This is a genomic window from Enterobacter cloacae complex sp. CDL013 (assembly GCF_049238805.1).
GTDB lineage: Bacteria > Pseudomonadota > Gammaproteobacteria > Enterobacterales > Enterobacteriaceae > Enterobacter > Enterobacter hormaechei_C.
The window spans coordinates 1-115,343 of record NZ_JBMKGT010000002.1 but is presented as its reverse complement, the minus strand read 5'-3'; the positions used below and the strand labels follow the sequence as shown (position 1 = coordinate 115,343).

At 56.1% G+C, this 115,343-nt stretch carries 100 protein-coding genes and 1 rRNA gene (1 of these 101 running past the window's edge); 34 read left to right on the top strand and 67 right to left on the bottom strand.

Translation table 11 applies throughout. The annotated features are described in order from the left end of the window. The 3 genes from uraA to ACOTXD_RS03570 all read right to left on the bottom strand — a co-directional run. Positions 1–1,233, bottom strand: the 5' portion of a protein-coding gene (gene uraA / locus ACOTXD_RS03580; RefSeq protein WP_003860558.1) for a uracil permease. Its footprint begins 57 nt before the window's first position; the window shows 1,233 of its 1,290 coding nt (coding positions 1–1,233); its start codon is at positions 1,231–1,233; the stop codon falls past the left edge of the window. Positions 1,234–1,315: 82 nt separating this feature from the next. After that, positions 1,316–1,942, bottom strand: coding sequence for a uracil phosphoribosyltransferase (gene upp / locus ACOTXD_RS03575; protein WP_003860560.1), 627 nt, complete (start codon positions 1,940–1,942; stop codon positions 1,316–1,318). 216 nt (positions 1,943–2,158) lie between these two features. Then, positions 2,159–3,589 carry a 6-phospho-beta-glucosidase gene (locus tag ACOTXD_RS03570; protein ID WP_061856673.1) on the bottom strand — a complete coding sequence of 477 codons (1,431 nt, stop codon included), beginning with the start codon at positions 3,587–3,589 and terminating at the stop codon, positions 2,159–2,161. A 266-nt stretch (positions 3,590–3,855) separates the two neighbouring features. Between ACOTXD_RS03570 and purM the strand changes: the two genes are divergently transcribed. The 4 genes from purM to ppx all read left to right on the top strand — a co-directional run bounded on the left by purM (position 3,856) and on the right by ppx (position 9,362). Then, complete coding sequence (gene purM, locus ACOTXD_RS03565) at positions 3,856–4,893, top strand: phosphoribosylformylglycinamidine cyclo-ligase (protein ID WP_003860563.1); 1,038 nt, start codon at positions 3,856–3,858, stop codon at positions 4,891–4,893. Next, a complete protein-coding gene (purN, locus tag ACOTXD_RS03560) occupies positions 4,890–5,531 on the top strand; it encodes a phosphoribosylglycinamide formyltransferase (RefSeq protein WP_061856674.1) in 642 nt (213 codons plus the stop codon). The genes purM and purN overlap by 4 nt, the downstream gene beginning before the upstream one ends. 228 nt (positions 5,532–5,759) lie before the next feature. Then, entirely contained in the window at positions 5,760–7,820 is a 2,061-nt protein-coding gene (gene ppk1 / locus ACOTXD_RS03555; protein WP_003860568.1) for a polyphosphate kinase 1, read from the top strand. Positions 7,821–7,823: 3 nt separating this feature from the next. Continuing rightward, entirely contained in the window at positions 7,824–9,362 is a 1,539-nt protein-coding gene (ppx, locus tag ACOTXD_RS03550; protein WP_003860570.1) for an exopolyphosphatase, read from the top strand. Between the two features lie 4 nt (positions 9,363–9,366). Here ppx and ACOTXD_RS03545 read toward each other — a convergent pair whose 3' ends face one another. After that, positions 9,367–11,607, bottom strand: a complete 2,241-nt coding sequence (locus tag ACOTXD_RS03545) for an EAL domain-containing protein (RefSeq protein ID WP_061856675.1) — start codon at positions 11,605–11,607, stop codon at positions 9,367–9,369. Positions 11,608–11,975: 368 nt separating this feature from the next. Here ACOTXD_RS03545 and ACOTXD_RS03540 point away from each other — a divergent pair, with 368 nt between their 5' ends. Beyond that, positions 11,976–12,146 carry a YfgG family protein gene (locus ACOTXD_RS03540; RefSeq protein ID WP_017383512.1) on the top strand — a complete coding sequence of 57 codons (171 nt, stop codon included), beginning with the start codon at positions 11,976–11,978 and terminating at the stop codon, positions 12,144–12,146. On the opposite strand, the gene ACOTXD_RS03535 is transcribed toward ACOTXD_RS03540, so the two are convergent. Next, on the bottom strand, positions 12,143–13,033 hold the full coding sequence (locus ACOTXD_RS03535) for a LysR family transcriptional regulator (protein ID WP_061856676.1): 891 nt from the start codon (positions 13,031–13,033) through the stop codon (positions 12,143–12,145). The two genes, ACOTXD_RS03540 and ACOTXD_RS03535, sit on opposite strands and share 4 nt — an antisense overlap. Before the next feature lie 97 nt (positions 13,034–13,130). Between ACOTXD_RS03535 and ACOTXD_RS03530 the strand changes: the two genes are divergently transcribed. The 3 genes from ACOTXD_RS03530 to ACOTXD_RS03520 are packed head-to-tail and all read left to right on the top strand — an operon-like array spanning position 13,131 to position 15,636. Continuing rightward, positions 13,131–14,360 (top strand): MFS transporter, encoded by a 1,230-nt coding sequence (locus tag ACOTXD_RS03530; RefSeq protein ID WP_061856677.1) that lies wholly within the window; start codon positions 13,131–13,133, stop codon positions 14,358–14,360. Positions 14,361–14,411: 51 nt separating this feature from the next. Then, on the top strand, positions 14,412–14,879 hold the full coding sequence (locus ACOTXD_RS03525; RefSeq protein WP_032659741.1) for a DUF6130 family protein: 468 nt from the start codon (positions 14,412–14,414) through the stop codon (positions 14,877–14,879). A 10-nt stretch (positions 14,880–14,889) separates the two neighbouring features. Further along, positions 14,890–15,636, top strand: coding sequence for an alpha/beta fold hydrolase (locus ACOTXD_RS03520; RefSeq protein ID WP_023325040.1), 747 nt, complete (start codon positions 14,890–14,892; stop codon positions 15,634–15,636). Between the two features lie 129 nt (positions 15,637–15,765). Here ACOTXD_RS03520 and ACOTXD_RS03515 read toward each other — a convergent pair whose 3' ends face one another. After that, complete coding sequence (locus ACOTXD_RS03515) at positions 15,766–16,602, bottom strand: MipA/OmpV family protein (protein ID WP_048244626.1); 837 nt, start codon at positions 16,600–16,602, stop codon at positions 15,766–15,768. 203 nt (positions 16,603–16,805) lie between these two features. Between ACOTXD_RS03515 and ACOTXD_RS03510 the strand changes: the two genes are divergently transcribed. From ACOTXD_RS03510 to ACOTXD_RS03500, 3 genes are all read left to right on the top strand, one after another. Next, the gene (locus ACOTXD_RS03510) at positions 16,806–17,483 is read left to right on the top strand and encodes a response regulator (RefSeq protein WP_022651566.1); all 678 of its coding nucleotides are present in this window, start codon (positions 16,806–16,808) and stop codon (positions 17,481–17,483) included. Continuing rightward, positions 17,483–18,871: a sensor histidine kinase gene (locus ACOTXD_RS03505; RefSeq protein WP_061856679.1), complete on the top strand. Its 1,389-nt coding sequence runs from the start codon at positions 17,483–17,485 to the stop codon at positions 18,869–18,871. The genes ACOTXD_RS03510 and ACOTXD_RS03505 overlap by 1 nt, the downstream gene beginning before the upstream one ends. A 167-nt stretch (positions 18,872–19,038) precedes the next feature. Then, positions 19,039–19,518 carry an RrF2 family transcriptional regulator gene (locus ACOTXD_RS03500; protein ID WP_003860591.1) on the top strand — a complete coding sequence of 160 codons (480 nt, stop codon included), beginning with the start codon at positions 19,039–19,041 and terminating at the stop codon, positions 19,516–19,518. A 66-nt stretch (positions 19,519–19,584) separates the two neighbouring features. Here the strand turns inward: ACOTXD_RS03500 and oqxB are convergent, their stop codons facing one another. Together oqxB and ACOTXD_RS03490 are read right to left on the bottom strand one after the other, a co-directional pair. Continuing rightward, positions 19,585–22,737, bottom strand: coding sequence for a multidrug efflux RND transporter permease subunit OqxB (gene oqxB / locus ACOTXD_RS03495; protein WP_003860594.1), 3,153 nt, complete (start codon positions 22,735–22,737; stop codon positions 19,585–19,587). A 23-nt stretch (positions 22,738–22,760) separates the two neighbouring features. After that, positions 22,761–23,936, bottom strand: a complete 1,176-nt coding sequence (locus ACOTXD_RS03490) for an efflux RND transporter periplasmic adaptor subunit (protein WP_061856680.1) — start codon at positions 23,934–23,936, stop codon at positions 22,761–22,763. 338 nt (positions 23,937–24,274) lie between these two features. Here ACOTXD_RS03490 and ACOTXD_RS03485 point away from each other — a divergent pair, with 338 nt between their 5' ends. After that, on the top strand, positions 24,275–24,628 hold the full coding sequence (locus ACOTXD_RS03485) for a helix-turn-helix domain-containing protein (protein ID WP_022651570.1): 354 nt from the start codon (positions 24,275–24,277) through the stop codon (positions 24,626–24,628). A gap of 102 nt (positions 24,629–24,730) precedes the next feature. Here ACOTXD_RS03485 and guaA read toward each other — a convergent pair whose 3' ends face one another. Together guaA and guaB are read right to left on the bottom strand one after the other, a co-directional pair. Further along, a complete protein-coding gene (guaA, locus tag ACOTXD_RS03480; protein ID WP_061856681.1) occupies positions 24,731–26,308 on the bottom strand; it encodes a glutamine-hydrolyzing GMP synthase in 1,578 nt (525 codons plus the stop codon). A 67-nt stretch (positions 26,309–26,375) separates the two neighbouring features. After that, positions 26,376–27,842, bottom strand: coding sequence for an IMP dehydrogenase (guaB, locus tag ACOTXD_RS03475; protein WP_003860601.1), 1,467 nt, complete (start codon positions 27,840–27,842; stop codon positions 26,376–26,378). A gap of 159 nt (positions 27,843–28,001) precedes the next feature. Here guaB and xseA point away from each other — a divergent pair, with 159 nt between their 5' ends. Genes xseA through ACOTXD_RS03460 form a run of 3 tightly spaced genes read left to right on the top strand, consistent with a single transcriptional unit; the run spans position 28,002 to position 30,803 of the window. After that, a complete protein-coding gene (gene xseA / locus ACOTXD_RS03470) occupies positions 28,002–29,375 on the top strand; it encodes an exodeoxyribonuclease VII large subunit (protein WP_126501118.1) in 1,374 nt (457 codons plus the stop codon). Between the two features lie 58 nt (positions 29,376–29,433). Further along, a complete protein-coding gene (locus ACOTXD_RS03465; protein ID WP_061856683.1) occupies positions 29,434–30,453 on the top strand; it encodes a M4 family metallopeptidase in 1,020 nt (339 codons plus the stop codon). Continuing rightward, entirely contained in the window at positions 30,453–30,803 is a 351-nt protein-coding gene (locus ACOTXD_RS03460; protein WP_003860606.1) for a protealysin inhibitor emfourin, read from the top strand. Before ACOTXD_RS03465 ends, ACOTXD_RS03460 begins: the two co-directional genes overlap by 1 nt. Here the strand turns inward: ACOTXD_RS03460 and ACOTXD_RS03455 are convergent. From ACOTXD_RS03455 to ACOTXD_RS03380, 16 genes are all read right to left on the bottom strand, one after another. Further along, positions 30,800–31,021: a zinc ribbon domain-containing protein gene (locus tag ACOTXD_RS03455; protein WP_003860607.1), complete on the bottom strand. Its 222-nt coding sequence runs from the start codon at positions 31,019–31,021 to the stop codon at positions 30,800–30,802. The genes ACOTXD_RS03460 and ACOTXD_RS03455 overlap by 4 nt on opposite strands. A gap of 58 nt (positions 31,022–31,079) precedes the next feature. After that, a complete protein-coding gene (locus tag ACOTXD_RS03450) occupies positions 31,080–32,621 on the bottom strand; it encodes a peptide MFS transporter (RefSeq protein ID WP_003860609.1) in 1,542 nt (513 codons plus the stop codon). A 299-nt stretch (positions 32,622–32,920) separates the two neighbouring features. Further along, positions 32,921–34,393, bottom strand: a complete 1,473-nt coding sequence (gene der, locus ACOTXD_RS03445; RefSeq protein WP_003860611.1) for a ribosome biogenesis GTPase Der — start codon at positions 34,391–34,393, stop codon at positions 32,921–32,923. Positions 34,394–34,505: 112 nt separating this feature from the next. Next, a complete protein-coding gene (bamB, locus tag ACOTXD_RS03440; RefSeq protein WP_003860612.1) occupies positions 34,506–35,684 on the bottom strand; it encodes an outer membrane protein assembly factor BamB in 1,179 nt (392 codons plus the stop codon). A gap of 10 nt (positions 35,685–35,694) precedes the next feature. Continuing rightward, a complete protein-coding gene (locus ACOTXD_RS03435) occupies positions 35,695–36,315 on the bottom strand; it encodes a YfgM family protein (RefSeq protein WP_003860614.1) in 621 nt (206 codons plus the stop codon). Between the two features lie 13 nt (positions 36,316–36,328). Continuing rightward, on the bottom strand, positions 36,329–37,603 hold the full coding sequence (hisS, locus tag ACOTXD_RS03430) for a histidine--tRNA ligase (RefSeq protein WP_022649001.1): 1,275 nt from the start codon (positions 37,601–37,603) through the stop codon (positions 36,329–36,331). An 81-nt stretch (positions 37,604–37,684) separates the two neighbouring features. Beyond that, positions 37,685–38,803 (bottom strand): flavodoxin-dependent (E)-4-hydroxy-3-methylbut-2-enyl-diphosphate synthase, encoded by a 1,119-nt coding sequence (ispG, locus tag ACOTXD_RS03425; RefSeq protein ID WP_003860619.1) that lies wholly within the window; start codon positions 38,801–38,803, stop codon positions 37,685–37,687. Between the two features lie 26 nt (positions 38,804–38,829). Continuing rightward, entirely contained in the window at positions 38,830–39,837 is a 1,008-nt protein-coding gene (gene rodZ, locus ACOTXD_RS03420) for a cytoskeleton protein RodZ (RefSeq protein ID WP_023325062.1), read from the bottom strand. Between the two features lie 291 nt (positions 39,838–40,128). After that, positions 40,129–41,295 carry a bifunctional tRNA (adenosine(37)-C2)-methyltransferase TrmG/ribosomal RNA large subunit methyltransferase RlmN gene (locus ACOTXD_RS03415; protein ID WP_003860623.1) on the bottom strand — a complete coding sequence of 389 codons (1,167 nt, stop codon included), beginning with the start codon at positions 41,293–41,295 and terminating at the stop codon, positions 40,129–40,131. A gap of 147 nt (positions 41,296–41,442) precedes the next feature. After that, positions 41,443–41,874: a nucleoside-diphosphate kinase gene (gene ndk, locus ACOTXD_RS03410; RefSeq protein WP_003860625.1), complete on the bottom strand. Its 432-nt coding sequence runs from the start codon at positions 41,872–41,874 to the stop codon at positions 41,443–41,445. 124 nt (positions 41,875–41,998) lie between these two features. Next, the gene (locus tag ACOTXD_RS03405) at positions 41,999–42,874 is read right to left on the bottom strand and encodes a 4Fe-4S binding protein (protein ID WP_058652836.1); all 876 of its coding nucleotides are present in this window, start codon (positions 42,872–42,874) and stop codon (positions 41,999–42,001) included. Next, on the bottom strand, positions 42,874–43,653 hold the full coding sequence (locus ACOTXD_RS03400) for a dimethyl sulfoxide reductase anchor subunit family protein (RefSeq protein ID WP_126501116.1): 780 nt from the start codon (positions 43,651–43,653) through the stop codon (positions 42,874–42,876). The genes ACOTXD_RS03405 and ACOTXD_RS03400 overlap by 1 nt, the downstream gene beginning before the upstream one ends. After that, complete coding sequence (locus tag ACOTXD_RS03395; protein WP_003860631.1) at positions 43,646–44,275, bottom strand: DMSO/selenate family reductase complex B subunit; 630 nt, start codon at positions 44,273–44,275, stop codon at positions 43,646–43,648. Before ACOTXD_RS03395 ends, ACOTXD_RS03400 begins: the two co-directional genes overlap by 8 nt. Then, a complete protein-coding gene (locus ACOTXD_RS03390) occupies positions 44,272–46,650 on the bottom strand; it encodes a DMSO/selenate family reductase complex A subunit (protein ID WP_341846228.1) in 2,379 nt (792 codons plus the stop codon). Before ACOTXD_RS03390 ends, ACOTXD_RS03395 begins: the two co-directional genes overlap by 4 nt. A gap of 88 nt (positions 46,651–46,738) precedes the next feature. Continuing rightward, a complete protein-coding gene (gene pbpC / locus ACOTXD_RS03385; RefSeq protein ID WP_048240414.1) occupies positions 46,739–49,066 on the bottom strand; it encodes a peptidoglycan glycosyltransferase PbpC in 2,328 nt (775 codons plus the stop codon). A 1-nt stretch (position 49,067) separates the two neighbouring features. Next, positions 49,068–54,020, bottom strand: a complete 4,953-nt coding sequence (locus tag ACOTXD_RS03380) for an alpha-2-macroglobulin family protein (RefSeq protein WP_061856688.1) — start codon at positions 54,018–54,020, stop codon at positions 49,068–49,070. A 286-nt stretch (positions 54,021–54,306) separates the two neighbouring features. Here ACOTXD_RS03380 and ACOTXD_RS03375 point away from each other — a divergent pair, with 286 nt between their 5' ends. From ACOTXD_RS03375 to ACOTXD_RS03360, 4 genes are all read left to right on the top strand, one after another. Continuing rightward, the gene (locus ACOTXD_RS03375) at positions 54,307–55,851 is read left to right on the top strand and encodes a PTS transporter subunit EIIC (protein WP_045330500.1); all 1,545 of its coding nucleotides are present in this window, start codon (positions 54,307–54,309) and stop codon (positions 55,849–55,851) included. A gap of 12 nt (positions 55,852–55,863) precedes the next feature. Then, entirely contained in the window at positions 55,864–57,231 is a 1,368-nt protein-coding gene (locus ACOTXD_RS03370) for a 6-phospho-alpha-glucosidase (protein ID WP_003860640.1), read from the top strand. Between the two features lie 89 nt (positions 57,232–57,320). Beyond that, complete coding sequence (gene sseA / locus ACOTXD_RS03365) at positions 57,321–58,166, top strand: 3-mercaptopyruvate sulfurtransferase (protein WP_022651593.1); 846 nt, start codon at positions 57,321–57,323, stop codon at positions 58,164–58,166. Then, positions 58,166–58,936 carry a MurR/RpiR family transcriptional regulator gene (locus ACOTXD_RS03360; RefSeq protein ID WP_015572161.1) on the top strand — a complete coding sequence of 257 codons (771 nt, stop codon included), beginning with the start codon at positions 58,166–58,168 and terminating at the stop codon, positions 58,934–58,936. Before sseA ends, ACOTXD_RS03360 begins: the two co-directional genes overlap by 1 nt. Positions 58,937–58,953: 17 nt before the next feature. Here the strand turns inward: ACOTXD_RS03360 and sseB are convergent, their stop codons facing one another. The 11 genes from sseB to trmJ form a co-directional block, all read right to left on the bottom strand. Beyond that, on the bottom strand, positions 58,954–59,730 hold the full coding sequence (gene sseB, locus ACOTXD_RS03355) for an enhanced serine sensitivity protein SseB (protein ID WP_023325069.1): 777 nt from the start codon (positions 59,728–59,730) through the stop codon (positions 58,954–58,956). A gap of 78 nt (positions 59,731–59,808) precedes the next feature. Then, the gene (pepB, locus tag ACOTXD_RS03350; protein WP_003860647.1) at positions 59,809–61,095 is read right to left on the bottom strand and encodes an aminopeptidase PepB; all 1,287 of its coding nucleotides are present in this window, start codon (positions 61,093–61,095) and stop codon (positions 59,809–59,811) included. Positions 61,096–61,155: 60 nt separating this feature from the next. Then, positions 61,156–61,356, bottom strand: a complete 201-nt coding sequence (iscX, locus tag ACOTXD_RS03345; protein ID WP_003860650.1) for a Fe-S cluster assembly protein IscX — start codon at positions 61,354–61,356, stop codon at positions 61,156–61,158. A 1-nt stretch (position 61,357) separates the two neighbouring features. After that, on the bottom strand, positions 61,358–61,693 hold the full coding sequence (fdx, locus tag ACOTXD_RS03340; RefSeq protein ID WP_003860652.1) for an ISC system 2Fe-2S type ferredoxin: 336 nt from the start codon (positions 61,691–61,693) through the stop codon (positions 61,358–61,360). Position 61,694: 1 nt separating this feature from the next. Next, on the bottom strand, positions 61,695–63,545 hold the full coding sequence (gene hscA, locus ACOTXD_RS03335) for a Fe-S protein assembly chaperone HscA (protein ID WP_126501114.1): 1,851 nt from the start codon (positions 63,543–63,545) through the stop codon (positions 61,695–61,697). A gap of 14 nt (positions 63,546–63,559) precedes the next feature. Beyond that, positions 63,560–64,075, bottom strand: a complete 516-nt coding sequence (gene hscB / locus ACOTXD_RS03330; RefSeq protein ID WP_003860657.1) for a co-chaperone HscB — start codon at positions 64,073–64,075, stop codon at positions 63,560–63,562. An 80-nt stretch (positions 64,076–64,155) separates the two neighbouring features. Then, positions 64,156–64,479 carry an iron-sulfur cluster assembly protein IscA gene (gene iscA, locus ACOTXD_RS03325; protein ID WP_003860659.1) on the bottom strand — a complete coding sequence of 108 codons (324 nt, stop codon included), beginning with the start codon at positions 64,477–64,479 and terminating at the stop codon, positions 64,156–64,158. 13 nt (positions 64,480–64,492) lie between these two features. Further along, the gene (gene iscU / locus ACOTXD_RS03320; protein ID WP_003860661.1) at positions 64,493–64,879 is read right to left on the bottom strand and encodes a Fe-S cluster assembly scaffold IscU; all 387 of its coding nucleotides are present in this window, start codon (positions 64,877–64,879) and stop codon (positions 64,493–64,495) included. A gap of 24 nt (positions 64,880–64,903) precedes the next feature. Continuing rightward, a complete protein-coding gene (gene iscS / locus ACOTXD_RS03315; protein WP_003860663.1) occupies positions 64,904–66,118 on the bottom strand; it encodes a cysteine desulfurase in 1,215 nt (404 codons plus the stop codon). Between the two features lie 117 nt (positions 66,119–66,235). Further along, positions 66,236–66,727: a Fe-S cluster assembly transcriptional regulator IscR gene (gene iscR / locus ACOTXD_RS03310; RefSeq protein ID WP_003860665.1), complete on the bottom strand. Its 492-nt coding sequence runs from the start codon at positions 66,725–66,727 to the stop codon at positions 66,236–66,238. Between the two features lie 216 nt (positions 66,728–66,943). Beyond that, positions 66,944–67,669 carry a tRNA (cytosine(32)/uridine(32)-2'-O)-methyltransferase TrmJ gene (trmJ, locus tag ACOTXD_RS03305; protein ID WP_061856715.1) on the bottom strand — a complete coding sequence of 242 codons (726 nt, stop codon included), beginning with the start codon at positions 67,667–67,669 and terminating at the stop codon, positions 66,944–66,946. Positions 67,670–67,801: 132 nt separating this feature from the next. Between trmJ and suhB the strand changes: the two genes are divergently transcribed. Continuing rightward, complete coding sequence (gene suhB / locus ACOTXD_RS03300; protein ID WP_003860668.1) at positions 67,802–68,605, top strand: inositol-1-monophosphatase; 804 nt, start codon at positions 67,802–67,804, stop codon at positions 68,603–68,605. Between the two features lie 61 nt (positions 68,606–68,666). Here the strand turns inward: suhB and ACOTXD_RS03295 are convergent, their stop codons facing one another. Together ACOTXD_RS03295 and ACOTXD_RS03290 are read right to left on the bottom strand one after the other, a co-directional pair. Continuing rightward, complete coding sequence (locus tag ACOTXD_RS03295) at positions 68,667–69,647, bottom strand: nickel/cobalt transporter (RefSeq protein ID WP_023314655.1); 981 nt, start codon at positions 69,645–69,647, stop codon at positions 68,667–68,669. Continuing rightward, positions 69,638–70,276: a DUF1007 family protein gene (locus ACOTXD_RS03290; RefSeq protein ID WP_023314656.1), complete on the bottom strand. Its 639-nt coding sequence runs from the start codon at positions 70,274–70,276 to the stop codon at positions 69,638–69,640. Before ACOTXD_RS03290 ends, ACOTXD_RS03295 begins: the two co-directional genes overlap by 10 nt. A gap of 125 nt (positions 70,277–70,401) precedes the next feature. Here ACOTXD_RS03290 and csiE point away from each other — a divergent pair, with 125 nt between their 5' ends. Further along, positions 70,402–71,679 carry a stationary phase inducible protein CsiE gene (gene csiE / locus ACOTXD_RS03285; protein WP_045894655.1) on the top strand — a complete coding sequence of 426 codons (1,278 nt, stop codon included), beginning with the start codon at positions 70,402–70,404 and terminating at the stop codon, positions 71,677–71,679. Here the strand turns inward: csiE and ACOTXD_RS03280 are convergent, their stop codons facing one another. After that, positions 71,680–72,819 (bottom strand): 3-phenylpropionate MFS transporter, encoded by a 1,140-nt coding sequence (locus tag ACOTXD_RS03280; RefSeq protein WP_061856692.1) that lies wholly within the window; start codon positions 72,817–72,819, stop codon positions 71,680–71,682. 172 nt (positions 72,820–72,991) lie between these two features. On the opposite strand from ACOTXD_RS03280, the gene ACOTXD_RS03275 reads away from it, so the two are divergent. Continuing rightward, positions 72,992–73,414 (top strand): DoxX family protein, encoded by a 423-nt coding sequence (locus tag ACOTXD_RS03275; protein ID WP_003860675.1) that lies wholly within the window; start codon positions 72,992–72,994, stop codon positions 73,412–73,414. Positions 73,415–73,467: 53 nt separating this feature from the next. On the opposite strand, the gene glyA is transcribed toward ACOTXD_RS03275, so the two are convergent. Further along, complete coding sequence (gene glyA / locus ACOTXD_RS03270) at positions 73,468–74,721, bottom strand: serine hydroxymethyltransferase (protein WP_003860678.1); 1,254 nt, start codon at positions 74,719–74,721, stop codon at positions 73,468–73,470. Positions 74,722–75,025: 304 nt separating this feature from the next. Between glyA and hmpA the strand changes: the two genes are divergently transcribed. Beyond that, complete coding sequence (hmpA, locus tag ACOTXD_RS03265; protein WP_061856693.1) at positions 75,026–76,216, top strand: NO-inducible flavohemoprotein; 1,191 nt, start codon at positions 75,026–75,028, stop codon at positions 76,214–76,216. A gap of 76 nt (positions 76,217–76,292) precedes the next feature. Here the strand turns inward: hmpA and glnB are convergent, their stop codons facing one another. The 5 genes from glnB to purL all read right to left on the bottom strand — a co-directional run bounded on the left by glnB (position 76,293) and on the right by purL (position 84,648). Beyond that, entirely contained in the window at positions 76,293–76,631 is a 339-nt protein-coding gene (gene glnB, locus ACOTXD_RS03260; RefSeq protein WP_003860685.1) for a nitrogen regulatory protein P-II, read from the bottom strand. Positions 76,632–76,711: 80 nt separating this feature from the next. Further along, positions 76,712–78,049, bottom strand: coding sequence for a two-component system response regulator GlrR (glrR, locus tag ACOTXD_RS03255; RefSeq protein ID WP_003860687.1), 1,338 nt, complete (start codon positions 78,047–78,049; stop codon positions 76,712–76,714). After that, positions 78,046–78,798: a two-component system QseEF-associated lipoprotein QseG gene (gene qseG, locus ACOTXD_RS03250; RefSeq protein ID WP_045894651.1), complete on the bottom strand. Its 753-nt coding sequence runs from the start codon at positions 78,796–78,798 to the stop codon at positions 78,046–78,048. The genes glrR and qseG overlap by 4 nt, the downstream gene beginning before the upstream one ends. Beyond that, positions 78,795–80,228 carry a two component system sensor histidine kinase QseE/GlrK gene (gene qseE / locus ACOTXD_RS03245; RefSeq protein ID WP_164552216.1) on the bottom strand — a complete coding sequence of 478 codons (1,434 nt, stop codon included), beginning with the start codon at positions 80,226–80,228 and terminating at the stop codon, positions 78,795–78,797. Before qseE ends, qseG begins: the two co-directional genes overlap by 4 nt. Before the next feature lie 532 nt (positions 80,229–80,760). Beyond that, the gene (gene purL / locus ACOTXD_RS03240; RefSeq protein WP_421766369.1) at positions 80,761–84,648 is read right to left on the bottom strand and encodes a phosphoribosylformylglycinamidine synthase; all 3,888 of its coding nucleotides are present in this window, start codon (positions 84,646–84,648) and stop codon (positions 80,761–80,763) included. Positions 84,649–84,915: 267 nt separating this feature from the next. Here purL and mltF point away from each other — a divergent pair, with 267 nt between their 5' ends. Continuing rightward, entirely contained in the window at positions 84,916–86,466 is a 1,551-nt protein-coding gene (mltF, locus tag ACOTXD_RS03235; RefSeq protein WP_022651605.1) for a membrane-bound lytic murein transglycosylase MltF, read from the top strand. On the opposite strand, the gene tadA is transcribed toward mltF, so the two are convergent. The 4 genes from tadA to murQ are packed head-to-tail and all read right to left on the bottom strand — an operon-like array spanning position 86,354 to position 89,827. Then, a complete protein-coding gene (tadA, locus tag ACOTXD_RS03230; protein WP_022651606.1) occupies positions 86,354–86,893 on the bottom strand; it encodes a tRNA adenosine(34) deaminase TadA in 540 nt (179 codons plus the stop codon). The two genes, mltF and tadA, sit on opposite strands and share 113 nt — an antisense overlap. Positions 86,894–86,917: 24 nt before the next feature. Next, complete coding sequence (gene yfhb, locus ACOTXD_RS03225) at positions 86,918–87,553, bottom strand: phosphatidylglycerophosphatase C (protein ID WP_003860696.1); 636 nt, start codon at positions 87,551–87,553, stop codon at positions 86,918–86,920. Positions 87,554–87,556: 3 nt separating this feature from the next. After that, a complete protein-coding gene (locus tag ACOTXD_RS03220; RefSeq protein WP_023314660.1) occupies positions 87,557–88,921 on the bottom strand; it encodes a PTS transporter subunit EIIC in 1,365 nt (454 codons plus the stop codon). 9 nt (positions 88,922–88,930) lie between these two features. After that, the gene (murQ, locus tag ACOTXD_RS03215; protein ID WP_003860700.1) at positions 88,931–89,827 is read right to left on the bottom strand and encodes an N-acetylmuramic acid 6-phosphate etherase; all 897 of its coding nucleotides are present in this window, start codon (positions 89,825–89,827) and stop codon (positions 88,931–88,933) included. 118 nt (positions 89,828–89,945) lie between these two features. Between murQ and ACOTXD_RS03210 the strand changes: the two genes are divergently transcribed. Then, positions 89,946–90,794, top strand: coding sequence for a MurR/RpiR family transcriptional regulator (locus ACOTXD_RS03210; protein ID WP_003860702.1), 849 nt, complete (start codon positions 89,946–89,948; stop codon positions 90,792–90,794). Between the two features lie 56 nt (positions 90,795–90,850). Further along, positions 90,851–91,111 (top strand): YfhL family 4Fe-4S dicluster ferredoxin, encoded by a 261-nt coding sequence (locus ACOTXD_RS03205; RefSeq protein WP_003860704.1) that lies wholly within the window; start codon positions 90,851–90,853, stop codon positions 91,109–91,111. Here the strand turns inward: ACOTXD_RS03205 and acpS are convergent. The 11 genes from acpS to rpoE form a co-directional block, all read right to left on the bottom strand. Further along, entirely contained in the window at positions 91,108–91,488 is a 381-nt protein-coding gene (acpS, locus tag ACOTXD_RS03200) for a holo-ACP synthase (RefSeq protein WP_003860706.1), read from the bottom strand. The two genes, ACOTXD_RS03205 and acpS, sit on opposite strands and share 4 nt — an antisense overlap. Beyond that, positions 91,488–92,219 carry a pyridoxine 5'-phosphate synthase gene (gene pdxJ / locus ACOTXD_RS03195; protein WP_045330528.1) on the bottom strand — a complete coding sequence of 244 codons (732 nt, stop codon included), beginning with the start codon at positions 92,217–92,219 and terminating at the stop codon, positions 91,488–91,490. The genes acpS and pdxJ overlap by 1 nt, the downstream gene beginning before the upstream one ends. A 75-nt stretch (positions 92,220–92,294) precedes the next feature. Then, on the bottom strand, positions 92,295–93,002 hold the full coding sequence (gene recO / locus ACOTXD_RS03190) for a DNA repair protein RecO (protein WP_003860708.1): 708 nt from the start codon (positions 93,000–93,002) through the stop codon (positions 92,295–92,297). Positions 93,003–93,019: 17 nt separating this feature from the next. After that, positions 93,020–93,925: a GTPase Era gene (era, locus tag ACOTXD_RS03185; RefSeq protein ID WP_003860709.1), complete on the bottom strand. Its 906-nt coding sequence runs from the start codon at positions 93,923–93,925 to the stop codon at positions 93,020–93,022. Continuing rightward, positions 93,922–94,602, bottom strand: a complete 681-nt coding sequence (rnc, locus tag ACOTXD_RS03180; RefSeq protein WP_003860711.1) for a ribonuclease III — start codon at positions 94,600–94,602, stop codon at positions 93,922–93,924. The genes era and rnc overlap by 4 nt, the downstream gene beginning before the upstream one ends. Positions 94,603–94,825: 223 nt before the next feature. After that, positions 94,826–95,800, bottom strand: a complete 975-nt coding sequence (gene lepB, locus ACOTXD_RS03175) for a signal peptidase I (RefSeq protein WP_003860712.1) — start codon at positions 95,798–95,800, stop codon at positions 94,826–94,828. 15 nt (positions 95,801–95,815) lie between these two features. Continuing rightward, positions 95,816–97,621 (bottom strand): translation elongation factor 4, encoded by a 1,806-nt coding sequence (gene lepA / locus ACOTXD_RS03170; RefSeq protein ID WP_003860714.1) that lies wholly within the window; start codon positions 97,619–97,621, stop codon positions 95,816–95,818. A 185-nt stretch (positions 97,622–97,806) separates the two neighbouring features. Beyond that, positions 97,807–98,283: a SoxR-reducing system protein RseC gene (gene rseC / locus ACOTXD_RS03165; RefSeq protein WP_003860716.1), complete on the bottom strand. Its 477-nt coding sequence runs from the start codon at positions 98,281–98,283 to the stop codon at positions 97,807–97,809. Next, positions 98,280–99,233, bottom strand: a complete 954-nt coding sequence (gene rseB / locus ACOTXD_RS03160; protein ID WP_003860717.1) for a sigma-E factor regulatory protein RseB — start codon at positions 99,231–99,233, stop codon at positions 98,280–98,282. The genes rseC and rseB overlap by 4 nt, the downstream gene beginning before the upstream one ends. Continuing rightward, positions 99,233–99,883 (bottom strand): anti-sigma-E factor RseA, encoded by a 651-nt coding sequence (gene rseA / locus ACOTXD_RS03155; RefSeq protein ID WP_003860719.1) that lies wholly within the window; start codon positions 99,881–99,883, stop codon positions 99,233–99,235. Before rseA ends, rseB begins: the two co-directional genes overlap by 1 nt. A 31-nt stretch (positions 99,884–99,914) precedes the next feature. After that, entirely contained in the window at positions 99,915–100,490 is a 576-nt protein-coding gene (gene rpoE / locus ACOTXD_RS03150) for an RNA polymerase sigma factor RpoE (protein ID WP_006176728.1), read from the bottom strand. A 425-nt stretch (positions 100,491–100,915) separates the two neighbouring features. Here rpoE and nadB point away from each other — a divergent pair, with 425 nt between their 5' ends. Continuing rightward, a complete protein-coding gene (nadB, locus tag ACOTXD_RS03145) occupies positions 100,916–102,535 on the top strand; it encodes an L-aspartate oxidase (protein ID WP_045894643.1) in 1,620 nt (539 codons plus the stop codon). Here the strand turns inward: nadB and trmN are convergent. After that, positions 102,520–103,257 (bottom strand): tRNA(1)(Val) (adenine(37)-N(6))-methyltransferase TrmN, encoded by a 738-nt coding sequence (gene trmN, locus ACOTXD_RS03140; protein ID WP_045894642.1) that lies wholly within the window; start codon positions 103,255–103,257, stop codon positions 102,520–102,522. The genes nadB and trmN overlap by 16 nt on opposite strands. A gap of 132 nt (positions 103,258–103,389) precedes the next feature. On the opposite strand from trmN, the gene srmB reads away from it, so the two are divergent. Continuing rightward, positions 103,390–104,718: an ATP-dependent RNA helicase SrmB gene (gene srmB / locus ACOTXD_RS03135; RefSeq protein ID WP_003860725.1), complete on the top strand. Its 1,329-nt coding sequence runs from the start codon at positions 103,390–103,392 to the stop codon at positions 104,716–104,718. Between the two features lie 52 nt (positions 104,719–104,770). Here the strand turns inward: srmB and grcA are convergent, their stop codons facing one another. After that, complete coding sequence (grcA, locus tag ACOTXD_RS03130) at positions 104,771–105,154, bottom strand: autonomous glycyl radical cofactor GrcA (protein ID WP_003860727.1); 384 nt, start codon at positions 105,152–105,154, stop codon at positions 104,771–104,773. Between the two features lie 315 nt (positions 105,155–105,469). Here grcA and ung point away from each other — a divergent pair, with 315 nt between their 5' ends. Then, positions 105,470–106,159, top strand: coding sequence for a uracil-DNA glycosylase (ung, locus tag ACOTXD_RS03125; RefSeq protein WP_045349762.1), 690 nt, complete (start codon positions 105,470–105,472; stop codon positions 106,157–106,159). 39 nt (positions 106,160–106,198) lie between these two features. Here the strand turns inward: ung and ACOTXD_RS03120 are convergent, their stop codons facing one another. Further along, complete coding sequence (locus tag ACOTXD_RS03120) at positions 106,199–107,284, bottom strand: tRNA/rRNA methyltransferase (protein ID WP_022651671.1); 1,086 nt, start codon at positions 107,282–107,284, stop codon at positions 106,199–106,201. Between the two features lie 204 nt (positions 107,285–107,488). On the opposite strand from ACOTXD_RS03120, the gene trxC reads away from it, so the two are divergent. The 5 genes from trxC (at position 107,489) to ACOTXD_RS03095 (ending at position 113,210) form a co-directional block, all read left to right on the top strand. Further along, on the top strand, positions 107,489–107,908 hold the full coding sequence (trxC, locus tag ACOTXD_RS03115) for a thioredoxin TrxC (protein ID WP_003860733.1): 420 nt from the start codon (positions 107,489–107,491) through the stop codon (positions 107,906–107,908). A gap of 70 nt (positions 107,909–107,978) precedes the next feature. Continuing rightward, a complete protein-coding gene (gene tapT, locus ACOTXD_RS03110; RefSeq protein WP_003860734.1) occupies positions 107,979–108,677 on the top strand; it encodes a tRNA-uridine aminocarboxypropyltransferase in 699 nt (232 codons plus the stop codon). A gap of 35 nt (positions 108,678–108,712) precedes the next feature. Then, complete coding sequence (locus ACOTXD_RS03105; RefSeq protein ID WP_003860736.1) at positions 108,713–111,376, top strand: bifunctional acetate--CoA ligase family protein/GNAT family N-acetyltransferase; 2,664 nt, start codon at positions 108,713–108,715, stop codon at positions 111,374–111,376. Positions 111,377–111,485: 109 nt separating this feature from the next. Beyond that, positions 111,486–112,841 (top strand): CDP-diacylglycerol--serine O-phosphatidyltransferase, encoded by a 1,356-nt coding sequence (pssA, locus tag ACOTXD_RS03100; RefSeq protein ID WP_023314682.1) that lies wholly within the window; start codon positions 111,486–111,488, stop codon positions 112,839–112,841. A 45-nt stretch (positions 112,842–112,886) separates the two neighbouring features. Continuing rightward, a complete protein-coding gene (locus ACOTXD_RS03095; protein ID WP_003860739.1) occupies positions 112,887–113,210 on the top strand; it encodes a YfiM family lipoprotein in 324 nt (107 codons plus the stop codon). On the opposite strand, the gene ACOTXD_RS03090 is transcribed toward ACOTXD_RS03095, so the two are convergent. The 3 genes from ACOTXD_RS03090 to rrf form a co-directional block, all read right to left on the bottom strand. Next, complete coding sequence (locus ACOTXD_RS03090; RefSeq protein WP_048208219.1) at positions 113,207–114,514, bottom strand: MFS family transporter; 1,308 nt, start codon at positions 114,512–114,514, stop codon at positions 113,207–113,209. The genes ACOTXD_RS03095 and ACOTXD_RS03090 overlap by 4 nt on opposite strands. 151 nt (positions 114,515–114,665) lie before the next feature. Further along, positions 114,666–115,118, bottom strand: a complete 453-nt coding sequence (locus tag ACOTXD_RS03085; RefSeq protein WP_006811623.1) for a DUF4385 domain-containing protein — start codon at positions 115,116–115,118, stop codon at positions 114,666–114,668. Between the two features lie 128 nt (positions 115,119–115,246). Then, positions 115,247–115,343 (bottom strand): 5S ribosomal RNA (gene rrf, locus ACOTXD_RS03080); the annotation flags it as partial.

Sequence of the window (115,343 nt, the reverse complement as noted above, 5' to 3'; positions counted from 1 at the left end):
CACCGAGATCAGCTTGAAAATCAGGCTCAGGCCGACGCCGACGATGGTCGCCAGCGCCATACCCTTCAGCTCTGCCGCGCCGATGTGCACCTTCGCGCCGCTCACGCCGATAATCAGGATAACGGAGGTCAGGATCAGGTTCTGCGCCTTGCTGTAATCCACTTTGGATTCAATCAGCACGCGAATACCGGAGGCACCGATCACCCCGTACAGCAGCAGAGAAACGCCGCCCATCACCGGCACCGGGATAATCTGGATCGCTGCCGCCAGTTTACCAACGCAGGAGAGCAGAATGGCGATGATCGCCGCGCCGCCGATAACCCAGGTGCTGTAGACGCGGGTGATCGCCATTACGCCGATATTCTCACCGTAAGTCGTGTTTGGCGTGGAGCCGAAGAAACCAGAGATGATGGTGGAGAAACCGTTGGCAAACATGGAGCGATGCAGGCCCGGGTCGCGGATCAGGTCGCGCTTCACGATGTTCGCCGTCACCACCAGGTGGCCGACGTGCTCAGCAATCACCACCAGCGCGGCAGGCAGAATGGTGAAAATGGCGAACCATTCAAAGCGCGGGGTGTAGAAGGTTGGCAGCGCGAACCAGTGCGCCTCGGCAATCGGTGTGGTATCCACAACGCCCATCACGAAGGAGAGCGCGTAACCCGCCAGCACGCCGATCAGGATCGGGATAATCGCCATAAAGCCGCGGAAGAGGACGGAACCGAATACCGTCACGCCCAGCGTCACCAGCGAAATAATAATGGTTTTAGAATCCGGTGACTGACCGTCCGCAGGCAGCAGCCCAGCCATGTTCGCCGCGACACCCGCCAGCTCCAGGCCGATGACGGCAACGATGGCCCCCATTGCCGCAGGCGGGAACATCACGTCCAGCCAGCCGGTACCGGCTTTCTTCACGATGAAGGAGACCAGGCAGAACAGCACGCCGCACATGATGAAGCCGCCCAGCGCGACCTCATAACCCAGCGGCAGCAACAGCAGTACCGGGGAGATAAACGCGAAGCTCGACCCGAGATAGGCCGGGATTTTGCCCTTACAGATGAAGAGGTAAAGCAGCGTACCGATGCCGTTAAACAGCAGCACGGTAGCCGGGTTAATGTGAAACAGGATTGGCACCAGCACGGTTGCGCCAAACATGGCGAACAGGTGCTGCAAACTAAGCGGGATTGTCTGTAAAAGCGGCGGTCTTTCACTCACCCCGATAGCACGGCGCGTCATAGTGTTTTCCTCTGAGTGTTATTGTTGGTTTTTATTCAAAAAAAAGCCGACTATCAAAGTCGGCTTCTTTATCGTTATTCGATTATTTAGTACCAAAAATCTTATCGCCGGCATCGCCGAGCCCCGGGATGATGTACCCGTGCTCGTTCAGTCCCTGGTCGACAGACGCGGTATAGAGTTCAACGTCCGGGTGCGCTTTTTCCAGCGCCGCGATACCTTCCGGCGCCGCAACCAGTACCAGCACTTTGATGCTGCTGCATCCCGCTTTTTTCAGCAGGTCGATGGTGGCGATCATCGAACCGCCGGTCGCGAGCATCGGGTCAACCACCAGCGCCATACGCTCATCGATGTTAGAGACCAGCTTCTGGAAGTACGGGACCGGCTCAAGCGTCTCTTCGTTACGGTAGATACCCACCACGCTGATACGCGCGCTTGGGACGTGCTCCAGCACGCCTTCCATCATGCCCAGACCCGCACGCAGGATTGGCACCACGGTAATTTTTTTACCTTTGATCTGCTCAACCTGTACCGGGCCGTTCCAGCCTTCGATGGTCACTTTTTCCGTTTCCAGATCAGAGGTCGCTTCGTAGGTCAGCAGGCTACCCACTTCAGAAGCCAGTTCGCGAAAACGCTTCGTGCTGATGTCATGCTCACGCATCAGGCCCAACTTGTGTTTAACGAGTGGGTGTTTCACTTCCACAATCTTCATTCTCTTTCTCCTCTGAGGTGGCATCCGCAAAAAAATCGCGGGATTATACCGCTTTTTTCGGATTGCGCCATACCCATCTTGCTTGACATACATCAATCAAAAACAAAAAAGCCGGAGGCGAGGCTCCGGCTTGGGGGCGGGATTCTGCCGGGTGGCGCTAACGCTTACCCGGCCTGGACATCCCGTAGGCCCGGTAAGCGCAGCGCCACCGGGCAATTATAGCTGCTCTCCGTTGCTGGCAATCACCTGCTTATACCAGTCGAACGATTTCTTCTTGCTGCGGTTCAGCGTACCGTTACCTTCGTTATCTTTATCGACAAAGATAAAGCCGTAGCGTTTCTTCATCTCGCCGGTGCCGGCAGAGACCAGGTCGATACAGCCCCACGGCGTGTAGCCCATCAGATCCACGCCGTCTTCCACCACCGCTTTTTTCATCTCGCGGATATGGGCGGAAAGGTAGTCGATGCGGTACTGGTCGTTCACCGTGCCGTCGCTCTCCTGCACGTCGATCGCGCCAAAGCCGTTCTCAACAATAAACAGCGGCAGCTGATAGTGATCCCAGAACCAGTTCAGGGAGTAGCGAAGCCCCACCGGGTCAATCTGCCAGCCCCAGTCCGATTTCTGCACGTACGGGTTAGAGACCAGGCTCTTGCTCTCGTCGTAGTCCAGCTGCGGGTTGTCCGCCGTCGCTTTGGTGGCGAAAGACATGTAGTAGCTGAACCCGATGTAATCCACGCAGCCCTGCGTCAGCGCCACTTTATCTTCTTCGGTGATATCCAGCGCGAAGCCGCGACGTTCAAAGTAGTTGAGCAGATGCTGCGGATACTTGCCGCGCACGTGAACGTCGGTGAACCAGTAGCGGCGATGCATGGCGTTCATCGCCATCATCATATCGTCCGGGGCACAGGTCAGCGGATAGATGGGGCACATGGCAATCATGCAGCCGATTTGCAGCGACGGGTTGATCTCGCGCCCCGCCTTCACCGCCAGGGCACTGGCCACCAGCTCATAGTGCGCCGCCTGGAACATCACCGGCTCGCGATCTTCTCCCGGCGCATATTTCAGCCCGGAGTTGGTAAACGGCGCAAAGTCTTCGTGGAAGTTGGCCTGGTTGTTGATCTCGTTAAAGGTCATCCAGTACTTCACTTTATGCTGGTAGCGCTCAAAAACGACCTTCGCGAAGCGGACAAAGAAGTCGATCAGCTTACGGTTGCGCCAGCCGCCGTATTCCGTCACCAGGTGGAAAGGCATCTCGAAGTGGGAAAGCGTGATCACCGGCTCGATGCCGTGCTTCAGGCACTCGTCGAACAGATCGTCATAGAATTGGAGTCCCGCTTCGTTCGGCTCCAGCTCGTCGCCTTTCGGGAAGATACGCGTCCAGGCGATGGAGGTGCGAAAGCATTTGAACCCCATTTCGGCAAAGAGTTTGATGTCTTCTTTATAGCGGTGATAGAAGTCGATGGCTTCGTGGTTTGGGTAATTTTTCCCCTCCATCACGCCGTTGGTGATTTCACGCGGTACCCCATGGGCGCCTGCCGTCATGACATCAGCAACGCTCACGCCCTTGCCGCCCTCTTTCCAGCCGCCTTCAAGCTGGTGCGCCGCAACGGCCCCACCCCACAGAAAACCTGCTTTAAATCCTGACATTCGCTATCCCTCATTCTGCGTTATTTTCTGCAAAAACAGTTACAGAAACCGGTTTCATTTTGATGATGTGCAAAGGGGATTGCCGTTGCAAGCAGATCGCCGAAACCGGTTTCATTTTCGTGAACAGAGTCAAGTTTGTTGCCCTGGACAGGCCGCACAGAAAAAAAGATCCCCGCGCCGAGAATAGGCTCGCAAACGTTTGCCTGGACTGTTAGAATTGCGCCGATTTTTCTTACTAGCTATGCAATCGCGTGGGGATTTAAGCCGTGACCAACAAAACTTCTCTCAGCTACAAAGATGCCGGTGTTGATATTGACGCAGGTAATGCGCTGGTTGACCGAATCAAAGGTGTGGTGAAAAAAACCCGCCGCCCGGAAGTGATGGGTGGCCTGGGTGGATTCGGCGCGCTGTGCGCGCTGCCGCAAAAATATCGTGAACCTGTGCTGGTCTCGGGTACGGATGGTGTCGGTACAAAACTGCGCCTGGCGATGGATCTTAAGCGTCACGATACGATTGGTATCGATCTGGTGGCGATGTGCGTCAACGACCTGGTGGTACAGGGCGCTGAGCCGCTGTTCTTCCTGGATTACTACGCGACCGGCAAGCTGGACGTGGATACCGCAGCCAGCGTCATTAACGGTATCGCCGAAGGCTGCCTGCAATCCGGCTGTGCGCTGGTCGGCGGTGAAACCGCGGAAATGCCTGGCATGTATCACGGTGAAGATTATGACGTCGCAGGCTTCTGCGTCGGCGTGGTAGAAAAATCAGAAATTATCGACGGCAGCAAAGTGGCTGACGGCGATGTGCTGGTTGCGCTGGCTTCCAGCGGTCCGCACTCCAACGGCTACTCTCTGGTGCGTAAAATCCTCGAAGTGAGCGGTTGCGACCCGCTGACCACCGAGCTGGACGGCAAACCGCTGGCCGATCACCTGCTGGCCCCGACCCGCATCTACGTGAAAAACGTGCTGGAGCTGATTGAGAACGTTGACGTGCACGCCATCGCTCACCTTACCGGCGGCGGCTTCTGGGAAAACATTCCGCGCGTGCTGCCGGATAATACCCAGGCGGTGATCGACGCCTCCTCATGGCAGTGGCCGTCCGTCTTCAACTGGCTGCAAACCGCAGGCAACGTGAGCGAGCATGAAATGTACCGCACCTTTAACTGCGGCGTGGGCATGGTTATCGCCCTGCCCGCCAGCGAAGCGGATAAAGCGATTAAACTGCTGACAGAAAAAGGTGAAAACGCGTGGAAAATCGGTACGATTAAAGCTTCCGATTCCGAACAGCGTGTGGTCATTGAATGAAAAACATCGTGGTGCTCATTTCCGGCAACGGAAGCAATTTGCAGGCAATCATAGACGCCTGCAAACAGAAGAAAATCAATGGCACCATTCGGGCAGTATTCAGCAACAAGGCCGATGCATTCGGCCTTGAGCGCGCGCGGGAAGCGAACATTCCTGCGCACGCGCTGGAAGCCAGCCAGTTCGCCGGGCGTGAAGCCTTTGACCGTGAGCTGGTGCAGGAGATTGACGCCTACGCGCCTGACGTGGTGGTGCTGGCAGGCTACATGCGCATCCTGAGCCCGGCTTTTGTTGCACACTACGCCGGACGACTGCTCAATATCCACCCTTCCCTGCTACCAAAATACCCCGGTCTGCACACCCATCGTCAGGTGCTGGAGAACGGCGATGAGGAGCATGGTACCTCCGTGCATTTCGTCACCGACGAGCTGGACGGCGGTCCGGTCATTTTGCAGGCAAAAGTACCGGTCTTTGACGGTGACAACGAAGACGACGTGACCGAACGTGTACAGGCTCAGGAACACGCCATTTATCCGCTGGTGGTAAGCTGGTTTGTCGATGGACGTCTGGAGATGCGCAACGGCGCAGCCTGGCTGGACGGCGTGAAGTTGCCCCCGCAGGGTTATGCTGCCGAAGAGTAGTGTGTTTGAATTGCCCGGCGGCGCTTCGCTTGCACGGGCCTACGGCCCCGTAGGTCGTGGTAAGCGCAGCGCCACCCGACATCCCCTCCCCCAACCCTCTAAATTCCCCAATAAAAAAATAACTGTCATACTTTTCTGGCACTGTTGGACATATCGTGGAAATGCTCGCCATAATAAGGACGAGACGGATTTACCACGTCCTGTGATTGAACTGGAGTGTGAGCTGTAATGGGTCAGGAAAAGTTATACATTGAGAAAGAGCTAAGCTGGTTAGCATTCAACGAACGTGTACTTCAGGAAGCGGCCGATAAAACCAACCCGCTGATTGAACGTATGCGTTTTTTAGGCATCTATTCCAACAATCTGGATGAGTTCTACAAGGTTCGCTTCGCCGAACTGAAACGCCGAATCATCATCAGCGAAGAACAGGGCTTAAACTCCCACTCGCGACATCTGCTTGGAAAAATCCAGTCTCGCGTCATGAAAGCCGATCAGGAATTTGATGGCCTCTATAACGAGCTGCTGCTGGAAATGGCACGCAACCAAATCTTCCTGATCAACGAACGCCAGCTCTCCGCGAATCAGCAAAACTGGCTGCGCCACTATTTTAAACATTATCTGCGCCAGCATATCACCCCGATTCTGATCAACCGTGAAACCGATCTGGTGCAGTTCCTGAAAGATGATTACACCTATCTGGCGGTAGAAATCATTCGTGGTGAGACCATTAACTACGCGCTGCTGGAAATACCGTCTGATAAAGTCCCACGCTTTGTAAACCTGCCGCCGGAAACCCCGCGCCGACGTAAACCGATGATCCTGCTGGATAACATCCTGCGCTACTGCCTGGACGATATCTTCAAAGGCTTCTTCGATTACGACGCGCTCAACGCCTACTCTATGAAGATGACCCGTGACGCCGAGTACGATCTGGTGCATGAGATGGAAGCCAGCCTGATGGAGCTGATGTCTTCCAGCCTCAAGCAGCGCCTGACGGCGGAGCCAGTGCGGTTTGTCTATCAGCGTGATATGCCGGACGCAATGGTGGAGATGCTGCGCGATAAGCTGACCATCTCCCGCTACGACTCCATTATTCCCGGCGGGCGTTACCACAACTTTAAAGATTTCATTGGCTTCCCGAACGTCGGCAAAGCCAATCTGGTGAACAAACCGCTGCCGCGCCTGCGCCATATCTGGTTCGATAAGTTCCGCAACGGGTTCGACGCCATCCGCGAACGGGATGTACTGCTCTACTATCCGTATCATACCTTTGAGCACGTGCTGGAATTGCTGCGTCAGGCCTCATTCGATCCGAACGTGCTGGCGATTAAAATCAATATTTATCGCGTGGCGAAAGATTCCCGCATCATCGATGCGATGATCCACGCGGCGCACAACGGCAAGAAAGTGACCGTGGTAGTTGAGCTCCAGGCTCGCTTCGACGAAGAGGCCAACATCCACTGGGCGCGCCGACTGACGGAAGCGGGCGTGCACGTCATCTTCTCCGCGCCGGGGCTGAAAATTCACGCCAAGTTGTTCCTGATCTCCCGTAAAGAGGGTGACGAGGTGGTGCGCTACGCCCATATCGGTACCGGGAACTTTAACGAGAAAACCGCGAGAATCTACACCGACTATTCGCTGCTGACTGCCGATGCCCGCATCACCAACGAAGTGCGTCGGGTGTTCAACTTCATTGAGAACCCGTACCGCCCGGTGAGCTTCGATTATCTGCTGGTGTCACCGCAGAACTCACGGCGCCTGCTGTACGATATGATCGACAAAGAGATTGCCAATGCGCAGAACGGCTTGTCGTCCGGCATTACGCTGAAGCTCAACAATCTGGTGGACAAAGGGCTGGTGGACCGCCTGTACGCGGCCTCCAGTTCTGGCGTTCCGGTAAATCTGCTCATTCGCGGCATGTGCTCGCTCATTCCGGAACTGGAAGGCATTAGCGATAACATCCGCGTGATCAGCATTGTGGATCGCTATCTTGAACACGATCGCGTCTATATTTTCGATAACGCCGGTGATAAGCGCGTATACCTCTCGTCCGCCGACTGGATGACGCGTAACATTGATTACCGTATTGAAGTAGCGGCACCGCTGCTGGATCCTCGCCTGAAGCAGCGTATCCTGGACATTATCGAGATCCTGTTCAGCGATACGGTGAAAGCACGTTATATCGACAAAGAACTCAGTAATCGCTATGTACCGCGCGGCAATCGCCGTAAAGTGCGCTCGCAGCTGGCGATTTACGATTACATTAAATCACTTGAGCAACCCGATTAACCTATGCCAATAAACGATAATACCCCACGCCCGCAGGAGTTCGCTGCGGTCGATCTTGGCTCAAACAGTTTCCATATGGTCATCGCCCGCGAGGTGGATGGCGCGATGCAGATCATCGGTCGTCTGAAGCAGCGTGTGCATCTGGCCGATGGTCTCGACGCGCGTAACATGCTGAGCGAAGAGGCTATGGAGCGCGGGCTGAACTGCCTGTCGCTGTTCGCAGAACGTCTGCAAGGCTTTTCACCGTCCAGCGTCTGCATCGTTGGAACGCATACGCTACGCCAGGCGCTGAACGCGCCGGAATTTCTTAAGCGCGCGGAAAAGGTTATCCCCTACCCGATTGAGATCATCTCCGGTAACGAAGAAGCGCGCCTGATTTTTATGGGCGTGGAGCATACGCAGCCGGAAAAAGGCCGCAAGCTGGTGATTGATATCGGCGGTGGCTCCACGGAACTGGTGATTGGCGAAGACTTCGAGCCGCGTCTGGTGGAAAGCCGCCGTATGGGCTGCGTCAGCTTCGCGCAGATGTATTTCCCGGGCGGCGTCATCACCCGCGAAAACTTCCAGCGCGCGCGCATGGCCGCCGTACAAAAACTGGAAAATCTGGCCTGGCAATACCGTATTCAGGGCTGGAACGTGGCGCTGGGCGCATCGGGGTCGATTAAAGCGGCCCATGAAGTGCTGCTGGCGATGGGTGAAAAAGACGGGTTTATTACGCCTGAGCGCCTGGTGAAACTCACCGAAGAGGTGCTTAAGCATAAGAGCTTCGACGCCCTGAGTTTGCCGGGTCTGTCCGACGAACGTAAAGCCGTGTTCGTACCGGGGCTGGCGATCCTCTGCGGCGTGTTTGACGCGCTGGCGATCAAAGAGCTGCGCCTCTCTGACGGCGCCCTGCGTGAAGGCGTGCTGTATGAGATGGAAGGACGTTTCCGTCATCAGGATATTCGCAGCCGTACCGCGCAGAGCCTGGCCAACCAGTACAACATCGACCGTGAACAGGCGAAGCGTGTTCTCGAAACCACGGTGCAGATGTACGAGCAGTGGGAGGAGCAAAATCCTAAGCTGGCGCATCCGCAGCTGGCCGCACTGTTAAAATGGGCCGCCATGCTGCACGAGGTGGGGCTGAACATTAACCACAGCGGAATGCATCGCCATTCAGCCTATATTCTGCAAAACAGCGATCTGCCTGGCTTCAACCAGGAGCAGCAAACCATGATGGCGACGCTGGTCCGCTATCACCGCAAAGCCATCAAGCTCGACGATCTGCCGCGCTTTACGTTGTTTAAGAAAAAGCAGTTCCTGCCGCTCATTCAGCTGTTGCGCCTGGGCGTATTGCTCAATAATCAGCGACAGGCGACCACCACGCCGCCGACGCTGAAGCTAAAAACGGATGACTATCACTGGACGCTGAGCTTCCCGCACGACTGGTTCAGCCAGAACGCGCTGGTACTGCTGGATCTGGAAAAAGAGCAGCAGTACTGGGAAGCGGTCACCGGCTGGCTGTTGAAGATTGAAGAAGAGAGTTCTGAGGCGGCAGCGTAACGGCTCAGGCGCTCTCCTGAGAAGGCTCCGTGTCGAGCAACGTATCAAGCTCAGCCGGCAACCCAATCAAATAACCCTGCACATAATCGATACCTAGCGCGTGCACCGCGCTACGTATCTCTTCTGTTTCCACATATTCCGCCACCACCAGCATTTTCTTCATCCGGGCCAGATGGCAAATAGAAGCCACAATCTGGTAATCCAGGCTGTTGCTGACAATATTGCGAATAAAACCGCCGTCGATTTTGAGGATGTCGGCGTCCACGCTTTTTAACCGCGCATAGCTGGCGTAGCCGGTGCCAAAATCATCAATGGCGATCCGGATGCCCATTTTTTGTAATTTCCTGAGGGTAGACGCCGCCAGATCCGCATGACCAAAGGCGCTGCTTTCGGTCACTTCAAAGATCAACTGCCATGCTTCAACGGCGTATTTGGCTAACAGGCGGCTCACTTCAAGCGGGAACTGCGCCCGGTAGACGGTAGAAGGTGCGAGGTTGATCGCAAAGCGCTGGCCCGGCAACCGCTGGCGGTGCTGTGCCAGGAAACTCAACGTACGCTCCAGTACCCATAAATCGACACGCGACGATAAACCAAACTCCTGTGCTATGGGCAGGAACTGTTCGGGAAAGATCAGCGCCCCATTATCATCACGCATTCGCAGCAGCACCTCGTGATAACATTCGCCGCGCAGCCCGCGAACGGGTTGAACCAGCAGGGTAAAAGCGTCCTGCTCCAGCGCGGCCTGTAAACGGCTCATCATCGCGACCTTATCTTTCAGGCTACGCTGCAAGTGAACAGCCCCGCGCTGCTGAAGATTTTCCGGGTGGTTGGTAGAAAGGGAGAGATCGGCCACGATGCCCAGCTCCCCCAGCACCAGATAGAGGTGATTGACGGGTGAGCGCACATAGCAATAGCTTATGCCGACCTGAGGCTGTACCGGCATACCATCCCAGACAAAAACGAACTGCTTGATATGCTCGTCCAGCGTCTCAATGCGCTGTTGATGCGACTCCGCATCCAGACGCACCGCCATGTCATACCCGGTGAGGTGATAGACTCGCTCATTGGGCTGTAGAGTGCCGTTTATCCATTGCGCCAGCTGCTGTTTATACTGGATCCGCAGCATCACGCCGTAATTGCGTCCCAGTACCTCCAGCTCGGGCACGCGCAGTAAACAGAGCGCTGACCACGGATGACTGGCCAGCTCGCGCGACAGCGCCCGCAGGTTGGGCATATGCACCACCGGATCGAGAAAAGCCTGACTGCGGGAGCGAATATTGATGGCGCGCTGGCGTGTCGCCAGCATCGACATGTACGTCACAACGAAGGAAAAGACCAGATAGCTGGATGAGGTGATCGCCAGCTGAATGCCATACCCCTCATGCACCGGAATGTAGTGATAAAAAAAGTGAATCGACACCAGCAGGACCGGCGTCCAGATGAGTGACATCAGCTTGTAGCCAAAGCGCATCGCCCCCCAGAGCATCACGGGCATCAGCAGGGACAAGGTATAGTTGGTACTGAAAATGGAACTGTTTGCATTCATGGGCAGCAGCAGCATGACCAGCAACCCGCCCAGGGCTAAAAACCACACCACAAACTCAACGGCCGTCACCTTTTTGTCTATTTGCGCGCGGAGCTGGGACATCAGTCCCTTGATATAGCGCGGATGCCGTATCAGGCGGATCAGCAGGTAGCTTAGCGGCACGCCCGTCAGCCCGCTCACCAGTAGCCCCTGATAGTTAATAAGTGTCCGAATATTGAGGGGATTTAGTCCCGCGAGGCTCTGGCGGCTCTCATAAATGCCGAGATAAACCGCAAACTGAAACAGCACCAGAAAAAGCGTTGCCGGACAAAACACCTGCCAGAAAATACGCTGCCCCATCAGACGTATGTCACCGTAAGCGGTCATATTGCGCCGGGGCGCAAATACGCGATAACCGCCCCAGCTGAGCACCAGAGGAACGATAAAATGCAGAATGCCAGCCACGGTTTCAAATAACCCAACGGAGGGGTAATAACGTAAAAATAGCGATACCACCACCCCGGGGAGGGCTTCCAGGCCAAAGAACAACATCAGCGCCAGCAGAAAAGAGAGCGGGAGATAATAGAGCGCAACGATACCGTCGCCCAGCTGCGTTAAGGTATTAGCCACACTTAGTACCGGGAGTAACACGACGGGTAAAATAAGAGGAAGTGCCCACCAGCGGTCTTTATTTTGCTTCAGGATGTGGTGAATATTCATAGATGCTCGTTTACAACCCTTGCGCTCCAGAGGGTAAAGGAAGACAGGCATCCAACCTGACGTACACGTTGCCCGGAAAATTCCTGGCAAGCACAGTGGAGGAGGGATTTTAAATATCAACGACGGGATGCGGTTGACCTAAATCAAATTAATTTATCTGAATAAACCTTTCTTACGTTTTTTTTGAATATTTTTCCTGTAATTATCAATGCGATAAATAAAAGCGTTGTTTTTAATAACATAAATTAATGTAAGCATTGACGGTATTTTACATTTCGCCGAATTGACCCAGACTTGCGGCTGTGCCTTAATAGCCGTATCGCCCAAAAGGGTATACTCAGGAAAAGAAAGTGAGTCAGGCTACGCGTATGCGAAAACGACATCGATTTAACACCCGGATGACCCGCATCATACTGCTCATCAGTTTCCTGTTTTTCTTTGGCCGCTTTGTTTATTCCTCCATTGGCGCCTGGTATCACCATCAGGACAAAATTCAGTCGCAGCAATCAGGCCTCGTTGTGGATTCGCCCGAGCGCTAACGTCCATGTTCACGCTGTAACAGCCGAATAATTACCGTCATCCCTTTGCTGAGGATCTTATCCTGACGCATCACTATCGCCAGTTGCCGGTGCAGAACGGGCGTTAACGATTGAACGCGTAATCCCTCCCGGTCGTCGGCATGCTCCACCGCCATTCGCGGCACAATACTGTAGCCCAGCCCTGCACGTACCATGCGTTTGATGGCCTCAATACTGCCAAGCTGCATAACCGGTGAGACGGCTAGTCCGCGGGCTTCAAACCAGCCGTCAATCAACGTTCGCGTACCGCTGCCCGACTCAAACGCAATGAGCGGCTGAGCGTATAAAGAGTCTGGCGTAAACTGCTCCCCTTCTTCCGGCTGAACCTGCGCGCCAATCCAGACAAACTCTTCCTCCATCGCGTGCATAATCGCCAACGTACGACCGCTCGCCGGTAGCGTGACCAGCCCCATATCCAGCCGATTCTCCTCAATCGCCCTGACGATATCTGGCGTATTTCCCGTCGTCACTCCGATCCGTAACAGGGGATACTCCTCACGAAGCTGCTGCAACAGCGCTGGAAGCAGATGAATACAGGCCGTCGCGCCCGTGCCAAGCGTGATGGTGCCGCTCACTTCCTGATTGAATGCGCTAACCGAACGAATTGTCTCCTCAACCGCCAGTTCAAGACGTTCACCGTGCACCCGTAGCGCCTCACCGGCAGCAGTGGCTTTGATTCCACGCCCCGTACGTTCGATCAGCCGCGTCTGAAGAAACTGCTCCAGCTGGCGTATTTGCAGGCTGACGGCGGGCTGGGAAATACCCATTACATCTGCTGCCGCAGAAAAGCTGCCGCGTTGAACGACCAGACGAAAAGTGGCGAGGTGTCCCAGATTGAGCGTCGTCATGCAAAGTTTCTCTTATAGGGTGAATAAGGATACGGCTCTGCCAGCACAATACCGCGCCCTGTATGCTCGGGACAACTGCCTAACGGAATGAAAAATAATGGAAACACCTGCACTCCCTCGCCGTCTTGCGCTCACTGCGGGATGTAATCAACTCATTAACTGGGGGATCTCCTTTTACATGCCGGGAACCTTTGCTCATGCCATTACAGCAGACCGAAGCTGGTCGTCCCCCGAAATCTATCTCGGCCTGACGCTGGCCATGCTGGTTATGGCTATTGTCTCGCCGTTTGTCGCTCCTCTGCTGGCGCGTTTTGGTGGACAAAGGGTGGTAATGAGCGGGACCTTGCTGATCGCCGTAAGCTGTCTGTCAATGGCCTTTACGCCCACACTTTCAGGCTGGTATGGCGCCTGGTTGCTGACCGGCATCGGGATGCGCCTGTCGCTGTATGATGCGCTTTTCTCCGCTCTTGTGAACCTATACGGACCGCAGGCACGCAGGACAATCTCTCGTGTCACCCTGGCAGGCGGGCTGGCGTCCGCTGTCTTTTGGCCGCTGGGAGACGCCTTACTGAACGTGATGGGTTGGCAGGATGCGCTGAAGATCTACGCCCTGTTCGGTCTGCTCAGTGCCCTGCTTCTTCGGCGCTTCCCGCGCCAGCGCTTTACGGTCAAGCCCAAAGCATGTACGCAGGTTTCCCCTCATGACAGGCGTAACGGCTGGCTTTATGCAACCTTCATTGCTCTCATCACCTTCGTCTCTAACGGCACCTCTACCCACCTTCCCGAATTTATCGCCAGCTTCGGCCTGCCGGTCGCCGTCGGCATGCTGTGGGGAATGGGGCAGACCGGTGCACGCCTTATGGAGGTGCTGGCAGGGGCGCGCCTCACTCCGCTAAAACTGACGCTTTTCACTGCGCTCGCCATGCCGCTTTGTTTTCTCATCGGACTGAGCAGCGACATGCTGGCCTGGTGTGCCGCCGGATTTGTGTTCGGCTTTGGTGCCATTAACGGGCTGGTGACTATCGTCAAAGCGACGCTACCCCTGGAACTGTTTAGTACAGAGCGCTATGCCAGCCGCACGGGGCTGCTGCTTATTCCAGGCCAACTGATGGCAGCCGCCTCTCCGTTTGCGTATGCGTGGCTGAATAAGTCGCTGGGTATAACAGGCGGAATGTGGGTTTCCGCAGGACTGACGCTGGTCATTGCGGGGTTCGCAGTGGCGCTCGTGCGCAGCCCAGGCAAACAAACTGTATCGCACTGTATCCCGAGCGCTACGCTGACAAACCGGTACAAAACGCCCGCAGAAGCAAACAGCCCCGATACATAAAAATGGTCTTCTGTATCCCTCGCCATAATAAACTGATGAGGAGAGACACAGATGATTCGTCGATATTTCCTGCTTCCTGTATTTGCGCTGACGTCCTTTGCTGGCGCACTGGCCGCACCGTTAGATGGCCTGAGCGCTGCTGATGTTAATGGCCCGGCCGCCGTATCGCCGCAGGAAAAACCCCAGCCGCCAGCAAAACTGATCGTCGACCCACCGCTGGCGGGACCGCTGAGTAAAGGTGCAGTCTTTATTCAGTACCGCGTCGAAAACCTGCGCATTGAACCTGTATTTGGACCCGACGCGCTGAAAGTCACTCCGCGTATCGGCCATATTCACGTTGTGGTGGATGACGCGCCCTGGCACTGGGCTGATACCAGCGGCGAGCCGGTGATCCTGGTCGGGCTGCCCGCCGGGAAACACAAGGTAACCATCATCGTTGCCGACCCGACGCATAAGCCCATCGACCATAAAACCGTTGAATTCACCGTGCCGCCACACGCCGCGGTTCACCACTTTTAAGGAGCCTGTTATGAAAGCATTGTCTGTATTAACAGCGGCGCTGCTGGCGGTTTCCACCAGCGCGCTGGCAGAGACGAAAGCCAGCGTGGTGCTGGTGCACGGGGCGTTTGCCGACGGCAGCAGCTGGAATAAGGTGATTACCCGGCTGCAAAAACACCATACCGAGGTCATTGCGGTACAACTTCCGCTCACGTCTCTGAAAGATGATGTCGCCGCCACGCAGCGTGCTATCGCCCGGGCTCATGGCGACGTTGTGCTGGTCGGGCACTCCTGGGGCGGGTCGGTAATCAGCGAAGCGGGCAATAATGCGCGGGTGAAGTCTCTGGTTTACGTTGCCGCTTTTGCGCCGGATTCCGGCCAGTCGACCGCAGATCTGGCAGACAGTTATCCTGCTCCGCCAGGGAGCGCCAGCCTCGCTAAAACGTCAGAGGGGTATTTATATCTGCCGACAAAAGCGGTCAGCGAGAATTTTGCCCCTGACGTGAAGGACGTTGAGCGCAGCGTGATTGCCGCGACGCAAAGCCCTATTAAGGCCGATGCGTTTGGGGAGAAAGTCGCGCATGCCGCCTGGCATGACAAACCGAGCTGGTATGTGATCAGCAAAAATGACCGGATGATCAATCCTGAGCTTGAGCGCGCAATGGCGAAGAAAATCAACGCCAACACCACGGAGGTAGCGGCAAGCCATGTATCGATGGTCAGCCAGCCGGACGTCGTTACCCGTACGATTGAACAGGCGTTATCGGGTCAACAGTGATAAAAAAGCCCGCATGATGAACGGTCCGACTTCGGGCCACGCCATCCTGCGGGCTTTATGCACTTCTGGCTCCTGCAACGGGGTTATGTGCGGTTTTGTCACAAACGCGCCTTCCCCCTCTCTTAACCATCAGAAGCTGTACGTCACCTTCAAACTTCCCACAGGAGACGTTTTTCGCTGAACAATTGGGCTATCGCCTGCATCTCCCGTCAGTTGCGTAACGCCAGCTGCGGCAAGCAGGCTCCAGCGGGAGGTGAGCCTATGAGTCCAGTCCAGGTTCAGCGAATACGCATATAGTCCCGATCCGGCATCGTGTCGGGCAAAACCCGATGCGGCCGACTGGGCGGCATTCACCCCGTAATAGGTTTGCACGTACTTACTGGATCCCCAGCTACCGGTCAGCGCCAGCGTTAACGCATTTTTCGGAGATGTATAGAACGGGCTGGCAATGCCGAAATGCACAGCCTCACCATTGTCTCTCTCCGAAACCGGAACCTCTGCCTGCAACTGCACGGTCAGCCAGTCAGTCACCCTGTACCCCAGCCCTGGCACAACGATAGCTGAGCCTTTAATGTCACCCATTCCCAGCAGGTCGTCGCTGCCGGAGGCGATCGAATCGCTGCTTACGTCGCGATCCTTACGTCCAGCGCGATAGCTCAGCGCTGCGTTGTAGTCCAGGTTACCAAAGCTGTTGCCGTAGCCGATCCCCCGCGTGGTGCTGACAAAAAAACCATTTGCCATCGCGTAATCAACCACCTGAGCCGCAGAGACCCGGCTCTTGTCCGAACCGGAATAGCGTGGCGCAACATCCACGCCGCCTCCCAGGGTTAACACGTTGCCCTGGCGCTGATCTGCCGCCAGGGCCGTGGTAGCCAGTAACGCCAGGACGGCCCCCGGCAAGATGCTTTTCATGCTGCGACCGATGCGTGAACGGGGGAAACTATGACGCAGTGTGATGTTTCTCATTAAAGAAGCCCTTTGGATTCAGATAATTGCGATACAAGCGGTGTTAAACGCCAGAGCGCTCATTCTGAATACTCACCCTAAGGTTCTTATGAGCCGTAAATGAAGAAATGCTGAAGCAAGTGAAGGTTCTGTAAACCCTGAAGAATTCCTGATACCGTTTTTTCTTCAGTTGTTCTTCATGCACTGTTGATACAGTTACCAATGTGAAAATTCTACTAATTGAAGACGACCTGGATCTCGGCAATGGCGTACGTATCGCCCTTGCAGATCAAGGATTTGATGTCATATGGGTACGCCGCAAAGAGGATGCGCTGCATCAGCTTGGGATCTGCGTGCCGGAACTTATTTTGCTAGACCTGGGGCTGCCCGATGGCGATGGCATGAGCCTGATGACGCGCCTGCGTCAACAGCTTAAGGGCGTCCCCGTCATCATCCTGACGGCGCGAGGCACGCTACAGGACCGCCTGTGCGGTCTGGATGCAGGCGCAGACGATTATCTGGTCAAACCTTTTGTTCTCGCCGAACTGCTGGCGCGCGTGAGAGCCCTTGCGCGGCGCAGTTACGGTTTTGAAAATGAGGCAATAGAAATTCGCGGTTTGTCGCTTCATATTCCGACGCGTCGCGTAACGGTGAGCGCACGCCACGTTGAGCTGACGGCAAGCGAATATGCGCTGCTTGAAACGTTAATGCTGCGCGCCGATCGCGTGCTTACGCGACGGTATCTGGAAGAAAGGTTATTTGGCACGAAAGAAAACCTCAGCAACGCACTTGATGTGCATATGGGGAACCTGCGGCGAAAAATTGGCGATGGCTTTGTGCGAACGGTGAGAGGCGTTGGGTATGTCATTGATACCGTACCCGTTCAGAAGGCGGCTGGTTGATGCGTAATTTTTGGCACCACCTCAGGCTTCCCACACTGGTCAGGCGAATGCTGGTCGCCCAGATGCTGCTGCTTACGTTGCTCTGGTGTCTCTTTTTAACCTTCATTTTGCTGGAAGACCTGCGTAGTCCTCCCATACTGACGGGCAGTGAGACTTACGAAACCGTTTTTTCCCTGGTAGAGAGCATGGACGATCGCCCGCAGGCGCGTGATGCCGTGCTGGCAGCGTTCAGCAAGGCGCTGCGGGAGGGCTATGGCGGCGGTGAAGACCCGGAGCTGTCCATCAACCTCATTGTTCGCAAGAATAACGAGATTATTTTTTCTTCGGATGGTGCGCCAACGGGGGTAAAAAATAGCCGTCTGGGGGTCATGCAGCATGTCCAGAGTGAGGACCATACATGGACAAGCCGTACCCTCAAATCCGCGCACTCCGACGTGGAGGTCACCCTTTTTACCCCTGCCGGTAGCTGGAATTTCTTTATCTATCTGAACTCGCGCGGCTACTACGTCATGCCGCTGATGATTTGCATCCCTTTTCTTCTGTTCCCCGCGTGGCTGTCCATCCGCATCGCGATGCGCCCCTGGAACAAGGTGGTAGATGAAATTTCATTGCGCACGCCGGACGATCTCTCGCCTTTAAAAGCCGTCCCCAGACACAGAGAGCTTCGCCAGACGGTCGACGCGATTAATGACTTTCTGGCCAGGGTGCGGGAAAGCGCCGAAAGGGAAAAAATGTTTATTGCCGATGCCGCTCACGAACTGCGTACGCCTCTGGCCGCGATGCGGATCAACGTCGAGGCATTGCAGTCCTGGGTCATCAGCGAAAGCCAGCAGGAACTGCTTGCGGGCATTGTTCGCAGCAATAGCCGTGCTGCGCGTCTCGTCAATCAGCTTCTGCTGATGATGCACAGCGAAGCACACATCAGCACGGTGATGTCGCCTGTGCCGCTGACAACGCTTATTCAGGAGCGAATGGCTGCCCTGGAACCGCTGGCGTCCGGACGCAGAATTGAGTTTGAATTCTTCGCCGACGATGAAATCCATGTCGCAGGCATTCGGGAACGTCTGGTGTCGCTGATCGACAATTTAATTGAGAATGCCGTGAAGTACAGCCCTGAGGGTGGACGCATTGAGGTACAACTGCAATCGCGTGATAAGTGCGCTCAGCTGCGCGTCTCAGACGCGGGCCCCGGTATCCCGATTGAACTGCGGGAGCGCGTGTTCGACAGATTTTTCCGCGATCCTAATCAGATCCAAAGCGGGAGTGGACTGGGGCTTGCCATCGTCAAAGCCGTTACGCAGCAACACAACGGCAGGGTCAATCTGAGTACGTCAGCCGAAGGTGGTCTTATGGTGACCGTTGATTTCCCGAATCCGGCGTTCGCATGAACGTAAACCCGGCGCTACACGTCCTGACATGTGTCAGCGCAGCGTTACTTCACGTATGCCGCAGATTGCTTCAATAAAATTACCGTATTTGTTATATTGTTACTTACTGATTATTCACCTCTGCGGTGCCAAAAAGAACAAGATTCACCGCAACCCAGGACAGAAAAATGTTAGATTACCGCTTCCCGACAGCTTTGCAGATGGTTCTCAGCGTAGCGATGGCGGAGCAATCGGGTGAACGTTCGACGAGTGCAATCCTGGCTTACGGCCTGGAAGCGAATCCGAGCTTTATCCGCAAATTAATGGTTCCTCTCGCCCGCGACGGCATTATCGTCTCCACGCTTGGCCGCAACGGCTCTATTCATCTTGGCCGCCCGGCTGAAGAGATCACCCTGCGTGATATCTACCTTTCCGTCACTGAAGATAAAAAGCTGTGGGCGTCCCGTCCTGACGTCCCGGCCCGCTGCGTGGTCAGCGCCAACGCCTGCTGGTACTTCAAATCAATCGCTGATGAAGCGGAGCAGGCTTCGTTAGCGGTTTTAGCGCGCCATACCGTCGCCAGCGCGCTGGAAGAGGTGAAAAAAGCCGATACCAGCGGGTGCGATCCGGTGCCGGAACTCTGTACGCAGCATAAAAAAGCGCCTTAATCCTGACAGACTGCGAAAAAAAAGCCGCCTTCATTGTGAAGGCGGCTTTTTGCTATCTGCTACGTCCTACGCAGGCAACACCTCTCTTTCCGCTTTGCCGCGCGTCACGAACTTACGCAGCGTCACGTAAAAGACCGGCGTCAGGAACAGACCAAACAGCGTCACGCCCAGCATCCCGGAGAAGACGGTGATCCCGGTGACGCCGCGCACTTCTGCCCCTGCCCCGTGACCAAGGATCAGTGGAATAGTCCCGGCAATAAAGGCGATAGAAGTCATTACAATCGGGCGTAAACGCAGGCGGCACGCCTCCAGCGCAGCCTCCATGATGCCTTTGCCCTGAATTTCCAGCTCGCGGGCAAACTCCACGATAAGTATCGCGTTTTTACAGGCCAGCCCCATCAGCACAACCAGCCCTACCTGCACGAAGACGTTGTTATCGCCCCCGGTCAGCCAGACGCCGAACAGCGCGGAGAGCATCGTCATCGGCACGATGAGGATCACCGCCAGCGGCAGCGTCCAGCTTTCATACAGCGCCGCCAGCACCAGGAACGCCAGCAGCACTGCGACCGGGAAGACGATCAGCGCCGTGTTGCCCTGGGTGGCCTGCTGGAAGCTCAGGTCCGTCCATTCAATATTCATCCCGTTCGGCAGGATCTGCTTAGACATAGCGTCCAGCTGCGTCATCGCCTGCGCGGAAGAGAGCACGCGCGGGTCGGCATCACCAATCAGATCCGCCGCCGGGTAGCCGTTGTAGCGGATCACCGGGTCCGGACCGTAGGTGGTCGTGATGTTCACCATACTGCCAATCGGCACCATTTCGCCCTGGCTGTTGCGGGTACGCAGATTCGCAATATCTTCCACGCTGTCGCGGAACTGCCCGTCGGCCTGCGCCATCACGCGCCAGGTACGCCCGAACTGGTTGAAATCATTGACGTACGACGAGCCCAGATAGGTTTGCAGCGTCCCGAAGAGATCGGTCAGCGACACGCCCTGCGCTTTCGCCTTATCGCGGTCAACCTGGACGTCCAACTGCGGCACGTTAGCCTGGTAGGTTGAGATGGGGAAATGCATCCCCGGCGTCTGCATAATCGCCCCGGACATGGTGTTCACCGCGTTTTGCAGCGCGCCATAGCCCAGACCAGCGCGATCCTGTATGTACAGCGAATAGCCCGACCCCTGACCCAGCCCTAAAATCGGCGGCGGCAGAATCGAGAAGCCAAAGCCCTGCTGGATTTGCGCGATTTTCGCGTTGATCTCCGCGTTAATTTCCGCCGCGGAATGTTTACGCTGGTCGAACGGCTTCAGGCCAAAAAAGACCGTCCCGGTGTTCGGCGTATTGGTGAACTGGAGCGCATTCAGGCCAGGAAACGCGACCGCATAATCCACGCCTTCGGTATTCATCCCGATTTCGCTCATTTTGCGGATCACCGCATCGGTACGCGCCAGCGACGAGCCTTCCGGCATTTTCACGCCGCCAATCAGGTACAGCTTATCCTGCGTCGGAATAAACCCGCCGGGAACGGCTTTAAACATCACCCCCGCAGCGCAAAGCAGCAGCAAATAAACCACAAACACCGCCCCGCGTCGGCCGAGCGTTTTGCTCACCAGCCCCTGATAGCCAGTCGAGCTGCGGTGGAAAAAGCGGTTAAACGGACGGAAAATCCAGCCGAACAGACGATCGATAAGCCGGGTCGGGAAATCTTTCGGGGCGCCATGCGGCTTCAACAGCAGCGCGGCCAGCGCTGGCGAGAGCGTCAGCGAGTTGATGGCGGAGATCACCGTGGAAATGGCTATCGTTACCGCAAACTGTTTGTAAAACTGACCGGTCACGCCGGAGAGGAACGCCATCGGAACGAATACCGCACAGAGCACCAGCGCAATGGCAATAATCGGCCCGGACACCTCACGCATCGCCTGATGCGCTGCCGCAAGTGGGGCGAGCCCCTCTTCGATATTTCGTTCGACGTTTTCCACTACCACGATGGCATCGTCCACTACGATACCAATCGCCAGCACCAGCCCGAATAGACTCAGGGTATTCAGCGAAAAGCCCAGCAGGTAGAGAATACTGAAGGTACCCACTACCGATACCGGCACCGCAATCAGCGGGATAATCGACGCGCGCCATGTTTGCAGGAACAGGATCACCACCAGCACGACCAGCACCACCGCTTCCAGCAGCGTTTGCACCACCGCGCGGATCGAGTCGCGTACAAATACCGTCGGGTCGTAAGGCGCCGCCCATTTCATATCGTCCGGGAATCGCGTCGACAGTTCGTCCATTTTGGCGCGCACCGCGTTAGACAGATCGATGGCGTTCGCCCCAGGAGACTGGAAGATACCAATCCCGACCGCATCTTTATTGTTCAGCTGGGAACGCAGGGCATAGCTCCCGGAACCCATTTCAATCCGCGCCACATCGCGCAGGCGGACGACCGTACCATCCTGCGTTGTTTTCAGGACAATATTGCCAAACTCTTCTTCGGTATGCAGGCGGCCCTGGGCGTTAATGGAGATCAGGAAGTCACTCTCTTTCGGCAGCGGCTCGGCGCCAAGTTGCCCGGCAGACACCTGCACGTTCTGCTCCTGCATCGCCGTCACTACGTCCGAAGCGGTCAGACCGCGGGCAGCCACCTTGTTCGGATCCAGCCAGACGCGCATCGCGTATTCACCCGAGCCAAAAATCTGGATCTGACCCACGCCGGGCAGACGCGCCAGCTCGTCCTTCACCTTCAGCGTGGCGTAGTTACGCATATACAGTGAATCGTACTTACCACCAGGCGAAAACAGATGCACCACCAGCGTCAGCGTTGGCGACTGTTTCTGAGTCGTGATGCCCAAACGCCGCACGTCTTCCGGCAGACGCGCCTCGGCCTGCGCGACGCGGTTTTGCACCTGAACCTGCGCCTGATCCGGGTCAGTCCCCGGACGGAAGGTCACGGTGGTCACCAGCACGCCGTCCGAGCCCGCGACGGATTTCATGTACATCATGTTTTCAACGCCGTTGATCGCCTCTTCCAGCGGTGTTGCCACGGTCTCAGCAATCACTTTCGGGTTGGCGCCCGGATACTCGGCGCGCACCTGCACGCTTGGCGGCACGACGTCAGGGTATTCGCTCACCGGCAGCAGCGGGATAGCGATTAATCCTGTGATAAAAATCAGAATCGACAGTACGGCGGCAAAAATCGGCCTGTCGATGAAAAAGCGGGAAAAGTCCATGGATTGGATTCTCAGGTAAGGGATCAGTTGAGGGCGGCGCTGGCGGTCATGGCAACGGTTTTTGCATTAACCGGCATACCCGGCATAAACACTTTTTGTAAACCATCGACGATGACTTTATCCCCGGGATTCAGCCCCTGCTGTACGATACGTAAACCGTCGGCCAGACGCCCGGGCGTGATGTCGCGGCGCTGCGCTTTTCCGTCTTTATCCACGATATAGACGTATTTACGATCCTGATCGGTCAGCACCGCCTTATCGTCAACAAGCGTGGCTTTAAATTCCGCACTGCCCGGCAGGCGTACGCGGGCAAACAGTCCCGGCGTGAACTGACGCTGTGAGTTATCCAGCAGCGCGCGCATGCGGATGGTCCCGGTGCTCGGCGTGAGCTGGTTATCCAGGAAATCCACTTTGCCCTGATGGGGATAGCCCTCCTCGCCCGTCAGGCCAATCTCAACCGGCAGCGCCGTGTGATTGCTGGACGCCCCCTGCCCGCTGCGGGCCAGTTTCTGATAGTGAAGGTAGGTTGACTCGTCCACGTCAAAGTAGACGTACACCGTCTTCTGCGAGACCAGCGTGGTGAGGACGCTGGCGGTATCGCCCGCAGTCACCAGGTTCCCGCTGGTGATCAGCGCCCGGCTGGCGCGACCGTCGATAGGCGCGGTCACTTTGGTGAAGTCAAGGTTAAGTTGCGCAGCGTCAACCGCCGCCTGCGCGGCGCGAATGTCGGCCTGCGCCTGAACGGCAGCCGAGCGACGCTGCTCCCACTCTTCCCGTGAGACCAGATGGGTATTGATCAACTTATCGGTACGGTTGGCTTCACTTTGCGCGAGGCTGGCCTGCGTTTTGGCTCTTGCCAGGTTCGCCTGCGCCTGTTCCAGCGCGGCGCGATAGGTTCGGTCATCGATGGTGAACAGCACCTCGCCCTTCTTCACTTCCTGGCCGTCGGTGTAATTCACCTTATCAATGTAGCCGGACACGCGCGGACGCAGCTGAACGCTTTCCACCGCTTCAATGCGACCGTTAAAGCTGTCCCACTGGCTAATGGATTTCACCACCACGTCAGCAGCGCTGACAACGGGCGCTTGCGGCGCGGCATTTTGCGCGACGCTGTCATCGCACCCGACGAGAAGCACGGAGAGTAAAACCACCCCCATCGCGCTCAGATGAAAGTTACCCCAGGTTTTTTGCAGGCTCATTATTTTTATTCCGGTTATTGTAGCCGCCGGGCAAGACGCAGCGGGAGACGCCGCGCCACTTCCTTTGTCCGGTAGCTGGCTTAAGGCCATTTGTGTCGTTCATCGCCACAAAACTGTAACAGTTGCGAATACACTATTCGCGGCGATTGTAGGAAGGCGCTTAACTAAGTGCAAGAATAATTGTTGCACTTTATGTGCTATTTGCGGCAAAGGTAAATCACGTGTTTTGAACAGGGATTTAAATGCAACAATAAAACTTGCAATTAATGTAAAAACGGGTCACCTTTAAGTGCAACAAACAAAGATGCTTTTTAATGCTTGGCGTAGGGGGAAGCAAGATGAACACGGGTGCATTCATTCACGATTTACTCGACTGGATCGACAACAACCTCGATAGCCGTCTGGACATTGAAACCGTCTCCAGGCGAGCCGGCTATTCGAAATGGCACCTCCAGCGGCTTTTCAAAGAACATACCGGCTCCCCTCTCGCCGAATATATTCGCGCGCAAAAGCTGCAAAAATCGGTTGAGCGCTTAGCCCACAGCGATGAACCGATTCTGAACGTGGCGATCGCGCTGGGCTTTGACTCTCAGCAGTCCTTCAATCGCAGCTTTAAGCGTCAGTATGGTCAGGCGCCAGGGGCATGGCGACGCAGTATCGGCTGCCGTGGATCCCGGCAGATGAGCCAGTAGCTCACGTCCCGTTCGGATATCAGCTACAAAAGAAAAACCCTCTGTAAACAGAGGGTTTTATCAGTCTTACCTGCTTATAACTTCGCAGGAAAGGTTATGGGCTTACTCCCACTCGATCGTCGCCGGTGGCTTGCCGCTGATGTCATACACGACACGCGATATGCCATTGACTTCATTGATTATTCTGTTAGACACGCGGCCTAAGAAGTCATACGGCAGGTGCGCCCAGTGCGCGGTCATGAAGTCGATGGTTTCCACCGCACGCAGGGAAACAACCCAGTCGTACTTACGGCCATCGCCCATCACGCCGACGGAGCGTACCGGCAGGAACACGGTGAACGCCTGGCTCACTTTGTTGTACAGGTCAGCTTTGTGGAGCTCTTCGATGAAGATCGCGTCCGCGCGACGCAGCAGGTCGCAGTACTCTTTCTTCACTTCGCCCAGCACGCGTACGCCGAGGCCCGGGCCCGGGAATGGGTGACGGTAGAGCATGTCGTACGGCAGCCCCAGCTCCAGACCGATTTTACGCACTTCGTCTTTGAACAGCTCACGCAGCGGTTCCACCAGACCCATCTTCATCTCTTTCGGCAGGCCGCCCACGTTGTGGTGAGATTTGATAACGTGCGCTTTACCGGTTGCGGAGGCCGCAGACTCGATCACGTCAGGGTAGATAGTGCCCTGCGCCAGCCATTTCACGTCTTCCAGCTTCAGCGCTTCTTCGTCGAACACTTCCACGAACACGCGACCGATGATCTTACGTTTCGCTTCCGGATCGTTCTCGCCTTTCAGCGCGTCCAGGAAACGCTGCTCGCCTTCCACGTGAACGATGTTCAGACCGAAGTGGTCGCCAAACATGTCCATAACCTGCTTCGCTTCGTTCAGGCGCAGCAGGCCGTTATCCACGAAGACACAGGTCAGGTTTTTGCCGATGGCGCGGTGCAGCAGCATCGCGGTCACAGAGGAGTCCACGCCACCGGAGAGGCCGAGGATCACTTTGTCATCGCCAACCTGCTGGCGGATACGCTCCACGGCGTCGTCGATGATTTTTGCCGGGGTCCACAGGGCTTCACACTGGCAGATGTCACGCACGAAGCGCTCCAGCATGCGCATACCCTGACGGGTGTGGGTCACTTCCGGGTGGAACTGCACGCCGTAGAAACGTTTTTCTTCGTTCGCCATGATGGCGAACGGGCAGCTTTCGGTGCTGGCAACGGTCACGAAGTCGGATGGGATGGCGGTGACTTTGTCGCCGTGGCTCATCCACACGTCCAGCAGCGGCTTGCCGTCTGCGGTCAGGGAGTCTTCGATACCGCGCACCAGCGCGCTGTCGGTGACAACTTCAACCTGTGCGTAGCCGAACTCACGCTCGTTAGAGCCTTCTACGTGGCCGCCCAGCTGCATCGCCATGGTCTGCATACCGTAGCAAACGCCGAACACCGGTACGCCCGCTTCGAACACGTACTGCGGCGCGCGCGGGCTGTTCTCTTCGGTGGTGCTTTCCGGGCCGCCGGACAGGATGATGCCGCTTGGATTGAATTCGCGAATCTGTGCTTTCGTGACATCCCACGCCCACAGCTCACAGTAAACGCCCAGCTCACGCACGCGGCGCGCCACCAGCTGAGTGTACTGAGAACCAAAGTCCAGGATGAGAATGCGATGTTTATGAATGTTTTCCGTCATTGACGCTAATTCCGAGGCAAGTGAAACAAAACAAAGCGCCCGGCATTGAGCCGGGCGCGGAAATTTATCAGGAGCCCAGACGGTAGTTCGGGGACTCTTTGGTGATCGTCACGTCGTGAACGTGGCTCTCCTGGATACCCGCACCGCTGATGCGTACGAATTCCGCTTTGGTACGCAGCAGGTCAATGGTACCACAGCCGGTCAGACCCATACAGGAGCGCAGGCCGCCCATCTGCTGGTGAATGATCTCTTTCAGGCGGCCTTTATACGCCACGCGACCTTCGATACCTTCCGGTACCAGTTTGTCAGCAGCGTTATCGGTCTGGAAGTAACGGTCGGAGGAACCTTTGGACATCGCGCCCAGGGAGCCCATACCGCGGTAGGATTTATAAGAACGCCCCTGGTAGAGTTCGATTTCACCCGGAGATTCTTCGGTACCGGCCAGCATGGAGCCCACCATCACGGCTGCGGCACCTGCGGCGATCGCTTTGGCGATGTCACCAGAGAAGCGGATACCGCCGTCAGCGATAACCGGAATGCCGGTGCCTTCCAGCGCTTCAACCGCGTCAGAAACCGCCGTGATCTGCGGCACGCCTACGCCAGTGACGATACGGGTGGTACAGATAGAGCCAGGGCCGATACCCACTTTCACCGCGCTGCAACCCGCTTCCGCCAGCGCGCGAGCGCCTGCGCCTGTTGCCACGTTACCGCCGATAATCTGGAGATCCGGGTATTTAGCACGGGTTTCACGAATACGTTGCAGAACGCCTTCGGAGTGGCCGTGGGAGGAGTCAATCAGCAGCACGTCAACGCCTGCGGCAACCAGCGCGTCAACGCGCTCTTCGTTACCTGCGCCCGCGCCAACCGCAGCGCCGACGCGCAGACGGCCATGCTCGTCTTTACAGGCGTTCGGTTTACGCTCTGCTTTCTGGAAATCTTTAACGGTGATCATGCCGCGCAGGTGGAAGTTCGCGTCCACAACCAGCGCTTTCTCAACGCGTTTTTCGTGCATTTTCGCCAGCACCACGTCGCGGGTTTCGCCTTCACGCACGGTCACCAGACGCTCTTTTGGCGTCATGTAGACGCTTACAGGCTGGTTCAGGTCAGTCACGAAACGCACGTCACGACCGGTAATGATGCCGACCAGTTCGTTGTCTTCAGTGACTACCGGGTAGCCTGCAAAGCCGTTACGCTCGGTCAGGGCTTTCACTTCGTGCAGCGTGGTGGTTGGCAGAACGGTCTGAGGATCGGACACGATACCGGATTCATGCTTCTTCACGCGGCGAACTTCTTCCGCCTGACGCTCGATAGACATGTTTTTGTGGATAAAGCCAATGCCGCCTTCCTGTGCCAGGGCGATAGCCAGACGCGCTTCAGTCACGGTGTCCATTGCTGCGGAGAGCATAGGAATGTTCAGACGAATGGTTTTCGTCAACTGCGTGCTGAGGTCGGCAGTATTCGGCAGAACGGTGGAGTGAGCGGGAACGAGGAGGACGTCGTCAAACGTCAGTGCTTCTTTAGCGATACGTAGCATGGGCAATATCTCTGACCTGGGTGGTTAAATATTGCCGTGGCATTATACAGAGCGTAACCGATTGCATCCACACTTTTTTGAAAAAAATGCTTGCGCTCACCTCTCAGCAGGTTACTATCGACTGAATAACTTGCTGATTTAGAATTTGATCCCGCTCACATGTTATCCTCTCAATCCCCCTCAATCTATACTGTCAGCCGCCTTAATCAGACGGTGCGTTTGCTGCTTGAGCAGGAAATGGGACAGGTCTGGATCAGCGGTGAAATCTCTAACTTCACGCAGCCTGCTTCCGGTCACTGGTACTTTACGCTGAAAGACGACACCGCTCAGGTGCGCTGCGCGATGTTCCGCAACAGCAACCGTCGCGTGACGTTCCGTCCTCAGCATGGCCAGCAGGTTCTGGTTCGCGCCAACATTACCCTGTATGAGCCGCGCGGCGATTATCAGATTATCGTCGAGAGCATGCAGCCCGCCGGTGAAGGCTTGCTGCAACAGAAGTACGAGCAGCTAAAAGCCATGCTTTCGGCTGAGGGATTGTTCGACCAGCAGTTTAAAAAACCCCTTCCCTCACCAGCCCACTGCGTTGGGGTTATCACGTCGAAAACCGGTGCGGCCCTGCACGATATTTTGCACGTCCTTAAGCGCCGTGATCCTTCCCTGCCCGTCATTATCTACCCGACTGCCGTTCAGGGTGACGATGCGCCGGGGCAGATCGTGCGCGCCATTGAGCTGGCGAATGCGCGTCAGGAGTGTGATGTCCTGATCGTCGGGCGCGGCGGCGGCTCGCTGGAAGACCTGTGGAGCTTTAACGACGAGCGCGTGGCGCGGGCAATCTTTGCCAGCCTTATCCCGGTGGTGAGCGCCGTCGGTCACGAAACGGATGTGACGATTGCCGATTTTGTCGCGGATTTACGCGCGCCCACGCCGTCCGCGGCGGCAGAGGTAGTCAGCCGTAACCAGCAGGAGCTGCTGCGTCAGATCCAGAACGGGCAGCAGCGCCTGGAGATGGCGATGGACTACTTCCTCGCCAACCGTACCCGCCGCTTTACCCAGCTTCACCATCGTCTGCAACAGCAGCATCCGCAATTGCGTCTGGCGCGTCAGCAAACCGTGCTGGAACGTCTGCGTCAGCGGATGAACTTCGCGCTGGATAACCAGCTTAAGCGGGCGGTATCTCGCCAGCAGCGCGTCACGCAGCGTCTGAACCAGCAAAACCCGCAGCCGAATATTTATCGAGCACAAACGCGTATCCAGCAGCTTGAGTATCGCCTCGCGGAAAATATCCGCTCACGCCTGAGCGCCACCCGCGAGCGTTTTGGCAATGCGGTCACCCATCTGGAAGCCGTCAGCCCGCTCTCCACGCTGGCCCGCGGCTATAGTGTGACCACGGCGACGGACGGCAAAGTGCTGAAGCAGACGAAACAGGTCAAAACCGGGGATGTACTCACCACCCGGCTTTCTGACGGCTGGGTCGAGAGTGAGGTGAAAGAGATCAAACCGGTGAAAAAAAAGCGCCAGCGTAAAAGCGGATAAATCTTCGCCGGTTACAAACTATACTGCTGCTATTGCCTTTTTTGATAAGGAGAGCAGCATGTCCCATCTTCATAGCGTCATCCCTCCGTATATTCTTCGTCGTATTATCGAAAGCGGTTCAGAGCCCCAGCAGCGCTGCGCCCGTCAGACATTAACCCATGTGCAAACCCTGATGGCGCATATGCCGGGTAAACCCGCCGCGCCGCATGTGAATAAAGCCGGTCAGCTTGAGCGTGACATCTACGATGCGAAACAGACCCAGGAGCTGCCGGGTAGCCAGGTGCGCTATGAAGGCCAGCCCTCCAACGCCGATGTGGCGGTGGATGAAGCGTACGATTATCTGGGGATCACCCATGATTTCTTCTGGAAGGAGTATCAGCGGGATTCGCTCGATAATAAGGGGCTGATCCTGACCGGCACCGTGCATTACGGCCGTGAGTATCAAAACGCCTTCTGGAACGGCCAGCAGATGGTCTTTGGCGATGGCGACGGGGAAATCTTCAACCGCTTCACCATTGCCATCGACGTGGTGGCGCATGAGCTGAGCCACGGTGTGACGGAGACCGAAGCCGGGCTCATTTACTTTGAACAATCTGGCGCGCTGAACGAGTCGTTATCCGACGTGTTTGGTTCGCTGGTGAAGCAATACTATCTTAAGCAAACCGCCGACCAGGCAGACTGGCTGATTGGCGAAGGGCTGCTGGCAGCGGGGATTAACGGCAAAGGGCTGCGCTCAATGTCTGAACCCGGCACCGCCTACGACGATCCCCTCCTTGGCAAAGACCCGCAGCCCGCGCACATGAAAGATTTTATCAAAACGCGCGAGGATAACGGCGGCGTACACCTTAACTCTGGCATCCCCAACCGGGCGTTTTACCTGGCCGCAACGGCAATCGGTGGCTACGCCTGGGAAAAAGCGGGTTATGCCTGGTACGACACGGTTTGCGATCGCAACCTGGCGCAGGATGCGGATTTTGACGCTTTCGCAAAACTGACGATCGCCCACGGCGAGAAGCGTTCGGGGGGTGACGTTGGGGCGGCCATTAAACAAGCCTGGGAACAGGTGGGAGTACTGTAATGCAGGTACCGGAACTGACGGATGACGCCGTGGTTGAGCTGGCCCGGGAAGGCGGCGTCGCCTTTATTCCTAAGCTGAGCGGTCAGCGCACGATCGCCCTCTCCACGCTCAACGAGGCACAGCGTCAGCGCGTGGTGAATATTCTGGAACAGGCTATCCCGCGCGGACAGCCACCGGGCCAGGCGTCGTCTCCGGGCAGCGGCGATCAGCGCTATTTTCGCATTCAGATAATCTGGACCCGGCACAATCAGGCGCAGTATACCGATATTATTGTGCTGGTTCCGGAGCAGGAAGCGCCGGAATCGCTGATCGAGCTATGGCAAAAAGGAGAAGGCTGCGTGTGCGATTAAGCCCCAGCCCTGACGAACTCGACGCGTTTTTTTGAGATCAGCCCGTGGCCGTTCTGACAGAAGTAATCCACCGCGCCGCAGGCCTTGAGTACCTGAAGCGGCTGATGGCAGTCAGGGCAGCGCGCTTCGAGGGGAATATCTTTATTGCAGCTGTCGCAGTGCGCGATACCGTTTTGCGGCTCGAGCGCTGCGTGGCAATCCGGACAGGTAATCGACATGCTCTCTCCTGTTGAGTTGGGCCGGGACAGGACAACTGCCCCGGCAGACTGAATAGTATCAGGCTTCGGTAGCCGGTTTAGTTTGCGCATTTTCCAGCATGCGACGTACCGGAACAATGAGGACGATCAGCACCGCAGCACAAATCAGCAGCGCGATGGAGCAACGGGCAAAGAGGTCTGGCAACATATCCAGCTGGTCAGCCTTCACGTGACCGCCAATCAGCCCCGCAGCCAGGTTACCCAGCGCACTGGCGCAGAACCACAGGCCCATCATCTGGCCGCGCATTCTTTCCGGCGCCAGCAGGGTCATGGTCGCCAGACCAATCGGACTCAGGCACAGTTCCCCGAGCGTCAGCATCAGGATACTGCCCACCAGCCAGAACGGAGAAACCCCTGCCCCACCGTTGCTCAGTACGTTCTGCGCCGCCAGCATCATCAGGCCAAAGCCCGCCGCTGCACACAGAATACCGATCACGAACTTGGTGATGCTGCTCGGACGAATGTTTTTGCTCGCCAGCTTCGGCCATGCCCAGCTAAATACCGGGGCCAGCAGAATGATGAACAGGGCATTAATCGACTGGAACCACACCGCCGGGATCTCAAAATCACCGATCATGCGGTTAGTGTAGTCGTTGGCGAACAGGTTGAAGGAGGTTGGCTTCTGCTCGAACGCGGACCAGAAGAACGCGGCGGAGACCAGCAGAATAAAGCACACCAGCAGCCTTGCGCGCTCTTTGCGATTCAGCCCGGCGAAGATGAACAGATAGATGAAGTAGAGCGCGACGGAGGCGGCAATAACATACACCAGCACGCTGGCGACCGCGACCGGATTAATCACAATCACGCCCTGGGCAATCAACGTAACGATGATTGCAACACCCACAGCCAGCGCCAGCAGCCAGGCGCCCACGCCGTTACGTTTCACTACCGGACTGTTCCAGGTGGAGTCCAGACCGACTTCGCTGTCGTAACGCTTCATGGCCGGAACGGCAAACACGCGGAAGATAATCAGGGCGACCAGCATCCCAATACCACCGATACCAAAGCCCCAGTGCCAGCCGTGGGTTTTAATCAGCCAGCCGGAAATCAGAGGGGCAATGAACGAGCCCATGTTGATGCCCATATAGAACAGCGAGAAACCGCCGTCACGACGCGCATCGCCCTTTTTGTACAGTGTCCCCACCATGACCGAGATACAGGTCTTGAACAGGCCGGAGCCGAGCACGATAAACATCAGGCCGATGAAGAACAGGTTGTCGCCCATGATGGCCGACAGGGCAATCGACAGGTGCCCAAGCGCAATCAAAATCGAACCGTACCAGACGGCCCGCTGCTGGCCGAGCCAGTTATCCGCCAGCCAGCCGCCCGGCAGCGCGGCGAGGTACATGGTGCCTGCAAAAATACCGACAATCGCCGAGGCGTTTTCACGCGCCAGGCCCATTCCGCCGTCATACACGGTGGCGGCCATAAACAGGATCAGTAGCGGGCGAATACCGTAAAACGAGAAACGCTCCCACATCTCGGTGAAGAACAGCGAACCGAGCGGATAAGGATGGCCGAAGAAGGTTCGGCTCTCTTTTTGATTAACAGAGGATTGCATAATTCTCCCGAAAAGGTATGTGTCGTGCTTGTAAACACCAGCATGTACGCCGAACGGTTACGTATCCGATCGATTTTTTACATGCGGCGAAATGTTGGTTAACCATTTGATAACCAGGCGCTAGTTTTGTCTAGTACCGAACCCTGGACTTTAAGACGAAAATTCGATGATTGTCTACTTTCTTAGATATAAACATGGTTAAAAGCGAATAGTGATTGACATCACACAGGGAAGGCAGGCCTTTTGAATGGGCGAAAAAAACCCGCGACAGGCGCGGGTTTTAGTGAGTTCGGTAAGAATTATTTGCTTTTCTTAATGTGCTTAATCAAACGCTTACGCTTACGCATCTGGTTCGGCGTCAGGGTGTTGCGTTTATTCGCAAACGGGTTCTCCCCTTCCTTGAACTGAATACGGATAGGCGTACCCATCACGTCCAGCGACTTGCGGAAGTAGTTCATCAGGTAGCGTTTGTAGGAGTCCGGCAGATCCTTCACCTGGTTACCGTGGATCACCACGATAGGCGGGTTATATCCCCCGGCGTGAGCATATTTCAGCTTCACGCGACGACCGCGCACCAGCGGCGGCTGGTGGTCTTCAGCAGCCATGTTCATGATACGGGTCAGCATCGCCGTGCTCTGACGGCGGGTAGAGCTGTCATAGGCTTCACGAACGGATTCGAACAGGTTGCCGACACCACTCCCGTGCAGGGCAGAGATGAAGTGAACGCGGGCAAAGTCGATAAAGCCCAGACGGAAGTCCAGCGTCTCTTTCACCTGCTCGCGCACTTCATTGCTCAGGCCGTCCCACTTGTTGACGACGATAACCAGTGAGCGCCCACTATTGAGGATAAAGCCGAGCAGAGAGAGATCCTGATCGGAGATACCTTCACGTGCGTCAATAACCAGCAGCACCACGTTGGCGTCTTCAATCGCCTGAAGGGTCTTGATCACCGAGAATTTTTCAACCACATCGGTGATTTTCCCGCGCTTACGCACCCCTGCGGTGTCGATAAGTACGTACTCACGTTCATCGCGCTGCATTGGAATGTAAATGCTGTCACGCGTTGTGCCTGGCATGTCGTAAACCACTACGCGCTCTTCACCGAGAATACGGTTAGTAAGCGTAGACTTACCTACATTTGGGCGGCCCACGATAGCCAGCTTGATAGGCAGATCCTGAGGGTTGAAGTCGTCTTCCGGCTCTTCCTCTCCTTCTTCTCCGGCTTCAAACTGCGCCCAGTATTCAGCGTCCTCGTCCACCTCTTCCGGTGGGTTTACTTCATCAACCCACGGCAGCAGAACGGTTTCCAGCAGGCTGGTGACGCCACGGCCATGCGAGGCCGCGATAGGATAAATATCGCCCAGGCCTAAAGACCAGAAATCCGCAATGGCCTGATCGGCATCGATGCCGTCAGTTTTGTTCGCCACCAGGAAGGTTGGCTTTTCGCGTGAACGCAGATGTTTAGCGATAGCAGAATCCGCGGGCATCAGGCCAGCGCGAGCATCCACCATAAACAGAACCACATCTGCTTCTTCGATAGCCAGCAGAGATTGCTCTGCCATGCGGGTTTCTACGCCGTCTTCCGTACCGTCAATACCCCCGGTATCGATACAGATGAACTCGCGTCCTTCCACCTCTGCACGACCGTACTTACGGTCACGCGTCAGCCCCGGAAAATCCGCAACCAGCGCATCACGGGTGCGTGTTAAACGGTTAAAAAGAGTGGATTTTCCAACGTTAGGGCGCCCGACAAGCGCGACCACAGGTACCATGTTTGAAGCCTCATAAAATTCAAAATAACGTCGCTTTCGCAGCGTTTTTAAAAATGTCAAAACGGCTCCTGAGTGAACAGGAGCCGTTTAGTATACTACAACCGCCGTGTAATTAACGCGTGATCGCGTACAGCGTGCCGTCTTTTGCCTGAATCAGCAGTTTGCCGTCAGCCACAACGGGCTCCGTCAGGAAGCCTGAGCTATCCACTTTCTGCTGTGCCACGAAGCGGCCATTCTCTGGATCGATCCAGTGCATATAGCCTTCGCTGTCGCCCACCACCAGGCTGCCGTTATACAGTGCCGGTGCGGTCAGCAGACGGTGCAGCAGATCGCTTTGCGTCCACAGCGTTACGCCACCTTCGGTGCTCAGCGCCAGCAGGCGGTCGTTCTGATCCACCATATAAATACGGTTGCCGTCGACGATGAAATCGTTCACGGAACCCAGCTCACGTTTCCACATGATCTGGCCGCTACGCAGGTCCAGCGCCGTCAGGTTGCCGTTATACGCCAGCGCGTAAACCACACCGTCGACGATAACTGGCGTGGTGTCCACGTCACTCAGACGGTCGATTTCAGTTGAACCGGTCGCCTGGGAAATACGCTGCTGCCAGATCATCTGGCCCTGCTGCATCAGTACCGCGCTGACACGGCCGTTGTCACCGCCCACAATGGCGGCACCAAATGCGGTTGCCGGAGCAGATTCACCACGCAGAGACAGCGCTGGCATATCCAGGTTAACCGTCCATTTTACCAGACCATCGGCTTCGTTCAGCGCCTGCAACTGGCCGTTGCTGGTATGGATCAGCACCAGGCCGTCGCTGACAACCGGACGCGACAAGGATTCACCGGCAACGGTGGTCTGCCATGCAACCGAACCGTCGCTGGCATTCAGCGCGTAAACCTGCGCTTTTTCGCTGCCCACATACACGTGACCGCCAGTAACGGTCAGGCCGCCAGAAAGCAGTGCAGGTTTACGGGAGAACCAGCCGTCTTTTTCCGCCAGGTTAATGGACCACACTTCTTTTCCGTCATCAGCGTTCAGCGCTTTAACGGTGCCTTTGCGATCGGCCGCATAGACAACGCCGTCAGCAAATGCCGGGTGCAGGTTGGAATAAAAATCGCCAATACCATCGCCTACGGAAGTGTCCCAGGCGGTAGATGGGGTGAACTGGTTTTCAACCGTCGGCAGCGGGGACATTTTAACAACGTCTTCTTCGCCACTGAACAGTGAACAACCACTCAATAACGTAACAGAAAGCAGTCCTGGCAGAAGTAATTTACGCAATTGCATTGGGTCCCTCTCAGACGGACAAATTATTTATTTTCATCTGCATCATTTCGCTCAGCGCAGGTGAAGCTTTACTATCCACGCCAGCTTGCCACGCTTTACGCGCGCCCGCTTTATCACCCTTACTCAGCAGTGCTTCACCGCGAAGATCGGCAACAATAGCGGCAAAGCCTTCGCCTTTGATGGTATCAAGCGTTTTGAGCGCGTCGTCGGCTTTTTTCTGCTGAACCTGGATACGCGCCAGACGCAGATTGATCACCGCTTTCAGATTATCGTCACTGGCAGCAGCAAGCCCCTGAGACAGTTGCGCAGCGGCTTTGTCCAGTTCGTTTTTATCAACATACTGCTGAGCCACTTCCAGCGCAGCCAGCGCGCCGTAGGTGTTTTTGTTGTCAGCGGCAAATTTCTCCGCAGCCGTCAGCGTTTGCGGCTGATCGGCACGGATTGCGCTAACGGTATTTTCGTAGTTCAGGGACGAACCGCGAGCAGAGTCAGCCTGATGATTGTTCCAGTAACGCCAGCCTACCAGCGCACCAACACCTAAAATAACCCCTACAACCAGTGCCTTGCCGTTTTCAGCAAAGAAGCGTTTAACCGCATCAACCTGGTCGTGTTCGTTCTCGTAAATTTCCACGCAGTCCTTCTCCTTAGCCCAATAGAGTGCGCAAGTGCGCCGCAACGCCATCCTGCGTTACCGTAGTTTGCTCACCAGAGCGCAGGTCTTTAACTACCACTTCGCCGTTGGCCACTTCGGACTCACCCAGCACCAGTGCGATACTTGCGCCCCACTTATCGGCACGAGCAAACTGTTTTTTAAAGTTGCCGCCGCCGTGGTTGGTCATCAGCTTAACGTCCGGCAGCGCATCGCGCACGCGTTCTGCAAGCTGCATTGCCGCAGACTGCGTATCCGCACCTGAGGCCACCAGGTATATATCGACAACAGGATCGGCTTTAAATTCCGGATTAACTGCCTGAACCAGCAAAACAAGTCGCTCAAGGCCCATCGCGAAGCCTACTGCCGGTGCTGCGCGACCACCCAGTTGCTCGACCAGACCGTCATAACGACCGCCAGCACAGACGGTGCCCTGCGAACCGAGGCTGGTGGTGACCCACTCAAATACGGTGCGGTTGTAGTAGTCCAGACCGCGCACCAGACGCTGGTTAACGGTATAAGCAATGCCCGCCGCTTCAAGCAGCTTGCACAGGCCGGCAAAGTGTTCGCGGGAATCCTCATCCAGGTAGTCACCCAGCGCTGGCGCATCATTCAGCAGCGCCTGTACGTCAGGATTTTTGGAATCGAGTACGCGCAGCGGGTTGCTGTACATACGACGCTTACAGTCTTCGTCGAGCTTCTCTTTGTGCTGTTCCAGGAACGCCACCAGCGCATCGCGATAGTTCGCACGCGCTTCCAGAGAACCGATAGAGTTCAGCTCCAGGGATACGTGCTCAGAAATACCGAGCGCACGCCACCAGCGGGCAGTAAGCATAATCAGTTCAGCATCGATATCTGGTCCTTGCAGACCAAACACTTCCACGCCAAGCTGGTTGAACTGACGGTAGCGGCCTTTTTGCGGACGTTCGTGGCGGAACATCGGGCCGATATACCACAGGCGCTGCTCCTGATTGTACAGGAGACCATGTTCGATGCCGGCGCGTACGCAACCCGCCGTCCCCTCAGGACGCAGGGTCAGGCTGTCGCCGTTGCGGTCCTCAAAGGTATACATCTCTTTTTCAACCACGTCGGTTACTTCGCCGATCGCGCGTTTGAATAACGGGGTCTGCTCTACAATCGGCAAACGAATTTCGCTGTAACCGTAGCTGCCGAGCACCTGCTTCAGTGTGCCTTCAATGCGCTGCCAGATGGCGGTTTCGCCAGGCAGATAATCGTTCATGCCGCGGATGGCTTGAATGTTTTTTGCCACGTTTATTCTCTTTCTATATACAAAAAAGAACCCAAAGAATGGGTTCAATCATACATGGGAAGCAGCCTGCTTCCCATCACGTTATTTTTCAACCTGCTGAACGCTGATGCGCTGCGCTTCGTCCATCATCGTCGCTTTTGCACGAATGCGGGCTTCGAGCTGGTCGATCATGTCACTATTATCCAGACGATCTTTACGAACGCCATCCTCATAGAGACCACTTTTCTTATTACCGCCGGTCACGCCCAGCGTGGACACCAGCGCTTCACCCGGACCGTTCACCACGCAGCCGATGATGGAAACGTCCATCGGGGTGATGATGTCTTCCAGGCGCTGCTCCAGAGCATTCACGGTGCCGATCACGTCAAACTCCTGACGTGAACAGGTTGGGCAGGCAATGAAGTTGATCCCACGCGCGCGGATACGCAGTGATTTCAGGATGTCGAATCCGACTTTGATCTCTTCCACCGGATCGGCGGCCAGGGAGACGCGTAACGTGTCGCCGATGCCTTCAGAGAGCAGCAGGCCGAGACCAATCGCAGATTTTACCGAACCGCTGCGCAGACCGCCCGCCTCGGTGATGCCAAGATGCAGCGGCTGATCGATCTGTTTTGCCAGCAGACGATACGATTCAACGGCCAGGAAGACGTCAGACGCTTTCACGCTCACTTTGAACTGATCGAAGTTAAGGCGATCCAGATGATCGACGTGACGCATGGCGGATTCGAGCAGCGCCTGCGGCGTCGGCTCACCGTACTTTTCCTGGAGATCTTTTTCCAGAGAGCCAGCGTTTACGCCGATACGGATTGGAATGTTTTTGTCGCGGGCGCAGTCAACCACCATGCGAATGCGCTCTTCGTTGCCGATGTTGCCTGGGTTAATACGCAGACAATCGACACCGTATTCAGCGACTTTCAGCGCGATACGGTAATCGAAGTGAATATCGGCAACCAGCGGAACACTCACCTGCTGCTTGATCAGTTTGAACGCCTCGGCGGCGTCCATGGTAGGCACAGAGACGCGAACAATGTCCGCGCCGACGCGTTCTAATGCTTTGATTTGATTGACCGTCGCTTCTACATCCGTAGTACGCGTATTGGTCATCGACTGGACGGCGATAGGCGCCCCATCGCCGATTGGCACGTTCCCAACGTAAATCCGTTTCGATTTTCTACGTTGAATAGGAGCCTGGTTATGCATGTAAAATCTCCCGCATTGCCCGTCTGTTACTGTGCTGCTGATTGTTCGGCATTAACGGTAAGACGCGCAACCTGGTTAGTTCTGATAAAGCGGCTCAGATCGACAGGTTTTCCTTGATACTGGATCTGTACCGCTGCCGGTGCGCCGATTTTAAGCTTGTAAGGTGCCTGGCCCGTTAGATTTAACGTGCCATCTTTACGTTGCAGGCCGCTGAACAGCTTTTTACCTGTCGCGTCAGTCACTTCCAGCCAGCAATCAGCCGTAAAATTCATCACCAGCGCATTCGGGTCCACGGCAGGTGCCGCCGTGCCAGCCGGGTCAGTTGGCAGTGACGCCGCGGTGTTCTCTGCCGGTGCCGTTGCCGCAGGGGCGGTATCAACATTGGCCTGAGAAGGTGATACGACCGCGTTCTGATCCTGGGTCTGGGTGGCTGGCGCGGTATTCGCCGTCGCTTCTGGCGTCGCCGCTGGCTCGGTTGCAGGCGTGTTGCTTGCTGCCGACTGAGGTTCGCTGGAGGTCGCCCCTTCGGTGCTCAACGGCACGCTTTGCGCGCCGTTATTACCAGACTGATTAAGCTCAGCGGAGGACTGATCGGCCATGGTGGTGATCTCTTCCTGCTGCGCTTTGTGGTTTTGCCACCACCATGCGCCCGTCAGGCCGACAACCACAAACAGGACCAGCCAGGTAAAGCTCATCAGCCAGCCATCGCGTTTTTTACGACGTTTACCCAGAGAGAAGCTTTGCATCGGCGCAACTTTTGCCGCACGCACAGGCGCCTGCTTCTCCATCATCGGCAGTAATTCGTCTTCAGGGATATGAACCAGTTTGGCGTAAGAACGGATATAACCGCGCAGAAACGTTGAAGCCAGATCGGCGGGTGCCTTATCTTCTTCAATATCGCGAACGGTGGAAACCTTCAGGCACAGGCGTTCTGCAACGGCTTGCTGGCTAAGTCCGAGTTGTTCACGGGCGTTGCGAAGACGAACGCCAGTGGAGAGTGCTGCATTTTGATCGTGAGTGGCTTCAGTATTCATTCGCTACAACTACTGGTACGTGAAAATAAGGGTTCAGGTGCCGGTGAGTCACAATGCCACCCGCACCGCGAAACTTTAGGTCAGTTAACCTGGAACAAACAGTATAAGACTGTCGGGCCGCAGATGACAGCGCTGGCAGGCCTTCACGCTAAACTGTTGTTACGTCGTTACATACTGCCCGAAAGTCGTATGAAACGCACCGTAATTATTAATCAGTCGTGATGATTGTGACTGAATATTCAGTAAATTAATGCTTCACGGCGCAAAAAATGCGCCGTGTCTGCATAATAATCAAACGGTTTTAACCGCGATTGACTCACCCTGCATACGCTTACGCAGCGTACGCTTGGTACGGTCAATAACGTCACCCGCCAGCTGGCCACAGGCTGCGTCGATATCGTCGCCACGCGTTTTACGTACGATGGTGGTGAAACCATACTCCATCAGCACTTTTGAGAAGCGATCGATACGGCTGTTCGAGCTACGGCCATACGGCGCGCCCGGGAACGGGTTCCATGGGATCAGGTTGATCTTGCATGGCGTATCTTTCAGCAGTTCAGCCAGCTCATGTGCATGCTCGGTACCGTCGTTAACATGATCCAGCATCACGTATTCAATGGTCACACGGCCCTGGTTAGCGTTGGATTTCTCCAGGTAACGGCGCACGCCAGCCAGGAAGGTTTCGATATTGTACTTTTTGTTGATCGGCACAATTTCGTCACGGATGGCGTCGTTTGGCGCGTGAAGAGAGATGGCCAGCGCAACGTCAATCATATCGCCCAGTTTGTCCAGCGCAGGCACCACGCCGGAAGTAGAGAGCGTAACGCGGCGCTTGGACAGGCCAAAACCGAAATCGTCGAGCATAATTTCCATCGCCGGAACGACGTTGGTCAGGTTGAGCAGCGGTTCACCCATCCCCATCATCACCACGTTGGTGATTGGACGTGTACCGGTGACTTTCGCCGCGCCCACGATTTTCGCGGCACGCCAGACCTGGCCGATGATTTCCGACACGCGCAGGTTACGGTTAAAGCCCTGCTGCGCCGTAGAGCAGAATTTGCACTCCAGCGCACAGCCCACCTGAGAAGAGACGCACAGCGTGGCGCGATCGTCTTCCGGGATATACACGGTTTCAACGCGCTGATCGCCAACGGCAATGGCCCACTTGATGGTGCCATCTGAAGAGCGCTGCTCTTCCACCACTTCCGGTGCGCGGATTTCAGCCACTTCTTTAAGCTTATTGCGCAGCACTTTGTTGATGTCCGTCATGTCATCAAAGTTGTCGCTGCAATAGTGGTACATCCATTTCATGACCTGATCGGCACGAAACGGCTTCTCGCCCATCTCTTTAAAGAACTCGCGCATCTGCTGACGGTTCAGGTCCAGCAGGTTAATTTTTCCATTTTTATTGGGAACCGCAGGAATGGCGACTTCGGAGGTATTCACTAATTCAGACATAATTTTTTCCGGCCTCGTTGTTACACGTTGTGGCCCTTGGTGGGTTGAAAAGAAACGCCCCGGTAAGCAGTCTGCTCGTCCGGGGCGTTGCATTGTACAAAGTCTGGCGCAGGGATGCCACGTTTGCACGCGGCATTTACGAAATTATTAGCGAGTGCGCGGGCACACTTCGCCTTCAGCGAAGAAGAACGCGATTTCGCGCGCAGCAGATTCAACAGAGTCGGAACCGTGGGTGCCGTTCTCGGTGAAGCTGTCTGCGTAGTCGGCGCGCAGAGTACCTGCCAGTGCGTTGTCCGGGTTGGTTGCACCCAGCAGATCGCGGTGACGCTGTACCGCGTTTTCGCCTTCCAGTACGGATACCACGATTGGGCCAGAAGTCATGAACTCGACCAGACCGTCAAAGAATGGGCGACCTTCGTGCTCAGCGTAGAAACCGCGAGCCTGCTCAACGGTCAGGTGCAGCATTTTGGTGCCAACGATCTTAAACCCTGCTGATTCAAAGCGAGCGAAGATGCTGCCAATAACGTTTTTTGCCACCGCGTTTGGTTTGATGATGGAAAAAGTACGTTCAATAGCCATTGATAACCTCTGTAAAATGTTCTGTTGTTTTTGCATACCTGAGTATGGTGTGGCGCGGATTATAAAGAGCAATAGCGCCATTGCCTATGGTTATGCATAACATTTTTTTAAAATGAGACGAAGATTAGCAACAGCTCGTATTTCGCATACCGTGTTGATGATGAAAACAGAGCGGACACTGCTTTTCATCAGACGTAAATGACCAGAAATGACGGTGGCACGTCAGGCAAACGGCTTCATATGCCGGTATGGTCACGCTTTTCGCTGTTCCTTCTGTTTGCGTCACGTTTATCGCCGCATGCTGGCATACCGCTTCGCAGCCGCCGCACCCCGTACAGCGTCCGGTTTCCACGACCAGTTCAGCGTTCTCAAACCGAATCGCGTTTTCCGTACAACTCCGCCAGCACGCGCCGCAGAGTACGCAGGATTCGGTATCGAGAGTTATCTCTGCCTCGCTAAACGCAGAAAACGCCCTGCGCAGCTCACGCTGACCGGGCACGACGCTACAGACCCGGACATCCTCACGGGGAACGTGCATCAGCGCACGCCGGGCGGTATTAACCTCGTTGACGGGTATATGTTTAAACGCCCACGCCGCTTCACCGCGTCGACGAAGCGCCAGATTCAGCCGGGCAATCGCCAGCAACCAGTCAGGATTCTGCTCCGCGTCGATACTGATAAAACGAACGTGGTACTGCGCGTGCCACAGCAGAAGCTCATTCACCCCTGGCGCACGGTCAGTAAACGGCCCAGCAAGCGTATCGCCACTCAGAAAGCGTTTTCGCGGCGTGATGCCGGTGATGGCCCCAGCGGGGCAGACGAACAGGCAGTCACCGCATTCAATACAGCGGCTGTCATCAACCGAGACGCCTGAGTCGGTAAAAGAAAAAGCCTGCACAGGACAGACGTCCGCGCAGGCGAGGCAGGAAGAGTGGCGAAAACGGCGACGGACGCACGCATGCGTCACGTCCATCGCCGGGGCAAAGGTCAATCCGCCCATCAGCCAATACTGAAGAAAACAAAGCGCAGCATCAGCTCACCGACAATCAGCAACGCGCCTCCCAGCAGTATGGGAGATCGCGCCGCTTTCAGACCGCCCGCAGCAAAGCACAGCATACCCGCAACGGATACGCACCAGCTCAGCAGATGAACGGTTCGCAGTTGCTCCAGCATCTGTAGCGGTGCATGAGGGAACGTCACCACGGTGTGGTCCATAGCCGTAATATCTGCCAGCCAGACGGGCTGCATCACCAGACGCACAAGCACCAGCAGCGTGATAATGACAATCGCCGCACGCACGGTTGACTGGGAACGCGTCCCAACGGCCATGCAGGCTGAGCCGATAATCCCCACCGAACCGATAAACAGCACCAGAGTGTTAACATGCTGCCATGTCACCACGGATGCGTGCATGTAGATCTGCGCCATGCAGAACACATCGACTAAACCAACCAGACCTGCCACAACCAACAGTGGCTTCCAGCCTGGCTTTTTGACAAACATCAGCAGCGTTGCGAGGCCAAGTGCCGCAAGATAAAGACTGGCAAAGATAATCTCACGGCTCAGCCAGGAGCTGGATACGTGGCGCAGCGCGTTAAAAGCATTAAGCGGATAGCCCATGTGCAGCGCGGAGGCAAGCAGCCCCAGGCTCGCCAGCACAAACGCTCCGGCTGCCGGCAGCAGCACGCTGCGTTGCGTGCTTCCGAACGCCAGCCACAGCGTAACGCCAACCGATCCTTGCAGGAACAGCGTAAAAATCAGCAGCGGTAACTCATGCATGACGTTTCCCCTCTTTCTCTGCGCCCTGATGCGCTTTGATCACCAGGTTTGGTTTGGTGATGGAGGAATCAGGCAAGCCTTTCACATCACAGACCGCACCATACTTCGCCCGCAGTTCATCAATCGGCCCGAATTTAATCGCTTCGAGTGGACAGGTTGCCACACAGACGGGCTGCTCTCCCTTCGCCTGGAGATCCACGCAGAAATCACATTTGGACATCTGCCCGGTCTGCTCGTTGAGCTGTGGCGCGCCGTAAGGGCAAGACCACGCGCAGTAGCCGCAGCCGACGCACTTATCAGTATCAACGCGCACAATGCCGTCTCCCGGACGCTTGTGCATCGCCGTGGTCGGACAGTTTTTAGTGCAGATTGGGTCTGCACAGTGGTTACAGGAAATAGAGAGCGTGTAGGCAAACACATTGTTGCTGACGCCGCCCTGCCCGGTTGGGATGAAATTCCCGCCATTGACTTCATAAACGCGACGGAAACGACGTCCGACCTCAAGGTTGTTTTTATCTTTGCACGCCACCTGGCATGCCTTGCAGCCCGAGCAGCGAGAAGAGTCGATATAAAAACCCAGCTGTTTGTCGCTCACCGGTGCGTAATGTTTAAACTGACTCATGCTTTAGCTACCTCCACCAGCATGGTTTGATGGGAATTCCCTTTCGCAAGCGCGGTAATACGGGCGGAACTGAGCACGTTCGCGCAGCCGCCTTTATCGATACCCTGCTCGTCCGGCTGCCACCAGGCGCCTGCCTGCATGGCCACCACGCCTGGAATGATGCGCGGCGTGACCTCCGCCGGGATCTCGCAAATGCCGCGCGCGTTATGAATACGCACGGTATCCCCCTGCGCAATGCCGCGCTTTTGCGCATCCTGCGGGTTGATCCACAGCTTTTGCTGCTGCGCCTCAATTAACCACGGGTTGGCGTACTGGGTGGAGTTAGCGCGGTTTTTCCCTTTCCAGGTGATCAGCTGGAGCGGGAAGGTTTTCGCCAGCTCGTCTTCCGGCCCTTCATGGGCAGGCACGTAGTACGACAGCGCCGGAATTTCCGGGTGATGCATGTCGTACAGACGCTTCGAGAAGATCTCAATTTTTCCGGACGGCGTCGGGAACGGATGATTCTGCGGATCGCGAATGTTGTCTTCAAAGGCAACGTACGGCGCGCTTTTGAAAAGATGCTGACGCGTCTTCTGTAGCGTCGCGAAGTCCGGCAGGTTTTCATCCGGCATGGACAGCCGCGTCTGCTCCCAGATGTGCTCAATCCACGCTTTTTCGTCACGGCCCTCGCTGAACGCTGGCTCGACGCCAAGCTTAGCAGCGACCTCCCGCAGCCAGTCGTAGTCTGAACGGCGTTCAAATTCAGGTTCAATGAGCTTTTCTGACAGGATCAGATAGCTTGCCGTGCCCCAGGTTTCGCCGATATTCCAGCGTTCCATAAAGCTGGTTTCCGGCAAAAGCAGGTCGGCGTATCTGGCGCTAGGCGTCATAAACAGATCGCTTGCGACGATAAACTCGATTTTCGACTCGTCTTCCAGGACACGGGTTGCCTGATGAAGATCCGGGTTCTGGTTAGCCAGATAATTGCCCGCCAGCGAGAACAGGATGCGGATATTGCTGTCCAGCTTCTCAGCATCCTTCAGGCCATCTTCCGCGGTTACCTTAGAAGCATCATCAGCAGCCTGCACCCAGTTCATGACCGAAATTTTGGCTTTGACCGGGTTGTCCGGCATCTCTGGCCCGGCCGCAAATTTGCGGTTTGCGCAGCCTCCATAGCCTGCTGCCCAGCCGCCTTTCACCCCAACGTTACCCGTCAGCGTGGCCAGTATCGTCGAGCCGCGCGCGGTGCGCTCGCCGCAGTTGTGACGCTGCGGTCCCCAGCCCTGGATCAGCGCGGCGGGTTTGGTGGTTGCGTAGTCGCGCGCCAGCTGACGAATAGTTTGTGCAGGCACGTGAGTGATTTTCTCTGCCCACTCGGGCGTTTTCGCCACGCCATCCTTTGCACCGCTCAGGTAAGCCATCAGGGATTCATTGGCCGGAACGCCTTCTGGCATGGCGTCTTCGTCAAAGCCCAGGGTGTAGCGTTGAATAAAGTCGCGATCGTGCAGATTCTCCGTGACGATCACATACATCATCGCGTCCATCAGGGCGTTGTCCGTGGCAGGAAGCAATGGGATCCACTGATCGGCAAGGGAGGAAACCGTATCGGAATAGCGTGGGTCGACAACAATGAAGCGCGTGCCGTTTTGCTTCATCTTCTGGTAGAAGTGGTTGCTGTGCCCGAAGATGGTTTCCGTCGGGTTATGCCCCCAGAGAATGACCAGTTTGGTGTCCAGCAGCGTGTCCAGAGAGCTGCCGCTGGCGGCGGTGCCATAGGTATACGGCGTTGCCGCCGCCGTGTTACCCATACTGACCGAGTGATAGCTTTCGAGATAGCCGCCGGTTAAGTTGAGCAGACGACGAACCATTTTATCGCCGGAAAAGGTCCCGCCGGACACCGCGGTGCCCACATGAACATAGCGTGACGCAGCACCGTATTTTTGCGTAATAGTTTTTAATTGATTCGCAATAAGGGTGGTGGCTTCATCCCAGGTAATACGTTCGAATTTTCCTTCGCCACGTTTACCTACGCGTTTCATTGGATATTTAAGCCGATCGGGATGATAAACAAATTTCCGATAAGCCCGACCACGAACGCAGGCGCGCATCACTGGCATCTGCGGATCCAGCGCGTTATCCGGTCGCGTTGAAATTCGGGTCACAACGCCATCACTGACGTGAGCACGAATATCACACTTGCCGCCGCAGTCAAACGTACTACAGGTTTGCACCACTTTTTCTTCAGGCGTAGCGTCTGAAACCGCCGCGTCCTGTGCCTGTACTTTGCCGGTTTTGACGACAAACGGCAGGGCGGCGAGCGCCGACCCTGCCTGAATAAAATGACGCCGGGATATGGCGGGAATAAGCCCTTCTCCCTGATGTTTATTTTTTTTCATTGCTCGTTCCTTCAAATAAAAACGCATTCTCGTTTTTTTTCAGGAACGAATATTGATAATTATCAAGCTAACTCTTGAGGAGTAACACTTAGCGATCTAATTCAAAATTCACCGTCACCGTTTGTCCTGTTTCATCTAATACAATTAATTGATATTTACCAGGCAAATATAATTGCAGTGAATAATTCTTCTGATGCCCGTCCAGCGGTTCGCCATTCAAAAACCACCATCGTTGCCCCTCCCCGCCGCTGGTTAAAACGTTGAGGGTAATATTTTTCTCACCTGGAAGACGTTTAATTACCGCCCCTTCTCTGACGCCTGACAACATCAGCGGCGCCGCATTATGGTTATCCAGCGGAGGGCAAATTGCTGAACGGGCGGGGAGACGAGCAGCCCGTTTTTCGGCAGCAGGCAGCCAGGGCTCCAGCGGCAGCGGCCAGACATCCAGCACTTTTTCTGTCGCATCAGGACAATCCGCCGCAACGCGTTTGCCTTCTTTATCCAGCCAGACCGGGAAACGGATCCCGCGAATACCTTCCTGTTCCGGCAGCAGCAGCGTAGGCGGTTCACTGCCTTCCAGCAGCCAGGTTGACAGCCGACGCCGACAGTTTTCGCTCCCTTCAGGCAGGGACTGGCCCCCCGGCCAGCAAATCACGCCCCGTCCTACGCTTGCGGGACGCGGATCGCGCGGCAGGCGCGCTTCATCCACCATCGAGCGGGACTGAAGCATGTTATTGACCTGATTCAGGAGCGGTACCGCGCTGGCGAAACCAAACTGCCCGGCAACGGGCGTGCCGTCCGGGCGTCCGGTCCAGATTCCGATGACATAGCGGGCATTCAGGCCGATGGCCCAGGCATCCCGGTAGCCATAGCTGGTGCCCGTTTTCCACGCCAGCGGCGCTACCTGGGGCAGCGCACTGTCCGGCAGGGGCTGTGCTTCATTAGCGAGAATGCGACGAATAATCCACGCCGCCCCCTGCGATAACAGCGGACGTTCGATCAGCGGATCGCCCGGCTGTAAACGCAGCCGGCCCGCCTTACCCTGACGCGCAAAGGCGCTATAGGCGGCAGCGATATCAGCCAGGCGTGCGCCTGCGCCCCCCAGGATCAGAGAGAGGTTGGGCTGTGCCCCCGCAGGCAGAATGAGCGGTAATCCCGCGTTGCTCAGCATTCCGGCAAAACGTTTTGGGCCGTACGCTTCCAGAACCTGCACCGCAGGCAGGTTGAGGGAACGCACCAGGGCTTCGCTCATACTGACCGGCCCATGGAAGCCGCTGTCAAAGTTGCCGGGACGATAATCCCCCGTTTTTCTTGGAACATCCTGTAATAACGAAGCGGGATGGATCAGACCATCGTCCAGCGCCATGCCATAGATGAATGGTTTGAGAACCGATCCCGGCGATCGGATCGCATTGACCATATCTACGTGGCTGAAACGGCTGTCATCATTGATATCTACCGAGCCTACCCAGCCACGCACTTTCATGGATGTATGATCCACGACGATCATCGCCAGCGAACTGCGGGCGGGCAGGCGTGATTTCCAGTTCATTGCCAGCTCTTCAAGCTGTCGTTGCAATGCTGCATCCAGCGTGGTGACTATTTTTGTGTCACGACTTTTACTCAGCATCATGCGGGAAAAGAGCGGCGCCAGTTGCGGCATCTGCCGGGGGGCCAGCCAGACCGGCTCTTCACGGGACTCTTTCACCTGCTTCTCAGACCAGACGCCCTGAGTCAGCATGCGGTCGAGTACTTTGTTCCGCGCCGCTTCGGCACGTTCCGGCCAGCGGTCCGGGCGCAGACGGCTGGGTGCTTGTGGTAGTACAGCCAGCAGCGCCGCGTCGGAATAGCTCAGCTGAGACGGCGGTTTGCCAAGGTAAGTCCAGCTTGCCGCGCCCACGCCCTGCAACGTGCCGCCAAACGGGGCACGGTTCAGATACAGCGTCAGGATTTCACGCTTGGAGAGATGCCATTCCAGCTGCATCGCCCGCCACAGCTGACGAATTTTACCGCCAAAGGTTCGCGGATGCGGATCCAGAAGGCGTGCCACCTGCATGGTAAGCGTGCTCCCGCCAGAAACCACTCTCCCGGAGGTGAGATCCTGCCAGGCGGCACGCAGTACAGATAGCGGATTGACGCCCGGGTGATCCCAGAACCAGCGATCTTCATACTGGATCAGCGCCTCAAGATAGCGTGGGGAAACCTCTTTAATGGTAACCGGATAGCGCCAGATGCCTTCGCTGTCGGCAAAACGCCACAACGGAACACCCTGCTCATCCACCACCACTCGCGCAGGGTTGACCTCTTTCAGGGGCAACGGCCACACGCGGTCAGCGACGACAATCAGCCCCCCTGAAACGAGAAGCGCTCCCGCCAGCCACAGCCAGTGGGAGCGAATCAGGCGTGCTATCCGCATCTTACGGAACAACGATCAGCGGGCCACTGGCCGCCCCCGTTGCCCGCCACTGCGGAACGTACATGGACTCGACCATCGGAACAGGCACCTGGTAGGTTCCCGGCGTAACGGCACGGGCCAGGTAAACCAGCGTGACCGGCTGACCTTCATTGACCGGCACCGCGGCCACAAAGCGATCGTCGCGGAATTCCATGTGCTGAATATCAGACTGTTGCATCTGATTCAGCAGGTTTTGCACTTCACTGCCGCTGTCCTGCAAGCTGGCACTGCTGCTCGCCAGATTCTGGTTTTCCAGCTCCAGACCTGCCGGGAGCAGATCCACCACCAGCGCATCCGGCACGTTCTGGCTGGCCTTCACTTCCAGCCATACCAGAACCAGTTCACCGCTCTTCAGAGAAGAGAGCGACTTGCTGCTGCCGTCTGTCGCCAGGATATGACGTTCAATCTGCAAGACATTAGAGGATGGCTGAGGCGCATACTCCGGATAGCCAGTAGTGTCCAGTCGTACCCACAGCGGCGTAGTGCCGGTATTCGTCATCTTCAACGCACCAATCTGATCGCCGTTCAGGTTTTCTACCTGCGCTTTATCACTGCTCTGGGTCTGTTCAGAGAGAGAGGTCGTTGCCTGCCACGCACCTGACAAGGTTTGCAGTGATCGTCCGGCCAGGAACAGCGCATTGCTCTCCTGGGTAGACAGCCAGCGCTGGCTGAACGCGTCTTCAGATAACGCGTTCAGCAGCCTGTTTTGCGCATCCGGCAGCAGCTTGTACTCTTCCAGCAGGGAGAGCATCAGGGCATTATCACGCAGCTGGCTGCCGTAATCCGCCATCCAGTTTCGGCTGTCGTTACGGGGTGTTTTGAGAGCCAGATCCAGCGCCTGCTGGCTGCGCGGTGCATCCCCCATCAGTTTGAGTGCCATGCCCAGCTGCATCAACGGAAGCCCGGAAGCAGCCTGAGCGTGGCGCTCCCAGATTTCACGCAGCGCACCGAGCGGCGCTTTTTGCTGACGCGCCAGCACCAGCGAAGCATACGCCTGGACAGCAAATTTGCTGGCCTGGGTGTCGTCGCTGTAGCGGATGGACATCATGCCCGGATCCTGTAAATAGCGCAGCAGTCGGCTGTTGGCGTTATTCACCGCCTCGGCAGGCACGCTGTAACCCTGCTCCCCTGCCCGCACCAGGAAGTCCGTGACATAGGCGGTCAGCCAGTACTCTTCCGGGCCGTTTTTATCCCACAAGGCAAAACCGCCATCGTCACGCTGCATTTGCAGCAGACGGGAGATCCCGATATCAATGGCCGCACGGCGTTTATCGTCGGTATCGCCTTTAATGCCCAGTGCCTTCAGCTGTGCCGCGTTGGTGTAGAGGGACGGGAACAGGCCGCTGGTGGTCTGCTCAAGACATCCATACGGATAGGCCTGAAGTTCACGTATGTAGCGCGCCAGGTTCAAAGGTGGTTTACCGCTGAGCAACAGCTGCCCCTGTAGCGTGGCAGGCGAGAAACCGTCGATATGCTGTGCTGGCGCACTCCAGGATTCGCCAGGATTCAGCATCGTGCCCGTATTCACGGTTTGCGCCGGGAATGCGGGACGCACGCCAATTTTCCAGCTCTTCTGCTGCGGCGCAAACGTCTCACCTGGGAGCTGAAGGCCCGTCACCTGAGCAGTCACTTCCCCATCGCCATAGCCCTCCAGGGCACGCACCGGTATAAACAGGGTGCTACGTGCGCCAGGCGGCAGCTTAACCGGCTCTGGCTGAGCACCTTCGAGCGACAACTTACCGGCTGCGGTTAACGTAATGCTCAGCGTTTGCGGCTGGTCAGTCAGGTTAGTCAGGTCCAGCGTCAGGCGGGAGGTATCGCCACTTGCGAGGAACCGCGGCGTGTTAAGCTCGGTGATAATCGGAGCCGCCACAATGATTTCGCTTTCGCTGCTGCCAAAATCGTCTTCCGTCCAGGCCTGCGCCATCAGACGCAGTTCACCGTTGAAATCGCCAATCGGCAGCGTGATGGTGCCTTCGCCGTTGGCATCAAGCGTAACCGGCTGCGCCTGCTGGGCAATAATGGTGACATGGTTCACCGGTGGCTTACCGCCGCGTTTCAGTTCATCGCCGTCTCCGCCAAAGCGCAGTGCGGCCAGACGTCCCTGACCTTCAATCACCTGGCCGTAAACATCATAGATGTCCGCGCCATAGCGCTTCTGACCGAAGAAAGCTTGCCACGGATCCGGCGTGACGTAGTCGGTAATGTTCAGCACTCCGCTATCGACAGCCGAGACCAGCACGTTCACCTTCTGTGGCACAGCCCCCTCTTTTACGCTGGCTTTCACTTTCACAGAAAGCGTCTGGTTCGGACGCATTTTTTGCGGGTTATCCAGTGCGATGTTCAGGCGACGATTTTCGTCCCCCATTGGCAGATGCAGCAGGCCAACCGCCCGTTTTGGCGTGGCGGATTTTGATTTATCGCCAGGACGAACCACCAGCGTGCTGAGATAGAGATCGTGACGTTTCCAGGCCTTGTCGACCGGGATAGCGAGATCCAGACCGTTAGCCGGTACGTCGATCTCTTTCCACCACAGCGGCCCTTCACTGGACTCGATCATCGCATAGCCCTTGCCTGCGGCCGGCGCGGCGATGTGCAGTTGGATGGTATCGCCTGGCTGATAGGATGGCTTATCCAGTTTCAGCGTCACGCGGTCAGGGCGCGCGGCCCCGGTGCCGTCGCTGTTATCCTGCCAGCTGTAGCCTGCCCAGAAGCGCACGCTGCTGACCATGTCATCAGGGGCTTTCACTTCCAGACGGTATGAGCCCCACTCCACCGGGAAGGTGACTTTACCGGTTTCATCGGCCTTGAGGTTTAGCTCCTGCTCGCCCTCAACCAGATCTTTTTGATCAAACTGAGACTGCCAGCCCTCACTCTCGGACCAGTTCCAGAAGTAGTCACGACGCTCGCGAATCAGTCGTACCTGTAATCCGGAAACGGCCTTTTTGGCTCCGCTGGCATCGGCATAGACGATGTCGAAGCTGGCGTTGCCGTTCTCGTCGACGATCGGCTGGTTGACGGTAGTATCGGTACGGTAGTCGTAAACGGCCTTGCTGGCGAACTGAGGGCGAATACCCGGCAGCTCAGCCGCCGGCCAGATGGACTGCTCAGCACGACGCGTCACCGGACGCCCACCTGATTCCAGCAGGCTGGCCTGCAAAATCAGTTGCAGCGGCGAGTGCGCCTCTTTCCACTGGCTTTCGGTGGTAACCTGTCCGCGCCCCTGTTCGTCCAGCGTAAGCTGCACTTCATCCAGGCTGCGGCTCAGGTTCTCCTCGGCAATATCACCGAACTGGAAGCCAGGCAGCGCAGGCACCGCGTCACGTAGCGGACGCAGGAAAAGCTGGCCTTGCAGAGAATTGCCGTTAGCTGGCGCGCCGTACAGGTAATAGCCGACCACGTTAAAGTCGACGTTATCCTGCGGTGAAACCGGCGTTTTTTGTCCACTCAGGTTGAGCGCCATGCGCTCAGGCATAAAATCTTCGACGTGGAAATCCCACATGCGCTGCTGGTTATCCCCCGTATTCGCGCGAATATGCCACATGCCGGTCTGGGCGCCGCTATCAAGCGAATAGTTGAAGCGATAAAGGCCATTCTCAGGTTGCACAACGACCGTACGCGCCACCTGTCCGTCCGGACGCAGCACGTCAAGTTTTACCGGTTGATCGGGAAGCGGTTTGCCATCGCTGTCGCGAAGCAGGCCGTTAAGGATCACCGTTTCACCCGGACGATAGAGATCGCGCGGGCCAAACATAAAGAACTGTTTGCTGTAACCCGGGTTACCGGCGATATCAAACTCCGCCAGATCCAGCGCCGGAAGTTTGAGGTCAAGAAGCGTGGTCTGGCCATCTTTACTGGCCAGGATCAGCGCGGCTTCTTTATCGGTTTCCAGTTTCGCATGACCATCGGCGTCGCTGTTCGCCTCGGCCAGAGTCTGCCCTTTATCGTTCAGAAGGGTAATGGTCACGCCTGACTGCGCCGCACCGTTTTCAAGACTCTGGGTGAAGATGTCCAGGCGGTTATGATAACGGTGAGCGGACAGCCCAATATCACTTAAGGTAAAGAGCGTCGCGGCGTTACTGTAGTTATAGTGACCAGCCTGATTCATCACGGCGATATAGACGCCAGACTGCTGGAGCGGCTTAATATCTTTGAGCGGCAGGAGCAGTTTTTCACGCGTGTTGCGCGCCGGATTGAGGTCGAAACGGCCGGTGTAGACCAGTTCCGCCATCTTCAGCAGATTGTCAGATTCCCAGTTGGTCAGCGAGTTACGGTACTCCCACTGGCTGACAAACGAGGCCAGCGACTCCGGCTTAACGCGGTAGAAGTTCACGTCCACATTGTTGACGTTGAGCGCCATCACCGGCAACCCTTCCACCACTTTACCCGGCAGCAGCGATCCGCGGCTGGCGAATCCGACCGTCGGTTCAACATCCCGGGTGGTGATCGCTTTTTCATAGTCAATGCCGAATGTCGCTTTGTTCAGCGCCAGCAAATCACGTTCGACGGTGACAACCAGATTACGATTCGGCTCCAGATGGCGCAGGCGCAGCTCTTTCAGATTGGGGGCCAGTTCCCAGGCGCCGTCCACTTTGCCGCTTTTTTTATCCACCACATGTACCGTTTTCGCAAAATCCTGGCTGGGATCCAGCGGTACAGAGAAGGTCAGAACCAGCGTCGCGGCGCCGTCGAGTTGCACTTCCGAGGCATCCAGCAGCGTCAACGCCTTACCCTGACTCTGCGCGGCCAGCTTAGCCAGCTTTTCAGGATCCGGTGTTGCCGGGGTTTTCTTTTCTGATGCAGTAGACGCTGCGGGGGCAGCGGCCTGAGGTTTGTCGTCGCTGTTATCACAGCCGATAAGCGTAAAGGTGGTGAGCAGCGCGAGAGAGATCGCAGCTAAGCGAAACGGTTTCATCCTGTGTCCCTGGCCTGAGGGGCCTGTTGGTCATCGTCCGGATAAGTATTATCCGCAAGTTTCGTTAATACAAAAAGTCCAATTTTATAATCTGGAAAGCACCTCGCAGAATGGCATCACGCAGCCACACCGTGATGGAACGGCGATCACAGCGCATAACGTCACATGTTACCTTTCACGTCATTTGTTTTTAAAACAAGAAGATAGCTGGATAAGTTCGCATCAGGCCTGCTAGTTTTATGTCCATGACGCACCCCGAGTGCGCGGTTCAATAAGAGAGAAAGCCATGAAACGAGCCGTGAACGCCCTACAAAATTTCGGAAAATCACTTTACGGACCTGTACTTATCTTACCCATCGTTGGCCTGTTTATCGCCTTTGGGAATGTGCTGGGTAACGGCAATCTGGCCGAGTACCTGCCGTTTCTCGGCCACCCGCTGATCCAGAGTGTCGGCCAGCTGATCGCCAAGTCTGCCGTGTCGGTGCTGGTCAACCTGGCGCTGGTGTTTGCCGTTGGGATCCCCATTGGACTGGCAACCCGAGACAAAGGCTACGCGGCGCTGATTGGGCTGGTAACTTTTATCGTGTTTATCAATGCCATGAACGTGACGTTACAGCTTCAGGGGGAACTGGCTCCTGCGGAACAGATGAAAGCCGCCGGACAAAGCATGGTGCTGGGCGTCCAGGTGCTGGAAATGGGCGTTTTCGCCGGGATCCTGACCGGGGCGCTCTCCGGTTATCTGTACAACAAATATTCCGGTGTCCAGTTTAACGGCGCGATGGCGATTTACTCCGGCCACTGCTTTGTCGCGATTGTAATGCTGCCTGTCTCTATGCTGCTCGGCGTGATCATGAGCGAACTCTGGCCGTACGCACAGCATGGAATAAGCGCCCTGGCGCTGGCGATCAAAGGGTCCGGTCCGTTTGGCGTGGCGATCTACGGTTTCCTTGAACGCATTCTGGTGCCGACGGGCCTGCATCATCTGGTCTATACGCCGTTCCTGTATACCGAACTGGGCGGTACGCAGGAGGTGTGCGGTACGGCTTACCAGGGCGCGCGCAATATCTACTTTGCCGAGATGGCCTGCCCGGACGTGAAGCAGCTCAGCAGCACCGTGGTGTGGGACGCACGCGGCATCAGCAAAATGTTTGGCCTGCCTGCCGCCGCGCTGGCGATGTACATGACCGCGAAGCCAGAGCGTAAAGCGATTGCGAAAGCGATTCTGATCCCGGCGGCGCTGACCTCGCTGCTGGTCGGCGTAACCGAGCCGATTGAGTTCTCCTTCCTGTTTGTCGCCCCGCTGCTGTTCGTGGTGCATGCGGTGCTGACCGGTATCGGCATGATGCTGTTCTCGCTGTTTGGCGTTCACGCCATCGGCGCCAACGGGATTATCGATTTCATCCTCTACAACCTGCCGCTCGGCACGGAGAAGTCCAACTGGCCCATGTACATCGTGGTCGGGCTGATCATGTTCGCTCTTTATTTCGTGGTATTCCGCTTCCTGATCCTGCGCTTCAACATGAAAACGCCGGGGCGTGAAGATGAGGACCAGGAGACACGCCTTTACAGCAAGCAGGAGTACCAGGCGAAGGGCAATAACGACGGGCTGGGCGAATCGATCGTTGTGGGTCTGGGCGGTCGGGAAAATATAGAGGTAGTGGATAACTGCTACACCCGCTTACGCGTCACGGTGAAGGACGTCGCCATCATCGACGAACCGCGCCTGAAAGCGACCGGCGCGAAAGGGATAATCAAACAAGGTAACAACGTTCAGGTGGTCTACGGGCTGCATGTCAAAAAAATGCGAGAAGCCGTTGAGACGTTTCTCTGAAAGGAGCTAAAGATGTTTACACCCCCATTTATTCTGTCGATTGCCGGCGGCGGTAGCACTTACACGCCAGGTATTGTGAAAAGCCTCATGGTGCGTCTGCACGATTTCCCTCTGGCAGAGATCCGCCTGTATGACATTGACGAGGCGCGCCAGAACACCATCGCGCCCGTGGTGGAGAAGGTTATTCGCGACCACAGCCAGAGCATCAAATTTACGGTCACCAGCGACCCAGAAGTGGCCTTTAGCGGCGCGCATTTTGTCTTCGCCCAGATGCGCGTCGGGCAGTACAAAATGCGTGAACAGGATGAGAAGATCCCGCTGCGTCACGGCGTGGTGGGCCAGGAAACCTGCGGCCCCGGCGGGCTGGCCTACGGCCTGCGCACGATCCTGCCGATGGTGGAGCTTATCGATCTGGTCGATCGCTACGCGCACGAGAAAGCCTGGATCGTGAACTACTCCAACCCGGCGGCGATCGTCGCGGAAGGCGTGCGCCGCCTGCGTCCGAACGCGAGGGTGCTGAACATCTGCGATATGCCGGTTGCCGCGATGCGCAATATGGGCGCCATTCTGGGCGTGGATCGTCATAAACTGGAAGTGGACTACTTCGGCCTGAACCACTTCGGCTGGTTTACCCGCGTGCTGGTGGACGGCGAAGACAAGCTCCCGGAGTTGCGTAAGCATATCGCGAAGTTTGGCCTGCTGACGGAAGATGCGGCTAAAACCGATCCGCAGCATTCCGATCCGTCGTGGGTGAAAACCTGGCGCAATATCAAGCCGATTATGGATAACTTCCCGGAGTACCTGCCGAACCCGTATCTACAGTACTACCTGATGCCGAACCAGATTGTGGAGCATCAAAACCCGGACTATACCCGCGCCAACGAAGTGATGAACGGGCGCGAGAAAAAGCTGTTCGCCGCCGCCGAAGAATATCAACGCACCGGAATTTTACCGGATGCCTTCCACGTGGGCGTCCACGGTGAATTTATCGTTGACGTCGCCTGTTCGCTGGCGTTCAACCTGCGAAGCCGCCATCTTGTGATGGTGGAAAACCGCGGGGCGATTACCAACCTGCCGTACGATGCGGTGGTGGAAGTGCCTGCCTATATCACCTCCGAAGGGCCGGAGCCCGTCCGCGTGGGTCAGGTGCCGCTGTTCCACCAGACGCTCCTGCAACAGCAGCTGGCCTCTGAACAGCTGCTGGTTGAGGCAACCATCGAAGGCAGCTACGAGAAAGCGTTGCAGGCGTTCACTCTGAACCGCACCGTGCCAACCATGGAGCACGCGAAAGCGATTCTGGATGAGATGATCGAAGCCAACCGCGACTACTGGCCTGCGCTGCAAAAGGCCTGGCAGGACGGTGAAGCGGTGAAAAAATAGGGGCTTGCTCGCGAGTTGAACGTGGTGAGCTTGTCGGTGTCAGAAAAAACACCGACAATCCTTTTTTACGGAAAAGAATGGAGGCAACCATGTCCACCTCATATTTTGTCGCTGCCGACTGGCTGATTGAGCACGGCGACGACCCGGAAGTTCAGATTATCGACGCGCGCATGGCCCCTCCGGGCCAGGAGCATCGTGACGTTCCCGCTGAATACCGGGCAGGGCACCTGCCTGGCGCGGTATTTTTTGATATCGAAGCCCTCTCCGATCACACCTCTTCCCTGCCGCACATGCTGCCTCGCCCGGAAGCGTTTTCCGTGGCGATGCGCGAGCTGGGCATCAGCAAAGATAAACATCTTGTTGTTTACGATGAAGGTAATCTGTTTTCCGCGCCGCGAGCGTGGTGGATGCTGAAAAACTTCGGCGTGGAAAAGGTATCGATTCTGGCGGGCGGACTTGCAGGCTGGAAGCGCGACGAACTACCGCTTCAGCAGGGTGACGTCACGCTGCCGGAAGGGGAATTTGATGCCACGTTTGACGCTAACGTGGTCAAGCGCCTGACCGACGTGCTGGTCGTGAGCCACGAAAACACGGCGCAAATCGTCGATGCGCGTCCCGCTCCACGTTTCAACGCAGAAGCGGACGAGCCGCGACCGGGACTGAAACGAGGACATATCCCGGGGGCGCTGAACGTGCCGTGGGGCGATCTGGTGTTTGAAGGCGAGCTGAAAACCACCGATGAATTGCGTGCCATTTTTGAACGTCAGGGCGTGGATTTGCATCGTCCGGTTATTGCAAGCTGCGGCTCCGGCGTAACGGCCTGCGTGGTGATCCTGGCGCTGGCAACCCTTGGCGCAAATGACGTGACCCTGTACGACGGCGCCTGGAGTGAATGGGGTGCACGAGACGATCTGCCGGTTGAACCGGCGAAATAATGGATAACCGCCTGGCAACGCTGTTAACGCGCGGGTCGTCGCTGACCCGCGCGGAGTATCGCGTCCTCGCCCACCTCACTGAGCATCCATTGCTGGTGGGCAACATCACGGTGCGCGAGCTGGCGCAGGCGACATTTGTCTCTACCGCGACGATTATGCGGCTGTGCCAGAAGCTGGGGTTTAGCGGCTTTAGCGAGTTTATCTGGCACTGCAAGCAGTTGCTTTCTGACACGCCGCATATCACCGTACAGCCTGAGCAACATGCGGAAATGCCCGCGCTTTTTACCCGGTTCGTTGCCAACTATCAGCAGACCTTCCAGTGGGTCACTCAGGACAAACGCCAGCAGTTTGCCAGCCTGCTGCGCCAGAAAGAGAGCTTCTTTCTCTACGGCGCCGGGTTTTCGTACCTTTTTGCCGAGTACCTGACCAAGAAGTTGCAGGTGCTGGGAAAAACGGCGTTCATCTCCGGGCCGGGAGACAGCCGGAATATTTTTCTCAGCAACGCCGCGCGCTATCAGGTGTTTATTGCCGTTTCACGCAGCGGCGAAACGGAGCAGGTACTGGATAAAGCGCGGATCGCCAAAAACGTCGGCATGACGATCGTCGCGTTTACCCGCGCGTCGGCCAATACGCTGGCGGGTATGGCGGACGTGCATTTTGCTCTCTATGACGAAGCGGTACATTTCGCCGCCGAAGCCGCAGGTGTGACGTCGTTTGAGTCGAATCTGGTGCTGCTGATGGATTTACTGCTGCTGGAAGCAACGGGGTGAAGATCACCCCGCTGTAATCAGATAATGCGGTTGGTCTTAAGATCGCGCAGGAAGCCGCCCCAGCGACGCTCGTAGAACGGGGTGATGTGCTCGGTAATAAAGTGGCTGATCCCCTTCTCACCTTTCTTCACCTGACAGATATCAATCGGCTCATCGCCCGGCAGGGTGTCGGTCGCCACGCTTCCCGCCGCCTGGATGATCTCGTCGATATCGCCGTCGGCCTCAATCCCTATCAGCAGAACAGGCTTTTCGTCAGCGCTCTCTTTGATGGAGCAGAGAAACGCGCGTTTTACCGGCTTGATGGTTTTAAACAGCGTGGTCAGGGAGTCAATCATCTGCGCGGGCGGCTCGGCCACTTCAGACAGCAGCAGCGTTTCGCCCCCTTCCAGCACCTCCTGAGTGCTGAGCGGGTTGCCCTCGTCACCAATCAGGTGGCTGATTTCGCGCGGAGTAAACTCTTTCCCGGTCGGCAGTTTGGCGTTGAGGAACAGCGTCTGCCCCAGGGTCATTTCGAACAACGTGCGCACCGGCATCACCACGAACGCCTGTTCGTCTTCTACCGCTTCCTGCAAGGCCTCGAGCGAGGTAAAGAACGGGATCACCGACGTGCCGTCGTCTTTCTCCCAGTGCAGCAGATCCAGCGCGCTGTCTTCGACAACCTGCTCCCCTTCCGCTGCGGTGCCCGGCACCCAGACGGTGGATTCCAGCAGCGTGCGGAAAAAGGCCGGACGGTGGGCGGGCTCGGTCGCCGCCTGCTCCAACAGGGTTTCTAATTCGTTTTTGGTTTCTGACATAACAATTCCAGATGTCGAATTTCCCCCTCACCCCTGCCCTCTCCCATGGGGAGAGGGTTAGGGTGAGGGCAAAGAGCATTACTCAGCCGTCAGCAGGTTCGCTACGGTACGCACGCCCAGACCGGTCGCACCCGCAGACCACTGCTCAACCGCCGCTTTACGGTAGGTTGCGGAGCAGTCAATGTGCAGCCATCCTTCATGGTAGTTCTCAACGAAGTGAGACAGGAAGCCTGCTGCGGTGCTTGCCCCCGCCGGGTACGCTGCGCTCGCGGTGTTGTTCAGCTCGGCGAAGTTAGACGGCAGCTGGCTGCGGTGGAACTCGGCCAGCGGCAGACGCCAGAACGGTTCGTTTTCCGCCGCCGCGCTGGCCAGCAGGCGAGCGGCCAGCTTGTCGTCGAAGCTGAACAGGGCGTGATAGTCATTACCCAGGGCAGTTTTCGCCGCGCCGGTCAGGGTCGCCATGTCGATAATCAGCTCCGGCTTCTGCGCAGAGGCGTCGATCAGGCCATCGGCCAGCACCAGACGGCCTTCGGCGTCGGTGTTCATCACCTCAACGTTTTTACCGTTGCGGTAGCGAATGATGTCGCCCAGCTTGAAGGCGTTGCCGCTCACCATGTTGTCCGCGCAGCACAGGTAGAGCTTCACGCGCTTGTTCAGGCCGCGGGTGATGGCGAAGGCCAGCGCGCCGGTAATGGTCGCCGCGCCGCCCATGTCGGACTTCATGGAGTCCATGAATGCGCTCTGCTTCAGGCTGTAGCCGCCGGTGTCGAAGGTGATGCCTTTCCCGACCAGACAGGCAAAGACCGGGGCTTCTTTGTCGCCGGTTGGGTTGTAATCCAGCGCCAGCAGGACCGGAGGACGCTCTGAGCCACGGCCCACGGTGTGGATACCCATGTAGTTCTGCTCGCGCAGGTCTTCCCCTTTAGTGATGCGGTAGGACATCTTTTCGCCCGCCACACCGCACAGCAGGTCAACGGCGCGCTGCGCCAGCTGTTCCGGCCCCAGCTCTTCCGCCGGTGCGTTAATGGTGTCGCGCACCCAGTCGATAATGTTCAGGCGGCTTTCCAGCTCTTTCTGACCGGCTTCGTCGAGGTTCGCCCACTCAATTTTACGGGTGCCTTTAGGCCCTTTGTAGCCTGCCCAGAACGCCCAGCTGCGGTCGGTGTCCCAACCTTCCCCTTCCAGCGACACATGCTTAATGCCAAGGCCGTCAATCTTACGCGCGGCGCGCTGGATCAGTCCCAAATCATCGTTGCCCGTCAGGTGCAGGGTAATGCCGTCGTTATTAATGCTGTAGGTGGCTTTCTCGCCCCAGCGCGCGTCGGCAGGCTGATTCGAGAGCGTAATCTTCATCGCTTCGGTCATTTTATTTTTCCTTATTAGCAACTAGCAAACGGGCCGCCTGAAGGCAGCCCGTTTTGTTATTTATTCTGCTTCATCTAACCAGACTAACAGAATCGCCTCCAGAATTTTTTCATTGGATGCGTTAGGATCGTCGTCGAAATCCTCTAAATCGCAGATCCACTGGTGCATGTCGGTGAATCGTACGGTCTTCGGATCGAGATCCGGGTTCGCGTCGTAGAGCGCTTCGCCGATTTCACGGCTGTCTGTCCACTTCAGTCCCATATTAGTGCTCGCGTGCGTGGTTGATGGTGTAGCGCGGGAACTCTACGACCAGATCTTCATCGGTCACCGCGGCCTGGCAGCTTAAGCGGCTGTCTGGCTCCAGACCCCATGCTTTATCCAGCATGTCGTCTTCGTCTTCGGTGCTCTCGGCGAGAGAGTCGAAACCTTCACGCACGATGCAGTGGCAGGTGGTGCAGGCACAGGATTTTTCACAGGCGTGTTCCACTTCGATACCTGCACGCAGGGCTACATCGAGAATGGTTTCACCGGTCTTCGCTTCCAGAACAGCGCCATCCGGACAGAGGTCCGCATGAGGCAAAATTACAATCTTTGGCATATTAAACCTCGTCCACGGACTGGCCTTTCAGCGCGACGCGGACAGATTTGTCCATGCGGCGAGCAGCGAAGTCCTGGGTTTGTTTATCAACGTTTTTAATGGCTTCTTCTATCGCGTCAGCGTCATTGCCTTCGGCCACGGCGCTTAAGCGCGCGGCAGCGTCGTCAATCACCTGGCGCTCAGCGGCGCTTAACAGCGCGGCGTCGGCAGCAAGCGCGCCGTTCAGACTTTCCAGCACGCGTGCGGCTTCCACTTTTTGTTCAGCCAGCATACGCGCCTTCACATCCTGCTCGGCGTAGCTCATTGAATCCTGGATCATGGAGGCGATTTCGCCATCGGTCAGGCCGTAGGACGGCTTAACCTGAATAGACGACTCGATACCGGTCGATTTTTCCATCGCCGTAACGCTCAGCAGGCCGTCCGCATCCACCTGGAAGGTGACGCGAATATGCGCCCCGCCCGCCGGCAGCGCCGGGATGCCGCGCAGCGCAAAGCGCGCGAGAGAGCGGCAGTCCTGCACCAGCTCACGCTCGCCCTGCATCACGTGGATGGACATCGCGGTCTGGCCGTCTTTGAAGGTGGTGAACTCCTGCGCGCGCGCCACCGGAATGGTGGTGTTACGCGGAATGACTTTCTCCACCAGGCCGCCCATGGTTTCTAAACCGAGAGACAGCGGGATGACGTCCAGCAGCAGCATTTCGCTGTCCGGCTTGTTGCCGACCAGAATATCGGCCTGGATAGCGGCGCCGACGGCAACCACTTTGTCCGGGTCGATAGAGGTCAACGGCGTGCGGCCAAAGAATTCCCCCACGCGCTCGCGTACCAGCGGCACGCGGGTTGAGCCGCCAACCATGACCACTTCCAGCACCTCGTTAGCCTCAACGCCTGCATCCTTCAATGCGCGACGGCAGGCCAGCAGGGTACGCTTAACCAGAGGCGCAATCAGTTCGCTGAACCGATCGCGGGTAATCTCACCCTGCCAGCCTGCGACGTTCACGCTGACGGACTGTGCATCGCTCAGGGCGATTTTGGCGTCGATGGCCGCATCCAGCAGTTCACGCTGCACGTGCGCATCGCTGCGATCGCTGATGCCCGCCTGCTCGCGGATGTAATCTGCCAGCAGATGGTCGAAGTCATCGCCGCCGAGCGCGGAATCTCCGCCGGTCGCCAGCACTTCGAACACGCCGCGGCTCAGGCGCAGGATTGAGATATCGAACGTCCCGCCGCCGAGATCGTAAACCGCGATCACCCCTTCCTGACCGGAGTCGAGGCCGTAGGCAATCGCCGCCGCCGTCGGTTCGTTCAGCAGACGCAGCACGTGCAGGCCCGCCAGACGCGCGGCGTCTTTGGTGCCCTGACGCTGTGCATCGTCGAAATAGGCCGGAACGGTGATCACCACGCCGTCCAGATCGCCGCCGAGCGTCGCTGTGGCGCGTGCCGCCAGCGCTTTAAGGATGTCAGCAGAAACGCGAATCGGGTTCAGCAAACCGGCTGACGTCGCGATCATCGGCAGGCCGTTTTCGCTGGCCTGTAGCTGATACGGCAGATGCGGGTAACAGGTCTGGATATCAGCCAGCGAGCGGCCCATCATGCGCTTAACCGAGCTGATGGTATTGGCCGGATCGCGCGCGGCGTTAGCGCGGGCATCAACCCCGACCGCGTGACCCTGCTGTTGGTAGTGGACTACAGAAGGCAGCAGATGGCGCCCCTGCTCGTCAGCCAGCGTTTCCGCCTGGCCGCTGCGCACGGTCGCCACGAGGGAATTGGTGGTGCCCAGGTCAATACCGACCGCCAGACGACGCTGGTGCGGTGCGGCACTTAAGCCAGGCTCACTAATTTGTAATAAGGCCATAATTGCTTCCGAAATTAAAAATCGAGCAGCTTTTCTTCGAGTTGTTCAGCACTGCTTCGCAGTTTATCGAGAAAACGGAGTTTGCGCACAGTGTCTGCCGCCACGTCCCAGGTCTCGTTGTTCAGTTGCTCCACCATCTGCTGATGGCGGGTATCGAACATGCCCTTTACGCGCGTGATAAAGCTTTCCAGGCGCGCTTCGTCTTTAGCCTGTTCAATTTCATCCAGCTCTTCGCGCAGCTCCAGTTGTTCCATCAGAAAGGCGGTGTCGCGCACGGTATGCTGTTCGCTCGCCAGATCGAAACCGTGAAGCGAGAGCAGATATTCTGCACGCGCCAGCGGATGACGCAGCGTTTGCCAGGCCTGGTTGATGGTGGCGGAGTGTGATACCGCAGCCAGCTGCTCTGCCTGCGTCCCGCTGGCGAATTTATCCGGATGGTACTGACGCTGGAGATCCTGAAAACGGACCGTCAGCGCCTGGAGATCGATCGGGTATTGAGCGGGTAGTCCGAAGAGAGTGAAGTAATCCATAACAATCTCAGGGGTAGCCTGTCAGAACAAACCCCACGCGTAGCGGGTAACGCCACGGTGGGGTTTCGGATGACGCGCGGTTAAACGTGGAAGCTTTCGCCGCAACCACACTCGTCTTTGACGTTCGGGTTCGTAAATTTGAACCCTTCGTTCAGGCCTTCTTTGACGAAGTCCAGCTGAGTGCCGTTGAGGAATTGCAGGCTTTTGCCATCGACCACCACCTTCACGCCCTTGTCTTCAAACACGGTGTCATCAGACGCCGGTTCGTCAACAAACTCCAGTACGTAAGCCATACCAGAACAGCCGGAGGTACGTACGCCCAGTCGCAGGCCAAAGCCTTTACCACGGTTCGCCAGAAAAGAGCTTACTCGCGCGGCAGCGCTGTCGCTAAGGGTAATCGACATACTCAAACCTCAATTATTTTGCTTCACGTTTGCTTTTGTAATCCGCAATGGCGGCTTTGATCGCGTCTTCTGCCAGAATTGAGCAGTGAATTTTCACCGGCGGCAGTTCGAGTTCTTCAGCAATATCCGTGTTCTTGATTGCCTGTGCTTCGTCCAGAGACTTGCCCTTCACCCATTCGGTGACCAGGGAGCTGGACGCGATAGCAGAACCGCAGCCGTAGGTCTTGAAGCGCGCGTCTTCAATGATACCTTCATTGTTGACTTTGATCTGCAACTTCATCACGTCGCCACATGCTGGTGCACCGACCATGCCGCTACCAACAGATTCGTCGCTGTTGTCAAAAGAGCCAACGTTGCGCGGGTTTTCGTAATGATCGATGACTTTTTCGCTGTATGCCATGATTGAATTCTCCTTATGTACCGATTAGTGATGTGACCATTCAATGCTGTTCAGATCCACGCCCTGCTTGAACATTTCCCACAGTGGAGAAAGGTCGCGCAGACGGCCGATGGAGTTACGAACCAGCTTGATGGTGTAGTCAATCTCTTCTTCGGTAGTAAAACGACCTAAAGAGAAACGGATAGAGCTGTGTGCCAGCTCGTCAGTCATACCCAGCGCGCGCAGCACGTAGGATGGCTCCAGGCTTGCAGAGGTACAGGCAGAGCCGGAAGAAACGGCCAGGTCTTTCAGCGCCATGATCAGCGACTCGCCTTCAACATAGTTGAAGCTGACGTTGAGGATGTTCGGCGCGCCCTGCTCGAGATCGCCGTTCAGATACACTTCTTCCATATCTTTCACGCCGTCCCACAGACGGTTACGCAGCGTGCGCAGGCGTGCCATCTCGGTTTCCATCTCTTCTTTTGCAATGCGGTAGGCTTCGCCCATGCCCACGATCTGGTGAACAGGCAGCGTACCGGAACGCATGCCGCGCTCGTGACCGCCGCCGTGCATCTGTGCTTCGATGCGGATACGTGGCTTACGACGAACGTACAGCGCGCCGATACCTTTCGGACCATAGATTTTGTGACCGGAGAAGGACATCAGGTCCACTTTCAGCTGGCTCAGGTCGATAGGCAGTTTGCCCACGCTCTGGGTCGCGTCCACGTGGTAGATGATACCGCGCGCGCGGCACATTTCGCCGATGGTCGCGATGTCTTGTACCACGCCGATTTCGTTGTTGACGTGCATGATGGAGACCAGAATGGTGTCATCACGCATCGCCGCTTCGAGCTCTTTCAGATCGATAATGCCGTTGCTCTGTGGCGCCAGATAGGTGACTTCGAACCCTTCACGCTCCAGCTGACGGCAGGTGTCCAGCACGGCTTTGTGTTCGGTTTTGCTGGTGATGATGTGCTTGCCTTTTTTCTGATAAAAGTTGGCTGCACCCTTAATCGCCAGGTTGTCGGATTCGGTCGCACCGGAGGTGAAAACAATTTCACGCGGGTCGGCACCGACCAGGTCAGCAATCTGATTACGGGCGATATCAACCGCCTCTTCAGCATGCCAGCCAAAACGGTGTGAACGGGAAGCTGGGTTACCAAAGTTTCCGTCCAGGGTCAGACACTGCATCATTTTCTCGGCAACACGCGGGTCCACCGGCGTGGTTGCGGAGTAATCGAGATAAATCGGTAATTTCATTGCTCTATAAACTCCGTACATCGCTTCAATGCAAGGAATCAGGCAACCGGCTGGATGTACGACCGAGTACGCGGGGTGTGACCACCCCGGCCTGATTCTGAATACTTATCTTTTTAATTACGCGCGCAGTTTAACGTCGATGGCGTCCTGCGTGCGGGTGCTGCGCTGTGAATCCTGACTATGCTGACGACCAGAGACATCCAGAACTTCCTGGTTATTCACCAGCTCACCGAGGGTGATGTTGTTCAGGAAGCCGGTCAGACGGTCGCTCAGATCGCGCCACAGCGCGTGGGTCAGGCATTTATCGCCGCCCTGACAGCCGCCTTTACCCTGGCAACGGGTCGCGTCAACGGATTCGTCAACCGCGCTAATCACTTCACCAACCGCAATACTGCCCGCGTCTTTACCCAGCAGATAACCGCCGCCCGGGCCACGAACGCTGGACACCAGTCCATTTTTACGCAGTCTGGAGAACAGCTGTTCCAGGTAAGAGAGGGAGATCCCTTGTCGTTCAGAAATATCAGCCAACGGAACCGGGCCCGCTTCGGAGTTGAGCGCAACGTCCAGCATCGCGGTCACGGCATAACGCCCTTTAGATGTCAGTCTCATGTCTTACTTAACCTCAAACTCGCCCCTGCCCGGGGTTTTTTATTGTAAAATGGGGGTATTGCATAGCAGGGCCAAGTCTGACATTCCTGACTAAATTGGTCAACTATTTACTTGACTGTTTTAGTCAGGTATTTAACCTTCTGTGCCTTCATAATATAGGTGCGGCCTGATGCCCTCACCCCAGCCCTCTCCCACGGGGAGAGGGGGAAATCGACACTACGCTTTTTTCTTCTGCTCAATCGACGCCAGAATCCCGCGCAGAATGTTCAGCTCCTGGCTTTCCGGGCGGGCGCGGGTGAACATACGGCGCAGCTTGTTCATCACCTGACCCGGGTGGCCTTCACGGATAAAGCCGGTTGAGAGCAGCGTCTGCTCCAGATGACCGTAGAAGCGCTCCAGATCGTCCACCAGCGGGTAGGCCGTCTCTTCTTTAGGTTCGACCGGTTTCTCCTGCGTCGCCAGCCATGCCATGCGCACTTCGTAGGCAATGACCTGCACCGCCATCGCCAGGTTCAGCGAGCTGTATTCCGGATTGGCGGCAATCGCTACGTGGTAGTGACACTTCTGTAGTTCCTCGTTGGTCAGGCCAACGCGTTCACGACCAAACACCAGCGCAACCGGCGCCTGTTCCGCTTCTGAGATACTTTTCAGGCCGCATTCGCGCGGGTCCAGCATCGGCCAGGGCAGCGTACGGGAGCGCGCGCTGGTCCCCACCACCAGACTGCAACCGGCCAGGGCTTCGTCCAGGGTGTCCACGATCTGCGCATTCCCGATCACGTCGCTGGCGCCGGCCGCCAGAGCAATAGCCTGAGAGTCTGGTTTCACCAGCGGATTAACCAGCCACAGGTTCGTTAAGCCCATGGTTTTCATAGCGCGGGCCACAGAGCCCATGTTGCCGGTGTGCGATGTTTCGACCAGCACGATTCGAATGTTTTGCAGCATAATTTTTAGATGTCTGGATTCAGTGTCTGAAGAATATTCGGGCATATTATCATAAACGAGAGACATAATCCGATCCCGCTGCTATACTCTGCGCCGATTTTCCTGTTCTTTAACATCCAGTGAGAGAGACCGATGCATCCGATGCTGACCATCGCCGTGCGCGCAGCGCGCAAGGCGGGTAATGTAATTGCCAAACACTACGAAACCCCAGACTCCGTAGAAACCAGCCAGAAAGGCAGCAATGATTTCGTGACGAACGTCGATAAAGCCGCAGAAGCGATTATTATCGAAACGATCCGCAAATCTTACCCGCAGCACACCATCATCACCGAAGAAAGCGGTGAACATGAAGGTACCGATCAGGATGTTCAATGGGTTATCGATCCACTGGATGGCACCACCAACTTCGTTAAACGCCTGCCACACTTCTCTGTGTCTATTGCAGTACGCATCAAAGGCCGTACTGAAGTCGCTGTTGTTTACGATCCAATGCGTAACGAACTGTTCACCGCAACCCGCGGTCAGGGCGCGCAGCTGAACGGCTACCGTCTGCGTTGCAGCAATGCACGCGATCTGGACGGCACGATTCTGGCGACTGGCTTCCCGTTCAAGGCGAAGCAGCACGCAACCACCTATATGAATATCCTGGGCAAGCTGTTCACCGAATGCGCGGACTTCCGTCGCACTGGCTCTGCTGCACTGGATCTGGCCTACGTGGCGACCGGCCGCGTTGACGGTTACTTTGAGCTGTCACTGAAGCCGTGGGACTTCGCGGCGGGCGAGCTGATCGCACGTGAAGCTGGCGCGATTGTTTGCGACTTCACCGGCGGCCATAACTATATGTCTACCGGCAACATCGTTGCAGGTAACCCGCGCGTTGTTAAAGCCATGCTGGCAAACATGCGTGATGAACTGAGCGATGCGCTGAAGCGTTAATTCAGTCTGTTAAGCCCGGTGGCGCTACGCTTACCGGGCCTACAACACGCCTCAGATACGGCTAGAAAGGCCGCAACCCCCTTCCCACCGGCACCGCGCTCATCCACATCGTGACCGCAGCCACCAGCAGAATCACCCCGCCCGCCAGCGCAAGCGTCGTCCAGCCAACCTGTCGCCACAATACCGGCGTTTTATTGCCGCTGAGTTTTACCGCCAGCTGACGGAAGCTGTGCACCAGCAAGGCTAACGAAGAGATCGTCAGAGACGTTCCCGCCGCCATCGCCAGCGCCGAGAGCATGCCCCAGCCAAATACGCCTGTCACTTTGCTGAACAACAGCACCATGATTGCGCCCGAGCACGGACGCATCCCCATTGAGAGCACAATCATCAGACGCGCACGCCAGTCGTCACCATTCTGTAATTGTTCCTGCGTCGGCAGATGCTGATGCCCGCACCCGCAGTTTTCATGGTGAACGTGATGCGGCGTAAAGGCTTTGAATTTTGGTTTTTGCAGCAACGCGCGCAATTTTTTCAGCGCCCGCCAGCAGAGGATCAACCCCAGCACGCCTACCAGCGCGTAACTCCCCTTCTCCAGCCAGAAGCTGCTCATATGCAGCTGGCGAGCCGGCAGCTGTAGCAGCGAGAGGACGACCACGACCAGCGCAATCGCCACCCCGCCCTGAAGTAAAGAAGAAGCCAGCGTCAGGCCGATACTCGATTTCAGCTTCGACGGATGCGTGGCAAGCCAGGTCGTGATGACAATTTTGCCGTGCCCCGGTCCCAGGGCATGCAGCACGCCATAGATAAAGCTGAACGCCAGAAGAGCGCCGCCCGCTTTGGTCGGATTTTCCGCCACGGCTTTCAGCAGCACGCTCATCTGCTGATTAACTTCCCGCTGCCAGAGGACGCTTTTCACCATCACCTGCGGCCATGCCTGCCACAGCCAGAGCGCGCCGCCAACCGCTAACAACAAAAAGAGCGCCAGAGGCCAGAGGTGCAGCCAGCGACGCGGCTTACTGACGGGAGAGGAGATCACTGACATTGTAACGTCACCTCCTGCGCGAACTGTTTACCCAGCTCCATGTCCTCAGGCGGGGCATCTGCTTTATCCAGCGAGATCGCAAAGTTCAGCGTCTCTTCGCTGGGTTTAGGGGTGTGCACGCCAATTTTGCAGCTTTTTTGCAGCGCGTCCGGCAGCCGTACGTCGCTGTCTTTGTCATAGCGCATATCGACATAATAGGTAGGGTCAAACGTGGAAAACGTGTACTTCTGCCCGGCCAGCGGCTGAGGATGCGCCAGCGGAAGCACGAACGTCAGCACCGCCTGATGACCTTCGCGGGTCATGCCGTACTCTGTGGGACGGTTAAGAAATTTCACCTTTTGTCCGTTGTGCCAGAACTCGGTGAAGTAGTGCTGACCCAGCACGTTGGCCATCACCTCCGCCGCCAGCTTTTTCCAGATCTCATCGCCGGGCTTTGCGTTTCCGGCATCGTACAGCAGGTCGGCGGAGGTGATTTCATCCATCGTCCAGTGCATCTTCAGGCCACTGAGCTGCGTGCCGTCCGTCACCAGTTCGGTTTTCAGGCTGATAAAACTGTGAGGATGTGCGCCGGCGGCGAAAGTGAAAACCGCCAAAAATAACGCTACCGCGCTTTGTTTAACTATTTGCATCTGTTCCTCACGTCAAAAATTCTGTGATGTTCGCCAGCAATCCTGAGTGAAAGGCCTGCCGGTGCGCTTTTCAGCGCCCATCCTTTAGCTATTCTTATCAAACATTCACACTGGATACCCGACAGATGATGACGACGCTTGAAATTCCATCTGTGCTTTCCAGTTCGCAGCGCCGCTGCCAGGTGCTTTTGATGCTTTACCTGCCCGATGCTGCCGTCACCGCACAGAGCATAATCGCTGCCAACGGCGTGGACGACGTCATGGCACGGCAAGATATAGCCGAGACGCGCGATGAAATCCAGCGCTATCATCGGCTTGATATCGTCACGCACCATGATGGCTGCTACCGAATTGAGGGTTCCGCCCTTAATCAACGTTTGTGCCTGCTGCACTGGCTGCGCAGGGCGCTTCGGCTGTGTCCACATTTTGTCGCCCAACAGTTTACTCCTGCCTTAAAAACCGCGCTCAAACAGCACGGCATTGCCCGCCCGCTTTATGACGATGCGAACCTTCGGGCGCTTATCAACTTTTGTGCGCGCAAGCTTCAGCGCCAGTTTGAGTCCCGCGACGTACAATTTTTACAGCTCTATCTGCAATATTGTCTGATTCAGCATCATCTGGGCAATACGCCGGAGTTTTCGCCCGTTCAGCGCAGCTGGACGCAGTCCCGAGGGGAATACTTTACGGCGCAGGAAATTGTCCGCCACTGGAAACGGCGCGTCCCGCAGGGAACGCACAGCGATGAACAGCTGTTCCTGGCGCTGCTGTTTATGATGCTTCGCACACCCGACCCGGTGATGGATAAACACCAGCAGGATCAGCGCCTGCGTCGCGCCATCGTGCGTATGATTGCCCGTTTCCGGGCACAAACCGGGATGAACTTCAGCGATGAGCAAGGTCTGACCGATCAGCTTTATATCCATCTGGCTCAGGCGCTAGACCGCTCCTTGTTTGACATCGGCATCGACAACAGTCTGCCGGAAGAGATCCACCGTTTATACCCCCGGCTGCTGCGCACCACTAAAGAGGCGCTGTTTGAGCTGGAAGCCGAATTTGGTCTGCGATTCTCCGGTGAAGAGATGGCTCTGGTGGCGGTGATTTTTGGTGCCTGGCTGATGCAGGAGACCGATCTGCATGAAAAACAGGTGGTCCTGTTAACGGGGGAAAATAAAGCCTGTGAAGAGTTAATTGAGCAGCAGCTTCGCGAGCTGACGCTGCTGCCGCTCAATATTCGTTATCTTAGCCTGGAGGCGTTTAAGAAGGAGGGCGCGCCCCGCGAGGCGGCGCTGGTTATTACGCCTTATCCAACCGCCCTGCCGCTGTTCTCGCCGCCGCTCATTCATGCCGTTGAGACCCTGAACACGCAGCAGCAGGAACACATTCGCGTAATGCTCGAATCGTAATTACGTGCGAGCAGCGACTTTAGGGCGAATAACGATGGCCGGTAAAGCGACCAGCGCCATCACCCAGAACACACCGTGCCCCAGGTGCTGATAGAGGAAACCGGCAAATACGGTCATCACCGCAATACTGCCGCCCATCGCCACCGCTGAATAGACCGCCTGAAGACGAATAACGTCCCCACCCTCTCGCGCCGCGATGTAGCGCATCGCCGCCAGATGGCAGACGGTGAAGGTTCCGCAGTGCAGAATTTGCGCCACAATCAGCCACGGCAGCTCCGTCGTCCAGCCCATGATGCCCCAGCGCGCCACGCCGCACACGGCGGAAAGCAGCAGCAGGTCACGCGCCCCGAAACGACGGAACAGTTTTTGGCTCAGCGCGAAGATAATAACCTCCGCCACCACGCCGAGCGACCACAGGTAGCCTACCGCAGAAGCCGAGTAACCCGCCCCCTGCCAGTAGATGGCGCTGAAGCCATAATAGGCCGCATGCGCCCCCTGAAGCAGACAGACGCAGGCCAGGAAACGCCAGCTTTGCGCCACCAGCGAGCGCCAGGCGGGCCAGCCGGCGTTCTCCTGATGGCGGCTTTCGCCCTGCGGCATCACCGACGGACGCAGCAACATACCGAGCAGCATCGAGGCGATGCCGAGCGTTAACAGCGCCAGAATGGCACGATAGTCATAGAGGCTGACCAGTTTCCCGACCAGCGCAGAGCCGATCACGAAGGCAATCGATCCCCACAGGCGCACGCGGCCATAGTCCATGGTGATCTGCTTTTGCCAGGTGTTCGCCAGGGCATCCGTCAGCGGCACCAGCGGGGAGAAGAACAGATTAAAGCCAACCATTACCACCATCAGCCAGGCAAACTGATGGCTAACCCAGAAGCAGGCTGCAAAGACCAGCGTCAGCAGGGCCAGAATTCGCACCGCTTTAATCAGTAAGGAGGGATCGCTGACGCGGGGCGCAATCAGCAGACTACCCAGGAAACGTGCCACCAGCCCCGCGCCCAGCAGGATGCCAATGGTCTCAGGCGTCAGACCAATTCCCTTGAGCCAGACGCTCCAGAAAGGCAGAAAAATACCGTAACTAAAGAAATAGGTGAAATAGCTGAGCGCCAGCCAGCGCGTGGAATGCAAGACCATGAATCCCTCCCGAAATGGAGGCGATAGTCTGGCGTTAATCCCTGACTTTAGCAAGTCGTTAGCGCGCTATAAATTAACTAAAAATTAACATCATCACCAGCCGGGCAGCGTATGGCGAGAGCGGTAAAACTGTATTACGTTTATAAGACATCGCCTGAAGAGGTCGTTTGCCATGAACAGCTTACGTTATTTCGATTTCGGCTCCTCTCGTTCTCTCCTGCTTTTAATTGCCCGCATTGCTATCGTGGTCCTGTTTATTATTTTCGGTTATCCCAAGCTGACGGGGTTTAGCGGCACCGTTCAGTATATGACGTCGCTCGGCGCCCCCATGCCCATGCTGGCCGCGATTATTGCGGTGGTGATGGAAGTCCCCGCCGCGATTCTAATCGTGCTGGGCTTTTTCACCCGCCCTCTCGCGGTGATCTTTGTCTTCTATACGCTGGGAACGGCGGTGATTGGTCACCACTACTGGGATATGACGGGCGATGCGGTCCTGCCAAATATGATTAACTTCTACAAAAATGTGAGTATCGCTGGCGCATTTATTTTGCTGGCGATTACCGGGCCGGGGGCCATCTCCCTCGATCGACGTTAGCCCATAAAAAAAGGCCGCATGAGCGGCCTTTTTCAGTTCTGCAACGCAGAGAATTATGCGTACACCGGGAAGCGTGCGCAGATGTCCAGCACTTTACCTTTAACGCGCTCGATAACCGCGTCGTCATTGATGTTGTCCAGAACGTCACACATCCAGCCCGCCAGCTCTTTTACTTCCGCTTCTTTAAAGCCACGACGAGTTACGGCCGGAGAACCGATACGGATACCGGAGGTCACGAACGGGCTCTTCGGATCGTTTGGCACGCTGTTTTTGTTCACGGTGATGTTGGCGCGGCCGAGGGCTGCGTCAGCTTCTTTACCGGTCAGGTTCTTATCAACCAGGTCCAGCAGGAACAGGTGGTTTTCAGTCCCGCCAGAGACCACTTTGTAGCCACGATTCAGGAACACTTCCACCATCGCTTTGGCGTTTTTAGCAACCTGCTGCTGATAAACCTTGAACTCTGGCTCCATCGCTTCTTTCAGCGCGACGGCTTTCGCGGCGATAACGTGCATCAGCGGGCCGCCCTGGGCGCTTGGGAACACGGCGGAGTTCAGCTTTTTGTACAGCTCTTCGTCACCGCCTTTCGCCAGGATCAGCCCACCGCGTGGACCCGCCAGGGTTTTGTGGGTGGTGGTGGTCACAACGTGCGCATGTGGAACCGGGTTCGGGTAAACGCCAGCGGCAATCAGACCGGCAACGTGCGCCATGTCGACGAACAGGTACGCGCCGATGCTGTCAGCGATTTCACGCATTTTTGCCCAGTCAACGATGCCGGAGTAAGCAGAGAAGCCACCGATGATCATCTTCGGCTTGTGCTCTTTGGCCTGCTTCGCCATGTCTTCGTAGTCAATTTTACCGGACTCATCAATACCGTAAGGGATGATGTTGTACAGTTTGCCAGAGAAGTTAACCGGGGAGCCGTGAGTCAGGTGGCCGCCCTGCGCCAGGTTCATACCCAGAACGGTATCGCCCGGCTGCAACAGCGCGGTATAAACAGCGAAGTTAGCCTGAGAGCCAGAGTGCGGCTGGACGTTCGCGTAGTCAGCGCCAAAGAGTTCTTTCGCACGGTCAATAGCCAGCTGCTCAACGATATCAACGTATTCGCAACCGCCGTAGTAGCGCTTGCCCGGATAACCTTCAGCATATTTGTTGGTCAGCTGAGAACCCTGCGCCTGCATCACGCGCGGGCTGGTGTAGTTTTCGGAGGCGATCAGTTCGATGTGCTCTTCCTGACGTACTTTTTCCTGCTCCATAGCCTGCCACAGTTCGGCATCATAATCGGCAATGTTCATTTCACGCTTTAACATCCGCATCTCCTGACTCAGCTAACAAGTAAATTTTTGGCCTGAAAAGGCAGTCCTGTTGGACGACGGGCAACAGTATAACTGAATAGTTCTGCGATAACAGGTCTTGACAAACGATTTAACGCAAACGTTTACCTCCACGCCACGCAAGGGTTTGAGCAATAAAGCTCTCACCATTTTCAACGGATTTCTTTTCAGCTTTGTGATGCATATTTTTCACGATGCAAAGAACCATTTACATTGCAGGGGTATTTTTATAAGATGCATCTAAAATACATCATTAAAGTAACATCAGAAGGAAGCTGCTATGCTCGACGCCCAAACCATCGCTACCGTAAAAGCCACAATTCCCCTGCTGGTTGAAACGGGTCCTAAACTGACCGCCCATTTCTACGATCGCATGTTCGCGCATAACCCGGAGCTCAAAGAGATTTTCAACATGAGCAACCAGCGTAACGGCGATCAGCGCGAAGCGCTGTTTAACGCTATTGCCGCCTATGCCAGCAACATCGAAAACCTGCCGGCTCTGCTGCCTGCGGTGGAAAAAATCGCGCAGAAGCACACCAGCTTCCAGATCAAACCTGAGCAGTACAACATCGTCGGCAGTCACCTGCTGGCGACCCTGGACGAAATGTTCAGCCCGGGCCAGGAAGTGCTGGATGCCTGGGGTAAAGCCTATGGCGTGCTGGCAAACGTATTCATCAACCGTGAAGCACAGATCTACAGCGAAAACGCCAGCAAGAATGGCGGCTGGGAAGGCACGCGCGCCTTCCGCATCGTTGAGAAAACCCCGCGCAGCGCACTGATCACCAGCTTTGAGTTTGAGCCAGTTGACGGTCAGCCAGTTGCCGATTACCAGCCGGGCCAGTATCTGGGCGTCTGGCTGAAGCCTGAAGGCTTCCCGCATCAGGAGATTCGCCAGTACTCCCTGACCCGCAAGCCAGACGGCAAAGGCTATCGCATTGCGGTTAAACGTGAGGAAGGTGGTCAGGTATCCAACTGGCTCCATAACGAAGCCAGCGTGGGCGACGTGGTCCATCTGGCGGCACCGGCGGGCGATTTCTTTATGGCCGTTGAAACGAATACCCCGGTGACGCTGATCTCCGCAGGCGTGGGTCAGACGCCAATGCTGGCGATGCTGGATACGCTGGCGAAAGCAAACCACAGCGCGCAGGTTAACTGGTTCCACGCGGCGGAGAACGGTGATGTTCACGCCTTCGCGGACGAGGTGAAAGCGCTGGGAGCGGGTCTGCCACACTTTACCGCGCATACCTGGTATCGTTTACCCACGGAAGCCGACCGCGCAGCGGCTCGTTTCGACAGCGAAGGCCTGATGAATTTAGGGCAGCATGAAGGGGCGTTCAGCGCACCGGGGATGCAGTTCTACGTTTGTGGGCCGGTAGCGTTTATGCAGTATGCCGCGAAGCAGCTGGTAGTCCTGGGCGTGAATAAAGACAACATTCATTACGAATGTTTCGGCCCGCATAAAGTGCTGTAATGCAAAAAGCCCCTCAACGAGGGGCTTTTTTTTCGCCGGGTGGCAGCTGCGCCTTACCCGGCCTACCAAATCTTTTTTAAATCGCCGCGTCGTCTTCTTCGCCGGTACGGATACGGATCACGCGCGCCACGTCAAAGACGAAGATTTTCCCGTCGCCAATTTTACCGGTCTGCGCCGTGCGGATGATGGTATCCACACAGGTATCGACGATATCATCGCTCACCACGATCTCGATTTTCACTTTCGGCAGAAAGTCCACCATGTACTCTGCGCCACGGTATAGCTCGGTGTGGCCCTTCTGACGACCAAAACCTTTCACTTCAGTTACGGTCATCCCGGTGATGCCTACTTCTGCCAGCGCTTCACGTACATCATCCAGTTTGAAAGGTTTAATAATCGCATCAATCTTTTTCATGGTGGGTCCTTAAACTCTTGCCAGTAAGCAGCCTCGTAATCGGTTGCTCACAGTATCATATTCAGGCGAATTTTGCGGTATTACTCTTTAAAATCGTTCGCTTCCAGCTCGTGGCGTGAAAGCAATTTATAAAACTCGGTACGGTTACGCCCGGCCATGCGCGCCGCATGGGTTACGTTGCCTTTGGTGATTTGCAGCAGCTTGCGCAGATAGTTCAGCTCGAACTGGTTTCGCGCTTCCGCAAACGTCGGTAAGGCCGTGTTTTCCCCCTCGAGCGCCTGCTCCACCAGCGCATCGCTGATCACCGGCGATGACGTCAGCGCCACGCACTGCTCAATCACGTTCACCAGCTGGCGTACGTTGCCCGGCCAGCTTGCCGTCATCAGGCGTTTCATCGCATCGGTGGAGAACGCGCGCACGAATGGTTTGTGGCGGTCAGCGGCCTGGCGCAAAAGGTGATTTGCCAGCAGCGGGATATCTTCCGCACGCTCGGCCAGCGCCGGGATTTTCAGGTTGACGACATTCAGTCGATAGTAGAGATCTTCGCGGAACTCGTTGCGCGCCATCACCTTGGGCAAATCGCGATGGGTAGCGGAAATAATGCGCACGTTGATATCGATATCGCGGTTGCTGCCAAGCGGACGCACTTTCCGCTCCTGCAACACGCGCAGCAGTTTGACCTGCAACGGCGCGGGCATATCGCCAATTTCATCAAGGAACAGCGTGCCCCCCTCAGCCGCCTGGAACAGCCCTTCACGGCTGCTCACCGCGCCGGTAAAGGCGCCGCGGGCATGGCCGAAGAGCTCAGACTCAAGCAGTTGTTCCGGCAGCGCGCCACAGTTGATGGCAATAAAGGCATTTTTACTGCGTGGGCTGGCGTTGTGGATCGCCTGGGCCAGGATCTCTTTCCCGGTCCCGCTCTGGCCGTTGATCAGCACGCTAACGTCGGATTGCGCCACCATCCGCGCCTGTTCCAGCAGGCGCAGCATCACAGGGCTACGCGTCACGATGGATTCACGCCAGCCGTCGTCGCCGGATGGCGCAGCGTGCTCAAGAGCACTGTCGATCGCTTTATAGAGGGCGTCTTTATCCACCGGTTTGGTGAGGAAGCTGAATACCCCCTGCTGCGTCGCGGCCACCGCATCAGGAATAGATCCGTGAGCGGTGAGGATAATCACCGGCATCCCGGGCTGCTGCTTCTGGATCTCCGTGAACAGTTGCAGGCCATCCATTTCATCCATGCGCAAATCGCTGATCACCAGATCGATTTTCTCGCGGCTGAGCACTTTCAGCCCCTCCTGCCCGCTTTCAGCGGTGACCACGCTGTAGCCTTCGCTGACCAGACGCATCCCCAGCAGCTTTAACAGCCCGGGATCGTCATCCACCAGTAACAGATGGGCAGGTTTACGGCTTGTCATGGCTTCACATCCTCTTGTTTCGGCGTCTCACTGTCTGGCGTCGTGGCAGAGTTGCCTTTCGACCCATCGGGCAGATAGCTGCCTGCCGGCTTACGCGTCGAGAGCTGTCTTTCGATATCGGTCAGATTTTCGAGCTTGCGGGTGGTGGTTTCCAGCTGCTCGCGCAGCGACTCCTGCTGCTGGCGAAGCGCATCAAGCTCGCTGTCGCTCGACTGCTGCAATTTGCTGTAGCGGAAACGCTCTTCGGACAGCTGTAATTGCAGGGTTTGTCCGTCCCGCCAGAGCTGATAAACCGGGCGCACCTGGGGGGGAATATTGATCACGTAAGTATCCAGCCGCGTCACGTTGGCGCGGCGTTCGACAGGCGTGATTCTGGCATCCGCCATCACGATCCCGCGTTTAAACGCGTCCTGCCAGGTATCGTCCATCAGCATCGCCGCCTGGGCACGGGCCTCGGCGGGCGCCAGTCGCTGGGCGCAGTCTATTCCGCGCAGCCAGAACAGCGGATTGGATTCAACATCACGCCCCGACAGGCTCCAGATATCATCGCAACGTGTTGAAAGGAAATCGGCCAGCTGTTGTTGCGGCCATTTATCTTCCTGTTTGTGGCTAATCGCACTTTTTGGTGCATGGGTTACACAGCCGGCCAGCAGTAAGCAGGGCAGGCTGAGGCGCACATTTTTGCTGGAAAACACCGCGCGCAGTGCGCGGTAAAAGACGTGTGACATACTCACCAGGTTGTTATTCATTTCATTGATTTTTCCGGCTCAAGAGGCAGTTCGATACGAAAACAGACATCGGCGCGTTCATCACTCACGATGTTAAGCTCACCCTGCATGCGTCGTATGCAGTCGCGGGCAATACTCAGCCCCAGACCACTTCCTTTTACCGCACCTTTTCGCTGATGACTCCCCTGGAAGAAGGGCTCAAAGATCATCGTTTTTTCATCATCCGGAATCGGGCTTCCCGTATTCGCTACGTCAATAAATACCCGCGAACCGTTGTTATTGCTTCTGATATAAATGGTACCGGATTCAGTACCATAGTGCACCGCATTGGAATAAAGATTATCCAGTACGCTCATTAGGAGCATCGGCTCTGCCAGGCAGGATGGCGCATTGAGATCCACCTGGGTATGCATCATTTTAGCTCTTGCTGGCAGGCTATGGGCGGAGATCACCATGTCCACCAGCGGTTCAATCTCAACGCTTTCAAGCACCACAGCACCATCCGCCAGCTTGCGGTTATAGTCCAGCAGTTGTTCAATAAGTTTTTGTAAATTGCGGCTACTGGCATCCAGAATCGCCACGATCTCTTTTTGCTCAGGGGTTAACGGTCCCGCTACTTCGTCTGCCAGCAGCTCCGTGCCTTCACGCATACTGGCCAGCGGTGTTTTGAGTTCGTGTGAGATATGGCGCAGGAACTGATGACGCTGCGATTCCAGCCACGCCAGGCGTTCAGAAAGCCAGATGATGCGCTGACCGACCGAGCGCAGCTCGCGCGGGCCTTTAAAAACAACCGTATCCCCGAGAGATTTGCCCTCCCCCAGGCGGTTAATCATCCGCTGGATCCCCTTTACGGGGCCGATGATCATGCGGGTAAAGAGCAGTACCAGCCCAAGGCTGACGAGGAACAGCACCAGCGCCTGCCAGCCGAAGAACTGGCCGCGCTCGGCAATCTCCTGCTGGAGTTGTTGACCACGGGAAAAGATAACCGTACGGGTGGACTGCACCATCTCCGTATTGGCGTTCGCGAAGGCTTCAAGTCGGGCGGCGGCGGAGGCATCAGGACCGCTGTTTTTGCACTGGAGCTGCGCCAGATCGTTCAGATCCTGACGCAGCGCCTGATAGAGTTTGTCATCCGGCAAGACCCCGGCATGGGCATCCAGCATTTCGCTGTAGCGTTTACGCTGGTTCTGATAGACCCTCTCCAGCGTACGGTCGTCCAGCACGCAGTACTGGCGATAGCTACGCTCCATCTCCAGCGCGGCGTTGGTCATTGCCTCGCTACGGCGGGCATCAATAAGCGTGGTGCGGTTAGTCAGGGCCGCCTGGGCACTTAACGCATTCAGGCTTTGCCATGCCTGCCACGCCAGAACCAGCAAAGGTAGCAGGATCAGCAGGAAGGCCATCATAACGAGCTGTCGCAGGGAGCGAGGGAAAGCGGGCCAGCGTTTCAACACATTACTCTCATCATCCGGGTTTGAGGAGAGCGTAACTGAGTCTGCCCTTCAGATACAACAAAGCCGGGTAAAAACCCGGCTTTGTCATGGAATAAGGCGGTGCCTAACTCGACGTTTCGCCCTGGCCTGATAAAGCATTGCAATAATCAGTAGTTGGACGGCAGGCACCTTTTTGTGCGTCATTCGAAGTTTATGTAGCACGTCCCGAAGGGGCTGACATAAGAAGGTGAATGAGCCACTGGTTACTATTATGCAACGCGCGTGCCAGATTGCAAAAATTGATACTATCCTTATGATTAATAATCGTTTTATTATTAAAATGCATTGATTGTCAGGTGAATGATTTCCAGGCTAAGTGTCGCTATTAAGCAACACCTTAACGGGAACCCGTCCTGACATATATAAATCAACAGGTTAAATGTCTCTTATTGGAGACACTCAATCCAGAGGATTGTCGCAATTTTGCGACAGGTACAAAAAAGCCCGGTGGCGCTCGCGCTTACCGGGCCTACAGTCAGGGCGTTGAAACTTAACCCAGTTGTTTACGCGCGTTGCGGAAAATGCGCATCCACGGGCTGTCCTCGCCCCAGTTTTCCGGGTGCCAGGAGTTGCTCACGGTGCGGAAGACACGCTCCGGGTGCGGCATCATGATGGTCACCCGACCGCTTTCGCTGGTGACCGCGGTAATGCCATTTGCCGAACCGTTCGGGTTAGCCGGATAGGTTTCGGTGACCTTGCCGAAGTTATCAACAAAGCGCAGCGCTACCAGTCCTTTGCTTTCAAGCTGAGCCAGGTGCGCCGCATCACGCATTTCAACCTGACCTTCGCCGTGCGAAACCGCGATTGGCATCTGCGAACCCACCATTCCCTGCAACAGCAGAGACGGGCTTTGGGTAACTTCTACCAGGCTGAAGCGCGCTTCGAAGCGGTCAGACTGGTTACGCACAAAGCGCGGCCAGGCTTCGCTGCCCGGGATCAACTCGCGCAGGTTAGACATCATCTGACAGCCGTTACACACACCCAGCGCCAGCGTCTGCGGACGATGGAAGAAGGTTTCGAACTCGTCACGCACGCGGCTGTTGAACAGAATAGACTTCGCCCAGCCTTCGCCCGCGCCCAGCACGTCACCGTAGGAGAACCCTCCGCAGGCAACCAGCGCCTGGAAATCATCCAGCCCGGTACGCCCGGCCAGCAGGTCGCTCATGTGGACGTCGATGGCATCAAAGCCCGCGCGGTGGAAGGCCGCAGCCATCTCAACGTGGGAGTTAACGCCCTGCTCGCGCAGCACCGCCACTTTCGGACGCGCACCGGTCGCAATGTACGGCGCGGCAATGTCTTCGTTTATGTCGAAGCTGAGCTTCACGTTCAGGCCAGGATCGTTGTCGTTCGCCTTCGCGTTGTGTTCCTGATCGGCGCATTCCGGGTTGTCACGCAGCCGCTGCATCTGCCAGGTGGTTTCCGCCCACCACATGCGCAGCGTGGTGCGGCTTTCGCTGAACACCGCGTGGCCGTCGGCTTCAATCACGAAACGGTCGCCCTGCACCGCTTTACCGAGATAGTGTACGCAGTCTGCCAGACCGTGCTGCGCCAGAATCGCTTCTACCGCGTCGCGATCTGCGGCGCGTACCTGAATGACCGCGCCAAGCTCTTCGTTAAACAGCGCCGCCAGGCGGTCTTCGCCAAGCGTAGCAATGTTTGCTTCAACGCCGCAGTGACCGGTGAAGGCCATCTCTGCCAGCGTCACCAGCAGGCCACCATCGGAACGGTCGTGGTAGGCCAGCAGCTTACGCTGCGCCACCAGCGCCTGAATTGCGTCGTAGAAGCCTTTCAGCTGGGCGACGTCGCGCACGTCGGCTGGCTTATCGCCGAGCTGGCGGTAAACCTGCGCCAGCGCGGTGGCGCCCAGGGCGTTATGGCCTATGCCGAGGTCAATCAACAGCAGGGCGTTATCTTCAGTGGAAAGCTGCGGCGTAACGGTATGACGTACGTCTTCCACGCGCGCAAACGCGGTGATCACCAGCGACAGCGGAGAGGTCATCTCGCGCTGCTCGTTACCTTCCTGCCAGCGGGTTTTCATCGACATGGAGTCTTTACCCACCGGAATGGTCAGGCCGAGCGCAGGACACAGCTCTTCGCCCACAGCTTTCACCGCTTCGTACAGGCCTGCATCTTCACCCGGGTGACCGGCGGCGGCCATCCAGTTCGCGGAGAGCTTGATGCGTTTAATGTCGCCAATCTGCGTCGCCGCGATGTTGGTCAGCGCTTCACCAACGGCCAGTCGCGCAGAGGCGGCGAAGTCCAGCAGCGCCACTGGGGTGCGTTCGCCTAGCGCCATCGCTTCGCCGTAGTAGCTGTCGAGGCTCGCGGTGGTCACGGCGCAGTTCGCCACCGGGATCTGCCACGGGCCAACCATCTGATCGCGGGATACCATACCGGTAACGGTACGGTCGCCAATGGTGACCAGGAAGGTTTTCTCAGCCACAGCAGGCAGGTGCAGCACGCGATTAACGGCTTCTGCCACGGTGATGCCCTGGCGATCCAGCGCTTTGCCCGCCGCTTTACGGGTTGTTACGTCCCGGGTCATCTTCGGCGTTTTACCGAGCAGCACGTCGAGCGGCAGATCGATAGGCTGGTTGTCGAAATGGGTGTCGCTCAGAGTCAGGTGCTGCTCTTCGGTTGCTTCACCGATGACGGCATACGGCGCGCGCTCGCGGCGGCACAGCTCGTCAAACAGCGGCAGCTGGTCGGCCGCAACCGCCAGCACGTAGCGCTCCTGGGATTCGTTACACCAGATTTCCAGCGGGCTCATGCCAGGCTCATCGCTCAGGATATCGCGCAGGTTGAAACGACCACCGCGGCCGCCGTCGCTCACCAGCTCCGGCATGGCGTTGGACAGACCGCCCGCTCCCACGTCGTGGATAAAGAGAATCGGGTTAGCATCGCCCAGCTGCCAGCAGCGGTCGATTACTTCCTGACAGCGACGCTCCATCTCAGGGTTGTCACGCTGCACGGACGCGAAGTCAAGATCCGCATCAGACTGACCGGAGGCCATCGAAGAGGCCGCACCGCCACCCAGACCGATATTCATCGCCGGGCCGCCGAGCACGATCAGCTTCGCGCCGACGACGATCTCGCCTTTTTGCACGTGATCGGCACGGATGTTGCCGATCCCGCCCGCCAGCATGATCGGTTTGTGGTAGCCGCGCAGCTCTTCGCCGTTGTGGCTGTCCACTTTCTCTTCATAGGTACGGAAGTAACCGTTCAGCGCCGGACGACCAAATTCGTTGTTAAACGCCGCGCCGCCCAGCGGGCCTTCGGTCATGATATCCAGCGCGGTCACGATGCGCTCTGGCTTGCCGAAATCTTCTTCCCACGGCTGTTCAAAGCCCGGGATACGCAGGTTGGAGACGGAGAAACCGACCAGACCCGCTTTTGGTTTCGCGCCGCGACCGGTCGCCCCTTCGTCACGGATTTCACCGCCGGAGCCGGTCGCCGCACCCGGCCATGGGGAGATCGCCGTCGGGTGGTTGTGGGTTTCCACTTTCATCAGGATATGCGCGGGCTCCTGATGGAAGTCATAGCGCCCTGCTTCGCGATCGGCGAAGAAGCGGCCCACCTCGGAACCTTCCATCACCGCGGCGTTGTCTTTATAGGCAGACAGCACGTGGTCAGGGGTTTGCTCCATGGTGTTTTTGATCATTTTGAACAGCGACTTCGGCTGCTGTTCGCCGTCGATAATCCAGTCGGCGTTGAAAATCTTGTGGCGGCAGTGCTCGGAGTTGGCCTGCGCGAACATATACAGTTCGATGTCGTTCGGGTTGCGATTCAGCTTAACGAATGCATCCTGAAGGTAGTCGATTTCATCCTCTGCGAGTGCCAGACCAAGACGCAGGTTTGCGTCGATCAGCGCCTGACGCCCCTGCCCCAGCAGATCCACGCTCTGTACCGGCGCAGGCTGATGGTGGGAGAACAGTTTCTGCGCATCATCCAGAGAGTCAAACACACTCTCCATCATGCGGTCGTGCAGTTCAGCCGCAACCGCCTGCCACTGCGCGTCGCTCAGGGTAGAGGCTTCCACGTAGTACGCCACACCGCGCTCCAGACGGTTAATCTGGTTCAGACCGCAGTTGTGAGCGATGTCTGTTGCTTTGGAAGACCAGGGGGAGATGGTGCCAGGGCGTGGCGTGGCGAGGATTAATTTGCCGGTCGGCGTATGGCTGCTCAGGCTTGGGCCATATTTAAGCAGACGTTCCAGCTGTACGCGCTCCTCTGCATTCAGGGGGGCATTCAGGTCAGCAAAATGGACATACTCAGCGTAAATATTGCTTACCGGAAGGTCGGCCGCCTGAAAACGTGCCAGCAGTTTGTTAATACGGAAGGCAGACAGTGCAGGCGAACCACGCAGAATTTCCATCATAAGTCTCTCGTCTTCGAAGCGCCGGGGCGCTTACAGTGTGCGCAAGGGGGGAAAACGGGCGTCATTATAGAGAATCCTGAGCGCCGACGAAACCGTTTGCGTCGAAATAAAATCAACCTTTATGTTTAACAATAGATGTGACCTGTCTCTCTAATTGGTTGCCAACTGGCGCTACTTTGCGCAAAATGCCGCTCAATCAATGGCAAACTCTACTCTTAACATGACTACAGCACACTGAGGCAACCGGCGTCGCAGAGAATTAACTAATTGAAAAAATTAAAGATTAATTATCTGCTCATCGGCATTGTTACGTTGCTGCTGGCAGTGGCCCTCTGGCCGTCTATCCCCTGGTTCGGCAAGGCCGAAAACCGTATCGCCGCCATTCAGGAGCGGGGGGAGTTGCGCGTCAGTACCCTCTCCTCCCCGCTTATTTACGACGATATCAACGGTAAAACCATCGGTCTTGATTACGAACTGGCACAGCTGTTTGCGGACTATCTGGGCGTGAAGCTGAAAGTTACCGTGCGGCAGAACATCAACCAGCTGTTTGATGATTTGGACCATGACCGTGCCGATATTCTCGCCGCAGGTCTGGTGTACAACAGCGAACGCAGCAAAAACTATCAGCCGGGCCCGACCTACTACTCCGTGTCGCAGCAGGTGGTTTATCGTGTGGGTAGCCTGCGCCCGCGCTCACTGGCCGACATCACCGACCAGCAATTGACCATTGCGCCAGGCCATGTGGTGATTGACGATCTGCGGGCGTTGAAAGAGAAAAAATACCCTAACCTCAGCTGGACGGTCGATCCTAAACTCGGCACGACCGAATTGCTGGAGCAGGTAAAAGATAAAAAGCTGGCCTATACCATTGCTGATTCGGTGGCGATCAGTCTTTTCCAGCGCGTTCATCCTGAAATCGCCGTGGCGCTGGATGTGACCGACGAACAGCCGGTGACCTGGTTTACCCAGCTGGACGACGATCAAACCGTCTCTGCGGCCATGCTCGATTTCTTTAATTCCATCAATGAAGACGGCACCCTGGCGCGTCTGGAAGAGAAATATCTCGGTCACGGGGACGATTTTGATTACGTTGACACCCGCACCTTCCTGCGCGCGGTGGACAGCGTGCTGCCGGACCTGCAACCGCTGTTTGAGAAGTACGCCCAGGAGATTGACTGGAAGCTGCTGGCGGCAATTTCCTACCAGGAATCGCACTGGGATGCTCAGGCCACCTCCCCCACGGGCGTGCGCGGGTTGATGATGCTGACCAAAAATACCGCCCAGAGCCTCGGCATCAGCGACCGGACCGATGCGGAACAGAGCATCAGCGGCGGCGCGCAGTATTTACAGGATATGATGGCGAAAGTGCCGGAGACGGTCCCGGAAGGGGAGCGGATCTGGTTTGCGCTGGCCGCCTATAACATGGGGTATGCGCATATGCTCGACGCGCGGGCGCTGACGGCGAAAACCAAAGGTAACCCGGACAGTTGGTCAGATGTAAAACAGCGCCTGCCGCTGCTTAGCCAGAAACAGTGGTACCAGAAGCTGACGTATGGCTATGCGCGCGGCCATGAAGCGTATGCCTACGTGGAAAATATTCGTAAGTATCAGATAAGCCTGGTGGGATATCTGCTGGAGAAAGAAAAAGAGGCGGCCGAGGCGCAACAGCTGGCTGAAAGCTATCCGGTGGTCGCACCGGAAGAGCTTAATCACCCTGCGGTTTCAATTCTGCCTTTTGTTGCTTTTTCTGCTGCCGACGCATTCGAAAAAAGTCACTTAACAGACCCGAACATTCTGGTGCAAGTACCCCGCCGATAGTTTTCACCTGGTGGTTCATCCCCGGATGCCCAAGTACGTCCATCAGTGAACCAGCAGCGCCCGTCTTTTCATCCCGCGCGCCAAACACCAGCGTACCGATTCGGCTGTGCACCATCGCCCCGGAGCACATCACGCACGGCTCAAGGGTGACATACAGGGTGGTATCAAGCAGACGATAGTTTTGCAGCACCAGTCCGCCCTGACGCAGCGCCATAATTTCAGCATGCGCGGTAGGATCGTGACGGCCAATCGGACGGTTCCACCCTTCCCCAATCACCTGATTGTTATGGACCAGTACCGCGCCCACGGGCACTTCGCCCTCTTCCCAGGCGCGCTGAGCCAGCGCCAGCGCATGGCGCATCCAGTATTCATGATTGTGTTCAGGGTTGGACAAGGGCTGATACTCCAGTCGAAAAGCGGGCGGCATTATACACAGCCGGTACAGATAAGACTATTCGAGTTGCTGAAGTTCGCCCAGAGGCGTGACGCGCCAGCGGTGCTGGCAAAAATAGAGCAGCGGGTTGTCCTGCTTGCTGTCGCTGTAGCCGCTGTACAGACGCAGCGGCGTACCGATGCGTTTCTCCAGCTGCACCACTTTTTCATGTCCGAGGCAGCGCAGGGTGAGCACCCAGCCGCCGTAGCCGCGCGCGATCTGCGTGGCGATAAGATTTACGCGCGGCAGCCAGGGCGTATCAAAATAGACTTGCTCCACCAGCGTCTGCGGGGAGCCAGTAATCAGCCAGATATCGGCATCATTGGCGTCGAGATAGCTGGTCAGGCGCGCCTGTACCACGGGAAACGCGGCGACGTGCCCGCGAAACCAGTGCGCAAAATCCTGTTCGAGCTGCTTGAGGCGCGCTTCGCTATGACCAAACGTGCATCCCCAGAGCAGCAGGCTCATCGGCCAGCGCGCTGCACGGCCTTTCACCAGCAGCGCGATGCCAATAACGGGTAACAGGGGTAATACCAGCAACGCGTTAAGGGGCTGGCGCCGTAGCAGGTAGCGCATAAAGGTGCCGAACATATCCTGCTGATGCAGCGTTCCATCCAGATCAAAAAAGACAACGCGACGCTCGTGACTGGCCAAACCTTACTCCTCTGGGTCGTTGAATCCTAACAGCCAGGTAAACAGGAACCCGGCGATCACCGCTACCAGATAGCCTAACAGATAGAGCATCACTTTTCCGGTCACGATGGTTAATGCCAGCGGTAACCCGGAGATCCCGAAGGTAATGACGGTCGCCACTTTCCAGTAGCTGATTAACGCCCCGCCCACCGCCCCACCGAGACAAGCGGCCAGGAACGGCTTACCCAGCGGCAAGGTCACGCCGAAAATCAGCGGCTCGCCGATACCGAGCAACCCGACCGGCAGCGCCCCTTTAATGACCTTTTTTAAACGCGCGTTGCGGGTTTTCATCAGCACCGCGATGGCCGCGCCGACCTGCCCAACGCCAGCCATCGACAGGATCGGCAGCAGGGCGTTATAGCCGTGCGCCTGTACCAGTTCGACGTGAATCGGCACCAGCCCCTGATGCAGACCGGTCAGCACTAACGGCAGGAAGGTCCCGGACAGCACGGCCCCCACCAGCAGCCCGCCGCGATCGATCGCCAGAGACGCGCCGTGGGCGATGGCTTCAGAGATCGCGCCGCCTAACGGTTGCAGCGCCACAATCGCCACGCTCCCGGTAATCAATGTGGTCAGCAGCGGGTTGAGGATCAGTTCAATCGAGCCTGGCAGCAACGCGCGTAGCTTTTTCTCAATCCAGCACATCAGAATGACCACCAGCAGCACGGCAATCACCCCACCGCGGCCAGGCTGAAGCGCCTCGCCAAACAGCGTAATCTGCGCCAGCTGCGGGCTGGAGAGGATACCCGCCATTACGCCGCCCATCGCCAGCGAGCCGCCGAACACTTTGGCCGTGTTCACCCCCACCAGAATGTTCATGATGGCAAACACCGCGCTGCCGAAAATCGCCAGAATACCCAGCAGGTTCGGATACTGGGTGGCGAAATTCCCGACAATATCCGGACGCTTGAGGATATTGATAATCCCGGTGATCAGCCCCGACGCGATAAACGCCGGGATAAGAGGAATAAAGACGTTTGCCAGCTGGCGCAGCGCATCGCTCATGGGGGCTTTGTATTTGGCTTTCGCCTGCGCTTTGGTGCGTTCCGCGTCGTCAAAGGCGGGAGCCGTTTCACCGCCCGTCATCAGGGCGCGCATGGCATCAACCACCTGCGCCGCTTTGCCCGGACCGACAATCAGCTGGTGCTGTTGCCCCTGTTTAACGTACCCGCTCACGCCGGGGAGCTGCTTCAGGCGCGTTAAATCAAGCTTTTCGTCGTTGTACACCTCGACGCGTACACGCGTCATGCAGTTTTCCAGACGCTGAATATTTTTTTCCCCACCGATCCCAAGCAGGATGTCGCTGGCGAGCGCTGCTGTTTTGTCCATAAACGCCTCTTATTGATGTTCTAATGCCGCCCGTAAAAACCCGTGATGGGCTTCAAGCCTGGCTCTGGCCGCGGCTGCATCCAGCCCGGTTAATATCATCAGAATGGCGGGTTTTACATCGTGATCGGTCTGCTGAAGCACCTTTTCCGCCTCTTCACGACTGGCGCCTGTCGCTTCCATCACCATGCGGCAGGCTCTGTCCACCAGCTTGACGTTGGTGGCCTGCATATCCACCATCAGGTTTTGGTAGACCTTGCCAAATTTCACCATCGCGCCGGTGGAGATCATATTGAGCACCAGCTTCTGTGCGGTTCCGGATTTCAGGCGCGTGGAGCCGGTGAGCGCTTCCGGCCCGACGACCGGAGAGATGGCAATGGCGGCCACCTGCGCAATCGGCGAGCCCGGGTTACAGGAGATGGCCACCGTGGTACATCCCGTCTGTCTGGCGTATTCCAGCCCACCAATGACGTACGGCGTACGACCAGAAGCCGCCAGCCCGACGACCAGATCCTGCGCGGTCAGGTTCAGCGCCCTGAGATCGTCCTCCCCAAGCTGTTTATTGTCTTCTGCCCCTTCCACCGCTTTCAGCAGCGCGCCGGGGCCACCGGCAATCAGGCCAACGACCAGACCGTGCGGAACGCCAAATGTCGGGGGACATTCTGAGGCATCCAGCACACCGAGGCGCCCACTGGTACCCGCCCCCATATAAATAATGCGTCCTCCTGCTTTCAGAGCGTCGGCAGCGGCGTCTACGGCTTTCGCCACCTCGGGCAATGTCTCTTTGACTGCCAGCGCGACGAGGGTATCCTGTTGATTAAAGCGGTTTACCAGCTCCAGCGTGGACAGTGCATCAAGATCCATGGTTTGCGGGTTACGCGTTTCAGAAACAAGAGAGCCTAGATTCATGTTATTTACCTATGGAATTTTTAATTCATAATAAACGCACTATAATGGAATATAAAATTCATTCAGGCGAGCATAATTCGTATTTGCGCGGGTAATCACATTTTCGCCAGGAGACCGTATGAACTGTTTAATTCGTATTCGCCAGCGCTACGCAGGGTTTGCCCAGAGTGACAAAAAGCTGGCGGATTATTTACTTTCCCAGCCCGATCGCGCGCGACACCTCAGCTCCCAGCAGCTGGCAGGCGAAGCCGGGGTGAGCCAGTCGAGCGTGGTGAAATTTGCCCAAAAGATAGGCTATAAAGGCTTTCCGGCGCTAAAACTGGCGATCAGTGAAGCACTGGTAAGCAACCCTAATCCGCAGTCAATGCCGGTGCATAACCAGATCCGCGGCGACGATCCGATGCGTCTGGTCGGCGAAAAGCTGATCAAAGAGAACGTGGCGGCAATGCATGCCACGCTGGATGTGAACACGGAAGAGAAGCTGCTGGAAAGCGTAGCCATGCTTCGCGACGCGCGGCGTATTGTATTGACCGGGATCGGTGCCTCCGGACTGGTTGCGCGTAACTTTGGCTGGAAGCTGACAAAAATCGGCTATAACGCCATCGTTGAACAGGATATGCACGCGCTGCTGGCGACCGTGCAGGCCATGGATCCTGACGATTTACTGCTGGCCATCTCCTATTCCGGCGAGCGCCGTGAAATTAATATGGCTACCGACGAAGCCCTGCGTGTAGGAGGAAAAATTCTGGCCATTACTGGCTTCAGCCCGAATGCGCTCCAGCAGCGGGCCACCCGCTGTCTGTATACCATCGCCGAGGAACAGGCCACTCGCAGCGCGGCGATTTCGTCGACGAGTGCGCAGATGATGCTGACGGACCTGCTGTTTATGGCGCTGGTTCAGCAGGATCTGGAGCGTGCGCCAGAGCGTATTCGTCACAGCGAAGAGCTGGTAAAAAAACTGGTTTGAACAACGAATGAGCGTATAATGCCCGCCCTGTTTGTGATGTTTCTGAGAATTTCCTGATGGCGCTGTTAATCACCAAAAAATGCATCAACTGCGATATGTGCGAACCCGAATGCCCGAACGAGGCGATTTCGATGGGCGACAGCATTTATGAGATTAACAGCGACCGCTGCACCGAGTGCATTGGCCACTATGAGACGCCGACCTGCCAGAAGGTGTGCCCCATTCCCAATACGATCTTAAAAGATCCGGCACATGTCGAGAACGAAGAACAGCTGTGGGATAAGTTTGTCCTGATGCACCATGCGGACAAAATTTAACCTTCGATAATCACCGTCGCACAGGCGTAGTGGCGTTCATCTGCAAGCGTTACGTGCATGTGCGCCACGCCCAGCTTTTCCGCCAGCTTAAGCGCCTCGCCCCATAAACGCAGACGTGGCTTACCCAGCTCATCGTTAAACACTTCAAACTGGTTAAACGCCAGGCCGTTACGAATGCCCGTGCCGAACGCTTTCGCCGCCGCCTCTTTTACCGCGAAACGCTTTGCCAGAAAGCGCACCGGCTGCTGATGCGCCTCCCAGATAGCCCATTCGTTATCGCTCAGCACGCGTCTTGCGAGGCGATCGCCGCTCCGGGCGATCACCGCTTCAATGCGGGCTATTTCAACGATGTCGGTGCCTAAGCCCAGAATAGCCATTACTGACGCGCTTCCAGCATCAGACGCTTCATCTCGGAAACCGCGTCTTTCAGACCGCTCATCACCGCACGGCCAATGATAGCGTGGCCGATGTTCAGCTCGTGCATTTCCGGCAGGGCAGCAATGGCTTTTACGTTGTGATAGGTCAGGCCGTGACCGGCGTTAACCTTCAGTCCCAGGCTCGCGGCGTAGGTTGCCGCTTTGGCGATCCGCTCCAGCTCTTTCGCCTGCGCTGCGTCGTTTTCAGCATCGGCATAGCAGCCGGTGTGAATTTCAATATACGGCGCGCCCACGTCGGCAGCGGCTTTAATCTGGGTGAAATCGGCGTCGATAAACAGTGAAACCAGGATACCGGCATCCGCCAGGCGTTTGCAGGCATCGCGCATTTTGTCGAGCTGCCCGGCCACATCCAGACCGCCTTCGGTGGTCACTTCCTGTCGTTTTTCCGGCACCAGGCAGCAGAAATGCGGCTTCGTATCGCAGGCAATCGTCAGCATCTCTTCCGTTACTGCCATCTCCAGATTCATGCGGGTATCCAGCGTCTGGCGCAGGATACGCACGTCGCGATCGGTGATGTGGCGACGGTCTTCACGCAGGTGGACGGTAATGCCGTCCGCCCCAGCCTGCTCGGCGATAAACGCCGCCTGAACCGGATCCGGATACGCCGTGCCGCGCGCGTTGCGCAGGGTGGCAATGTGGTCGATGTTGACACCTAACAGTAATTCAGCCATGACAATCCTCGGTATTTTTGTTCATTTACCTTCTCCCTCTCCCTCCGGGAGAGGGCTGGGGTGAGGGGTAAAACATTAGCGTTTCGGCATAAACTGCCTGAATAATTCGCGGCTCTTTAAAGGTTTGCCCCCAAGATACGGCTTGAGCGCAATTCGGGTAAAGCGTTTTGCCGCACGCAGGGTGTCGGCGTCCGGGAACTCGCGTTCATACAGTGCTCTGAGCTGGCGCCCGGTAAAGGTACTGTTATCGACGACGACACTGGCAATAAAGCCCTTTTCCTCACGATAGCGATAGGTCATGGTATCTTCTACCTCGTCCCCACTCCCCGCGCAGTGCAGAAAATCAACACCGTATCCAAGGTGACCGAGCAGCGCCAGCTCGAAACGACGCAGCACAGGCTCAGGAGTGCCGGTTGCGCCAGCGAGCGACTGGATACAGTGCAGGTAATCAAAGAAAAGTTCAGAGAAGCGGGTCTCATGTTCAAGCACCCGTGAGATGAGTTCGTTGACGTACAAACCGCTGTAGAGCGTGATACCAGAAAGAGGAAGCGCGAGGGAAACGGCTTCAGCACTGCGCAGGGTTTTGACTTCCCCTCGCCCGCCAAAGCGGACCAGCAGTGGGGTGAAAGGCTGCAAGGCACCTTTGAGATTAGAACGTCTGGAACGTGCGCCTTTGGCAACAAGGCGCACGCGACCGGACTCTTCCGTGAAGACGTCCAGCATCAGGCTGGTTTCGCTCCAGGGACGACTATGCAGGACAAAGGCGCGCTGCCATCCATCCATATGCTCGTCGTCTTAGGTTACTGATCTTCGCCGTAACCGAGGCTGCGCAGCGCACGCTCATCATCGGCCCAGCCAGATTTCACTTTCACCCACAGTTCCAGGTGAACCGGTGCTTCAAACATGTCCTGCATGTCTTTACGGGCTTCGATTCCGATAGTTTTGATCTTGGCGCCTTTATTACCGATCACCATCTTCTTCTGCCCTTCACGCTCAACGAGGATCAGACCGTTAATATCGTAACCGCCGCGCTCGTTGCTCTGGAAACGCTCGATCTCCACCGTCACAGAGTACGGCAGTTCAGCGCCCAGGAAACGCATCAGCTTCTCACGGATGATTTCAGACGCCATAAAACGCTGAGAGCGATCGGTGATGTAGTCTTCAGGGAAGTGATGAGTCGCTTCCGGCAGATGCTTGCGCACGATGCCCGCGATGGTATCAACGTTCAGACCCGTCTCCGCAGACAGCGGAACGATGTCGAGGAAGTTCATCTGGCTGCCCAGCCATTGCAGGTGCGGCAGCAGATCGGCTTTTTCCTGCACATTGTCCACTTTATTGACCGCGAGGATCACCGGCGTTTTGCCGTCGCGCAGCTTGTTCAGGACCATTTCGTCGTCCGGCGTCCAGCGGGTGCCTTCCACAACGAAAATCACCAGCTCTACGTCGCCAATGGAGCTGCTCGCCGCCTTGTTCATCAGACGGTTGATGGCGCGCTTCTCTTCCATGTGCAGGCCCGGGGTATCGACGTAAATCGCCTGATACGCGCCTTCAGTATGGATACCGACGATGCGGTGACGCGTGGTCTGCGCCTTACGCGAGGTGATAGAAATCTTCTGCCCAAGCAGATTATTCAGCAGGGTGGATTTGCCAACGTTCGGACGTCCGACGATGGCAATAAATCCGCAATAGGTTTTGTCGATGCTCATTCCAGCTCCAGCATTTTTAACGCCTGTTCGGCGGCAGCCTGTTCAGCCTTACGACGACTTGAACCCGTGCCGACCACCGGTTCACTCAGGCCACTGACCTGGCAATGGATGGTAAATTCCTGATCGTGCGCTTCGCCACGTACCTGCACCACCAGATAGGATGGCAGCGGCAGATGACGACCCTGCAAATATTCTTGCAGACGCGTTTTAGGATCTTTTTGTTTATCGCCCGGGCTGATTTCGTCCAGGCGGGTCTGATACCAGTTCAGGATCAGCTTTTCTACGGTCTGGATATCGCTGTCCAGGAACACGCCACCGATCAATGCCTCGACCGTATCGGCAAGGATGGATTCACGACGGAAACCACCACTTTTCAGCTCACCTGGCCCCAGACGCAGACATTCACCCAGCTCAAACTCGCGTGCGATTTCAGCGAGGGTATTGCCGCGCACCAGCGTGGCGCGCATGCGGCTCATATCACCTTCGTCCACACGCGGAAAACGATGATAAAGCGCATTTGCAATCACGAAACTTAAAATAGAGTCGCCTAAAAACTCGAGACGCTCATTATGTTTGCTGCTGGCACTGCGATGGGTTAATGCCTGTTGCAACAACTCCTGATGATGAAAAGTGTAGCCCAGCTTCCGTTGAAGCCGATTAATTACGATGGGGTTCATGCGATACCAATAAATGAATGCGTCAAAAATGCAGCACACGAAACCGACCTGAGAAAACCAACGCGGTTTCGTGTGCCGTGGCACCCTTGCAGGGCCAACCTTAAACTTCGGGGGAATATTCTATACACAACGACAGGGGATGTCGTTAGTTCAAAGAGATTTATCGCTGAAATAATTCACGTAGCGGCGAATAAAAGCCGCTACGTGTTATTTTTGACGAAAATTAATGAATTCCGCCAATACGATTCAGGCGAACGCCGGTCGGCCACTCGCCTTCCTGCTTCTCAAAACTCATCCAGATAGCGGTTGCTTTACCGACCAGATTCGCTTCCGGCACAAAGCCCCAGTAACGGCTGTCCGCAGAGTTATCGCGGTTGTCACCCATCATGAAGTAGTGTCCCGGTGGCACAATCCAGGTCGCCAGCTGTTGGCCTGGCTGCTGGTAGTACATTGCCAGTTGATCCTGTGCGATTGGCACGGTCAGAATGCGGTGAGTGACATCGCCCAGCGTCTCTTTCCGTTCAACCAGACGAATACCGTTCTCTTTGGTTTCACCTTTTGGCACCTGGAAGAATCCGCTGGTCGCTTCACCGCCGTTACGGCGGGCAAAGGTCTGCACAAAATCACTTGGCTCAACGTTGGAGTAAGTGACTGGCAGCGCATTTTCACATGCAGTTCCAGAGCTACAGCCTGGCTGAATGGTCACCTCTTTCGCCACCGGATCGTAGGTTACTTTATCGCCCGGCAGACCTACCGCGCGTTTAATATAATCCAGCCGTGGATCTTCCGGATATTTAAACACCACGATGTCGCCACGTTTCGGATGACCCGTTTCGATCAGCGTTTTCTGGTAGATCGGATCTTTGATGCCATAGGCAAACTTCTCAACCAGAATGAAATCACCGATCAGCAGCGTTGGCATCATCGATCCTGACGGGATCTGGAACGGTTCATAGATAAAAGAACGCACCACCAGCACAATCGCCAGCACCGGGAATACCGATGCCCCTGTTTCCAGCCAGCCCGGTTTTGGGCCGACTTTTTTCAGGGTTTTCGCGTCCAGCGCATCGCCCGTGGCTGCCTGCGCGGCAGCCTGACGTTCACGGCGTTTTGGGGCGAAGATAAACTTATCCAGACACCACAACAGACCTGTCACCAGGGTAGCGATGACCAGGATCAGGGCAAACATGTTCGCCATGCCAACTCCTTAAGGTTATTTACCGTTACCGTCTTTACCAACATGAAGGATGGCAAGGAATGCTTCCTGCGGCAGCTCAACGTTACCGACCTGCTTCATACGCTTCTTACCTTCTTTCTGCTTCTGCAACAGCTTTTTCTTACGGCTGACGTCGCCGCCATAGCACTTAGCCAGAACGTTTTTACGCAGCTGCTTCACGGTTGAACGGGCAATGATGTGGTTACCAATGGCCGCCTGAATCGCAATGTCAAACTGCTGACGCGGGATGAGATCTTTCATCTTCTCAACCAGCTCACGACCACGGTACGGTGCGTTATCGTTGTGGGTGATCAGCGCCAGGGCATCAACACGCTCGCCGTTGATCAGTACATCCACGCGAACCATGTTCGAGGCCTGGAAGCGTTTGAAGTTGTAGTCCAGCGACGCATAGCCACGGGAGGTAGACTTCAGACGGTCGAAGAAGTCGAGCACTACTTCCGCCATCGGAATTTCATAGGTCAGCGCCACCTGGTTACCGTGGTAAACCATGTTGGTCTGCACGCCACGCTTCTCAATACACAGGGTGATCACGTTGCCGAGGAACTCCTGCGGCAGCAGCATGTGACACTCTGCGATAGGCTCGCGCAGTTCCTGAATATTATTCAGCGGCGGGAGCTTGGACGGGCTGTCGACGTAGATCACCTCTTTCGACGTGGTTTCTACTTCGTAGACAACCGTCGGGGCGGTGGTGATCAGATCCAGATCGTATTCACGCTCCAGACGTTCCTGAATGATCTCCATGTGCAGCAGACCGAGGAAGCCACAGCGGAAGCCGAAGCCCAGCGCCGTTGAGCTTTCTGGCTCGTAGAACAGGGAGGCATCGTTGAGGCTCAGCTTTCCGAGCGCATCGCGGAAGTTTTCGTAATCGTCAGAGCTGACCGGGAACAGACCCGCATAAACCTGCGGTTTCACCTTTTTGAAGCCTGGCAGCGCTTTATCTGCCGGGTTACGTGCACCGGTCAGGGTATCACCCACCGGCGCGCCGAGGATGTCTTTAATGGCACAGACCAGCCAGCCCACTTCGCCGCATTTCAGCTCGGTACGGTCAACCTGTTTTGGCGTGAAGATGCCCAGACGGTCAGCGTTGTAGACCTGGCCGGTGCTCATGACCTTGATTTTGTCGCCTTTACGCATGGTGCCGTTTTTAATACGCACCAGCGAAACAACGCCGAGGTAGTTATCAAACCAGGAGTCGATGATCAGCGCCTGTAGCGGCGCATCCGGGTCACCTTCCGGCGGCGGAATATCACGCACCAGACGTTCCAGTACATCCGGAACACCGACGCCGGTTTTCGCCGAGCAGCGCACAGCATCGGTCGCATCAATACCGACGATGTCTTCAATCTCTTCCGCTACGCGCTCAGGATCGGCGGCTGGCAGGTCGATTTTATTCAGAACTGGCACCACTTCGAGATCCATTTCCATGGCGGTGTAGCAGTTTGCCAGCGTCTGGGCCTCTACGCCCTGTCCGGCATCCACCACCAGCAGCGCGCCTTCGCAGGCCGCCAGCGAGCGTGACACTTCATAAGAGAAGTCAACGTGCCCTGGGGTGTCGATAAAGTTCAGTTGATAGGTTTCACCATCGGAAGCTTTATAGTCGAGCGTCACGCTCTGCGCTTTGATGGTAATACCGCGTTCGCGTTCCAGGTCCATGGAGTCCAGAACCTGGGCTGCCATTTCACGATCAGACAGGCCACCGCAAATCTGGATAATACGGTCAGACAGCGTCGACTTACCGTGGTCAATGTGAGCAATGATCGAAAAGTTACGTATGTTCTTCATATAGTTAAATAATTATGCCTTACGAATTCCTGGAGGCCGCTGTTCTTAGCCTGACGTTTTTCAGTGCGAAAACGCAGCATTCTACACTACATCCTCGTCAGCTGGAACTGCACTTAGAGCCAGGTATAGCGCGAAGAGACGGCGTTTTCTTTATGGCGATGTAAATAATAATAAAGCCCGGCAGATCACCGGGCCTCAGAAGAGAGCGTCTCAACACGAAGTTGGTCGGGTGCCAGTGCAACGCTGAGGATAACGGGCTGCCACGCTTCCCGGGCGGCAAGCCTTGGGGAAACGCCTTTAGCAAGCCAGAACCCGCCCACGCCGCCCAACGCAGCCCCGCACATGGCGGCCAAATCTGTGCCGAACAGCATCTGGAAAACCCCGCCCATCACGAACAGGCCTGCGAGCGGAGAAAGGTAAACCAGCATGGCGGAAGTGAGCAGGCTACCTTCAGCGATGCCGAGCTCCACTTTTTGCCCTGCCACCAGCGGCTGAGCGCTCGGCACAGTAATAGTGTGCGACGTTTGCGGCCCCAGCTTATTCAACACGCGGCTGCCGCAACCGGCTCGCGAAGCGCAACTGCTGCATGATGCTTTAACGTCACAGCTAACAAGCGCTACGCCATCCTGCCAGGATACGACCGTGGCCCACTCTTTAATCATTGCGCAGCCCTGAATTTAATGCTGTCTGAAATACGTTTTGCCGTTGGCGGCGGTAATTCACCGACAATGGTAATTTCCGCATTATCGCGCACCGTCGTGCTGACCGTCCGGCGACCGGTACGGAGCATCTGTTCGGAACTGTTCGCCGTAGCGCGATTGATATTCACCGAGAAGCTAAACAGCCCATCGGAATAGAGTCGCGACTCAACCGGAGTTTCGATAGTGGGCAGCTGGCGACGACTGCTGGAAACTTCGCTGAACCCTTGCGGGATCCAGGATGGTACCCAGTTAAAATTGACAGAATCGCCGGCAGGCACGGAAAGCAAAGGCGGCAGGCTGGCTTTGGCCAGATTCTGCATGCTGTTGCCGACCTGACTGTTTACGTCAAAGGAGATCACACGGAACTGCTCCAGCGTTTCACCGTCGCGATCGAGCAGATCAACGCGCATCGGCAGCTTCGTCTCTGCGTCAATCCAGACGATATAGCTGTAACGCGTCCCATCCCGCGCAACAACGCGGATCACTTCGCACAGCCTGTCGGCAATACGCGTTCGCCCCACCGAGATAAAATCATAGTAGGGGGCGAGACGTTTAAAATCGGTGTAAATGAGCGACGGCAGGGAGTCAACGATGTAGTCACCATTGAGCGTAAACGGCTCAAGGCCAGGCTCGAAATAGCTGATTTCGTTCCCACGCTGGACCACTTCCCGACGCGGGCCATCCATCTGTAAAAGCTGGGCGAGCGGCTGGTTATCAAGGCGGGCGTGGCGATAGCGTAACGATTCGACACCCTGCTTATTGATGCTGATAAATGCCAACTCGTAATTGAGTGACTGGCTGGCCAGATTCATTTGCTGCAACAACGCCCCGGATGAAACATCAGCCGAGGCGTTAGCAGAGAAGAACAGGCTACCCGCCATCAAAGACATGGCGAACCAAAGTTGCTTCATTACTGCGATTGCGTTCCTAAAGTTTGGTTTCCTGGCACCTGCACAGCAGCCTGCTGGGTTTGGGCCTGCTCAAACTGAAGCTGCTCGGAGTGCAGACGGCGCTGCAACTCGTAATCCTGCAACATCGCATTAATGCGACGGCGCTGCTCCTGTACCTGCTGTTGCTGTCCGCCGCTTGCGGAGGCATCTGCCGGTACGCCCAGGCTAACCGGGCTGGCTTTACCCATCATCGGCAGCGTATTAAACACTGGCGCTTCAGGTTGCTGATTGGCTTCAGACTGAGTGTTATAGTGCTGGACCCCAACGATAACTGCAAGCGATACGCACGCAGCGACCCCCATCTGGGTGAGCTGGCTGGCCCATGGACGCACCTTGTGCCAGAACGGCATTTTCTGCCACTGGTGAGGTGCAGGCTGCGCTTCAGGAATCAGCGGCGTGGTCTGATGAACAGGTTCGTTCTCAATGGCCGCCATAACGCGTGCTGAGATATCGAAATGGAGAACCTCACTGGTATCACCGCGCAGCGTGTCGCGGATAAGATGATAGCTCTCCCAGGTCTGTTGCATTTCGGGAGAATGAGACAACTCATCGAGCAGCTCATTATCCAGCGTTTCACCATCCATTAAAGCGGAAAGTTTTTCTTTCTGCATGCCTAATACCTTTTCCAGTATCCCGCTATCGTCAACGCCTGATAAGCGGTTGAACTTTATTATCAATGGCTTCTCGCGCACGGAAAATTCGTGAACGAACCGTGCCGACCGGACAATCCATGATGGCGGCTATCTCTTCATAGCTTAGGCCATCCAGCTCCCGTAACGTAATTGCCATGCGTAAATCTTCCGGGAGCGACTCGATCGTGCGAAAAACGATTTGTCTCAGTTCTTCTGACAACATTAAGTTCTCAGGGTTCGAAATTTCTTTCAGCGCGCCGCCACTTTCGAAGTTTTCTGCGTCGATAGCGTCAACATCACTTGAAGGCGGACGCCGGCCCTGAGCAACCAAATAATTCTTAGCCGTATTGACTGCAATACGATACAGCCAGGTATAAAAAGCACTATCCCCCCGGAATGAATCCAGCGCGCGATAGGCCTTAATAAAAGACTCTTGTACAACATCAGGAACATCGCCTGACGGTACATAGCGGGAAACCAGACTCGCTACCTTATGCTGGTAGCGCACCACCAGTAGGTTAAAAGCTTTCTGATCTCCCTTCTGGACCCGTTCAACCAGGACCTGGTCCGTTAACTGCTCGCTCATCCGAGGTAATGTCTCCCCAAACCAAATTCCACGCGTTATCGAAACGCCACTCTAACAACATTGCACTTTGAGCAAGCACCGAATTAGAGTGTCTGTTCTTCAATAAGTTCCGTAACGCCTTTGTTTTTGTTCATCGCGCCGCAGACCATTCATTTTCTCTCATTATAAGTCTGTTCACGATACGCACCCGCTTTCTAACAAGAATCATTAACTTTATCGTCAGAAGAGTAACGCAACACAGGCTTTATTTCACCACAAAATCTGAAGCTAACGATCTGCTTCGCAAAATATTTCCGGCCATTTAGCGCAGATTTATCTTCCGGGATTCCGTTTAGTCATTGCAACACACCTCAAAAAAAACGTGCGATATCTCGCATCGCAATGCTATTCTCCCCACACCATGTTTAGTAAATTAAACAAACATCATGAACACGACGCCTGAACTTCATTGTGATGTACTGATCATTGGCAGCGGTGCTGCCGGCCTCTCCCTCGCACTGCGCCTGGCGGAACATCAGAACGTAATCGTGCTGAGTAAAGGGCCGATGAGCGAAGGTTCCACCTTCTATGCACAAGGCGGTATTGCCGCGGTGTTTGATGAAACGGATAGCATTGCCTCGCATGTAGAAGACACCCTGATTGCCGGCGCCGGGATTGTGGATAAGCATGCCGCAGAGTTTGTCGCCAGCAATGCCCGCCACTGCGTGCAATGGCTTATCGATCAGGGCGTGCTGTTTGATACGCAGGTTCAGCCTAATGGTGAAGAGAGCTATCACCTGACCCGTGAAGGCGGGCACAGCCACCGCCGTATTCTGCACGCTGCTGATGCAACCGGAAAAGCGGTTGAAACCACGCTGGTCAGCAAAGCCCTCAGCCATCCCAATATTCGGGTACTGGAGCGCAGCAACGCCGTCGACCTGATTATTTCCGATAAAATTGGCCTGCCCGGCACGCGCCGTGTTGTCGGCGCATGGGTGTGGAATCGGAATAAAGAGAAGGTGGAAACCTGCCAGGCAAAAGCCGTTGTGCTGGCCACCGGCGGCGCCTCCAAGGTTTACCAGTACACGACTAACCCGGATATCGCCTCCGGAGACGGTATCGCCATGGCCTGGCGCGCAGGTTGCCGCGTGGCGAATCTGGAGTTTAACCAGTTCCATCCTACCGCCCTGTTCCACCCGCAGGCGCGTAACTTCCTGTTAACTGAAGCGTTGCGTGGCGAAGGCGCGTATCTGAAGCGTCCGGACGGTTCCAGGTTTATGCCGGACTTCGACCCCCGAGGTGAACTGGCACCGCGGGATATCGTGGCCCGCGCCATTGACCACGAGATGAAGCGGCTTGGCGTGGACTGTATGTATCTGGACATTAGCCATAAACCGGCAGACTTTATTCGCCAGCACTTCCCGATGATTTATGAAAAGCTGCTGAGTCTGGGTATTGATCTAACCCGCGATCCGGTGCCGATTGTACCTGCCGCCCACTATACCTGTGGCGGGGTGATGGTTGACGATCATGGTCGTACCGACGTGGATGGTTTGTATGCGATCGGCGAGGTCAGCTATACCGGCCTGCATGGTGCGAATCGCATGGCCTCAAACTCGCTGCTGGAGTGTCTGGTGTATGGGTGGTCGGCTGCGGAAGATATTACCAAACGCATGCCCTATGCACGTCCGACAACACACTTGCCGGCATGGGATGAAAGTCGGGTAGAAAACCCGGACGAACTGGTGGTAATCCAGCATAACTGGCACGAGCTGCGGCTTTTCATGTGGGATTATGTCGGGATTGTACGTACAACGAAGCGTCTGGAACGCGCGTTACGCCGCATCATGATGTTGCAGCAGGAAATCGATGAATATTACGCCAACTTCCGCGTTTCTAATAATCTGCTGGAGCTGCGCAACCTTGTGCAGGTTGCCGAGCTGATTGTGCGCTGTGCAATGATGCGCAAAGAGAGCCGTGGCCTGCATTATACGCTGGACTATCCCGAACCGCTTGAAACGTCCGGGCCGTCGGTGTTGACGCCGCAGGTTCACATAAACAGATAAAAGGCCTGGGTCAGAGCTGTGTAATCTTCGGAATAACGCTGGTCTGGCCCACGAATGACCATCCTGTCGATAAAGCACTCGCCCTCTTTCGGCGAGAGTGCCAGCAACACGCGGTGCGGTAAGCGTCCTTCCGTATCCGAAATATCGGTACGAAGACGCAGATTCCAGCCGATCTCATGTGCGATCTCAATGAAGGTATTACCCGTGCTTACAGGCAAGACCACGCAGAAAAATCCCTCTTCCGAGATGAGCTCCGCCGAACTGGTCAGTAGCGCCTTGTGATCGAGCGAGCCGGTGTAACGTGCCTGCTCGCGTTCCGGCGTGCCACATTCCACGCCTGGCGTGAAATATGGCGGATTGCTGACAATCAAATCGTAACGCGCGGTCTGCTCCGGCGCCCAGGTCAGGACATCGGCGCATTCTACCCTGATGCGTTCTGCCCACGGAGAGTCGGCAGCGTTTTCACTTGCCTGCCGGGCCGCCTGAGGATCAAGCTCAACGGCATCGATCGTGACGTGTTCTTCCGTTCGCTGCGCCAGCATCAGCGCCTGAAGTCCGCTGCCCGTACCAATATCCAGAATGCGTTTTACACCTGCGACAGGAGCCCATGCCCCCAGTAAAATACCGTCTGTACCGACTTTCATCGCACAACGATCGTGCGCCACAAAAAACTGTTTAAACGTAAAACCATCGCGGCGCAACTGCGCTTTGAGTTGAGACATGTCAGGGCAACCTTCTGAGTGAAACTGGAGTAGCATAGGGGAAAGCGAAGTGGTCGAAAAGCGATATCCATACAAACAGATGAAGATTACAGCCGTAACGTCTATAATCAGCGCCCCACACAGAGGTAGAACATGACTGTAACGACTTTTTCCGAACTTGAACTCGATGAAAGCCTGCTCAATGCCCTTGAGAGCAAAGGCTTTACACGCCCGACCGCCATTCAGGCCGCGGCCATTCCGCCTGCGCTTGAGGGCCGCGATGTGCTCGGTTCTGCGCCAACCGGCACGGGGAAGACAGCAGCCTACTTGCTGCCTGTGTTGCAGCATTTGCTCGACTTTCCGCGTAAAAAATCAGGCCCGCCGCGCATTTTGATCCTGACCCCGACCCGTGAACTGGCGATGCAGGTTGCCGAACACGCGCGTGAGCTGGCGGCGAACACCCATCTGGATATCGCGACCATCACCGGCGGCGTAGCGTATATGAACCACGCCGAAGTGTTCAGCGAAAACCAGGATATCGTTGTCGCGACGACAGGCCGTCTGCTGCAATACATAAAAGAAGAGAACTTCGACTGCCGCGCAGTGGAAACGCTGATTCTCGATGAAGCTGACCGCATGCTGGACATGGGCTTTGCCCAGGATATCGAACACATCGCGGGTGAAACGCGCTGGCGTAACCAGACAATGCTGTTCTCGGCAACCCTTGAAGGGGATGCCATTAAAGATTTCGCCGAACGTCTGCTGGAAGATCCGGTGGAAGTGTCCGCTACGCCATCGACCCGTGAGCGTAAGAAGATCCACCAGTGGTACTACCGCGCAGATAACCTTGAGCATAAGGTTGAGTTGTTGAAACACCTGCTGAAGCAGGAAGAGGCAACCCGTACCATCGTATTCGTACGCAAACGTGAGCGCGTGCATGAACTGGCAGAAATGCTGCGCAATGCCGGTATCAACAACTGCTATCTCGAAGGTGAAATGGCGCAGGTTAAGCGTACCGAAGGGATTAAGCGCCTGACCGATGGCCGCGTGAATGTGCTGGTTGCCACCGACGTTGCCGCGCGCGGGATCGACATCCCGGACGTGAGCCACGTGATCAACTTTGATATGCCGCGCAGCGGTGATACTTACCTGCACCGTATTGGTCGTACCGGCCGTGCGGGCCGCAAAGGTATTGCTATCTCTCTGGTAGAAGCGCACGACCATTTGCTGCTACAGAAAATTGGCCGCTACGTTGAGGAGCCGCTGAAAGCTCGCGTGATTGACGGACTTCGTCCGACCACACGTGCGCCGAGTGAAAAAATGACGGGTAAACCGTCCAAGAAAGCGCTCGCGAAACGTGCTGAGAGAAAAGAGAAAGAAAAAGAGAAGCCGCGCGTTAAACAGCGCCACCGCGATACCAAAAATATTGGTAAGCGCCGTAAGCCAAGCTCTGCTGCGTCAGAGACAAAAACGGAAGAGTAAAAAAAAGCCGGGACATTCCCGGCTTTTTTATTCCACCCCCAAAGCTGAAACCTTACAGGCTTTCAGTAAAGGTACGCGCGATAACGTCGCGCTGCTGTTCCGGGGTCAGAGAGTTGAAACGCACCGCATAGCCAGACACACGGATGGTCAGCTGCGGGTATTTTTCCGGGTGCTCAACGGCATCCATCAGCGTTTCGCGACGCAGGACGTTAACGTTCAGGTGCTGACCACCTTCCACGCGTACTTCTGGCTGCACTTGCATTGGAATTTCACGGTATTCAATTTCGCCCAGTTTGCTCACCGGAACGATTTCGTCTTCCGCAAAACCTGCTTTCGCTACTACACAGCGCGCTTCGTTTTTCTCGCTGTCCAGCAGCCAGAAAGAGTTCAGCAGATCGTCATTTGCAGCTTTAGTAATCTGGATACCTGTAATCATGTGTTGCCTCCCTTAGGCTACATTAACTGATGCTGGCCTTTTGCGGCCAATTGGTAAAACCATTGTTTGTTGTGTGTATATATAACATTCAGCCCCGGGTGATTTATTGATTTAAATCAACAAAACCACCAACCACACAAAGAGTGTGGTCTGTATTTTTTGTTTTAGATCAATTTTAAAGGTTTACCAATTCAACTTATCCTGCCTGGTTTTCAACATAAATTGAGTCACTTAGCCTGCTTTTCCGCGGGTAATTTTGCTCATTGGTGTTTAACAGGTAAGCTAGACACAGAATGAGATTCGCAGGAGAGCGAGATGACAACACCTTTAACCTGGCATGACGTGCTGGCTGAAGAGAAGCAGCAGGCCTATTTTATAAATACCCTCAGTACCGTTGCGGCTGAACGGCAGGCCGGCCAGACAATTTATCCGCCGCAGAAAGATGTGTTTAACGCCTTCCGCTACACCGAACTGAGCGATGTAAAGGTGGTTATCCTGGGGCAGGATCCATACCACGGCCCCGGGCAGGCTCACGGACTGGCATTTTCCGTACGTCCGGGCGTGGCCATCCCCCCTTCTCTGTTGAATATGTATAAAGAGCTGGAAGGAACGATTCCGGGTTTCACCCGCCCTAATCACGGTTATCTGGAAAGCTGGGCGCGCCAGGGCGTGCTGTTGCTGAATACCGTATTAACCGTCCGGGCGGGTCAGGCACACTCCCACGCCAGTCTGGGATGGGAAACCTTTACCGATAAGGTTATCAGCCTGATCAATGAGCATCGTGAAGGCGTCGTGTTTTTACTCTGGGGTTCGCATGCCCAAAAGAAAGGGGCGATTATCGATCGTCAGCGTCATCACGTGCTGAAGGCGCCGCACCCGTCGCCGCTGTCTGCGCATCGTGGTTTCTTTGGCAGTAATCATTTTGTTCTGACGAATGAGTGGCTGGAAAAGCGTGGCGAAAAGCCGATTGACTGGATGCCTGTGTTACCGGCAGAGAGCGAGTAGGGTTTGAATGTGCCGGGTCAGGCCCGGCACATAAAAGGCTTATGCCTTGTTCTGACGCCACCATTCCGCCAGCAGCACGCCGGTCGCAACGGATACGTTCAGGCTTTCAACGTTGCCAGTGCCGTCGATAGAGACGCTCAGGTCAGCGCTGGAGAGTGCCGCATCAGACAGACCATCGCGCTCCTGACCTAACACCAGCACCATTTTGCGCGGCAACGTCGCTTTAAACAACGGCGTAGCGGCACGGCTTGAGGTGGTGACAATGGTGTAGCCCGCTTTACGGAATTGCTCCAGGGCTTCCAGCACGCTGTCGCCGGTGATCGGCTGAACGTGCTCTGCACCACCTTCCGCAGTACGAATCGCCGCACCGGATTCCAGCAGCGCGGCATCCTGCAACAGAACGCCTTTCACGCCAAAGTGCGCGCAGCTACGCATCATAGCGCCCAGGTTATGCGGGTTACCCACATCTTCCAGCGCCAGCACGCAGTCATCGGCATCCGCCTGGCTAACCCACTGCTGCACGGTAGTGCCGTTACGTTTTTTGATCAGGAAGCAGACGCCGCCGTGGTGTTCTGTACCGGACGCTTTTGTCAACTCGGCATCGTCAACCACGTGGTAGGCTTTGCGGTTCGCCGCCATCCAGCGCAGCGCTTCTTTAAAGCGCGGGGTCACGCTCTGGATAAACCATGCACGAACGATACACTCCGGGCGGCTCTGGAACAGGGCCTGACAGGCGTTCTCACCGTAGACACGGGTCTCTTCCGCACGCTGACGACGCAGCACTTCCGGATCGATAAAGCTTTTTCCGCTGATACCGCCGTGATCGGCTTTTTCGGTCGTCTCTTCACCGGGCGCGCGAGAAACGGTACGCCATGGCGATCCACCGTCGCGGACAAAATCATCGCGTTTGCGATCGTCACGCTTACGGTCATCACGTTTGCGGTCATCGCCGCGGTTATTTCTGTCATCGCGGGCGGGGCGACGGCCACCGTCTGCACGAGAAGACGCCGGACGCCCGCCACCTTTTCCGGTACGCGGATTTTGGGTGCGTTTATCAGAGTCATCATCACTGCGGACATACATCACTTTGACCTTGCCGCTTTTGTTTTTCATTTCGTCGTTCATGCTTTTCTCCACCAGCGCTGCGCGAAGCGCGCAGATTACCCGATGTGCAAGCTCATAGCCATAATTTCGTACAAAAGCCTGTGACTATTGTTCCCATTGAATAAAACGCGTTGTCGTTTCATACAGGCTCACTGATAATATGTAACATATCAGAAACATTATCGGCGTTCTGCCGTTGTTCCACGGCTCTATCAGAGGTTAGTTATGAATACCGTATGTGCCAACTGTCAGGCTTTAAACCGCATTCCGGACGATCGGATGGATGACGGTGCGAAATGCGGGCGTTGTGGCCACGAATTATTTGATGGCGATGTCATTAACGCGACGGGTGCTACGCTGGACAAACTCCTCAAGGACGATCTGCCTGTTGTGGTCGATTTCTGGGCACCGTGGTGCGGCCCCTGCCGTAACTTTGCGCCCATCTTCGAAGACGTGGCTGAAGAGCGCAGCGGGAAAATGCGTTTTGTCAAAGTGAATACCGAAGCGGAACGTGAACTCAGCGCCCGTTTTCGCATTCGCAGCATTCCAACCATTATGATTTTCAAAAATGGTGAAGTGATCGACATGCTCAATGGTGCAGTACCAAAAGCGCCTTTCGACAGCTGGTTAAACGAATCCCTGTAACATTCGCGGGGCATATCTTGTGCCCCGTTCTCTCCTCTGCGAAAATGGGGTTTTTCCTGCCTTTTCGCCCATGACTGATAACGCTGTACTTCAATTACGCGCCGAGCGCCTTGCGCGCGCCACCCGCCCTTTTCTGGCCCGAGGCAATCGTATTCGCCGCTGCCAGCGCTGCCTTTTACCGCTGAAAGTGTGTCTGTGCGAAACGCTTGCGCCGAGCGAGGCGAAAAGCCGCTTTTGTCTGGTCATGTTCGATACCGAACCGATGAAGCCCAGCAACACAGGGCGTTTGATCGCCGATATTCTACCCAACACCGCAGCGTTTCAGTGGTCGCGCACTGAGCCACCTCAGGCTCTGCTCGACCTGGTGGCAAGCCCGGACTATCAGCCCATGGTCGTTTTCCCGGCATCATATGCAGGCGAACAACGTCAGGTACTTACGGCGCCACCATCCGGTAAGCCGCCGCTGTTTATTATGCTCGACGGCACCTGGACCGAAGCAAGAAAGATGTTTCGCAAAAGCCCTTATCTTGATGCGCTGCCGGTGATTTCCGTCGATCTGTCGCGTGTTTCGGCCTATCGCTTGCGTGAAGCGCATGCCGACGGTCAATATTGCACCGCTGAAGTCGCCATAGCGCTACTGGATCTGGCGGGCGATACCCAGGCGGCCGGCGCGCTGGGCAGTCACTTCTCCTGCTTCCGCGAACGTTATCTTGCGGGAAAAACCGTTCATAAGGGTAGTGTCACAGCAACTGAGGCAGAAAGCGTTTAAAATCATCAGGTCGCTTGCATTCACAGGAGGCCTGCATGAGCCAGAGAGGGTTAGAAGCGCTACTCCGTCCGAAATCCATTGCCGTTATTGGCGCCTCGATGAAACCGGACCGCGCAGGGTATCTGATGATGCGCAATCTGCTGGCTGGCGGATTTAACGGCCCGGTCATGCCCGTTACGCCCGCTTATAAGGCGGTACAGGGGGTGCTGGCGTGGCCGGACGTGCAAAGTTTACCGTTTGTTCCCGACCTCGCCGTGCTCTGTACGCATGCGAAACGAAACCTCGAATTGCTTGAGTCGCTCGGTCAGAAAGGCTGTAAAACCTGCATTATTCTTTCCTCGCCTCCTGAACAGCAGCCCGAACTGCTGGCCTGCGCCAGCCGCTACCAGATGCGCATTCTTGGTCCAAATAGCCTCGGTCTGCTTGCGCCCTGGCAAGGGCTGAATGCCAGTTTTTCCCCGGTTCCGATCCGTAAAGGCAAACTGGCCTTTATTTCGCAGTCGGCTGCGGTATCCAATACCATCCTCGACTGGGCGCAGCAGCGTGAGATGGGCTTTTCCTATTTCATTGCCCTCGGCGACAGCCTGGACATTGACGTCGATGAGCTGTTGGATTTCCTGGCGCGTGACAGCAAAACCAGCGCTATCCTGCTCTACCTTGAACACCTGAGTGACGCCCGTCGTTTTGTGTCGGCGTCGCGTAGCGCATCACGTAATAAACCGATTCTGGTCATCAAAAGCGGGCGCAGCCCCGCGGCTCAGCGCCTGCTACATTCCCGTTCCGGGATGGATCCCGCATGGGATGCAGCGATCCAGCGCGCCGGTTTATTGCGGGTACAGGATACGCACGAGCTTTTTTCCGCCGTCGAAACGTTAAGCCACATGCGCCCCCTGCGCGGTGAAAAGCTGATGATTGTCAGCAACGGTGCAGCTCCCGCCGCCCTGGCGCTGGACGAGCTCTGGCTACGCAACGGCAAGCTGGCCACGCTGGGTGAAGAGACGCTCCAGCGCCTGCGGGATGCGTTACCGGGAAGCGTTGTTCCCGATAATCCCCTCGATTTGCGCGATGATGCCAGCAGCGATCGTTACATTAAGGCGATCACGATTTTGCTGGATAGCCAGGACTTTGATGCGCTGATGATTATCCATTCGCCCAGCGCGGTTGCGCCAGGCAGCGAAAGTGCGCGTGCGCTGATTGAGGCGGTCCGAAACCATCCCCGCGGCAAATACGTTACCCTGCTGACCAACTGGTGCGGCGAATTCTCCTCGCAGGAGGCACGGCGTCTGTTTAGTGAAGCCGGGTTGCCAACCTACCGTACCCCAGAGGGCACCATTACCGCGTTTATGCATATGGTTGAATACCGCCGCAACCAGAAGCAGCTGCGTGAAACGCCTGCCCTGCCGGGCAATCTCACCGCAAATTCGGTGGATGTGCACAGGCTTTTGCAGCAGGCCATCGAAGAGGGCGCCACTTCTCTTGACACACATGAGGTACAACCCATTCTTGGCAGTTATGGAATGCAAACCCTGCCCACCTGGATTGCCGGCGACAGCGCTGAGGCGGTACATATTGCTGAGCAGATTGGTTATCCGGTCGCGCTGAAGCTGCGCTCTCCCGATATTCCGCACAAATCGGATGTGCAGGGCGTCATGCTGTATCTGCGCACCGCGACAGAAGTACAACAGGCCGCGGATGCCATTATCGATCGCGTAAAAATGACGTGGCCACAGGCCAGGATCCACGGCCTGCTGGTGCAGAGCATGGCCAACCGTGCAGGTGCGCAGGAGCTGCGCGTGGTTGTCGAACACGATCCGGTTTTTGGTCCGCTCATTATGCTGGGTGAAGGCGGCGTTGAGTGGCGGCCAGAAGAACAGGCGGTTGTCGCGCTTCCCCCTCTGAACATGAACCTGGCGCGTTATTTAATTATTCAGGCCATCAAAAGCAAAAAAATCCGCGGGAGAAGCGCTCTGCGGCCGCTTGATATCGCCGGATTAAGCCAGTTTCTGGTGAAGGTCTCCAACCTCATTGTTGACTGTGCGGAGATCCAGCGCCTGGATATCCACCCCCTTCTTGCCTCCGGAAATGAATTTACCGCCCTGGACGTGACGCTGGATATTGCGCCCTATATCGGTGACCCGGAAAGCCGTCTCGCCATTCGTCCTTATCCTCTTCATCTGGAAGAGTGGGTGGAGATGAAAAATGGGGAGCGGGCGCTGTTTCGCCCTATCCTGCCGGAAGACGAGCCGCTGCTGCGGGCGTTCATCTCGCAGGTGACGAAGGAAGATTTGTACTATCGCTATTTCAGCGAAATCAATGAATTTACCCATGACGATTTAGCCAATATGACCCAGATCGACTACGATCGAGAAATGGCGATTGTGGCGGTCCGCCGTTCCGGAGCGGGAGAGGAGATCCTCGGCGTGACGCGCGCTATTTCCGACCCGGATAACGTGGATGCGGAGTTTGCCGTACTGGTGCGTTCCGATCTTAAGGGTTTGGGGTTGGGCAGACGGCTGCTCGAAAAACTTATTGGTTATACGCGCGCTCACGGATTGTCACGCCTGAATGGCATTACTATGCCAAACAATCGGGGTATGGTGACCCTGGCGCGGAAGCTCGGTTTTGACGTTGATATCCAGCTGGATGAAGGCATTGTCTCTCTGTCCCTCAGCCTGACTTCGACGGATAAACAAGAGTAAGCTGCTGGAAATGTTACCCACTTTTACCGGCACTGGGGTATCATTGTCCGCTTATGTTGTTTGCCTGGTACAGACAACCCTTCAATGAACAGAGAAGAAACGCACTGTGATGTTGTCAAAATTTAAGCGTAATAAACATCAACAACACCTTGCTCAACTACCGAAGATTTCTCAGTCAGTTGATGATGTAGAGTTCTTTTATGCTCCCGCTCATTTCCGGGAGACGCTTCTTGAAAAGATTGCCAGCGCTACGCGACGTATTTGCATTGTGGCGCTCTATCTTGAACAAGATGAAGGTGGGCGTGCGATCCTGAACGCGCTCTATGAAGCGAAACGTCAGCGTCCGGAACTGGATGTTCGCGTGCTGGTTGACTGGCACCGTGCTCAGCGTGGCCGTATTGGTGCGGCTGCCTCGAATACCAATGCTGACTGGTATTGCCGCACGGCCCAGGAAAATCCGGGTATTGATATCCCGGTGTATGGCGTACCGGTGAATACCCGTGAAGCGCTTGGCGTTCTTCATTTTAAAGGATTTATCATTGATGACAGCGTCCTTTATAGCGGCGCCAGCCTGAATGATGTGTATCTCCATCAGCTCGGTAAATACCGCTACGATCGCTACCATCTGATCCGCAATCCGCAGATGGCTGACATCATGTTCAACTGGGTTGATAAAAACCTGGTTCATGGTCGGGGTGTGCACCGTCTTGACGATCCTCATCGTCCGAAAAGCCCGGAAATCAAAAACGACGTTCGCTCCTTCCGCCAGGAACTGCGCGATGCGGTTTATCGTTTTCAGGGTGATGCCAGTAATGAAGAACTGTCCGTTACGCCACTGGTAGGCCTGGGGAAATCCAGCCTGCTGAACAAGACCATCTTTCATTTGATGCCGTGCGCTGAACATAAGCTCACCATCTGCACCCCTTACTTTAACCTTCCCGCCGTTCTGGTGCGTAATATCATTCAGCTGCTGCGTGATGGTAAAAAGGTGGAAATCATTGTCGGGGATAAAACGGCAAATGACTTTTTCATTCCGGAAGATCAGCCTTTCAAGATCATCGGCGCACTGCCTTATCTCTATGAGATTAACCTGCGTCGCTTCCTGAGCCGTTTACAGTACTATGTGAACACGGACCAGCTGGTTGTGCGTCTCTGGAAAGATGAAGACAACAGCTATCACCTCAAAGGGATGTGGGTGGATGATGAGTGGATGCTGCTGACCGGTAATAACCTGAACCCACGCGCCTGGCGTCTGGATCTGGAAAACGCCATCCTTATTCATGATCCTCAGCATGCGTTAGCCGCGAAACGCGATCGTGAGCTGGAGCTTATACGCACGCATACCACAGTGGTTCGTCATTATCGCGATCTGCAAAGCATCGCTGATTATCCGGTGAAAGTTCGCAAGCTGATTCGCCGTCTACGTCGGATCCGTATCGACCGCCTCATCAGCCGCATTCTGTAATACACGAGCCCTGTCATCGACGGGGCTTTTTTATGGAGTCTGTTAATGCGTACGCCTTTCCTGATAATCCCTCTTTTCCTGACCGGTTGCAGCCATATGGCTAATGATAACTGGTCGGGTCAGGATAAAGCTCAACACTTTCTGGCGTCTGCAATGTTGTCCGCTGCGGGTAATGAGTATGCGCTGCACCAGGGGTATAGCCGGGATCGAAGTGCCACAATGGGCCTGATGTTCTCCATCAGCCTGGGGGCATCAAAAGAACTTTGGGATAGCCGCCCCTCGGGAAGCGGCTGGAGCTGGAAAGATTTTGCCTGGGACGTAGCCGGGGCAACAACCGGCTACGCCGTCTGGCAGATGGCGCATTATTAAAGGCGGATCCCTTTTCCTTTACGATGCAGCATCAGGGAGACAATAAACGCCAGCGCCCCCATGATGGTGACATACCAGAAGAAGGTCGTTTCACTGCCCCATGACTTTAGGGATAGCGCGACATATTCTGCTGATCCGCCAAACAGGGCGTTAGCGACCGCATAAGAGAGGCCTACGCCCAGCGCCCTCACCTGTGCGGGAAACATTTCCGCTTTCAAAATGCCACTGATTGCCGTGTAAAAACTAATAATAATAAGTGCCACCATAATCAAAGCGAAAGCGGCATACGGAGAGGTTGTATGCTGTAGCGCCGTCAAAAGCGGAACAGTCCCCAGGGTGAGCATGCCACCAAAGATCAGCATGGAGGTGCGGCGACCTATTTTGTCCGACAGCGCGCCAACAATCGGCTGGATGAGCATAAAGACCAGTAACGCCACCGTCATGACGACACTCGCAACGTTAGCATGCATGCCCGTCGTGTTGACCAGATATTTTTGCATATAGGTGGTGAAGGTATAGAAGCTTAGCGAGCCTGCGGCGGTAAAGCCTAGTACCATCAAAAATGCTTTGCGGTTACGCCACAGCCCTTTCATCGAACCGGCTTCTTTCAGCGCCCTGACCTCCTGTTGGGAGGTTTCATCAAGCTGACGGCGTAACCACAGCGCCACAACCGCCAGGGCGGCCCCCAGGGCAAACGGTATGCGCCAGCCCCAGGCGCGTAAATCTTCATCGCTAAGGATTTGTTGAAGGATCACCACAACCAGTAACGCCAGTAGCTGTCCGCCAATGAGGGTTACATACTGGAATGATGCATAGAAACCTTTGCGCCCTTCAACAGCCACTTCGCTCATGTATGTCGCGCTGGTGCCGTATTCGCCACCCACTGACAGCCCCTGGAACAGACGTGCCAGCAACAGCAACGCCGGTGCCCATGTTCCGATAGTGTCATATCCGGGAAGGCAGGCAATCACCAGCGAGCCGACGCACATCATGCATACGGAGATGAGCATGGATGTCTTGCGCCCTTTCCTGTCCGCGATCCTGCCGAACAGCCATCCGCCAATGGGACGCATCAGGAACCCGGCGGCAAAAACGCCTGCGGTTTGCAGAAGCTGCGTTGTGGTGTTCCCTGATGGGAAAAAGATATGCGCAAAGTAGAGTGAACAGAATGAATAGACGTAAAAATCAAACCACTCTACAAGGTTCCCCGATGAGGCTCCAACAATTGCCCAAACCCGACGGCGAGTATCCTTGCCTGCTAAATTTGTGTTATCCGTATCTGCACTGGCTACGGTTTCTGTCATTTTAAAATCCCCTGTCTCACATTGCGGGCCATTGCCCACAAACAGTAAAACCGGATTTAAAACGAATCGTTAGGTAAATAAAATGTTTCCAATATGTTTCATTGGATTTTGTGAACTCGATCAGGTATCGAATTATTAGCGGACGTAGTAATTATCCCCACGCTTGCTGGTGAGCCTTTTTTCGCTGCAAATAATCTTCATCGGCACGAATTTTATCCCACCACGTTTTGAATACCGCAGCGGCCTCTGCTTTTACTGGATCGTGATCGAGGGGTTTGACCTGGCGCTTCTCATCATATTTTTTTCCGCCTTTATGATTGGCGTATCGCCGGGCACGGGTGTATCCCATCTGTATGAATTTACGCGCCATATCCATACCTACAAAATCGTTATTCCTGCGGTACTCTTCAAAGAGGGCGTAGATCTCTTCTGCCGAACGCGCTGCGACTTCAGCATTTTTATAACGCCAGTGTGGAAGGATTTCGCTTTTATAAGGCTCGACCATCAATACGCCCTGCTCACCCCGGCCCACCTGATACCGTTCGGGATGTTCGCGAAAATTAATATTGGCAAAATCTTGTTGATAATCAAAGGGACGAGTCAAAGCGGCACCATTGTTAAAATTGTTTTAACAATTGTAAGCCGGATAAGGGGAAGCCGCTATCCGGCATGTTTTCCGCGCCCAAAGCAAAAAACCCCGTACCTTACGGTACGGGGTTTTTCTTGTTTGATGCCTGGCAGTTCCCTACTCTCACATGGGGAGACCCCACACTACCATCGGCGCTACGGCGTTTCACTTCTGAGTTCGGCATGGGGTCAGGTGGGACCA

Coding starts and splice junctions, on each gene's coding strand:
- rodZ (WP_023325062.1), bottom strand. CDS start 39,837: ATGAATACTGAAGCCACTCACGATCAAAATGCAGCACTCTCCACTGGC.
- suhB (WP_003860668.1), top strand. CDS start 67,802: ATGCATCCGATGCTGACCATCGCCGTGCGCGCAGCGCGCAAGGCGGGT.
- trmN (WP_045894642.1), bottom strand. CDS start 103,257: ATGTCTCAACTCAAAGCGCAGTTGCGCCGCGATGGTTTTACGTTTAAA.
- ACOTXD_RS03525 (WP_032659741.1), top strand. CDS start 14,412: ATGATTCGTCGATATTTCCTGCTTCCTGTATTTGCGCTGACGTCCTTT.
- ACOTXD_RS03295 (WP_023314655.1), bottom strand. CDS start 69,647: ATGTCAGTGATCTCCTCTCCCGTCAGTAAGCCGCGTCGCTGGCTGCAC.
- ACOTXD_RS03095 (WP_003860739.1), top strand. CDS start 112,887: ATGCGTACGCCTTTCCTGATAATCCCTCTTTTCCTGACCGGTTGCAGC.
- ACOTXD_RS03540 (WP_017383512.1), top strand. CDS start 11,976: ATGCGAAAACGACATCGATTTAACACCCGGATGACCCGCATCATACTG.
- ACOTXD_RS03520 (WP_023325040.1), top strand. CDS start 14,890: ATGAAAGCATTGTCTGTATTAACAGCGGCGCTGCTGGCGGTTTCCACC.
- glnB (WP_003860685.1), bottom strand. CDS start 76,631: ATGAAAAAGATTGATGCGATTATTAAACCTTTCAAACTGGATGATGTA.
- ACOTXD_RS03380 (WP_061856688.1), bottom strand. CDS start 54,020: ATGAAACCGTTTCGCTTAGCTGCGATCTCTCTCGCGCTGCTCACCACC.
- ACOTXD_RS03390 (WP_341846228.1), bottom strand. CDS start 46,650: ATGAAAAAAAATAAACATCAGGGAGAAGGGCTTATTCCCGCCATATCC.
- iscU (WP_003860661.1), bottom strand. CDS start 64,879: ATGGCATACAGCGAAAAAGTCATCGATCATTACGAAAACCCGCGCAAC.
- ACOTXD_RS03120 (WP_022651671.1), bottom strand. CDS start 107,284: ATGAACGACGAAATGAAAAACAAAAGCGGCAAGGTCAAAGTGATGTAT.
- srmB (WP_003860725.1), top strand. CDS start 103,390: ATGACTGTAACGACTTTTTCCGAACTTGAACTCGATGAAAGCCTGCTC.
- ACOTXD_RS03450 (WP_003860609.1), bottom strand. CDS start 32,621: ATGCAATCCTCTGTTAATCAAAAAGAGAGCCGAACCTTCTTCGGCCAT.
- xseA (WP_126501118.1), top strand. CDS start 28,002: ATGTTATCCTCTCAATCCCCCTCAATCTATACTGTCAGCCGCCTTAAT.
- rseC (WP_003860716.1), bottom strand. CDS start 98,283: ATGATTAAAGAGTGGGCCACGGTCGTATCCTGGCAGGATGGCGTAGCG.
- ACOTXD_RS03105 (WP_003860736.1), top strand. CDS start 108,713: ATGAGCCAGAGAGGGTTAGAAGCGCTACTCCGTCCGAAATCCATTGCC.
- ACOTXD_RS03460 (WP_003860606.1), top strand. CDS start 30,453: ATGCAGGTACCGGAACTGACGGATGACGCCGTGGTTGAGCTGGCCCGG.
- acpS (WP_003860706.1), bottom strand. CDS start 91,488: ATGGCTATTCTGGGCTTAGGCACCGACATCGTTGAAATAGCCCGCATT.
- ACOTXD_RS03515 (WP_048244626.1), bottom strand. CDS start 16,602: ATGAGAAACATCACACTGCGTCATAGTTTCCCCCGTTCACGCATCGGT.
- iscR (WP_003860665.1), bottom strand. CDS start 66,727: ATGAGACTGACATCTAAAGGGCGTTATGCCGTGACCGCGATGCTGGAC.
- ACOTXD_RS03205 (WP_003860704.1), top strand. CDS start 90,851: ATGGCGCTGTTAATCACCAAAAAATGCATCAACTGCGATATGTGCGAA.
- ACOTXD_RS03485 (WP_022651570.1), top strand. CDS start 24,275: ATGAACACGGGTGCATTCATTCACGATTTACTCGACTGGATCGACAAC.
- sseA (WP_022651593.1), top strand. CDS start 57,321: ATGTCCACCTCATATTTTGTCGCTGCCGACTGGCTGATTGAGCACGGC.
- bamB (WP_003860612.1), bottom strand. CDS start 35,684: ATGCAATTGCGTAAATTACTTCTGCCAGGACTGCTTTCTGTTACGTTA.
- iscA (WP_003860659.1), bottom strand. CDS start 64,479: ATGTCGATTACCCTTAGCGACAGCGCTGCCGCGCGAGTAAGCTCTTTT.
- hscB (WP_003860657.1), bottom strand. CDS start 64,075: ATGGATTACTTCACTCTCTTCGGACTACCCGCTCAATACCCGATCGAT.
- ppx (WP_003860570.1), top strand. CDS start 7,824: ATGCCAATAAACGATAATACCCCACGCCCGCAGGAGTTCGCTGCGGTC.
- sseB (WP_023325069.1), bottom strand. CDS start 59,730: ATGTCAGAAACCAAAAACGAATTAGAAACCCTGTTGGAGCAGGCGGCG.
- hscA (WP_126501114.1), bottom strand. CDS start 63,545: ATGGCCTTATTACAAATTAGTGAGCCTGGCTTAAGTGCCGCACCGCAC.
- ACOTXD_RS03505 (WP_061856679.1), top strand. CDS start 17,483: ATGCGTAATTTTTGGCACCACCTCAGGCTTCCCACACTGGTCAGGCGA.
- rnc (WP_003860711.1), bottom strand. CDS start 94,602: ATGAACCCCATCGTAATTAATCGGCTTCAACGGAAGCTGGGCTACACT.
- qseG (WP_045894651.1), bottom strand. CDS start 78,798: ATGAATAACAACCTGGTGAGTATGTCACACGTCTTTTACCGCGCACTG.
- rseA (WP_003860719.1), bottom strand. CDS start 99,883: ATGCAGAAAGAAAAACTTTCCGCTTTAATGGATGGTGAAACGCTGGAT.
- lepB (WP_003860712.1), bottom strand. CDS start 95,800: ATGGCGAACATGTTTGCCCTGATCCTGGTCATCGCTACCCTGGTGACA.
- fdx (WP_003860652.1), bottom strand. CDS start 61,693: ATGCCAAAGATTGTAATTTTGCCTCATGCGGACCTCTGTCCGGATGGC.
- pdxJ (WP_045330528.1), bottom strand. CDS start 92,219: ATGGCTGAATTACTGTTAGGTGTCAACATCGACCACATTGCCACCCTG.
- trmJ (WP_061856715.1), bottom strand. CDS start 67,669: ATGCTGCAAAACATTCGAATCGTGCTGGTCGAAACATCGCACACCGGC.
- iscX (WP_003860650.1), bottom strand. CDS start 61,356: ATGGGACTGAAGTGGACAGACAGCCGTGAAATCGGCGAAGCGCTCTAC.
- ppk1 (WP_003860568.1), top strand. CDS start 5,760: ATGGGTCAGGAAAAGTTATACATTGAGAAAGAGCTAAGCTGGTTAGCA.
- ACOTXD_RS03375 (WP_045330500.1), top strand. CDS start 54,307: ATGAAACGAGCCGTGAACGCCCTACAAAATTTCGGAAAATCACTTTAC.
- ACOTXD_RS03500 (WP_003860591.1), top strand. CDS start 19,039: ATGTTAGATTACCGCTTCCCGACAGCTTTGCAGATGGTTCTCAGCGTA.
- trxC (WP_003860733.1), top strand. CDS start 107,489: ATGAATACCGTATGTGCCAACTGTCAGGCTTTAAACCGCATTCCGGAC.
- guaA (WP_061856681.1), bottom strand. CDS start 26,308: ATGACGGAAAACATTCATAAACATCGCATTCTCATCCTGGACTTTGGT.
- era (WP_003860709.1), bottom strand. CDS start 93,925: ATGAGCATCGACAAAACCTATTGCGGATTTATTGCCATCGTCGGACGT.
- ACOTXD_RS03530 (WP_061856677.1), top strand. CDS start 13,131: ATGGAAACACCTGCACTCCCTCGCCGTCTTGCGCTCACTGCGGGATGT.
- ACOTXD_RS03490 (WP_061856680.1), bottom strand. CDS start 23,936: ATGAGCCTGCAAAAAACCTGGGGTAACTTTCATCTGAGCGCGATGGGG.
- ACOTXD_RS03545 (WP_061856675.1), bottom strand. CDS start 11,607: ATGAATATTCACCACATCCTGAAGCAAAATAAAGACCGCTGGTGGGCA.
- ACOTXD_RS03405 (WP_058652836.1), bottom strand. CDS start 42,874: ATGGGCGGATTGACCTTTGCCCCGGCGATGGACGTGACGCATGCGTGC.
- ACOTXD_RS03290 (WP_023314656.1), bottom strand. CDS start 70,276: ATGCAAATAGTTAAACAAAGCGCGGTAGCGTTATTTTTGGCGGTTTTC.
- ndk (WP_003860625.1), bottom strand. CDS start 41,874: ATGGCTATTGAACGTACTTTTTCCATCATCAAACCAAACGCGGTGGCA.
- pbpC (WP_048240414.1), bottom strand. CDS start 49,066: ATGCGGATAGCACGCCTGATTCGCTCCCACTGGCTGTGGCTGGCGGGA.
- tadA (WP_022651606.1), bottom strand. CDS start 86,893: ATGCCGCCCGCTTTTCGACTGGAGTATCAGCCCTTGTCCAACCCTGAA.
- grcA (WP_003860727.1), bottom strand. CDS start 105,154: ATGATTACAGGTATCCAGATTACTAAAGCTGCAAATGACGATCTGCTG.
- ACOTXD_RS03455 (WP_003860607.1), bottom strand. CDS start 31,021: ATGTCGATTACCTGTCCGGATTGCCACGCAGCGCTCGAGCCGCAAAAC.
- murQ (WP_003860700.1), bottom strand. CDS start 89,827: ATGAATCTAGGCTCTCTTGTTTCTGAAACGCGTAACCCGCAAACCATG.
- oqxB (WP_003860594.1), bottom strand. CDS start 22,737: ATGGACTTTTCCCGCTTTTTCATCGACAGGCCGATTTTTGCCGCCGTA.
- ACOTXD_RS03275 (WP_003860675.1), top strand. CDS start 72,992: ATGAACAGCTTACGTTATTTCGATTTCGGCTCCTCTCGTTCTCTCCTG.
- recO (WP_003860708.1), bottom strand. CDS start 93,002: ATGGATGGATGGCAGCGCGCCTTTGTCCTGCATAGTCGTCCCTGGAGC.
- guaB (WP_003860601.1), bottom strand. CDS start 27,842: ATGCTACGTATCGCTAAAGAAGCACTGACGTTTGACGACGTCCTCCTC.
- ACOTXD_RS03220 (WP_023314660.1), bottom strand. CDS start 88,921: ATGGACAAAACAGCAGCGCTCGCCAGCGACATCCTGCTTGGGATCGGT.
- csiE (WP_045894655.1), top strand. CDS start 70,402: ATGATGACGACGCTTGAAATTCCATCTGTGCTTTCCAGTTCGCAGCGC.
- upp (WP_003860560.1), bottom strand. CDS start 1,942: ATGAAGATTGTGGAAGTGAAACACCCACTCGTTAAACACAAGTTGGGC.
- ACOTXD_RS03090 (WP_048208219.1), bottom strand. CDS start 114,514: ATGACAGAAACCGTAGCCAGTGCAGATACGGATAACACAAATTTAGCA.
- ung (WP_045349762.1), top strand. CDS start 105,470: ATGACAACACCTTTAACCTGGCATGACGTGCTGGCTGAAGAGAAGCAG.
- iscS (WP_003860663.1), bottom strand. CDS start 66,118: ATGAAATTACCGATTTATCTCGATTACTCCGCAACCACGCCGGTGGAC.
- pepB (WP_003860647.1), bottom strand. CDS start 61,095: ATGACCGAAGCGATGAAGATTACGCTCTCGAATCAGCCTGCCGACGCG.
- ACOTXD_RS03400 (WP_126501116.1), bottom strand. CDS start 43,653: ATGCATGAGTTACCGCTGCTGATTTTTACGCTGTTCCTGCAAGGATCG.
- rseB (WP_003860717.1), bottom strand. CDS start 99,233: ATGAAGCAACTTTGGTTCGCCATGTCTTTGATGGCGGGTAGCCTGTTC.
- rpoE (WP_006176728.1), bottom strand. CDS start 100,490: ATGAGCGAGCAGTTAACGGACCAGGTCCTGGTTGAACGGGTCCAGAAG.
- glrR (WP_003860687.1), bottom strand. CDS start 78,049: ATGACAAGCCGTAAACCTGCCCATCTGTTACTGGTGGATGACGATCCC.
- ACOTXD_RS03395 (WP_003860631.1), bottom strand. CDS start 44,275: ATGAGTCAGTTTAAACATTACGCACCGGTGAGCGACAAACAGCTGGGT.
- ACOTXD_RS03280 (WP_061856692.1), bottom strand. CDS start 72,819: ATGGTCTTGCATTCCACGCGCTGGCTGGCGCTCAGCTATTTCACCTAT.
- ispG (WP_003860619.1), bottom strand. CDS start 38,803: ATGCATAACCAGGCTCCTATTCAACGTAGAAAATCGAAACGGATTTAC.
- ACOTXD_RS03370 (WP_003860640.1), top strand. CDS start 55,864: ATGTTTACACCCCCATTTATTCTGTCGATTGCCGGCGGCGGTAGCACT.
- pssA (WP_023314682.1), top strand. CDS start 111,486: ATGTTGTCAAAATTTAAGCGTAATAAACATCAACAACACCTTGCTCAA.
- ACOTXD_RS03535 (WP_061856676.1), bottom strand. CDS start 13,033: ATGACGACGCTCAATCTGGGACACCTCGCCACTTTTCGTCTGGTCGTT.
- hmpA (WP_061856693.1), top strand. CDS start 75,026: ATGCTCGACGCCCAAACCATCGCTACCGTAAAAGCCACAATTCCCCTG.
- glyA (WP_003860678.1), bottom strand. CDS start 74,721: ATGTTAAAGCGTGAAATGAACATTGCCGATTATGATGCCGAACTGTGG.
- nadB (WP_045894643.1), top strand. CDS start 100,916: ATGAACACGACGCCTGAACTTCATTGTGATGTACTGATCATTGGCAGC.
- der (WP_003860611.1), bottom strand. CDS start 34,393: ATGGTACCTGTGGTCGCGCTTGTCGGGCGCCCTAACGTTGGAAAATCC.
- ACOTXD_RS03210 (WP_003860702.1), top strand. CDS start 89,946: ATGAACTGTTTAATTCGTATTCGCCAGCGCTACGCAGGGTTTGCCCAG.
- purL (WP_421766369.1), bottom strand. CDS start 84,648: ATGATGGAAATTCTGCGTGGTTCGCCTGCACTGTCTGCCTTCCGTATT.
- purN (WP_061856674.1), top strand. CDS start 4,890: ATGAAAAACATCGTGGTGCTCATTTCCGGCAACGGAAGCAATTTGCAG.
- lepA (WP_003860714.1), bottom strand. CDS start 97,621: ATGAAGAACATACGTAACTTTTCGATCATTGCTCACATTGACCACGGT.
- ACOTXD_RS03360 (WP_015572161.1), top strand. CDS start 58,166: ATGGATAACCGCCTGGCAACGCTGTTAACGCGCGGGTCGTCGCTGACC.
- ACOTXD_RS03465 (WP_061856683.1), top strand. CDS start 29,434: ATGTCCCATCTTCATAGCGTCATCCCTCCGTATATTCTTCGTCGTATT.
- ACOTXD_RS03570 (WP_061856673.1), bottom strand. CDS start 3,589: ATGTCAGGATTTAAAGCAGGTTTTCTGTGGGGTGGGGCCGTTGCGGCG.
- tapT (WP_003860734.1), top strand. CDS start 107,979: ATGACTGATAACGCTGTACTTCAATTACGCGCCGAGCGCCTTGCGCGC.
- ACOTXD_RS03415 (WP_003860623.1), bottom strand. CDS start 41,295: ATGTCTGAATTAGTGAATACCTCCGAAGTCGCCATTCCTGCGGTTCCC.